Genomic DNA, 85,414 nt, shown 5'->3' with positions numbered 1-85,414 from the left:
CGACCTACTACCGATGAGGCACTCAGCCCAGCACGTCTTGATCGGCCGCGCACATCTGCCGCTGTTGGTGCGCAGCGGCCGGTCGCTGCTCGTTACGATCGGTGATCGACCCGGCGGCAGTGGTGGCTTCCTGAACTGCCGATGAGCGAGCACGTGACCTTGGCCGGGTTGGGATGCCTTGTTCGTTCGTCCATCGTGTGGGTGTCGCGCTGCGCTGGCAACGAGCCGGTCATGGACCAGATCGAACGTGCCTGGCCGCGGTGCCGGGCCGGAGGCGGCGCGCCGCTATGTCGGTGACGCGCTGGGGTTCGGGTAGACGTTGCCGGTCCGTTGCGCGTAGGCCTCGACGTCCCAGGAGGTGACGCCCGCCGACCGGTCGATGGCGAGACTGAAGGGTCCGGGGTCATAGGGGCCCGTGGCGGTGCCGGGCGGGAACGACGTCCGTCCAATGGCCCACTTGCCGATGCACTTGCCTTCGTGTGTCTGGACGAAGCCGGTTTTTCCGCTCACACGCATCGACATGGTGCCGTCGCCGGCGCATCGCGCCCGAAGGAAGAAGTACCACCCCAGGGGCCTCGGGAGCTCGGGCGGCGGAGTGACGGGGAACGTGCCTTCGATGTGTGCGGCGCCGTCCGTCGTCGAGCTCCAAGCGCCGACCAGCACGTCGTCGGAGCCGGGCGTGGCCTCAGTCAGTGGCACAGCCGGGCGCGCCGCGCCGGTGGTGCAGGCGGTCAGAGCGGCCACCACCACCGCTGCCGCGAGGAACTGTGCGACCACCCTGGATGTCATGACAGCAGGGTACGGCGCGCGGCACGTTCGCGTGGCTCTCCTCCGCGCCGGTACCGGCGAGCGGCCGGCGTGCACGGTGGTGAGCGCAGAGCGACCGCTGGCGCCGACAAGCGCACTTGATCACGCGTCCGGATCTGCCGCTGGTCTCGCGCGGCGCCAGCACCGTGGTCGTCACAGCGAGCGACGCGCCCCGGCGACGCCGACGCTTCCCTGTCTTGCCGATGTGCGTATGGCCCGCCCGCCTCTGGTTCACCGGTGCACCATGCCGGAGAATGTGTGAGTGCCGCACATCCTTGATGCGCCAGGTTCGCTGAGCGATCGAGCGCGGGCCTTCCTTGCCACACATGCGCGGACGGTCCCAGTTGATACCGGTCCGAGCGATGAGGACTGCCGGGCAGCAATGCTCGCAGCGCTCGGGCGAAGCGACGAAGTCGCGCTGGCCACCCTACGGCGGCTCCAACGCCGCTACTCCGGGCTCACCTACCGCAGCCCGTTTCGAGACGCCGAGATCGTCTTCGAGCCGGTGCTGGAGGTGGACCCCGACACGGCCGAGACTGCGTTTGAATACGCCATCATGGATCGGTCGCCGGACGGGTGCCGCAGCGGCTTCGTGCTTCCTGACCTGACGGTCTGGTTCCGTTTTTTTAACGTCGATGTGCAGACGTTCCCCTCGCTCGACCACTTCATTGAGTGTGACGCGCTGCTCCACGACCTCGGCCACCAGCGCCCAGCAGCCTTGGAAACCCCGCCGGATGCCAACGCATACCTGGAAGGTCTACGCGAACGTCACCCACAGCTGCGCCGAATGACGGCGCTGAGCGGGTTCTGCGTCGAATGGTGGGGCGACGACCACAGGCTCGTGTACTTCAACGGGCTGGATGCCCAACTGTGGGCAGGAAATGGCGACGGTTCGGTGCCGACCGTGGTAAGGACCTGGCTCATCGATGGTTCCACGTAGTGCCACCGCTGGCCCTGCAACCACGAACGACCCTGGCCCAAGTCTTACACGGGCATCCGCTTCTGCCGCTGGTCTCGCGCGGCGCCAACACGCCAACTATCGTGCCAACCGCGCCATCTATCGCGCTCAGTCACATCCGGTCCGGCCGGGGGTGTCAGGAGTCGGCGGGCCGGCGGTCGCGTCCACGGAGGTGGTGTACGACTCGCCCACTATGGGCGAGCTGCTGGTCACCAATTCGGCAGCCCACTCGACGATGCTTTGCAGCATCGCGTGTTGCTCGTCATCGGGCTGACAGCGTGGGTCGAGGTCGTAGCTGTCGCGGTTGTCGAATTGGCCGGTGTCGGGGTTGTACCAGCGGGCGGCCATGTTGACCTGGCCGGTGCCGGTGTCGGCGCTCGCGGTCTGGGACCGCGCGACGGCCACCAGCGCTGCCGTGCACAGCGTCACCGTGGGCGCGGCATCACGATCCCGCTGTCGCCGTCGAGCGTGCTGTGCGCCCGCATGGTCGGCGGCGCCGTCCGCGTCCTGCTGGGTGGATGAGTGAGCAACGCCGCATCCGTGTGTCGGAGACCTGATCTACGGAATCGACAACGCCGTGCATCATTCCAAGGACGACGCCAACCACGGACGGAAACCGCCATGACCCACACCCGCAAAGCCATCATCGCCGCCTTCGCGGCCCTGCTGCTCACGCCGGCCCTCAGCGCCTGCAACCTCGTCTCGGGCGGCACCTGCGACACGATCACCATGAGCATCGCCGGCAAACCAGGCGGGAAGAGCGGTGGCAGCAGCAAGAGCAAGTCGAAGAGCGGATCGAAGTCGAAAAGCGGACACGACTGCGACTGAGGGGAACATTGCGCCCCGAGCCTGCCGGGGTAGGTCCACACCGCCGGCCCGCCGGCTAGCTGTACTGACCACGAGCGTGGTTGTCACCGCCTCCGCCGGTAAACAGCCGGTCGCTGACCTTCGATGCAGAACGCCAGTCCTCACATCCGAGAAAGGGCCCCTGTCGCAGCCTCCGTGATGCCCGGAACCTGAGTGCCCCACGGCGGCTTCAAGCAGCCCGGGTACGGGCGAAGATCAGCCCATGTACGGCTCGATCCTCCTCGGTCCCGTGCACAACACGCCGAGGCTTGGTTCCGACCGAGTCACCGTTCCGGGACTGCCTTCATGCCGGTTGAGGTCGTACGCTGAGCTGGCTACGCTATCGGCATGTGCACACGCTTTCGGCGCGTGTGCCGAGCTTCTGTGTCGGGGTCCCCCTTCGACACGAACTATTTCCCAACGGCTCATGCCCGGTTGCAACTGGGCGTGGGCCGTTTGTGATTCCGGGTGGAAGGTCAACCTGAGCCCGAGTTCACGGCAAACCTCCAGCTTCTCTTCCGGGGTTGCCTGGCCGATTGCCTTCGTGAGATCGCCGAGGCTGTCCACCAACGCAGCGACCTGTTCGACGTTCATCTCGCGCCGCAGTGACGCTCGGCGCCACTCTCAGCCCCCCACCCGCGATCGGGTCTGCGAGCGTGTGTCTGGACAGGGAGGTGTGGTGAAGGCGCCGCGGCAGCGGGCAGTACTGGTGCTGCGGTACTTCGAGGACCTGACGGAGACCGCGACCGCCGACGCTATGCGCTGCTCGGTCTCGACCGTGAAGAGCCAGACCCGCGACGCTCTGGCCGCGCTGCGCGCCAAGGCGCCCGAGTTGGCCGACCTGACGGAGGTGATGTCATGACTATGCCGTTGCAGGGCACGTTGTGGTCGACCCCGTTGGCGAGCAGGAGTCGCGATGTCTCGATCGTTCCGGCAGCGGTTTCGAGCACGACCCGGCGCCGCATGACCGACACCGGGTTCAATGCCGGCCGTCCGGGTGCGGCGCCGGCACAAGTCCGTCGACGGTCATGCTGGCACCGCTGCGGCGAGCCGCGTCCACACGAACGTGGCCAGCGCGATGTCGAGTGCGCCGAGACCGAACGGGAAGGGCACCGCCGTCCTGGCCGGGTCGCGGGGGACGGCACCACGCATCAGCTGTCCGATCGTTGCCGTGATGAAGTCACCCTGGCGACGATGGATGTCACGGTCGGCGACCCGTCCGGTTGCCTGCCCGCGGGGACGGTGAAGCTGAAGATGACCGCCGATGGTGCCCGGATCCTATGGTACGGGCCCAGCAAGCAACCGGTGATGGAAGGCCCGGCGAGGCGGGCCGGAGACGGGTGATCCGGTTGCGGCCGGGGGGATCCCACACTCGGTATGGTTCCCCGCGCGGCCGCGACTGGGACGATCCGACGAGTGATGCATGCTCGCCGTCCAATGCTGTCCGCCCTGGTCGCCCTGAGCGTGGCCGTTCCTCTGGCCGCGGCGGCGCTCAGCCGTGCCACGGCAGCCGGCGCGAGCACATCGCTGCCGAGCGGCTTCAGCGAACAGGTCGTCTTCTCCGGGCTCGACCATCCGACGAAGCTCGTCTTCGCCCCGGACGGGCGGGTCTTCGTGGCCGAGAAGAAGGGCGTTGTCAAGGTTTTCGACAGCGTCTCCGACCCCAGCCCGGACGTCTTCGCGGACCTGTCGACCAACGTCTACAACTACGAGGATCTGGGCCTGCTCGGTCTCGCGGTGCCGCCGGACTTCCCGGCGAACCCGAACGTGTACGTGAGTTACTCGTACGACGCGCCGGTCGGCGGGGTCGCGCCGGTCTACAACGACCGCTGTCTGACGCCCAGCCAGGGATGCGTCGCCAGCGGGCGGGTGTCCCGGCTCAGCGGCGGCGTGGAGCACGTGCTGCTGAACGACTGGTGCGTGCAGTTCGAGTCGCACCACATGGGAGACGTCCAGATCGGGCCGGACGGCGCGCTCTACGTCACCGGCGGCGAAGGAGCGACCGCGTCGTACACCGACTGGGGACAGGCGGGCAGCCCCGTCAACCCGTGCGGCGACCCGCCCGGCGGCATCGGTGGCGCGATGAGCCCGCCGAGCGCGGAGGGCGGCGCCCTGCGCGCCCAGGACCTGCGCACGCCGAACGACCCGACCGGCCTCAGCGGCACCCTGATCCGGGTCGACCCGCTCACCGGTGCCGCGAGGCCCGGCAACCCGCTCTATTCGACGGGTTCCGACGCGAACGCGCGCCGCATCGTGGCGATGGGGCTGCGGAACCCGTTCCGCTGGACGTTCCGCCCAGGCACGACCGAGGCCTGGATCGCCGACAGCGGTTGGCGCAACTGGGAGGAGATCAACCGGCTGCCCAACCCGGTCGCGCCGGCACCGACCAACTTCGGTTGGCCGTGCTACGAGGGCAGCCGCCAGCAGCCCGGATTCAACAACGCCGACCTGAGCCTGTGCGAGAGCCTGTACAGCGCCGGCACCGCCACGCCCCCGCAGCTGGAGTACGCGCACACCGACAAGGTCGCCGGCAGCGCCGACCCGTGCCCGTCCGGCGGCTCCGCGCCGACGGGTCTGGCCTTCTACCCGGCGAGCGGCGGCAGCTTCCCCGCACAGTACGCGGGCGCCATGTTCTTCGCCGACTACGCCCGGCAATGCATCTACGCCAGCCTGCCTGGCGCCGGAATGGTGGCGTTCGCGCCCGGCGTCGCGACCCCGGTGGACCTCGCCGTCGGTCCCGGCGGCGACCTGTACTACGTCGACCTGCTCGGCGGCACCGTCCGCCGGATCCGGTACAGCAGCGGCAACCAGCCGCCGGTGGCCGCCGCCGCGGCGACCCCGGCCTCCGGTCCGCCGCCGCTGGCCGTCAGCTTCAGCGCGGCCGGCACGACAGACCCGGACGCGGGGGACATTCTCACCTACCAATGGGACTTCACCGGTGACGGCACCTTCGACGCGACCGGCGCGACGGCGAGCTACACCTACAGCGCGGCCGGCACGTACACCGCGCGGCTGCGGGTCACCGACGCGGGTGGGCTCTCAGACACCGCGACGGTCCAGGTCCGGGCCGGCACCACCGCGCCGACCCCGGTCATCGACACGCCCGTCGCCGGCACGCGGTGGGCCACCGGGCAGACCCTGACCTTCACCGGTCACGCCACCGATCCGCAGGACGGGAACCTGCCGGCGAGCAGCCTGCGCTGGGATCTGCTGCTGCAGCACTGCTCCGCCGCCGACAACTGCCACACGCACGCGCTGCAGAGCTGGGCTGGTGCGGCGTCGGGCTCGTTCATCGGCGCCGACCACGAATACCCGTCGTACCTGGAGCTCCGGCTCACCGCCACCGACAGCGGAGGCCTCAGCGGCGCCACCACGCTGCGCCTCGACCCGAAGACGGTGAACCTGGCGTTCGCCACGAATCCGTCGGGCCTCCAGCTCACCGTGGGCCCGTCGAGCGGCGCCACCCCGTTCACCCGCACGGTGATCCAGGGGTCGACGGTCACCATGTCCGCGCCGGCCACGCAATCGACGTACACGTTCGGCTCCTGGTCGCAGGGCGGGAACGCGACGCAGGTGATCACCGCGCCGGCGACGGCCACCACGTACACCGCGTCCTACACGACGACCACACCGACCACACCGACCGGCGGCTACACCGTCGCGACGCAGGCGCGCCCGTTCGTCAGCGCCGGCACGATCCTGCCGCTCACCGGCGACGACGTCGTGACCCGGATCGCGCTGCCGACGCCCGTGAAGCTGTACGGGCAGACGTACACCAGCGCATGGGTGGACACCAACGGCGTCGTCAGCTTCACCGACCCGGGCGGATCCAAGGCCGTCAACACCGCGCTGTCACAGGCGCCGATCGCCGCCGTGTATCCGTTCTGGGACGATCTGGTGGTCGACGCGCAGGCGTCGGTAAGGATGGCTGTGGTCGATGGCCGTGTCGTCATCGAGTGGCGCAACGTCCACATCTACGGCAACACGTCGGGGCGGCTCACGTTCGAGGTGGTCCTCTCCGGCGACGGCGGCGTGGTGACGAACTACGCCGAGCTCGACAACGACGCCGAGCGGGGTGCCGGCGCGACCGTCGGCATCGGGGGAATGCAACAGTCGTACACCGCGCCCGCGATGCGCTCGGGGCAGGCGGTCGTCTACACCCCGTCGTCGTCCTCACCGCCACCGCCACCGCCACCACCGGCTTCCGGTGGGTATGCGGTGTCGACGGTTGCCGCGCCCTTCGTCACCGCCGGCAATGTCGTGCCCCTTTCCGGTGACGACAACATCCAGCAGGTCACCCTGCCGGCGCCGGTGCAGCTGTACGGGCAGACGTACACCAGCGCGTGGATCGACACCAACGGCAAGCTCAGCTTCGTCAACCCGGGCACCGCGTACGTCGAGCACAGTGCGCTGCCGACAACCGCGCAGCCCAACGCCGCGGTGTACCCGTGCTGGCAGGACCTGGTGGTCGACGCGCAGGCGTCCGTGCGGATGGGCCAGGCCGCCGGCGGGGTGGTCGTCGAGTGGCGCAACGTTCGCATGTACGGCAACAACAGCCGGCGGTTGTCGTTCTCCGTGGTGTTCGCCTCCGACGGCCGGATCACGCTGCACTACGACTCGCTCGACAACGACGTCGAACGCGGTAGCAACGCCACGGTCGGCGTGGAGAACGCGTCCGGCACGGCGGCGACCCAGTTCTCGTACAACCAGCCGCGGCTCGCCACCGGCACGGCGTTCGTGTTCACCCCGACCAGCTCCGCGCCCAGCGGGTGACCATATCGCCGGGGAATTGCCCGGGTTGAGCGGCGTCACAGGGCGGCGAGGACGCGGATCCGGTCGGCGAGACCGGGCCGGCGGCTGTGCAGCCGCCGGCGGCCGGCCCGGCGGAACAGGTCAGAGCGTGATGACGGTCTTGCCGGAAAGCGTCCCGGCGTCGTTGCGGGCGTGAACCTCGGCAACGTCGTCGAGGGTGATGTGGTCGGCGATGTGGACGTGGAGCTTGCCGGCGTTCACGCGGTCGACGAGCGCGGTGAGCTGGTCGGCGTCGGGGCGGACGAACACGCTGATCGAACGCACGCCGCGCAGGTCGTCCTGCGGACCGGGTGTGGTTGTCGTGACCAGGGCGCCGCCGTCACGGACCAGGCCGGCCAGCACGGCCATGTCGGCCGGCGCGACCGGAGCGAAGTTCAGCACCGCGTCGAACTGGCTGGTGAGGCCGTCGGCGCCGCGGCCGGGCACCTGCGCGCCGTAGCCGCGGACCCGCTCGGCGTGGCGTTCACCGGCGGTGCCGACCACGGCGGCGCCAGCCTGGACGGCCAGCTGCACAGCGTAGCCGCCGACCGCGCCGCCCGCGCCGTGGATGAGGACCCGATGGCCGGGCTGCACGTCTGCGTGCTCGAACACCGCCTGCCAGGCGGTGAGTCCGGTCGCCGGCAGCGCTGCGGCGTCGGCGAGCGGGATCGTGGCCGGGGCTGCGGTCAGGGTTTCGGCCGGGGCGAGTACGTACTGCGCGGCGGCGCCGGCGGCGGTCATCGGCAGGAACCCGACGACCCGGTCACCGATCTCAAGGCCGCTGACGCCCCCGCCCACTGCCGTCACCGTGCCGGCGACGTCGATGCCCGGGGTGTGCGGCAGCGCCAGCGGGAAGACCTGCTGCAGGTGGCCGACGGCGACCTCAGCTACGTGCAGTTCCAGATCCTCGCCCGCCGGACCGACGCCCCCGACGGCAAGCTGCGCATGACCGACCTCGCCGACGGAGTCGTCTACAGCCGCAGCGGACTGACGTACCAGGCCGGACTGCTAGAGAAACGCGGCCTCATCACCCGCTCACCCGCCCCCGACGACGAGCGCAGCGTCATCGTGACCGTCACCGACGCCGGCCGCGCGCTCGTCGCGCACGTCCTGCCCGGCCACATCGACGCCGTCCGGCGACTGCTCTTCGACCCGCTCAAACAGCGCGACCTCACCACCCTCAGCGGCGTCCTCGGCCGCGTCCGCGACCACATGCGCGCCGCACCCCCACGCTCGGCCAAACCCCGTGCCGGCCGCAGCCGGACCGCCTGACCAAGAACTCCCAACAGCATGATGAAGCGGTGAGTCGTCGGTAGCAGATGATGGCGCAAGCCAGGCTCATGAACGCTTCATGCATGTCGTCACGGATCTCCCAGCGCACCCTGAGCCGCCGGAACCAGCGCAGCAGCGCGATGGCCTGTTCGACCACCCAACGATGCACGCCAAGGCCGGAGCCGTGCTCGACACCGCGGCGGGCATCGATCACCAGCTGGGCGGCTATGCGGCTGTCGTGACGGTCGCCGGCTCGTTGCTCCAGTCGATGGCGATCCCGTCAGGCCCTCGGTCGACGGTGATGGTGGCTCCGTCGAGGACGTCGCCGGTCAGCAGTGTGCGGGCAATGCGGGTTTCGATCTCGCGTTGCAGGAAGCGGCGCAGGGGGCGGGCGCCGAAGACCGGGTCGAACCCCGCTTCGGCGATGAAGCGCCGGGCTGCTTCGGTGACCTCGACAGTGATCCGCCGGTCGGCGAGGCGGGCGCGGAGGTCGTCGAGGAGCAGATCGACGATCCGCTCGATCTCCGGCAGGGTCAGCGGCTTGAACAGCACCGTCTCGTCGATGCGGTTGAGGAACTCCGGGCGGAAGTATTCGCGCAGCGCTGTCATGACCGCGGTGCGGGCCTGGTCGGTGAGGTGCCCGTCCGGGGTGACGCCCTGCAGGAGGTGCTGCGACCCGAGGTTGCTGGTCATGATGATGACCGTGTTGCGGAAGTCGACGGTGCGGCCCTGCGCGTCGGTGAGCCGTCCGTCGTCGAGCAACTGCAGCAGCGTGTTGAACACGTCGGGGTGGGCCTTCTCGATCTCGTCGAGCAGGACGACCGAGTAGGGCTTGCGGCGCACCGCCTCGGTCAGCTGGCCGCCCTCCTCGTAGCCGACGTAGCCGGGCGGCGCTCCGACGAGCCGGGAGACGGTGTGCCGTTCCTGGTATTCGCTCATGTCGAGGCGGACGAGGTTGTCCTCGGTGTCGAACAGTGCTGCGGCGAGGGTCTTGGCCAGTTCGGTCTTGCCGACGCCGGTGGGGCCGAGGAACAGGAACGAGCCGATCGGCCGGCGCGGGTCCTTGATGCCGGATCGGGCGCGGATGACGGCGTCGGCGACGAGTTGGACGGCCTCGTCCTGGCCGACGACCCGCTCGTGCAGGATGTCCTCCAGACGCAGCAGCTTGTCCCGTTCGCCCTCCAGCAGCCGGGTGACGGGGATGCCGGTCCAGCGGGCTACGATCCCGGCGATCTCGTCGGGTGTGACGACCTCGCGGAGCAGCCGGTGGCTGCCCTGTTTGGCGGTGAGCCGCTCCTCCTCGGCGCGCAGCCGGCGTTCCAGCTCCGGCAGCTTGCCAAGGCGCAGCTCCGCGGCGCGGTCCAGGTCGTAGCCGCGTTCGGCCGCCTCCGCTTCCCGCCGGAGCCGTTCGGTCTCCTCGCGCAGGCTCTGCACCTTACGGATCGCCTGGCGTTCGGCGTTCCACTGGGCGCGCATCGCGTCGACCTCGCCGCGCAGGTCAGTGATCTCCCGCCGGATCTGGTCGAGCCGGGCGGTGCTGGCCGGGTCGTCCTCCTTGGACAGCGCGGCCTCCTCCATTTCCAGCCGCAGCAGGCGCCGGGAGGCCTCGTCGAGTTCGGCCGGTTGCGAGTCGATCTCGGTGCGCAGCATCGCGCAGGCCTCGTCGACGAGGTCGATGGCCTTGTCCGGCAGGAACCGGTCGGCGATGTACCGGTGGGACAGCTGGACCGCTGCGATGAGGGCGCCGTCCTGGATGCGCACGCCGTGGAACACCTCGAGGCGTTCACGCAGCCCGCGCAGGATGGTGATCGCGTCGTCCGGGCTGGGTTCCTGTACCAGGATGGGCTGGACCCGGCGTTCGAACGCGGCGTCCTTCTCGATGTGCTTGCGGTATTCGTCGAGGGTGGTCGCCCCGATCATGCGCAGTTCGCCGCGGGCGAGCATCGGCTTGAGCATGTTGCCGGCGTCCATCGAACCCTCGGCGGCCCCGGCGCCCAGCACGGTGTGCAGCTCGTCGACGAACAGCAGGATCCGGCCCTGCGCGGCGGTCACCTCGGCGAGCACGGCCTTGAGCCGCTCCTCGAACTCGCCGCGGTACTTCGCCCCGGCCACCAGCGAGCCCATGTCCAGCGCGAAGACCGTCTTGTCGCGCAGCCCTTCCGGCACGTCGTTGTTGACGATCCGCTGGGCGAGGCCCTCGACGATCGCGGTCTTGCCGACGCCTGGGTCGCCGATGAGGACGGGGTTGTTCTTCGTCTTGCGCGACACGATCTGCACGACGCGGCGGATCTCCTCATCGCGGCCGATGACCGGGTCGAGCCGGCCGGCACGGGCGTCGGCGACGAGGTCCCGGCCGTACTTGGTGAGGGCCTCGTAGGCGGCCTCCGGGTTCGCGGAGGTGACCCGCTGCGCCCCGCGCAGCTCGGTGAGCTGGTTGAGCAGCCGCTCCCGGGTGACGCCGAGATCGTGCAGGGCCCGGCCGGCGCCGGTGGAGCTGCCCTCGTCGACGAGCGCCAGCAGCAGGTGCTCGACGGAGATGTACTCGTCCTTGAGCCGGCCGGCCTCGCGTTCGGCGGCGTCGAGGTCCGCGCCGAGCCGTCGGGTGACCGTCACCTGGCCGGGCTGCGCTCCGGGCCCGGTCACGCTCGGCCGGCGCCGAAGGTCGCGTTCGACGCGGTCGCGCAGCTGTTCGATGTCGACGCCCAGGCCGGTGAGCAGCCGCACCGTGACACCGTCGGGCTGGTCGAGCAGGCCGAGCAGCAGGTGCTCGCCGTCGACTTCGGTGTGGCCGTGCCGCATCGCTTTCGTCTGGGCGTCGTGCAGCGCCTGCTGGGACTTCTCGGTGAGTCGGTTCAGGTCCATGTCCGCCTCCTGAGTTGCGTCTCAAGTTCGTCGATGCGGGTGAGCAGGTCGAGCACGATGCCGACCGCCGCGTAGTTCAGTGGCAGTTCGGCGTGCAGCCGGCGGATCCGGGCGAGCCGGATGAGTTGCGTCTGGGCGAACCAGCGGTTGCCGTGTTCGTCGACGTGTGGTTCCAGCAGGCCGAGCGCGACCAGCCGGGTGATCAGGTCCGGGTGCAGGCCGGCGGCGGCGGCGAACGCGTCCGTGGACAGGTAGGGGCGGCGCATCAGGGCGTAGGTCATCGGTCACCTCGCGGGTTGTACGACGACACCGTCGCCAGTTCCTCGAACAGTCGCCGCTCGGCGTCGCTCAGCCGCGCCGGCACCATGACCCTGATCTCGGCGTAGAAGTCGCCGGGGGCGCCGCGCGGGTTCGGCAGCCCCTGGCCACGCAGCCGCAGCCGCCGCCCGGACGACGTGCCTGGCGGGACGGCGACCCGCACGGCGCCGCCGGGCGTCTCGACCGGCACCGTGGCGCCCAGGGCCGCCTCCCACGGCGCCACCGGGACTTCCACCGTGATGTCGCGACCGCTGAGCTTGTACCGGGGGTGCGGCGCGATGTGCACCACCAGGTACAGGTCGCCGGACGGGCCGCCGCGGGCACCGCCGGAGCCCTGCCCCGCGAGCCGGATCCGCTGCCCCTCGGTGACCCCGGCCGGGATGGTGACCTCGTACTCGCGGGTGCGGCCGCCGGCGCCGCCAGGCAGCGTGATCCGGCGCCGGCCGCCGTGGTAGGCGTCCTCGACACTGATGGTGATCTCGGCCTCGGTGTCGGCGCCGGGCACCGGCCCACGTCCGAAACGGTCGCCGCCACCGCTCGGTCGGCCGCCGAAGATGCTGCCGAGCAGGTCCTCGAGGTCGACCTCCTCGCCGACGTCGCCCCGACCGCCGAAGCCGGCGCCCTGACCGGGGTACCCGGCGCCGGCCGACGCACGCTGCCGTGCCCCGGCGCGCTGCTCGACGTCGTCGGGCACCTGCCGCCACTGGGCGCCGAACCGGTCGTACTTGCGGCGGCTCTTCGGATCCGAGAGCACGTCGTAGGCCTCGGTGACGTCTTTGAACCGGTCCTCGGCGCCAGGCTCCTTGTTGACGTCCGGATGGTTACGGCGGGCCAGCGTGCGGTACGCACGCTGGATCTCCTCCGCCGTCGCGGTCCGCGGGACGCCGAGAATTTCATAGAAGTCGCGCCGGTCAGCCACCATCGGAGCCCCGATCCGCGTCCGACCCACCTGAGCCGTCGTGGGCCCCGCCTCTGCCGGCGCGGGCGACGGCCACGACGGCCGGGCGTAGCAGGAGCGTTTCGCCGCCGTAGCCGGGGCGGATGACCCGCACGATCGTGCCGGCCGGTACGCCCGGCTCCTCGACCGCCTCGGCCGCCTCGTGCCGGGCCGGGTCGAACGGCTCACCGACCGCACCGACCGGGCCGAAGCCGAGCCGGGCCAGGATGTCCGCGGCCTGGTCCCTGACCTGCGCCACGCCCTGCACGATCGCCTCGGGGTCCGCGCCGGCGTGGCGCAGTGCGAGGTCGAGGTTGTCCAGCACCGGCAGCCACGCCGCGGCGACCCGCTGCCGCTCGGCGGTGACCCGCTCGGCGGCGGTGCGCTCGGCCCGCTTGCGGGCGTTGTCGGCGTCGGCGATCGCCCGCTGCGCCCGTTCCCGCACCTCGGCCACCGCCGGGTCCTCCGGCCGGGCCGCCCCCTCAGCGTCGGGGCGGGGCTGGTCATCGGCGGCGGGCCTGAACCCCTCGCCGGTCGGCTCGGCCATGGCTCACCCTCCGCTGAAGTCGGCGTCGATGACGTCATCGGCGGGCGCCGACCCGCCGGACCGCCCAGCGGCCCGCCCTGCTTCCTGGCCCGCGGTCTGTCCCCCACCGGCCTGTTGCTGCGCGGAGGACTGCAGCGCGAACAGGATCTGCCGCAGGTCGTTGGTCAGGTTCTGCACCTGATCCATCGGCGCCTGCCCCTCGACGGCCTGCCGGGCCTGCTGCACGAGCATGTCGGCCCGGGCCCGCTCATGTTCGGGGACCTGATCGCCCAGTTCGTCGAGGCGGCGCTGCACCTGGTGCGCGACGCTGTCGAGCTCGTTGCGGGCGTCGATCTCCTGACGCGCCTGCTGGTCCGCGGCGCGGTGCTGCTCGGCCTCGCGCACCATCCGCTCGACCTCGCCCTTGTCCAGGGTGCCGCTCTCGGTGACGGTGATCTTCTGCTCGGCGCCAGTGTCCTTGTCCTTCGCGGACACGTTGAGGATGCCGTTGGCGTCGATGTCGTAGGTGACCTCGATCTGTGGTTCGCCGCGCGGCGCGGGGCGGATGTTCTCCAGCCGCATCCGGCCGAGCACCCGGTTGTCCGCGGCGCGTTCCCGCTCGCCCTGCAGCACCACCACGTCGACGGCGGGCTGGTTGTCCTGCGCCGTGGAGAACGTCTCGGTGCGGCGGGTCGGGATGGTCGTGTTCCGCTCGATGACCTTCGTCATCAGCCCGCCGAGGGTCTCCACGCCCAGCGACAGCGGGGTGACGTCGAGCAGCACGACGTCGCGGACGTCGCCCTTGAGCACGCCGGCCTGGATGGCGGCGCCGAGGGCGACGACCTCGTCCGGGTTCACCGTCATGTTGGGGTCCTTGCCGCCGGTGAGCCGGCGGACCAGTGCCTGCACGGCCGGCATCCGGGTCGCGCCGCCGACGAGGATGACCTCGTCGAGGTCGTCGGCCTTGACGCCGGCGTCGCTCATCGCCTGGCGCACCGGGCCGTTGGTGCGCTCCAGCAGATCGTGGGTGAGCTCCTCGAATGTCGAGCGGGTGACCGTCGCCGTGAGGTGCTTCGGGCCGGACGCGTCGGCGGTGATGAACGGCAGGTTCACCTGGGCCTGCGTCACCGACGACAGCTCGATCTTCGCCCGCTCGGCGGCCTCGGTCAGCCGCTGCAATGCCTGCGGGTCCTGACGCAGGTCGATGCCCTGATCCTTGCGGAACCCGTCGGCGAGGTGGTCGACGAGGCGGTGGTCGAAGTTGTCGCCGCCCAGGTGCGTGTCGCCGGACGTGGCCCGGACCTCGACCACGCCGTCGCCGACGTCGAGGATGCTCACGTCGAACGTGCCGCCGCCGAGGTCGAACACGAGGACCGTCTCGTGGCCCTTCTTGTCCAGGCCGTACGCGAGGGCCGCCGCGGTCGGCTCGTTGATGATCCGCAGCACCTCGAGGCCGGCGATCCGGCCGGCGTCCTTGGTGGCCTGCCGCTGGGCGTCGTTGAAGTACGCCGGGACGGTGATGACGGCCTCGGTGACCTTCTCGCCGAGGTACTTCGCCGCATCGTCGGCGAGTTTGCGCAGGATCTGTGCGGAGACCTCCTCCGGCGAGACCTGCTTGCCTCGGATGTCGAACCGGACCGCCCCTTCGGGTCCGGGCACGACGTCGTACGTCACCGTCCTGGCCTCTTCGGTGATCTCGTCGAATTTCCGGCCGATGAACCGCTTCGCGGAGTACACGGTGCCCTTCGGGTTCAGCACCGACTGCCGTCTGGCGAGCTGACCGACGAGCCGCTCACCGGTGTCGGTGTAAGCGACGACCGACGGCGTGGTCCGGCTACCCTCCGCATTCGGCACCACCGTCGGCTGGCCGCCCTCGAACGCGGCGATCACCGAATTGGTCGTGCCGAGATCGATACCTACAGCTCTGGCCATGACCGGCTCCTTTCGGGATACGGCTGGTACGTCGCCGAAAGCCTGTCGTGCTCGCAGTCGGGCGACTTCCTCCGACGCAGATGACTGGTGCTCTGATCCATCCGCCGCACGAGTACGGCTCGCTGCGGCGGTCCGAGGTCGCCGGCGAGCGCCTCGGACCGCCGCAGCGAGCGTGAGCACCCCAGCTGCGTGACGTCGCGCCACGTCGGCCGGGGTGCCCTCGCGCCGTGCCTACACACCATTTCGATGCACGTCGGCGGTACGGTCCCGGTCAGCTCCGCTTACCTGACTTCTGCCCGCCTCGCTGCGGGTCGTCGGACTGCTGCGAGCCGGACTGCTGGGTGCCGGGCTGCGCCGCCTGCTGGCCAGCGGCCGACCGGCCCGCCTGCTGCTGGCCCGCCTGCTGCTGGCCCGCCTGCTGCTGGCCCTGCTGATCGCCCTGCGCCTGGATCTCGATCCGGCGCGGCTGCGCGTTCCTGGCCTTGGGGACCGTGACGGTGAGCACGCCGTTGCTGTAGGCGGCCTGCACCTGATCGCTGTCGATGTCGCTGGGCAGGTCGATCATGTACTCGAACTCGCCGGTCTGACGCCCCTGGCGGCGTACGACGCCACCGCGGCGGCGCTCCTCGAACGCGCCGGAGATCCGCAGCTCCTCGCCACGCATCTCGAGATTGACGTCCTCCGGGTTCACGTTGGGCAGGTCGACGTCCACGACATAGGCGTCCTCGGTCTCCTCGACGTCGACCGGCGGCGACCAGCCGGCCGATCCGCCGATCCCGGCTTCACCGCTGATGAGCGACTGGATGAGTTGACCGAACCTGCTGTTGAGCTCGTCCACCTCGCGGCGTGGGTCCCAGCGGTACGCCGGCGTGCCAGCCAGCAGCCCGCCGCGGCGCTGCCGGGACGAGAAGGGTGCGAGTGTCATCGTGATCGGTTTCCTTTCCGAGCGCGAATTCTGGCGTTGCCCCATTCGCGGCCTGGACCCAGGTGGATCCACTTCCCTGGCCCGGACGACTGCCGGTCGGTGCTTCGACGCACGTCGTCAGGCATCACCGACCTCGCCGAACTCGATGAGTCGCGGTCCGCATCGCGGGCCACGACCGCGGCCGCGGCGATCTACCTCACGGAGCGATGACGATGCGGTTCTCGACGGCGGTCACGCCTGGCGCCGACCAGGCGACCCGTTCGGCCTCCTCCCGCTCGGCCCACGAACGGACCTGACCGGTGAGCACGACCTTGTCGTTCTGCACGTCGACGTTCACGTGCTCGGCGTCGGTTTCGGCGCTGCGTACCAGCGCCTCCTCGATCCGCGCGCGCAGGTCTTTCGGCGACGGCTGGACCCGCGGACGCGGACGTACCGAGAGGAGATTGGTCACTCCGCGCACACCGGGCAGCTTGTCCACGGCGCGTTGCGCGGCCTTACGCTGATGCTCCCATTCGACCTCGCCGCGCAGCGTGACCCAGCCTTTGGATACCGTCACCTCAACGTGCTCGATCGGGATGAACGCGTCCCATTCCAAGGCGCGGACGGCTGACGCGGCGATCTCGGAGTCCGGCAGTTGCGCCGCGATCGGCAACCGGACCTCGATGTCGTTGGCGACCGCCTTCACCCCGCGGATCCGGTGCACCGCACGCTCGGCGGCCAGCCTCTTCGGGTAGCTGTCGACCCATCCGGCCAATGTCACCACGCCGTCGTGTACCCCGACCGCTATGGCGTTGGGCTGCAGGCTGGAATCCCACCGCAGTTCCTCGGTCACGTCCCGCTCGATGTCGGCGTCTGCGCGCGTGAAGGTTGCGGTACTCATGTCTGCTCCTTCCGTGCTGCTGCTCGGGTTCTGCTCCTTTTCTGCTCCTTCCGTCGGACCACGGTCAACGGTTCTTCGTCCTCACCGGCGCGGAACCACCCGATGGAAGTGATGTGGGCGGCAATCCCAACCTGCAACACGACAGCGGGAAGCGCGGGTGCCGACGACTACGTGAGGGTTGCCGCCGCGTCGCCGGCAGCGCGGCCGGTGCTTTGCAGGTGCTTCCACACCAGTTGCACTGCCGTGGCGCCTTCGCCGACGGCGGAGGTGACTCGCTTGATCGACCCGCTGCGCACGTCACCGGCGGCGAACACGCCGGGCAGGCTCGTCTGCAGCAGAGGCCGTCCCTGCGGACCCGGCGCGTCGCCGTCCGGGCCGGTGAGGATGAAGCCGTCCTCGTCGGTGGCGATCTGACCGGCCAGCCAATCGGTAGACGGCCGCGCGCCGATGAAAACGAACAGCGCACGGGCGGGAATCTCCTGGCGCTGCCCGGTGCGATCGTCCTGGACCACGAGCCGTTCGAGGGTGTCACCGCCCAGCAGCTCACGCACCTCGGTGCGCAGGTGCGTCTCGATGCCCGGTGTCGCCTCGATCCGATCAACCAGGTAGCGCGACATGGTCTCGCCGAGGTCCCTGCAGCGGGCCAGCAGGTGCACGACCCGCGTGTGCCTCGACAGGAACAGCGCCGCCTGGCCCGCCGAGTTCCCACCGCCCACGACCGCGACCGGGTCGTCGCGGCAGAACAAGGCCTCCGACAGGGTCGCCGCGTAGTACACGCTGCTCGCTTCGAACTCTTCGAACCGCGCAACGTCGAGCTTGCGGTACCGGGCACCGGTCGCGATCAGGACGGTCCGCGCCGTGACCTCACCGCCGTTGTCGAGCTCGATGACGTAGTTGCCTTCCCGTTCCTGCAGCCCGCACGCCCGAGCAGGCACACTGAACGTGGCTCCGAACTTCTTCGCCTGCACGACCGCCCGCTCGGCCAGTTCCCCGCCGGAGACCCCGGCAGGAAAGCCGGGATAGTTCTCGATCCGCGACGATCGGCCGGCCTGACCGCCGGTGGCGAACTCGTCGAGGGCGACCGTCACCAGACCCTCCGACGCGCCATAGACGGCGGCGGCGAGGCCTGCCGGGCCCGCCCCGACGACGGCGAGGTCGCACACCGTGACGCCAGGTCCGGGTGCGGGCAGGCCCACCACCTGCGCCAGCTCCGCGTTGCTCGGGTTCCGCAGCACCTGCCCGGACGAGCAGATCACCACCGGGGTCTGCTCCGGTCGCACGTGCAGCCCGCGCAGCAGCGTCTCGGCGTCCTGATCCCTCTCCAGGTCGACCCACTGGTAGGGGATGCGGTTGCGAGCGGCGAACTCGCGCAGCCGCCGGTTGTCGGGCGAGAAGCGGGATCCGATGATCCGCAGCCCGGCGCCGCGGCCGATGAGCAGGGACCGGCGGCTCAGGTACGCCTTCAGAATCAGGTCGCCCAGGGTGGAGTCCTGCGCGACAACGGCCTTGAGACGGTCGACCGGCACCCTGAGGACCTCGCCGGGCTCGCGCACCTGTGAGGTGCAGAAGGCCGCCTGGCCGGTGATCAGGCTCAGCTCCCCCAGAAACCGCTTGGGGCCGTGCACGCCGATGACCCGTTCGTCGCCGCCGAACCCGTCGATGTCGGCCACCTTGCCGGCGAGCACCACGAAGAAGTCGTAGTGCTCCTCGCCTTCCCGGATGAGTACCTCGCCAGTCTGCGTCTGGTGACGACGGCCCTCCGCGGACAGGGCCTCGATCTGGGCGTCATCCAGGCGCGGGTAACCGCCATCGCGGTCCGGAGTCTCGACCAGCGTGTTCACATCCACCACCCCATAGCAGGGACACGAGCTACCCGAAGCGTCGCCCGCAAACCCCTCGTCCCGCGTCAGAGGTCCGGGTGCATGATCACCTTGGTCCAGCCGCGCTCACGCATGTCGAAATGCTCGTAGCCCTCCGGGGCCCGGTGCAGCGGCAGCTCGTGCGACACGACGTACGACGGCCGCGCCTTGTCCTGCTCGATGAGGTTGAGCAGCGCCCTGTTGTACGCCTTGACGTTGCACTGCCCGGTGGCCATTGTCTGACCCTTGGTCCAGAACGTGCCGTAGTCGAAGGCGACCCTCCCCTCCTGGTACAGGTGATCTGGGCTGCCGGGGTCCTTGGGTGTGTAGACGCCGACGACGCCGATCGTGCCGGCGAACTTGACCGTCTGCACGAGGGCGTTCACCGTCATCTCCGGATGCTCCCGCCCGGACGGGTCGTGGGCCTGATAGCCGACGCACTCACAGCCGCGGTCAGCGCCGACGCCGTTCGTCTCCTCCATCACCCGGTCGGCCACGGACTCCTTGGAGGCGTCGATCGGGATCGCACCGATCTTCGCGGCGAGCTCCAGGCGGTCCTGATGATGATCGACCACCATGATCTTGGCGGCGTTCTTGATCGTCGCGGAGAGGGCGGCCATCTGGCCCACCGGGCCGGCGCCGTAGATCACCACCGAGTCGCCGGGCTGCACGCAGGCAAGCTGTGTCGCGTGCCAGCCGGTCGGGAAGATGTCGGCCAGCATCACGTAGTCGCGCTGCCGGTCCAGGTCGCGGGCGTTCTCCGGCAGCACGAGGCAGTTGAAGTCCGCGAAGGGAACCCGCAGCATCTCGGCCTGACCGCCGTTGTACGGGCCCATGCCGGCGAAGCCGTACGCAGCGCCGGCCATGTCCGGGTCCGGGTTCGCCCGCAGGCAGAACGCGGTGAGGCCGTGCTCGCAGTTCGCGCAGTGCCCGCAGGAGATGTTGAACGGCAGGCACACCATGTCACCGACGCGGACCTTGTCGACGCCCGCGCCCACCTCGACGACCTCGCCGAGGTTCTCGTGGCCGAGGATCCGACCGGTCTCCATGTCGGTGCGGCCCTCGAACATGTGCAGGTCCGAACCGCAGATGTTGGTGGTGGTGATCCGAACCAGCACATCCTGTGGGTGCTCGATGCGCGGGTCCGGCACGTCCTTGACCGCGACGCTGCGCGGTCCCTCATAAACGACAGCTTTCATGACCGCGCACTACCCACCTGGTGGACGCTGAACTGACCTGCCGGGCGAGGCGAAGGGTCAGGCGAACCGCGGGCGTTCGAGCGTCGATTCGATCTCCGACGCGCGTTCGGGCGGCTGGCGTAAGAGCTCCCCGACGCGGCGCACGAGCGCGCGGGCATTGTCCGCCTCACCGTCGGAGCCGCTGGGCACGGCAGAGCGTTGCAGGGCAGGCAGGCGAGCACACAGTTCCGCTCACGCTGCTGAAGTACGCACACACTCCAGCAGCGCGAGCATGGTGGCATCGACAGCTTCCGCCGCCGACCCCGTGCGGAGGCCTGCTTCGTTCGCAACGTCGTGAACGATCTCGGTACGCCGCATGGCCCCTCCTGCAGATGACGTTCCGATCATTCGGGTCAACTCCAGGCCTGCCCGGCAGCTGCCGACGCAAACGTGCCGACGCCACGGGCGATGCTCCCGCCGGTGGTCAAGGTAGCCGGTTGGTTCATCACCCTCAGAGCAGAAGGTTGAATGTCCGCAGTGCGCGTTCCCAGTGTGCGGTCCGCGGGTTCTTCAGTTCCGGGTCCATGATCTTGAACGTACGTGCGAGCGCGACGCTCAGGCCACCGACGATGTCCGGCAGCCTTCGCTCGGCGTCGTCGCCGAGTGCCAGGTCCAACGGCGGCCGGGCGGTGAGCGTGTCCAGGACGGGGCGCAGGTCAATCTCCTCGTTCAGCTTCCGGAACTCATGGATGCACTCCTGCAGGCCCTTCGTCACCGGTACGTCGTGAGCCGCGATGACGTCGCGACCGTTCGCCTTCGCCGTCGCCTGCGCGATCAGCAGCAGGTCATAAACCTTCTCATCGACGAAGTCTCCGTAGCGTTTGAGGTCGTTCTTGTCCACGTCCAGGCTCGCCGCCGCCCGGAAGAAGCGCTCAAACCGATCAATAGCCACCACCGGCATCCCGGTACCTCCTGTGCTGTCGAGTTGTCGGGTGCTACCCGCGATCTGGTCGCGCATGCCGGCACGTCAACGGCTGAGCGCGTCGTCGCCTGCCTCCAACAGCGCACGCGGGTGGTCGTACACGCGGACCGCACCCGCCTCCAGCAGCTGGTGCCGCTGGTCCGCTTCCTTCCGCCGGACGACCGGCGGGTCCGGGCTGCCGTGCTGGCCATCGCCGACGACCTCGCCGTCAACGACCTCGTGCTGCGGTACCGCACCGAGTCCACCGACGACGGCTTCACAGGCGAGGAGGGCACGTTCGCGGTGCGCTCGTTCTGGCTGGTATCGGCGTTGGTGGAGATCGGCGAGGCGGAATGCGGCCACGGCTGTGCTGCAAGTTGCTGTCCTTCGCCGGGCCGCTCGGACTATATGCCGAGCAGATCGAACCCGACAGCGGCCGACATCTCGGCACTTCCCGCGGACGGCACGGCCCGCTCAGCTCTGGCGCTCGTCGATGACCTCGTCCGGCTGGTAGAGGTACGCCGCCTCCCGGACCGACTCGTCGCTCTCCAGGCCGGCGCCGAGTGCACCGCCGATCGTGGCCACCGAGCACGCCAACCAGGCGATGGCCAGAAAATCACCGGTGCCGGCCGGACGGCCGAGCGCGTCGGTCAGGCCGGCCTCGGGCACCAGCAGCAGGACGCCGCAGAGCGCCAGTACGAACAGCGCCAGATACAGGGCGAGCACGCCGATCACCACCGTCAGCAGGGTGACCATGTTGAACAGGATCACCTGTTGCCCTGCGGGCGACCTGCGCGCCGCGCCCGGCGGTGCGCGTTCCCACAACGAGGCGCCCACGACGATGGTCACCACGACGGCGAGCACCGCACCGGCGCTGAGCAGGACCAGCCGCATCTGGCTGTATCCCACCGCGAGCCGCCAGATGTCGCTGGTGACCAGTGCGAAAACTTCGGCGGCGATGGCCGCGACGAGCGCCCTCGACAGCCCGATCGTCAGCCGCCACGGCCGGTTGGCGCGCAGCATGCCAAGCAACAGCCGCAGATTTCCGGTCACCACGCCGGCGACCAGGCCGATACCGCCGTGGTCGGCCCGTACCGGGCCACCGAACTGGCGGGCGATGTGCTCGTCGTCACCGGCGAGCAGTGCGGTCACGAGCCGGACGGTCGTCTCACGCGCGCGGCTGGCGACCGCGATCGGGCCGAGGGCCGGAACGGACAGTACCGCGACCGAATGGGTGGCGCTGGCATGCGCGACAACCGGCCGCCGGGACGTCTGCAACGGCAGGTCGGTCAAGCACACCGTGAGCTGCCAGCCCCCATGCAGCATGCGGCGGCGGGCGGCGTCGATCAGCTGTGTGAGGTCGGCCGGGCGGTCGACGAGCCGGTCGATGATGACGCGAACGGTCCACGCGACGCCCGGCGAGCTTCTGGCGAGCATGTCCGGCAGTTGGTCGACGACCTGGCCGGCCAGGTCCGCGGCCGGTCCGGGCGACGCGACCAGCCCGACGATCACCGCGGGCTGCCCGGCCTCGGGTCCGCTGATGTGTTCGCCGGCGGCGCCGGGGTGATCAGCGGACGCCCGCAAGGGTCGCCTCGGCCCATTGCCGCAACGCCGGCGCGGGCGCGGCGCCGGACTTGCGCGCAAGGACCTTCCCGTCGTGCATGACCAGCAGTGTCGGCACCGCCTTCACGTCGAAGCGGCGGGACAGCGTCGGAGCGGCGTCCACGTCGACCTTGACGAGCTTCACGGTGCCGGCGAGCTCCCGGGCGACCTGCTCCAGGGCGGGAGTGACCATGCGGCACGGCCCGCACCAGGTCGCCCACAGGTCGACGATCACAGGGAGCGCCGACTGCTCGGCCACCGCGGCGAACGTGGTGTCGGTCGCGTCGGCGATCCACGGCAGGGGCTGATGACAGTTGCCGCACCGCGGGACGCCTGGGGACGCGCCGGGGACGCGGTTCCTGCGCCCGCAGTGCGAGCAGACGACGACTGCACCGCTCATCCGCGGGGCCTACCCGCAGTCATGGCCGTCATGCACCGGCCCGGGTGCTCGTCACGAGACTCTCGGTGCGGTGACCGTGGGTCAGGGCACCTCAAGCGGAGCGGGCCGTCCGGCGGCGGGAACGCGCGGTCCAGGTCGGCGAAGTCCTCGGGCCCGGCGGGCAAACCCCCGGGCGGGTTCAGGCGGTGCTCGCAGGGTAGCAATCCTGGTCCTCCGACTCGTTGCGCGAGGGAGTACCCATGTCCACGTCCTCCGCTGTCCGACACAGCCCGATCGCCACCGTCAACCCCTACAACAACCAGCTCGTCCGTGAGTTCCCGCCGATGAGCCGGGAGGCCGTCGACGACGCGGCACAGCACGCGCACCACGCATTCCAGTCCTGGCGCCAGGTCGGCGTCGACGAACGGGCTGGCCTGCTCGGCCGGGCCGCACGACTACTCCGCGAACGCGGCGAGGAGCTGGCCCAGCTGGTGACGCTGGAAATGGGCAAGCTCATCGGGCACAGCCGCGCCGAGATGGACCTGTCCGCCAGAATCCTGCAGTACTGTGCCGACGAGGGGCCCGGGCTGCTCGCCAACGAGCCGTTGGAGCTCGACGGCGGGTCGGCCGCCGTCGTGAACGATCCCCTGGGCGTGATCGTGGGCGCCCAGCCGTGGAACTTCCCGGTGTACCAGGTGGTGCGGTTCGCCGGACCGAATCTGGTGCTGGGCAACACGATCCTGCTCAAGCACGCGAGCAACACCCCGCAGTCGGCGCTTGCCATGCAGCGGCTGTTCGCCGACGCGGGGATACCGCAGGGGGTGTACACCAACCTGCTGATCACCGGCTCCGAGGTCGATCGCGTCGTGGAACTCGACGTCGTGCGTGGCGCGTCGCTGACCGGCAGCGAGCACGGCGGCGCCAGCGTCGGGGCCGCCGCCGGGCGCAGCATGAAGAAGAGCGTCCTGGAACTGGGCGGCAGCGATCCGTTCGTGGTGCTCGACGCCGACCATCTCGAGCACACCGTCGATGCGGCCATGGCGGGGCGCCTGCACAACATGGGGCAGAGCTGCGTGAGCGCGAAACGGATGATCGTGATATCCGGCGCGTTCGACCGGTTCGTGACCGCGCTCGCCCAGCGTATGCGCGCGATGCAGCCCGGTGACCCCGCCGACGAGGCCACCACGCTGGCGCCGCTGTCCTCGGAGCGGGCCGCCGAGAAGTTGTCGGACCAGGTCCTCGATGCCCTCGACAAGGGTGCCATCGCGGTCGTCGGTGGCGGGCGGGTCGATCGCCCCGGCGCATTCATGCAACCCACAATCCTCGTCGGTGTCACCCCGGCGATGCGCGCCTTCCACGAGGAACTGTTCGGTCCGGTCGCCGTCGTGCATCAGGTGGACAGCGACGACGACGCGGTCGCGGTCGCCAACGACTCGCCCTACGGCCTCGGCGGGGCCGTGTTCGGCAGCGATCTGGCGCGGGCCCGGTCGGTCGCACGCCGGATCGACAGCGGGATGGTGTGGATCAACCACCCGACGTCGTCCGAGCCGCACCTGCCCTTCGGCGGCATCAAACTGTCCGGGTACGGACGGGAGCTGTCCTCCATCGGCTTCAAGGAGTTCGCCAACCGGAAGCTGGTCGTGACCATGCCCGCGGACACGCCCATCGCCGACGCGCTCGGCTGACGGGCGCTGCCCGGCGCTGCTCATCCTGCACCTGCTGGAATGTGTCCTCGTCAACAAGCGCCGTATGTGACGGTTCGTCCGAGCGGTTCCACGCCGCCGGATCATTCCAGCGACCGATGCTTGTATGCCCCAGTGCGACGTCGTCAACGTCGACCAGAATTTCGTCAGTGCGCCGCTTGTTCCAGATCTGATACCCACCATGTGTGCGAACCCTTCGCCTCGTGGCCGCGCGCTGGAATGACCGTGCTGGCAGCGGTACGCCGGGCGCCCATGCGACCAGCAATATTCCATCCGTCGGCGGCACAGTCCGCATCGCAGCAGGCCGACCAGCTGATATCTCCGGACACCGCCACACGCCGGGACAGGCAACGCAGTGATCTCCTGCGCCGCGATGAAGTCCGCCTCCGACACCAACGCCGCATGAGCCAACTGTTTGGACATCACCCACTCGCTCGTCTTGGCCCACCGCTGCGTCTTGAACGGTCCCGGCAGATGCGCCGGCGTGTGATGCGCGGGCTGCCGGTTCCAGACCTGCCGCCCGGTGTACTTCACGTTCGCCAGGATCGCCTGCACCGTCGTCAATGCCACCCATCCGCGGACCGGTGACGGTTCCGGCCCGGATCGGCCTGCGACGGGCACGGCACCCCGTCCGCGTTCAGCATCGCAGCGATCCGCGACACGCTGCTGCCTCGCAGCCGCTCGGCGAAGATCCGTCGCACTGTCGGCGCGGTGGCTGGATCGACGTCGTACCGCTGCAGACGCCGGCCCCACTTCGCATGCATCGGGTTCGGATGCGGGCCGGCGTCCACGAGCCGGACGGCCGCCGAGGAACCGGCCCTCGTCACGGATCTGCGCCCGCATCGCAGCCAGGGCACGCGAACGCGCCCGCAACACCTCCCGCTTCGACTGCGCCCCGAGCAGCATCAGCAATGCCCGAACTGTGGGTGGCGCGTTGCAGGCTTGAGTGCCTACACGGTTTTTCACCGGTCGTAGGGCGAAGGCCAGATGCCCTCGAGCTCCGTCCGATCCTCGGGGGTGAAGCCCTGGTTCCCTTGGGTTGCCGCCATTGCCGTGTCCCAAAGTCTGCGGCTATCGGAGCGCAGCGTGAGCAGTACTCCCACGGTCCGAACGTCCTCGAGTTCCGGGATCGCATCGAGGAGCTGCTGGTGCCGCAGGCTGATGAAGGTGGCGAAGTATGCGCGGTTCGCCTCGTCGTATCGTGTCGTGGCGGCGAAGATCAGATTCACTCGCCCGACACCGTTGATGTGTCTGAAGTGATCGGCATCCTGCGGCCCGCGTGGCGCCACTGCATTGATCATGGCCGCCGGCGGATCAGTGCTCCCTCGCCAGCCGCGCGACCCGGCACGTGCTAGGACGCCTCGAATCGTTCGTATTTGTCGTCTCTTGCGTGAATTCGTTGCCTGGGCATGGCAGGTTGTTGACAACAAGGTTTCCAGTCAAGCACCATGCTGAGAGCGCTCTCACGTCCGCCACGTGGGGGCTCGAACAGGCATTTCCGCCAATCGCTCCATCTCTGCCCCTGCTCGAGAAGGGCACAATCGCTGTGGAGATCCAACAAGAACGCACACCCCGCATGCCCCGTGGTCGCGCTACGGACCGAGCGCTGTCACGCAGCCTCCGGCGCCTCATGGTCCTCCTCACCGCAGCCGCCGCTGCACTCGTCGGCAGCGCGGTCGTCCAGCAGCAGCCCGCACACGCCGCGTGGAACCTCGTGTGGGCCGACGAGTTCAACGGGTCCGGCGCGCCCAGCAGCGCCAACTGGAACTACAACGTCGGCAACGGCCTCAACCCCGGCCTCAATGCTTTCGACGGCTGGGGCAACGGCGAGTGGGAGTGGTACCGCCCCGAGAACTGCACGCAGTCCGGCGGCAACCTCGTGATGCGCGCCAACTGGCTCACGACGCCCATCACGGTCAACGGCCGCAACTTCTACCAGACGTCGTGCCGCATGACGACGGACACGAAGAGGTCCTTCCAGTACGGCCGCATCGAGGCGCGCATGGCGCTCCCGACCGCCACCGGCTCGTGGCCGGCTTTCTGGATGCTCGGTGACTCGTGCGACGAGACGTCCACGAGCGCCTACAACCCGGCGCAGACCTACTACGACCGCCTGCCCACCAACTGGGCCAGTTGCGGCGAGGTCGACATCATGGAACACGCGAACGCGAACGCGACCGTGACGAACAACATCTTCTGGGATCTCCGGACCGGCGTGTTCCCGTGGACAGCGGGTCAGAACGCCAACTACGTCGCGAACCCCGCCGTCAACAACGCCGCGGCCTTCCACGTCTATGCGATCGAGTGGACGGCCGCGCAGATCCGCTGGTACATCGACGGTGTGCAAACGCACGTGATCGACACGACACCGGCGACCCTGGAGGAGTTCCGCAAGCCGTTCCACGTCATCTTCAACCTGGCGCTGGGCGGCACGTACCCCGGACAGAACCCCGTGCAGGGCCAGTTCCCGCTCACCGCATCGATCGACTACGTGCGCTACTACCAGGACGGGGGCACGACGCCGGGCGGACCCGCGACGCAGATCAACGGGCCGGGCGGCAAGTGCGTGGACGTGGCCGGAAACGACACGGGCGGCAATGGCGCGGCCGTGCAGCTGTGGACGTGCCAGGGGCCTTCTGTGTCGAAGGACCAGCAGTGGAGCTGGGACGGCCAGACCCTGCGGACGTTGGGCCGGTGCCTCGACGTCACCGGCGCGGGCACGGCCAACGGCACGAAGGTGCAGCTCTGGGACTGCAACGGCAGCGGCGCACAGGGCTGGGTCCAGGAAGGGAACCGGTTGCGCAACCCGAACTCCAACAGGTGCCTGGACTCCCCCTCAGGCTCGACAGCGGACGGCGCGCGACTGCAGATCTGGGACTGCAACGGATCGGGCGCACAGTACTTCGTGAAGGCCGCGTGACGGCCGGCCGAAGGGCACGCTGACAGTCAGGGCGCGGGAGCGGACAGGCTCCCGCGCCCTTTCCGCGCGTTCCGGGAGCGGCTCCTTTCAGGGGATCGAGACGGTGACGGCGGCGGGCTTCTCCTCCTGCACCACCAGCCGGATCAGCGGCAGCTGGTCGCGGGCGGCGGCGGGGACCCGCACGACGGCGTGGAACGGCCGGTCGGCGGGCTCCTCGACGGCGAAGCCGGCCACGCCGGTCACCGTCTCCAGCAGCGCGCACAGGCCACCCGCGGTGCCGCGGCCGCGGGCCAGCTCGCCGGCCCGGGCGATGAGGTCGCGCTGCCGGCCGGACGGCAGCGACCGTCCGATGTGGTCCATCGCGACGCACCGCAGCAGGAACGGCAGGAACGCCTCCGGGGTGCGGTACGCGGCGAAGAGGTCGTCCACGGCGGCGAGGCGCCGCTCGATGGGCGCGTGCATGCCCTCCATGACGTCCAGCAGCCCCGCGAGGACGCTGCCGGGCTGCGCGGCGGCCTGGTAGACCGCCGGCAGCAGCCGCTCAATGTCCTGCTGTCGCATCTGCGCGCACCACCTCGACGTCGTGCTCGCCGGAGCAGAGCAGCCAGGTCGGCGGGATCGTCACCGGCTCGCGGGTCTCCCGTTCGGCGGTGAACCGCCATGTCTTCGCGTCGTCGCTGCGGTGCACGCCGCGCGCCCCGCCGGCAAGGACGGTGCCGCCCGCGGTCCCGGCGGCCAGGCACACGACCGGTTCGAAGCGGGTCCGGTCCCGCATCGGCAGGCCACTGTTGACGTTGGCCGCCTCCCACTGCGGGCTCGCCGCGGCCGGGTCCAGCCGCAGCACCCCGGCGCCCTGCGTGGCGGCCAGCAGCGCGCCGCCGGCGAAGTCGAGGTCCCAGCAGGTGCCGCCGGTCCAGCCGGCGGCGAGCTGCTCCCAGCGCACGTCCGCCTCGAACGGCCGGGCCCGGTGGCAACCCTGGCCGGGCCGGTTCGGGTCGGTCTCGCCGGTGCCGATCCACAGCACCGTGTTCGGCCCGTCGTACTGGACCTCGATCGTGCGGGTGTCGACGCCGCGCAGCCCCACGTGCTTGAACGTGCCGGCCGTGCCGCCGTCGGTGGACAGGTACACGCCGTCCTTGGCCTGCGCGGCCAGGGCCACGCCGCGGCTGCCGCGGTCGGAGACGAACGAGCGGACGCCGTAGAAACCGCGGTCCGCGTCGCTCTTGTCCACGAGGACCTGCAGCGGCACCGCGCCGGGTTCGGCGGGCACCTCGAACAGGCCGGTGTCGGTGGCGCACAGCAGCGTCGCGACGCCGGCCCGGTCCACCCAGGCGATGTCGGCGATCGCCGGATCCAGCGCCGCGACCAGCGTCCAGGTCTCGCCGAGGTCGTGGGACACGTACAGGACCCCGGTGCCGTCGGCGGTGCGGGTGGCCGCGGCGACCAGGCCGGGGCGGGCGGTGATCCCCGGCCGGTCCGGTGCCGGCGCGGCGAGCACCCGGCGGACCTCCTCCTGCGGGAACCGCCCGGCCGGTTCCCAGCCGGCGCCGCTGTTGGTGGAGCGGAACACGACCTCGCCGCAGCCCGCGTACCAGGTGCCGGCCTGGAACCGGTCGGCGACCATCGAACGCACCGAGGTGCTCGGAGCCTCGTCGACCACGAACCGGACGTCCTCGACGTAGCGCACGCCGGGGTCCGCGCACTCCAGCATCCGGTAGACGTTGGAGACGCGCAGCGGTTCGCCGAACGACCAGCCGGTCGATGTCGCGGGCGTCGGCAAGGGGCTGATCGTCGCGTACAGCCGGTCGTTGATCCGCTGGCGGACCGCGTCGACGTCCTCGTGCTCGCCGATCACGACCCGGGCCCGGACCGAGACCGGCTTGTAGCGCGCCCACCCGGCCACGACCCTGGTCCCGATGGTCCGCCGGGTGTCGAGATCCTGCTGGGTGTGCAGTCGCACGTCCTCGCGCTGCGCCTGCTGCAGCTGCGCCGCCGGCAGCCGCCAGCCGGGTCGTGACTCGGCGCCGACGTGCGGCACGAGGCCGACCTCCACCTCGCCGGGCTGGGCAAAGGACCACGTGGTGCTGCGGGTGGACGCGGTCGCCCGGGACACCGCCGCCGACGCGGCCGTAGCGAGCAGCTCGAAGTCGCGGGCGGTCACGGCCCGGCGCAGCGCGAAGAACTCCTGCGGGCCGCGGGTCAGCGCGGCGTCGACGGGCTCCAGGTCGCGGCCGCCGGACGCGGGTTGCTCGTTGTCGACCCGGACCCCGGGCACCGGGTCGCGCAACACCGTCACGGTGTGCGCGGCGACGTTGCCGGCCGCGCCGCCGCCGACGCGGTACCACACCCGCACCTCCCGTCCCTCGGCCGGCACCGCGGCGACCGCCGTGCCGGCCGCGTCTGGAGCCGGCGCGAACGTGACCGTGCCGGTGCCGCGGTCCAGCTGGTAGACCCGCGCGTCGGGGCCGAGCCCGGCGAAACCGGCGACCGGCTGCCAGATGACGAACGAACGGCCGTCGTGCTCCCGGACCGAGACGCCGTCGGCGACCTCCCCGGCGAGGACCTGCACGCCGAGTGTCACGTCTGGTGCCACATCGAAGGGCTCGGTCGTCGTCGCGATCGGCGCCCGCGCGGTGCGCAGCACCTGCCCGGGCAGCCCGGTGCCGAGCCCGAGCAGTTCCGCGGCGACCGGCTCGCAGTGATGCGCCCGGACGGTGACCGAGGCCTGCCCGTCGCCGAGGACCACGGACTCCGTGGTCACAAACACCACCGGCTGCGGGTCGGCGCCCTGCGCGGTGGCTGCGGTGCCGGCCGGGATCGTGACGCGGCCCGGGTCGTCGCCGGTGCGGGTGAACGTCAGTTCCGTCCACGCCGCCGCGGGCGCGCGCCGGGTGACGCCGAGCAGGTTCAGGAACTCGAGGTAGGCCTTGTCCGGCACGCGGTTCGCGCGGTGCAGCAGGACCTCGGTGAGATGCGCGAACGCCTCGATGAGGGTGATGCCGGGGTCGTGCGCCGACAGGTCGGTCCACTCGGGGCAGGTGCGGGCGATGCGGTCGCGGGCCTCGCGGACGAGGTCGGCGAACGTGCGGTCGTCGAGGTTGGGGATCGGCAGGGTCATGACGGGCTCCTGTCGGCCGCGGGACCGAGGTCCAGCGGGATGTCGAGGACGGCGGTGGTGCTGGTGGCGCGGACCCGGTACCGCAGCTGGATGGTGAGCCGGGTCGCCACGTCCGGGTCGGCGGCGGCGTCCAGCGACACGATCTCCGCGCGCGGCTCCCACCGCTGGACCGCCTGCCGGACGTAGTGCACGGCCAGGCCGGCGGTGGTGTGGTTGTTCGGGGCGGACCGCAGCCGGTTGAGGTGGCAGCCGTACCGGGGGCGCATCAGCCGCTCGCCGGGCGTGGTGGCGAGCAGCAGCTGCAAGGCCTGCCGGACCGCCGCGTCACCGTCCACCGTGGACAGCGACCCGGCCGAGGTGAGCGCGGGGAAGAAGCGGATCGCGGTGCCGGGCGTCTGCACCGCGCCGGCGCGGGCGTGCTCCGGCTCGTCGACCCGCACCAGTTTCAGCCGCAGCCACGACCGGCCGGGCACGCCCGTCGGCCCGAAGGCGTCGAACCGCTCGGCGATCGCGGAAATGACCCCCGGCACGTTCCATGACCGGCCCCACACCAGGCGCACGAGCGGCGGACGGGCCGTGCCGTGCTCCTCCGCGGCGTTCTCCGCCAGGTTCCACAGTTTCGCCGTCAGGTGCCGCACGTCCTGCGGCGGCACGCGCGACCCAGCCAGCGCGACGTCGAACAGCAGGTCCAGCAGCAGCTCGGTGCGCCCCCCGCCGGTGAACCGCACCGCGTCGTCGCCGGTGTCGGAGGCCCTGATCCCGGCGAGTCGTTTGACGTCAAACGTCTCGGGGTTGAGCAGGCAGTCGATCCGCTCGCCGGTGGCGTCGACGATGAACGCTACGCGTTCCATGGCAGTCCTCGCTGTTCCTCATCGAGCCGGTGCATCTGGTTGTCGGCGTCCGGTCGGGACGTGACCCGCCACTGCACGGTGTCGTCGGGCAGGGTCGGCCAGCGGTCCGGTTCGACGGCCGGCTCCGGCGCTGCGCGTTTCACCACGGCAGGTGTACGACGCCCTCCGGGCCGGGCGCCCTCCTGCAGCGGCGCTTCCGTTGCGGGCCGGTGCGGTGCGGGCTCCCATGCGATGCGGGCGGCATCCGGCAGGTCCGGCCACCGCAGCCGCACCGGTGTGAGCCGGCGGATCGCGGAATCCGCGCTCAGCAGGTGTGGCGCGCCCTGCCGGACGAGCCGCAGCCAGTGCGCCGGCGCCCCCGGCACGACCCGTTCCCCGGCGCCGACGGCGTCACGCAGCCGCCGTGCTGCCACCGCCGGCCTCCCGCTGCAGGCCCTCGTGCGCGAGCACCAGGGTCTCAATGGCCACTTCGCGGCTCATGGCGTCCAGGGGCGCGCCGTACCACTCCTGCGGCCAGGCGTTGATCAGGTTCCAACGCAGGACCTCGGTGACCCCGGCGGCGTCGAGCATGACGATGGAGACGTTGCGGCGGCTGACGTTGCCGTCCACGGCGCTCATCAGCCAGTTCCACAGGTCCTGGGAGCTGGTCAGGCCGAAGCGCAGCGTCACCGGCGGATACGTGACCCGCCCGGGGAGGGCGTGCACGACGCTGCTGTTGCCGGCCTCCCGGTAGGAGATCCGCTCGACCTTGACACCGAGCCCGGCCACCTCGGTGAAGTGGCCCTCGGTCACGTTGCTGATGATGAGCTTGAAGTTGTACGCGCGGTACGGGTCGGCCACGGTGCCGGGCTGGACCGGCGGTGTGGGGGGCTTGGCGGATGCGGGCATCGAGGAACTCCCTTACTGCGCGGGTGGGCGCCGGTTGGTGTCCGGTGCAAGCAGGACAGCCGGCGGGCGCGACAAAATACCGGTAGGCGTGTCGCCTACCGGACATGAGGGAGAAAGCCAGGGCGCCCGCCGCGCACCTTGGACCTCATCGACATCGGGGCTGCCTCGGGCGAGGGAGCCGGTTCCTGGTTGTCCGGCAACGACCGTGGCCACACCCTCGAATTGCGCGGTGCCACAACGACGACAAGCCCAGGTTCCACATCACGCCGCCGACGCTGCCGGACTGCAGGGAACCGCCCACGCCGTGCATGTACCTGAGTGTCTGGATGGTTCGGAACCACGGCGCCGAACGGTGACGCGCGGGCCCGCCGGTTGCTCCGGCGGGCCCGCGCGCTCGGGGTGAGGAGGGTCAGATGCCGGTATAGTTGTTCGCGATCTCCCGGTCGTTGAGGATGCCCTGGTACGCGTGGACCTCGTCGATGGCCCCGCCGAAGAGCGAGGGGTTCGTGGCCGAGCGTGTGCCGATCATGAGGCTGAGCGACGGTGCGACGCCGGCCGAGCCGTGGCCGGTCGACGCCTGCCGCACGCCGTTGACGTAGAGCTGCACGTCGCCGGTCGCCGCGTTGAACACGCCCGCGAGGTGGACCCACTCCCCCGCCGTGGCCACGACGTCGGAGAGCGACTCGATGCTGATGTAGCCGCCGGAGCCGTCGGGCTTGCGCACGTTGAGGCTCCACTTGTGATCCGCGCCGCGGTTGTACAGGTGGACATTGTTCTGGCTGAGGACCTGCTGGTCGGTGCTCTTGATCGCGTCGAGCTTGACCCAGGCGGTGACCGTGACCGACTGGTCGGTGCGCAGGACCGGCCGCTCGACGTCGTCGGTGGTGGCCCAGGTGCCCTTGTCGTCGCGGGTGGAGACGTAGCCGGCGGTGCCGTCGAGCTGGACGCCGCCGTTGCCGTCGTGGGAGTCGTTCGTCAGCCACGCCGGCGTGGTCGCCGGGTCGCCGCTCCAGGACGGGTCGAGGGTCCAGTTCGGCGTGAGCGTCGCCTTGCGGCCGAACACCGAGCTGTCCGGGGTGTCGCCGCAGTAGCACTCCCCGTCGGGGAACTGCCACGAGCCGACCTCGAGGGGACGGGTCAGGCCGGTCTGTGCGGTGACACCGGTTGCCGGGTTGGCGTTGGCACCGGTGATGTCCTCGGCGACCAGCGCCCGGCTCCAGATCCGGGCGTCCGCGATCTGCCCGCTGAAGCGGCCCGCGTCGGTGCCGGTGGAGGAGCGGTAGCGGCCCAGGACGATGGGGCCGCTCCCACCCAGGGACGCGTCGTGCTGCAACACCCACCCGCTCGACGGGGTGCTGGTGTCGGCCAACGTGCCGTCCACCCAGGTGTTGATCTTGTTCTGTGCCTTGTCGTACGAGACGACCACCAGGGTCCATCGGCCCGGCGCCGCGGTGCCGTCAGCCGTCGACACGCTGGTGAGCGTCGGCGAGCTCGCGGCCGGGTCGGCGACGATGTCGAACTCCCACCGCAGTTTGACGCAGTCGAAGGTGAGCTTGAAGGCGCTGGCCTTCCCCGAGGGCCCGTCCATCGACATGACGCCGTACTCGATGCCGGACGCGCACAGTGACGGCGTCGCCCGGGACCACACCGCGATGCTGAACGAACCGGCGGTGCTCACCCCGGGCACCGACTGGCTGGCCTGGCCCGTGCCGTTGAACGTCGCCGCGTCGGCGCCGATGTACCGGGCGTCGGGCGTCCAGGTGACGCCGGAGGTGGTCAGGGACGATCCGGAGACACTGTCGGTGAAGCCGTGGTTGTCGATGCTGTCCAGGGGCCAGTGCGCCGCCGGCACCGACGGCGCGGCGACCAGGATGTTGTGGACGGTGGTCGGGCTGGACAGGCCGCCCGTGTCGACGCTGTACACGGTCAGCTTGTTGATGCCGTAGTGCGGCGGGGTCAGCATGATGGTCGCCGTGGCGGTGCCCGCCGTCACGGTCGCCGTGGCCGACGGCGCGTCCCAGCCGTAGACGTACTTGACGACGTCCAGCCCGGCGGGGCCCGCGGGTTCCTTGAACACGAAGCCGCCGCTGATGCCCGGCCCGCCCTTCGGCGTGCAGGCGCCGATGTTGCCCGGGTCGCAGGCGGTGTACACGGGCGACGATCCCGACGCCGTCGGCGTCACGACCGGCGCGGGCGGCGCGGTGGTGTTGACCCTGAACGTGCACCACGGCGACCACGGCGAGTAGTCGGTGCCGTCGTTGGTCCGCACCCGGAACTGGTACTGCTTGCCTTCGGCCGCGCTGCCGAGGTTGATCGGCAGCGCGGCGTTGTTGTTGGCCGGCTTGGTCGGGCCGAACGCGCTCATCACCGTGCCGGACGGCAGCTCCTGCCACTCGAAGGCGGAGGTCAGGGTGTCGGCGGTGTCGGCGTCGACGAGCTGAGCCTGCAGGGTGGGGGTGGTGGTGCCGATGACGCCGCCGCAGGCGACCTGACCCTGGTGCGGTGACAGGTTCGCCGGCGCACCGGGCACGGTGTTGTAGGTGACGCTCATGGTGGTGCGGTAGTCGACGTAGAACTTCTTCCACCGGTCGCCGGCGGACTCGTTGGCGCCGTTGCTGTCGCAGGCGCACAGCCCGACGGTGTAGGTGTCCCAGTTGCCGTTGGCGGCGATCTGGACGTCGTCGCGCATGGCGACGTTGCCGCCGAACGTCATGAGCATGTCCGGCTGGCCGGTGCCGCAGCCGCCGGCCTTGTTCGCGTGGCCCTGCGCCGAACCCAGATAGGTCGCGTTCGCGCCGAGAGGCCTGGTGCCCCAGTTCATCCGCCCGGCGTTGCCGACGGTGATGCCGGCGGTGCGGAACAGACTCGTCCAGGTGTCGGCGCACGAGAACGAATGCCAGAGCTCGATGGAGAACGACGCCGCGGTGACGTGCTTGCCCTTGTAGGTCTGGCCGCCGTACGTGGTCGGGAACTCGAAGAAGCCGCGGTACAGCTTGGCGTCACCGCCGAATTCCGGCGGGTTGTAGCCGACGCGGGCCTTGTCGTACGGGCCGTAGTCGGAGTCCTGGGACCGCGAGTACGCCCACCGCGTCTCCACCGGTCCGATCTGCGGGTCGATGAACAGCGGGTACACGGCGGTCGGGCTGCGCAGCAACGCCATGTCCGGGCGCAGCAGCATACTGCGGCCGTCAGCGGCGGCGGAGACCGCGATGGGCGCGGAGCGGGCCGTCACGCCGGGGCCGTGTTCGGTCGACACCAGCGCGGGCGCCGGTGCCTGCCGCAACGCCGACAGGGTCGCCGCGTCGACCTTGATCTCGCCGCCAGCGCCGGGGTTGACGGTGGAGTCCCACATGGACGCCTCGGACGCGACCGCGACCGTGCGACCCGTCGTGTCGCGGAACGCGACGCGACCGCCGGCTCCGGTGCGGGCGAGCGTGTCGCCGCCGAGGTCGTACCGGATGCCGGCCAGGTCCGGGTTCGCCGCCGCGGCAGCGGTCTTCACGACCAGGACGTGGGTGAACCCGGTCGCGGTGGCCGTGGCGCGCAGGTCGATGTCGGGCAGCACGTCGCGGTACACCGCGGAAGACCCGTCGATCACCGGCCTCGGCAGCGTCACCGGCAGCGCCAGGGACAGCGTCGCCCCGGCCGCGCGGTAGGTGACGAACGGACCCTTGCCGCCGGCGGAGAACACCACGTCCGCGACCGACGCGGCGGGCGCGAGCGAGCCATCGGTGCGGGCGCGGAGGCTGGTGTCGACCGGCGTCCACGTCTTGTCGGCGCGACGCACCCGGGCCGGGACCGCGCTGGATGTGAACGTCGTCGTCCCGTCCGGGTTCGCGAACACCTGCGTGTACTCACTGCGCCCCGCCGACACCTCCACCCGGCCGGCGCACGCCTTCGCCGCCGCACCGGCGGACCACTCATCCGGCCGCTCGGCGACGCACGGCACCGGGACCGGCGCCGCCGACGCCGGAGCAGCCGCCGCACCGCCCGCCACCAGCACGCCGGCGAACACCGTCAACGCGACGGAACTCTTCGTCCACGCGCTGCGCCCGGATCTGGACACGATCACGGTGAATCCCCGTTTCGCTCGTTTGCTCAGAATTGACGCCCGACCGTAAATTCCGCCGCTTTCCGTTCGCCCTCAATCGGCTATCAGGCCGAAAAGCGCCGGGAAGCTGCGTTTTCGGGCCGCCCCCGGCAATGCCGGAGCGACCCGAACCCATCGACTTCGAACGTCACTGCAGTGGGACGTCCGTTACGCCGCCCGGAAGGCACGCAAAGCACCTTCCGGGCGGTGCACAGCTACCCGAGCTGGTCGAGGACGCCGTTCGCGACGCTGTTCTGGTTGTAGTTAGTGGGCGCCTTGGTGTCCGGGAGGACGGAAGTCCGGTCGCCGACGAAGCGCACGTTCATCCGTATCGCCGTTCCGACCACGACAGGCTTGCCGTTCACCTTCTTGACGATGTTGACCTCCTGCCACTTCACCTCGACCTTCGGGACGACGTAGATCTGCTCGCCCACCTTGACGTCCATGTCGGCGCCGACCGACCACTCGTACGATTCCTGCTGGTTGTAGGTGTACGTGAAGGAAACGCTTCCTCCACCCAGCGTGCCGGCAAGCGAGACCTCGGTGGTCCCCGACATCTCCTTGCTCGCCGACTGCCCCTTCAACTCGCTGACCGTCACGGTGGTGTCCCGGTTGTAGCTCTTGGGCATCGTCAGCGCGATGTCCTCGAGGTACATGGGTGGCAGGACCTCCTCTTCGCCGGTGGGCACCTCTGTCCACCCCAGGGGCAGTTTGGACCGGTCGCACTTGGCTACGCCGCAGCCTCCGGCCACCGGGTTCATGGCCCCTGCGGCCTTCTTCGCCTGTTCGTACTTCCAGTTGCGGGCCAGGGCGCACTTCTTGTTGCAGGGCTTCTTGACGTCGTTGACGGTGTCCCAGAAATCGTTGCGAAGCTTCGCCTGGCCCTCCGCGGTTGCCTGTGCCCAGTTCGACATGCACGCGCCGGTGCACTCATTGTCCGGTCGCATGCCGCTGGGGTCGGACGAGCTCACCGGTGTGTTGTTTGCGTACCCGTAGCCGTTCATGCTCGCCGGATCCGACGGCACGAAGGCTGGGTCGACGGAGACAAACCGGCCGGCGGCCGCGTCGTACTCCCGGGCACCGATGTGGGTCAGACCGGTGGCGTCACGATCGCCGCCGATGAAACCCTTACCGTTCGGCCAGGCGGGCGACGCGCCGCGCAGCGCGCCGTAGGGGTTCTGTCGGCGGACGGTCACCGCCTGGGTGCCGGCGGTCACGGCAACGCTCTGCGTGTTCTGGTTGTCGCTGACCAACCACGTCACGGCGCCGCCGGTGGTGGTCGTGGCGACCGTCTGCCCACCCCAGTCGAAGTGGCGGCTCGCGGTCGCCGAACCGTTGGACTTGACCCGGCGGATCTCCATGTTGGAGAGGAACAGGGTCATGTTGGCCGGGTCCTCGGCGGCCAGCCTGATGCCGTTGGCGGCATAGGTGTAGGTGTTGAGGCCGGAGCTGCCGGTCACGGTCGCGAGACGACCCTCGGCGTCCCAGCTCAGCTCCTGACTGCTGGTGCCGGTCGGGCAGGAGTTGGCTCCGGTGCCGGCCGGGCGGCAGGTGGTGTTGCCGAGGTTGTCGTACTGGTAGTTGAGCGTGGTCGACCCGGTCGTGATCGAGCTGACCGTGTGCGGCTTGGCACTGCCCGCCGCCGGATAGTTGTAGTTGGTGGTCGTGTTCCCGGCCGCCGTGTGCGCGGTCTCGGTCTTGCGGCTGCCGGCAGCGTCGAACGTCCACGACTGCCAGTAGGGTTCCGGGCCGCCGAGCGCGGACGCGGACCGGGTTGCCGGGTCGCAGTCGCCGTTGGACGGGGTCCACGCCTCGCTCAGACGGGCCGCGTAGTCGTAGGCGAAGCACTGCTTGTCGGCGCCGGACGCCTTGCTGATGATGCCGCCGTCCTGGTCGTACGTGTAGTGCGTGTCGTCGACGGCCTGCGGCGCGAGCTGCCGGATGGTGACGGCGTCCTTGAGGTTGCGGGTGACGTCGTCGAAGGCGAACGAGCGTTGGAGGAAGTTGCCCGATGCCTGCTTGTACTCCACGAACGTCATCTCGCCGTACTCGGTGTAGTCGGTGTTGTTGACGTACGTGCCCTGGCCGTTGTTGGTCTGCAACTGCTCCGGCAGGCCTGTCGCGGCGTCGTAGGTGTACGTGATGGTCTCGGCGCTGAGACCGCCGCCCGGCGGGTAGGTGACGGTCGCGGGCGACCCGTCGACCCGGTAGGTACGGCTCACGGTGTACGTGGTGGCCGTCCCGCCCGCCAGCGACGCCGGGACGATGTAGTCCTCGCCGGTGGCCTGGTAGGTCGGCGTGTAGGAGCGGAACTTGACCTTGTACTCCTCGCCGCTGGGGAGCCAGCGGCTGGTGGAGGCGAGCTGGCCCTTGAACCCGACCGGGTCCCAGGCCCACGTGGCGAGCTTGTTCGCCGGCGCCACCGAGCCGTTGTACAGGCCGATCTTGCGGCCGAGCGTGTCGTACTCGTACACCGTGGTCACGTTGCGGTCGTCCTTGACCGTGGCGGCCTCGCCGTATGTGTTGTACGTGGTGAAGACGTCACCCTTGTCCGGGTCGTGGACCTTGGTCTGGTGCCCGAGCAGGTCGAACGTGTAGGTCCAGGCGTTGCCGGCGTTGTCAGTGACCGTGTCCTGGTTGCCCTTGCGGTCGAAGTGGTACTGGGTCAGGTCGTAGGTGCTGCGGGTGTTGGAGCCGACGGAGGCGGCGTCGTGGTACTGCCGCAGTTCCACCGTGCGGCCGTGGCCGTCGATCACGGTCATCGAGGCCCGCCCGGTCGGCTGGATGACGCTGACCCGGTCACCGCCGTAGATGTTCGTGGTGCGGTGCAGTTCCGAGCCGACGGACTTGGCCACCGTCGCGGTGACCCGGCCGGCCCGGTCGTAAAGACTGACCGTCTGCGTCTTCGGCTGCCAGTCAGCGATGGTGGACAGGGTCGTGCCGGGCTGCACGAGGTTGTCGTAGTGCTTGGACTCGCTCGCCACGCGGCCCTTGTCGTCGTACTTCGTCTCGGTGAACACGGTGCCGACGTTGCCGGTGGCCTGCGACTTCACCTGCGTCTGCCGGGACCGCAGCAGCCCGTCGTACAGCTGGTACGAGGTGGTGTACTGCGGGTTGGTGGCGGTTGCCGCGTTCAGCGTGGTGGTGGTGACCGCGTTGACGCCGCCGGAGTTGCGGATGGTGTAGTCGTAGGTGGTGCTCGGCGAGTTCGGGTAAGCGGACTTGAGCCGGTTGGGCGACCACACCTGCCGGGTCCGGCCCAGGGCGTCGAGGGTGCCCTCGGTGCGCTTGCCGTTCTGGTCCACGATCACGGTCTTGGTGCCCCAGGACGGCTCGACGGTCGTGGTGGTGGTGCCCAGCGCCGTCGTGGTCTCGACCTTGGTCACCGGCCCGCCGGTGCTGGGCGTGTAGACGGTCGTCTGGTGGTTGCCCCGGATGTCGGTGGCGTCCGTGGCGCGGCCGTAGACGTCGTACACCGAGGTCGAGGTCTGCTTCCAGACCGAGCCACCGGGCGAAACCCAGTCCATGGCGACCTCTGTGGCCGTGACCGCGCCCTTGGTCGGCATGGCACCGAAGGCAAGCCCGTCGAAGCTGGTCCGGCTGTCGGAGATGACGTCGTCTTTGCTGGTCGGGTTGGCCGAGCAGCGCAGTGCGTACGTCTCGACCCGGCCGACCGGGTTCAGCAGGTTGATGCCGGTGTTGCGGTTGTAGGTGGTGCGCGCGCACGACTCGTCGCCAGTGACCGCCACGTCGCCCTGGTCATCGACCTCGGTCTGCATGCCGTAGGAGTCGACGGACTCGTCGCTGCGAACGACCCGCCAGCCGCCCGCGGCCAGCTTCGTACCGGTCCAGGTCGTCTTGTTCGCCTGGTGCCGCGCGTAGACGACGGTCTGGCCCATGTTGCGGGTCGAGGTGGCCGCCGACTGCCACGGCTCGTTGACCGTCCGCGACAGCGGGGCCGTCTCGACGCCGTCGAACAGCATCGTCTGGCGTACCTGGCCCGAGTAGACGTCCTCGTCGTTGACCGCCGGCGCGTCGGCCGTGTCCGCGGTGTCGCCGTCACCGTTGCCGTCGACCGCCGCCAGGGTGACCGTGCGGGTGCTGCCGGAGCCGTTGAGGTCGCCGTGCATGCCGCGGAAGTACGTCGACTCGCTGAGGGTCTCCGAGCCGCTGCCCGGGTCGCCGACGCGCGTGTTGACCTGCGAGTAGCCGCGGAAGTCCGACCACGTGCGCAGGTTGTCCTTGGTGAGGCCGTCGTCGTCGGTGTGCCGCCACGCCGGGTCGCCGACGTACTCGTAGGAGGTCACGACGTCGGGGCTGTTGCCGGTCCGGTCGGCGGTGGTGACCCGGTCGGTCAGGTACTTGTGGAAGTACTCGGTCTTGATCGACTTGTTGGGCTGCTCCTCCAGGACCGGGTAGCAGCGCAGGTTGTTCGCCTGCGGCGAGGCGGGCATGCGGGTGCCGGGGATGCAGTCCGGCCCGGTGTAGCGAACGTCGACCTTTGCACCGGTGTCGGTCCAGATGGTCGAGATCCGCATCCAGTTCATCGGGAACTTGCCGTCGGTGACGGTGTCGACGCGGTTGGGCATCTGCACCCAGTCGAAGTTCGTCTCCGGCAGCGCGATCGCACCCCCGATGACTGCCGGCCCGGTCGCCTTGCCGGTGTGCACGATGGACTCGAGCCACAGCCCCGCGCGGGTGCCGTCGCCAGGGTCGGGGAAGTTGTGGGTCAGCGCCCACTGGTCGACGTCCTTGTAGCCCGTGCCGTTCCACACCTTCGTCGTCACCGAGGCCAGACGCTTGGTCGTCCAGAACGTCGGTGCGAGCTTGTCGGTGCAGGGCGACGCGGCGCAGCTCTGGTCCCACGGCGTGTCCGGCCAGTGCGCGGCGTCGTGGGTGGCGCAGGACGACAGGCACCGGTCCTGCGGGTCGAACACGACCCGCATCGGCGCGGCCGTCGAGGTGTTCGCGGTGTCGGTGCCGGAACGGTTGTCGGTGCCGTAGTCGATGTGGTCGAGGTAGCCGCCGCGCACGTAGGACTGGACGTCGGTGGCGCTGTTGTTGCGGCCGTAGAGGTTGGTCTCGGCGCCGTAGTACAGCGACATCGTGTTGCCGTGCAGGTCCACGACGTAGTCAAGGTTCCAGCGCCACGCCTGGTTGCAGAACGAGCCGGTGAACGTCGCGGCGTGGCACGGCTCGTTGGCGTTGTTGCCGGCCACCGGCGCCGTCCACGTCGAGCTGGTGGTCTTGTCCGCCGGCGCGGTGCCCGTGTACCCGGGCAGCCGGTTGCGACCGAAGAAGTACTGGGTGCCGTTGGCGGTGGTGACCTTCCAGTACTCGTTGTCGTTGTCGCCGTTGACCGTGTCCGTCCGCCGCTCGATGGTCGTGTTGTCGTCGTTCTTCAGCCGCCACACGCCCGTGGTGTCGTCCTTGACGAGCTCACCCGACGAGCTGTTGAGCGAGAGGGTGGCGTTGTCGGTGCCCCAGCACTGGTCGCCGGTGTCGCTCGTGTTGTTGGCGCCGTTGCCCTTGTCGTCCGAGCAGGACTTGTAGCGCCGCTCGATGTATCCGGGCCACCACTCGAAGCCCTCGCCCACCCACGACGGTTGGTTGTTCGTCGTCTCGCTGTGTCCGTCGACCGACGCCGACGAGTACGCCAGCGCCACAGCCGGCGACGGGCCGCCCAGCGACGGCGGCGTCGTCATCGGGTAGCTCCAGGTGAACGCGCCCGAGTTGCTGCCCGCCGTCCACGTCGAGGACGCCGACAGCGAGGTGGCCTTGAAGTCGCCCGCGCTGCCCGAGGAGCCGGCCGTCAGGGCCATCAGCGTGCTCGTGCCGCGGACCGTCACGTCGGCGGTGACCTGCTGCTGCGCCGGGTCGTTGCGCGAGGCGACCGGGACCGCGCGGCAGGCGGCCTCGCCCGGCGTGGTCAGCGCGCACGCCGGCAGCTCGACCAGGCGCAGGCGCGACGCCCAGTCGCCGCCGTACGCCTTGGCGAACCCGGCGTAGTCCACCGTGATCGCGGCCTCGCCGGCCGCCGACTCGCCGTCGGCCCGGACCACGTCGAAAACCACGCCGGCGCGCAGTCCCGAGGGGACCGCGGCGCGATCGTGCACGTTCACGCGCACCTTCGAGGCGCGTGCGGCCTTGCCACCGGCGGCCGCGCCCACCCACACCGGCAGCGAGCCGACGCGGGTCCGGGTGACCGTCTTCGACGTCTGCGCGTCGAGGCTCCGCACCGTCGGCACCGCGGCCTCGCCCGAGCCTGCGGGCCACGTCACCGGGGTTGCCTTCGGCGCACCGGCGCCCTGCGAGAGGTCATTGGGCCGGGTCTGCGGCACCACCGCCCGGCCGTGGATCGGCGTCACGTGCTGACCCGACAACGTCTCCGGCTTGGCCGGGGCCGCCGATGCGGCTCCCGCGACCTGTAGGCCGGCTATCACGAACAGGGTCGCGGTCAGGGCCATCGCCCTCACCCGACCACGCAGACCAGACATGTGCACTCCCCGTAAAAGGCGGTCATCAATGACCACATGTATCTGTCGCGTCCCACGGACATGCGATTCGTACGGGGTGACACGACGCCGTGAACCCCATCAATGAATCGACACGCCGCCAAACGGTAAGGCCGATTCAGCCGCGACGCAACAGCGTCGCGAAACTCCCCGCGCCCCGATTCGCCGGCATTTCTTTGTCACGAAACAAGCACTTTGAGCCGTGATAGCCGATGAGTAGTCAACGAAGAGGCCGCTGGCCTATAAGGCGCCGGCCGCGCTTCGGCCGCAATTGACCCGGAAGCTGCCGCGATACGCGCATATCCGCCGTCGTGCTTGGTGAATGGTCCAGGCATTGCCGCCCGACGATCATCTGCCCTACGCTCAGCGGCATTTGACTTCTGCGAACGGGGGTTCACCGTGGCCGCGTCCCTATTCGGGCGTAATGCCCGCGTGCACATAATTGTCGTATTGACGCTTCTGGCGAGCTTGCTGGTTGCGGCCGGTTCGCCGCCGGCCCCGGCGTCGGCGGCACCGCCATGCGTCACCGGGCAGCCCGACGAGCGGACCGCCGCGGCGGCGGCGAAGGCCTGCGGGGGCCGGGTGGAGGTGCTGGCCGGGCGCAGCGAGTACACGCAGGTCTTCGCCAACCCCGACGGCTCGTCCACGTTCACCTCGTCGGCGGTGCCGGCCCGGGTGCACCGCGCGGACGGGTCGTGGGCACCGGTCGACACCAGCCTGCGCGCCCGGGTGGACGGCTCGCTGGCGCCCCTCGCGGCGGTGGCCGACGTGGTGTTCTCGGCCGGCGGCAAGGGCCCGTTCGTCACCTATCGCGGAGGCGGTTCGGTGCTGCAGCTGTCGCTGCCGGTGGTGCTGCCGAAGCCGGTGATCGACGGGGCGTCGGCGGTCTACCGCAACGTGCTGCCCGACATCGACCTGCGCGCGACAGCCACGGCGACCGGGTTCACGCACGTGCTGGTGGTGAAGACCGCGGCGGCCGCGGCGAACCCGGCCCTCGCAACCATCCGGTACGACGTCGGCGGCGACACGGTGGCCCGGCCGGCCGCCGGCGGGCGGGTGGCGTTCCGGGACAAGGCGGGCCGGACGATCGCGGTCACGTCGGAGGCAACCATGTGGGACTCCACGGTGAACCCCGGCGCGGGCGGTGCGGCCCAGGCCAGCGCAGCGGAGCTCACGGCGCTGCGGCAGACGCCGACGGCCGAGCTGGTGTCGACGGCGCACGGCCCCGGCGTGACGGCCCGCACCGCGCCCATCGCGGTCTCGGCCGATGCGGACGGTCACGGCATGCTCCTGCGGCCCGACGCGGCCCTGCTGCGCAGCTCCACCGCCGCGTTCCCGCTGTTCATCGATCCGCAGATCGGGCCGACGGACACCAGGTGGGCGTACTCGCGGTCCCTCGACGCCGACTACGGCCCGAACGACAAGGCGCGGGTCGGCTACAACCCGCCGGCATACGGCGGTGACGGCAAGCTGTACCGCGGCTTCTTCGAGTTCCCCACCACCTACGGCGGCCAGACCTACAAGGGCAAGCACATCCTGGCGGCGTCGTTCTCCATCGAGCTCTACCACTCGTACTCGTGCGTCGACACGCCCACGAGCCTGTTCCGCTCCGGCGGCATCAGCGTCGGCAACGGCGGGCGGATGAACTGGGCAACGCGGCCACTCGGGTCCGGCGTGCCCTACCTCGGCACGGCGCAGGGCCACGCGAACAAGGCAGGCGGCTGCGGCACCGGCCAGCCGGACATGCTCATGACGTTCGGCGGCAACGTCGCCATGCGCGACGACGTGCAGGGCGCCGCCAACGGCAACTGGGACACGTACACGGTGGGACTGTGCGCCTGCGACAGCAACGGCGCCAACGAGTCCGCCGGCGACCGGTGGAAGAAGTTCTACGTCGACTACCGCACCACCATGAGCGTCACCTACAACACGGTGCCGGGCACGCCGGCGAACCTCTCACCGCACCAGGGCCAGGTCGCCTGCGGCGGTATCGTCGGCACCAACTCGCCGACCCTGCAGGCCCAGTACGTGGACGCGGACGGCGCCGACAACCTCATCTCGAACTTCCAATGGCAGCAGCTGCCGTCCGGCGCCGTGACGAGCGTGCCCGGCCCGACCAAACCGGCCAACAACAACGGCGCCGTGACGGTCGCCCTCGGCAGTGCCGCCGAAGGCAAGGAGTACCAGTTCCGGGTGCAGACCGCCGACGGCACCGACATATCACCCTGGTCGCCGTGGTGCACGTTCAAGGTCGACACGACGGCGCCGCCCGCTCCGGTGGTGACCCCGACGGCCTCGGGAACGGCACCCGTGTACGCCGGCTGCGATCCGGGCAACATCGGCGCCTGCACGCCGCGAGGGGGGCCGGGCGTTGCGGGCGGGTTCAAGTTCGGCGAGCCCGCGGGGCCCGCGGGGCAGGACGTCGTCAAGTACGTCTACGGCTGGGACGCACCGTCGACCAACGTGACCGTGACGGCGGGCGCCACCACGCCGACCATCATGCTGACCCCGCCGCACTACGGCATCAACAAGCTGACCGTCTACAGCGTCGACGGCACCGGGCGGTCCAGCCCGACCACCGTCTACAACATCCTGGTCGCCGCGCCGTCGCCGGCGGTGGCGCACTGGCCCCTGGACAGCATCAACGGCCACGGCTTCACCGACAGCGTCTCCGGATCGTCGCTGACCACGACCGGCGTGAACTGGACGCCCGACGCCCGGTACATCGGCGTGAACGCTGCGACGTTCACCGGTTCCACCAGTTCGGCTACCCAGCTGGTGCCCGCCTTGGACACCTCCGGGTCGTTCAGCATCGCTGTGTGGGTCCGGACGGCGCCGCCCTGGTGCACGACGAACAACTACAACATCATGTCGATGGACGAGAGCAACGTCGCCGCCGACAACCACGTCAGCGCGTTCTCGCTCAACTTCGACTGCCTGAACAAGCTGTATCGAATCCAGGTGGCCGACCAGAACCTGCCGGTGCCGGTGTACGCCGGCGTGCAAACGGCGAACAACACCGCCGTTCCGGGCCGATGGACGCTGCTGGTCGCCACCTACGACGACGCGCAGAACAAGATCAGCATGTGGATGGACGGCACGCTGGTCGGCACCACCAACCTGTGGTCATCGTGGGTGTCGGCGCACAATGCCGCCGGGCGCGCGACCGGCCCGGTTGTCCTGGGCCGCTGGCGCTGGGACGACCGGGACGGCGGCTACTTCCGTGGTGAGATCGCGGACGTCCGCGTCTGGAACCGGGCCTTGGTCACCGACGACATCATCGGCACGGACGCCAACCCGGCCGCCGGTGTCCCGGCCCAGCCCGGCCTCACCCGCCCCCTCGAAGTCGGCTCGTGGCAGTTCCCCGACGGCGAGTGCTACTGCGGCGACACCCCGGACGGCTCCGTGTTCGCCCGCAAGGCGACGCTCACCCCCAACTGGACCCTCGACCCGGCCTGGAGCGGTGACCCGCTGACGACGCCGGCGTGGCTCACCAACGACTCCCACGACGGCAATGGCGGCGTCCAGCTCGACGGCGTCTCCGGCTACGTCTCCACCCGGGACGACAAGGGCACATTGGCCACAGCCGACGACGTCGAGCGGCCCGTCCTTCGCACCGACCAGTCGATGACGTTCACCGCCTGGGCCAAGCTCGACACGATCACCAACATCGACCAGTTCGTGGTCAACCAGGGTCCGTTCCGCCTGTTCTTCCGCGGCTGGGACCACAGGTGGGGCGTCACAGTTCGCCAGCCCGACGGCTCCGGCGGGTACGTCAACATCGAGTCGAACGCCAACGTCGTCGCCACGACTGGGCAATGGGTACACCTCGCGGGCGTGTTCGACGCGGCGACGGGCGACGTGCAGCTCTATGTCAACGGCGTGCGGCAGAACTCGATTGGGCACGGCGCGATCGGCGAGGCGTCGGCGACCAGCCTCAGTATCGGCGGCCGGCCGAACTCGAGCCCCTTCCTCTTCGGTGGCGCCATCGACGACGTCCACGTGTATCAGGGCGTGCTCAGCAACCGGGAGATCGCGGCCAGCTACGCCGGCAACTGACCGTCCACGTCATCCAGCGCGGGCCCGCCACTACTGACGGCGGGCCCGCGCTGCGGCTCTCCGCGCTTCAGGCAGAAGCGTCGCTCGACGTTCTGCGCAGAGCTCGTAAACCTGAAATCTGGCGCATTCACATCGTTCGCTCTGTCACTTCATCAGGCAGCGAATCGACATCTGGGACGCCGAGTTCGGCGTAGATCGCCAGAGCTTGTTGCCGGTGCATCTGTGCGCCGGGATACCCCAGCGCACTCAGGCACCGACTGATTCCGCTGTGAGCGTGTGCCTTCGCCACGCGGTATTCAACGGTTGCCGTGATCTCAAGCGATTGACGGTAGTGGGCAAGCGAAACCTCGTAGTCATGGACGTCGCTGTGGATTGCGCCCAGAACGTTGTGTGTCTCGGCCAGATCCACCGGATCGGCGATGTCGTGGAGGATGGCGAGTGCCTCACGCGCGTGGTTCAGCGCCTCATAAGGCTGCCCGGATCTTCGAGTCGCCTCTGCGAGCCGGTGCAGATAATCAGCTTCAAAGCGCCGGTCCTCACCCTGTCGGGCAAGGTCTACGCTCTGGCGAAGCAGCCGGATCGCTCTGTCGTGCTCGCCCAGTCCGCTGTGGGCGGTGCCCCGTCGACTCAGAACAGCGCTGGCCTGCCGCAGGTTCGCGAATCCGTCGAGGGGGAGCGCCGCCCGATCCGCGGCGTCGATCGCCTCACGGTGGCGTCCCAGCCGACTCAGGGCATCCATGATCACCGTCAAGGCTGCTGCTTCACGCCACAGGTCGGCCTGGTCATGGTAAATCTCGAAACTGCGGGTGGCGTATGTGACGGCGTCGGCGAACGAGCCGATCAGGTAGCTCAGGTCAGCCTTGTGAATCAGTGATCGCGCGATGCCGTCGCGATCGCCCGAATGAGCGGCATTGGCTGTGCCTTGGTTGAGGAAGTCGAGTGCAAGCCGGTATTGGCCCAGCACCTTGTGCATCAAGGAGACGTCCAACAGGCAGGCGGACTTCACCACGGGCGGGGTCTCGGGCCCGCAAGCGGCCAGCGCAATCCTGAACACCTCGAGGCTCGCCGAGAGCTGACCGTTCTCATACAGGAGTGACCCCACATTGCGCGGGAGCTGCCAGCCGGCTTCGCCGGCCCGGTGCTGCGCCGCGAGCCGGGCGATGGCGAGAAGATTGGCATGTTCGGCGTTGACCCACGACCGAATTTCTGAAGTCTTCGTGAGTCGAGGGACGGCAGCCGGCCGATATCGAGGGCTTGCGCCGAGGCTGGGCCGCCCGGGTGCATCCAGTTCGGTGGCGATTTGAGTGACATGCAGGTAGTAGTCCAGCAGTCGGTCAAGTGCGGCCGATCGTTGCGATGCGGGCTCCTCAGCTTCGACGCTGGCCCGTGCGAAGTCGCGCACCAGGTCATGCAGACGGTACCGGCCAGGGAGGTGCGGTATCAGCAGATGCATGTCGCACAGGGCGTCGAGCAGGTTCTCGGCCTCGTCCACGGTCAGGCCGGCCAGCGCCGCCGCGGCGAAGACGTCGATGTCTGAGCCCGGGTGCACACCGAGCAAGCGGAACATGCGCTGCTCAGCATCGACAAGATGTTGATATGACAGGGAAAAGGCAGCGGTGACACCCCTGTCTTCCGACTGCAGCAACCTCGTCCTGCGATGGTCATCGGCAAGCCGCTCGACCAGATCAAACACTGTCCATTGTGGACGCGTGCGCAAGCGGGCTGCGGCAATGGATATCGCGAGTGGCAAATGGCCGCAAAGCTTGACCACTTCGATGACTGTGGTTGGTTCGGCCTCGCAGCGGTCCGGCCCGGCGACTGCCCGGAACAGGGCAACGGCATCGTCCGGGGGCAGCGTGTCCAGCGACAACACTTCCGCACTGTTCAGCCCGGTCAATCGGCGCCTGCTGGTAATCATGACGGCGCAGCTGGCTGAACCCGGCAACAGTGGCCTGACCTGGGCGGAATTCAACGCATTGTCGAGGACGAGCAGGATTCGCCTTCCGGCGAGCTCCCCCCGCCACACAGCGGCCCTCTCATCCAGGCTCTTCGGGATTCGAGCGTCGGGAACCCCGATGGCGCGCAGCAGCACATCCAGGGCCTCCTCAGCCGTCAACGGATCACGGCCGGCGGTGTGCCCATGCAGGTCTATGAACAGTTGGCCATCAGCGAAGCGCCCCGCGAACCGGTGTGCCGCGTGGACCGCTATGGTCGTCTTGCCGACCCCCGACATCCCGTCAATAGCCTGGATCACAGTCACGCCGCCACTGTCCGCAACGGACATCAGCCGGTCCAGTTCGGCGAGGCGGCCGGTAAAATGGCCGATGTCTCGGGGCAGGTAGTTGCGCTGGAGCGCCTCAGACCGGTGATTCAGCGCCGGATCAGCGGCGAGGATCCGCTGATACTGGCTTTGCAGCTCAGGACCTGGGTCCACGCCCAAGTCCTCCGCAATCGTGTGGCGAATCCGCTGGTAGCACACCAGCGACTCCGCGGCCCTCCCAGCGCGGTACAGCGCCAGCATCAGCAGGCCGGCCAGAGGCTCACACAACGGATATCGATCGAGTTCCGCGCTCAGCTCGTCGGCGACGACACCATGCGATCCCAGCTCCAGAGAGATCTCGGCCCAAGCGATGACTGCCGACAAGCGCCTTTCCTCGAGCTGTCCCGCGGCAGTCAATGCGGTCCTGCCCCCGACACCCGCGAGCGCGGGCCCGCGCCAGATCGCCAACCCTGCCCGCAATGTCTCGGCTGCGCGCATCAGATCGTGGCGGGCCCGGGCCGCATGCGCCTCGACCAGGCATCGGTCAAATCTCCCGGCGTCCACCTGCTCGACCGAGACCCGTAACACATACCCGGGGCCGACCGCCGCCAGCGCTGCGCCCACAGGTGTACGCCGCAACGCGGACACCGCATTTTGGACCTGCTTACGGGCTGTGACCGGAGGCTCACCATCCCACACGGCGTCCACGAGTTGACCCAACGTAACTACCCGGCCGGCGTTGAGCGCCAGAGTCGCAACGACACGCCGCTGCTTCGTCCCGCCAATCGTGACTTGACCGTCGCCATGCCGGACCTCGAGCGGCCCCAGGATTCCGAACTCCATGCCGCCTCCCACCCTCGTCAAGCTCCTGGCGAGTGTACGAGGAGCGGTCGGATCGCGAGGAGACCGATCGAGGACGAAACGATGACGGCACTGGTCACGATGGCACGTGCGAGCAAACTCCACGCCATACCCGGCATGGCTTTGCGACGCGCACCGAAGCCGCAGGAAACGGGGGCTCAGTTCGCCGGCGAGATCCGGCGAACTGGGCCAGGTTCTCGGGGCGCGAGGCAGGAAGCCATACGGAGCGAACTCGACGGGAATCGGGGTCGACGCTCCTGTCTCCCGATGGATGCCGGCGAGCGGCTGGACGGCTTGTCCAGCCGCGCCGCCGGTCTGCATGATGCGGTCAGGGGCGCTGTTGCGTCTGCTGATCGGCGGGCGCATTCGAGCGGGGCCCGGCTCGCCTGGCGGAAGAACCGGCGGGCTGCGGCGGCGTCGCGGTGGGCGGAGCGGCATGCAACAGAACCCGGCGGTCTCCTATCGCAAGGTTTGGGGCTCGCTGGTCGGCGCCGGGAGGGCGATCAGGGTGAACCGGCCGGCCAGGTCGGGCAGGATCGTTCGCAGCGCGGCGACCGTCTGCGGCCCCGCGCCGTCGTGCAGGAGCACGATCCCGCCGGGCTGAGTCTTCGTCAGCACGGTGTGGACGATCGACTGGACCCCCGGGCCGCTCCAGTCCCGCGGGTCGACGGTCCACGAGATCGACGTCATGCCCAGGCCGGCCGCGATGCTCACGATGTCGGGCGACCAGTTGCCGCCGGGGGCGCGGAAGTAGCCGATCACCGCGCCGGGTGCGACCGCCCGGATCGCGTCGTTGGTGCGTTGCATGTCGGATCTGATCTGATCGGGCGTACGGGTGCGCAGCCTCTCGTCGTGGCTCCACGAGTGGTTGCACAGGGTGTGCCCCTCGGCGACCATCCGCCGGACCATCTCGGCGCGCGCAGCGACCTGCCGGCCGACCATGCAGAAGGTGGCCTTGACGTGATGCTGGGCCAGCAGGTCCAGCACGGCGGGGGTGTCGTCCCACGGGCCGTCGTCGAAGGTCAGCGCGACCGCGTCCGACCCGGTCTTGCGCACCGTTCCAACCGGGCCGTCGCCGGTCGCGATGACCGGCGACGACGCGGACGGCGAGGCCATGGGGCTCGGCACGCTCGGTTGGACCGTCGGCTCCTGGTGCTCGGCGACCACCGGTGCCGCCGCGACCGGCGCGGCCGCAGGAGGCGCGGGCGGGCCACTGTTGCCGCGGCTGCCGCCGAGCGTCAGGGCCAGGATGGTCAACCCGAGTACGGCGATGCGGCGCAACGGCACGGAGGTACTCCAATTCGGTCCGGACCCGTCAGGGCTCGACAATGCTACGGAACAGACGGATACCGGAGCTCTTCGGTTGCCGAGGTTCCGGTCGGCGCGGCCGGAAACCTCGGCCGTCGTCACGCGCGGCCGAGGCCAGGAGGACCTCGGTGGTGACGCCGGCGCTTCCGCGCCCGCTACGGCGACGCCCGGCCGAGTGGCTCCGCCTCCACGACCCCGGCCCCGGCTGACGGCCGCGAAAGCCCTATCCGACGCCCGCGACGAGGGCGATCACGGCGAGGCCGAGCCCGCCTGCGGCGCCGACGATGCCGGCCGCGCGCTCGCGGACGGGTCGTGGATCAGCGCACGCATCATCGGGGTAGCCGCGCGTGGCGCTCCAGGAACGACTCGACGTCGTCCGGATCCTCCAGCGGCAACGGGTAGACGATCAGCCTGTCGACACCGAGGTCGGCGTAGCGGCGGGCGTCGTCGGCGGTCACCGGCGTCAGCGGCTGGAAATTGATCTCCAGCGGCCCGAGCCGGGCCGGGCGGTCGACCTCGCTGGCGGCCCTGGCCAACCCTGCCAGGTGACCGGCGAGGTCGTTGGGGGTGTCGCCGTTGCCCAACCAGGCATTGCCCCGGCTGACTGCCCGCCGGAACGCAGCCGGGCTGTGACCACCGACGACAATCTGCAGACCGATCGGTCGCGGATAGGCGTCGATCTGATCGAACGTCACATGCCGGCCGGCATAGGACGGCCGCGGCTGGGTCCACAACGCGTCCATCGCGTCGAGATACTCGTCAGTGCGGGAGCCTCGCTCGGACATCGGCACCCCCAACGCGGCCAGCTCGGGCTCGAGGTAACCCGCGCCGATGCCGAGCCGCAGCCGCCCACCGGAGAGCACGTCCAGGCTCGCGACCTGCTTGGCCAGGACGAGCGGGTTGCGCTGCGGCAGGATCACGATCCCGGTTCCCAGTTCCAGCACCGTGGTCACCGCCGCCACGTACGCCAGATGAATCAGCGGATCAAGGATGGGGTCGGTCGGTTCCATCGGCGCCAGCGGCACCCGAGGGCTGGGCAGCACAACGTGTTCACCGGCCCACCACGAGCGATACCCGAGATCCTCCGCCCGCCGTGCCAGCCGCACCGTTTCGGCCGGTCCGAGGGTCGCCTTGGCGTTCAGCCCTGCCACACCCAACTGCATGTGCCGTCACCTCCTACTGGAATCCGCAGACCTCATGCTCGGACAGCGCTGTCCGCCGGGTCCAAGACCTGTTCGTATAACCTTTGGCTATGGATGCGCACGTCCGGGATCTGCGGTACTTCGTCGCCGTCGCGGAGGAACTCAGCTTCACCAGGGCCGCCAGCGACCGGCTGTTCATCTCCCAACCAGCGTTGAGCAAGCAGATCCGCCAGCTGGAACGCTCCCTACGGACCACGCTCTTCGAGCGCCGCCACCGTTCGGTCACGCTGACAGCGGCGGGTGCGGCCCTGCTGCCGCGGGCCCGTCACATCCTCGAGCACTGGGACGACGCCCGTCGTGCGATCGCGGGCGCGCAGGACAGGATCCTGACTGTTGGCTTCCAGACCAGGATCAGCCGTGGCCTCATTCCCTCGGTCACCGCGGCGATGGAGCGGATGCTGCCTGGCTGGCAGCTACGGTTCCGCCAGATATCCTGGGCCGACCCCACCACCGGTCTCGGCGACGGCGAGGTCGACGTGGCCATCGCCTGGCTACCGGCCCCCGATGGCTATTCGACGAAGCTGATCCAGTCCGAGGACCGATGGGTGGCGTTGCCCGCCAACCACCGCCTGGCCGACCGCGAAAACGTGCCGTTCACCGATCTGGCAGGCGAGCCGTTCATCGCGCTCCCACCGACGGCCGGCGCCCTTCGCGACCACTGGCTGGCCACCGAGCAACGGGCGACCCCGGCCCGGGTGGTAGCGACCGCCGCGACCACCGACGAGTCGCTGGAAGCGGTCGCCTCAGGACTTGGCGTCGTGCTGCTGGCGGCCGGCAACGCCGCGATCTACCAGCGAGACGACATCGTCTGCCGCCCGGTCACCGGCCTGTCGGCCAGTCAGCTCGCCGTCGTCTGGCGGACCGGCGACGACCGTGAGGCGGTCCGCGTCTTCATCGACGCCAGTTGCCTGTGCAGCGCTGTCGCCAACGAGGTGGTGAAAGCGGTACCGATCCCGGCGGCGGATACGGCAACGGGCTAGCCGCACGCCTGCATCGCCCAGCGGCGAAGCCACCGACGAAGAGAACCGCACCGCCGGCGGTACGGTGATGTGCGGTGGGTTGCTCCTGCCGTCATGTCCGCCGACCGGAGCATCGGCCAGCGGGTGGCGCACGACAACGCAGGAGGTGGCGATGGGCGCCAGGTTCGCAGTCGAGTTGTTGCTGGTGCGACACTGTCCGAACGCTGACGCGGCCCGCCGTCTTCTCACCGAGAGCTTGGACGCCTTGGGGCTCGATGTGGCGGTGGTGGAGCGGGTCGGCGAATTTCCGTCGCCGACGATCGTGGTCGCGGGACGGGACGTAGTGACCGGCGACGTCCCAGCGTCGGGCGTCACAGCGTGCCGGTTGGATCTCCCGACCCGGTCCCAGATCGAGCTGGCCCTGCAGTCTGCGATGCAATCCGGAAACGTTGACACGGCAGCGCCGTCCTGCGGGGTGAACGCGCCGACCGGCACGCAGTAGATCGGTGTGCAACCGGTCGATCGGGGGCGATACGGTGCCGGCCATGATTGCTTCGGGGGAAGTCACCACGCCCGGCGGCGCCGCCTCGGACGCCCTGCGCGACGCCGCCCGCCTCGTGTCCGAGCACGGGCCGGCCGGCTGGCGCACGGCGACGCTGTCGGTCGATCTGGTCGCCCGCGGCCACGGCGGCGAGGGTGTGCGGTACTTCGCTGAGGACGGCACCGGCCTGTACAGCCCCGGGATGCGTCACGCGGCGATCGGCGCGCCGATGCTGGAGCTGTTCTCCCGGCTCGTCGAGGGCACCTCGTTCCGGCAGGTCGTGGTGCACCTGACGGTCGAGGCCGACGGCGAGTTCGACGCGGTGGCCCGGTTCGGGCTGCGCGAGTCGAGCGTCGGGCGCTCCTGGTCCGTGCAGTTGCGCGCCGGCCTGCCGCCGGAGACGCTCGACCCCGAGCCCGTCGTGCTGGATCCCACGTGCGCCGGCGATCCCGACCGGGCGGTCGCGCTGCTGCTGGAGCAGGCCAGCGGCGACCTTCCTCCGGGCGCGACCGAGGATGAGATCGCGGCCGCGGAGGCGAAGCTGGGCCACCGGCTGCCGCCGGACCTGCGGGCGTTGTTCGCGCTCGCCGACGGCGGCGGCACCTTCGACGGTTGGAACCGGTACCCGCTCGCCGAGGTCACCGGCATGTACGAGATCACCTCGACCCCGGCCGAAGGCACCTGGCCGGGCGGGTGGGACCGGGTCGTCCTCGACGCCGACCCGGCCGGCACGGTCCGCCGGGCCAGCGGCCACCCCGGCTGGATCCCGATCGCCGACGACGCCGGCGGCAACTTCCTCGCCGTCGACCTCGCCCCGGCCCGGCACGGCCGGCCGGGCCAGGTCATCAACGTCGGCGTCGACTGGAGCACCCGGCCCGGGTACGTCGCCGACTCGGTCACCGCACTGCTGGCCGGCCCGCCCCGCCGCGCCTACCCGCGGCCCGACCTGCGCCTGGAGCAGCGCGGCGGCGACATCGACCTCGACCCGCTGCGGCAACTGCCCGACGTGCAGGAACTGCGCCTGTACTACGGCACCGTGAACACCGCGGAGCTGACCGGGCTGCACCGGCTGCGGCTGCTGGCGATGACCGCCCCGGCGGACCTCACGCCGCTGGCGGCGCTGCCGTTGGAGCACCTCATGGTGAACGCGGCATCGGACCTGGCGCCGCTGGCCGGCCACCCGACGCTGCGATCACTGGCCCTGCTCGATGGCGCCACGCCGGGCGACCTGACCCCGCTGCGCACCGTCGCGCACCTGCACGGGCTGTCCCTCGCCCGTGCCGGCGTCGCCGACCTCGCCGTCCTGGCCGACCTGCCGGCCGTGCGGTACCTGGAGCTGACGTTCGAGCAGTGGCAGCAGCTGCGTCCGCTGCTGGACCGCCTCGACCTGCACGCGGCCACCCTCGCCGGCGACCCGACACCCCGGCAGGCCATCGCCTGGCGGGCCTTCTTCGACGCCGACCCGGCCGAGACCACCCGGCGCACCAGGTCTGCCCGCGGCCGCCTCTGACGCGGCGCCGGGCCACAGGTCACGGCACCGCCCGGTTCCTACAGGAGCCCGGCAGGCCGGCCGGACGGCACGGCGGCGCGGCAGCTGACCTCGGATCGGGCAATCCATGTGCCGCGCTGCCGGCCTGGCGCTGATCGGCGGTGCCGTGCCGCCAGGTGCGTCGCTGACCCGGCACACCCCGTCGCTGAGCGGCACGGGAGCGAAAACGGGACGACCGGGAAGCACCAGGCTTGTATGGTCGGGATCGCGACGACGTGGAGCTCGGCGGCAGAGCACCGGGCTGTAAACCCGGAGGGCGCGGGTGCAAGTCCCGCCGCGTCGGCCTCGACATGAAGCTCAATCAGCAGAGCACCGGGCTTGTTACCCGGAGGGTGCGGGTGCAACTCCCGCCATGTCGGCAGCGACGTGGAGCTCAGCCAGGAGAGCGCCGGCGCGGGTGCGAGGCCCGCCACGACGACAGCGTGTAGCTCAACGAGACAGAGCGCCGGGCTTGGACCCGGTGGGTGCGGGTGCGAGGCCCGCCACGCTGGCATGGCCACGAACACCGACCCCACCCCGGATCCGACCGGCGTCAACCTCGGCTACGCCGTGGACCAGCTGGCGCGGGCACTCGCCACCGCGGCGACGCACGAGGACGCTGACACGCGCCGCCGTGCCGACCGCCGCATGGAGCGGTGGGGCGCCGTGCTGCGCGGCGTCCTGGACGGGAAGCTGACGATCGGATCCCGCACACCGGTCAAGGACCTGCCGGCGTGGGTCACGCCGGATGTCGTCCGGGGTGGCTTCGCAACCGGGTCGGCGGCCGCCGGGGGCCCGTTGCTGCCGCACGAGCAGGCGCTCGCCACGAGGATGCGGGTTGCCGCCGACCGTGCGGAGTTGTTCCGCCACCACCTGAGCCCGCACGGCCTGAACGATCTGTGGGCGCTGCTGGATACCGGCGCGTACCGGGTGGACCTGCCGGAGGAGGCGGCCCTGCTCACCGTCGCGTGGCTGGTCCGGGCAGGTGACGGCGAGGCTGCGTCGGCCGTCGTGGAGGAGATCGCGCCGTTCGCCGGACGGCTGCGGTTCGCTCCGCAGCAGGTGGACTCCGCGCCGGCTGACCCGTCGATCATGTGGCGGAAGAGCGCGGGCGAGGTCCGGGAGGAGCTTGCCGCCCGCCGCCCCAACCCGCAGATCGAGGCGATGCGCGAGGCACTCACGGTCTGGAACCCGTTCGCCGACGAGCTGCTCACCCACTGGCTCGCCACCGTCGTCGACGGTCGGGTCGCCGAGCGGGTCGACGAGGCCTGGACGGCCCGTTCCCGCACGCTGCTGGCGCGCTACACCGCGCTCGCCGACCGGCACCAGCACTGCACGAAGCACCGCAACCGCAAGCAGAACCTCGCCATTCTGCGCACCGCCCTCGCCGAGCACCTCACCGGGCCCGGTCTCGCCCCGCGCACCCGGGGATTGCTGCAGCACGCGGTCGACAGCATGGTGCGCCGTCGTGGTGCGCCCGGCGCACCGGCGCACACCGTGCTGCGCGCCGGGCAGGCCACGATCGGCGCCCTGCCGACCCACCACGGGATCGCCCGGCTCGTCGTCGCGCGCCTGGCCGCCCTGCCGCAGCACATCGGGATCCGCGACGTCGACGCCGTCCTGCGGCCGGTCGAGGCCGGCGAGGCACCAGATGCGGCGATCCCGGTCGGGACAGCCGTCCCCGACGTGTTCGGCACCGCCGTGCTCCGCGCCACCGCCGGCACCGTCGAGGAACTCCTCAACGCCGGTGTCGTCCCGTCGGCCGAGGTCCTGGCCGCGCTCGTGCCGCAGCTGGCGGCGGCGAGCACCGCCGCCGCATACCGTGACCCGGCGCTGCAGCAGCTGATGACGGCGACCTACCGCGCCTTCCGCAACCGCAGGTCGCTGCTGCTGCTCAACCTCGAACACCAGGTGCGGCTGGAGGAACTGCCGTGGGTGCGGGCGGTGCAGGCCCACCGGCACGCCGACGCCGACACGCGTGGCGCCGCAGCCGGGGCCCTGCGCCGGCTCGGTGAGCTCACTCTGGACGCGTTTCCGGCGACCGCACTGCCGAACCCGCTGGTCCGTGAGCTCAGCGCGCTCGGGGCCGAGACCGGTCTGCGGCTGCCCTGGGTCGAGGAACTGGCAGCCGACATCTTCATGGGGACGTTCTCCGGCAAGTACCTCGCCGCCGCGCAGATCGCCGGTGGCCTGCTCGCCGGCAGCCTGTACGAGCGCTACTACGGGATCGACTACGCCGCCCTCATGGCTGTCGACGACGTCCGCACCGGAAGGTACAGCGCCCGGGCGTCGCCGACGTTCGACGCGCTGTGCGGGAAGCGGGCGCGGGCGGGCGGATCGACCGGTTCAGGCTCGGTCGCCGCCAACGGCACGGTGATCGAGCAGGCGCAGATCCTCACCACCCACAACCTCGCCACCCTCGTCGGGCCGGCCGGGGTCCGTCCGGCCGGCGACTGGGCGACGCTGGCGTGGCGGGCGTTCGTGAAGGCGAAGACCCTCGCGGCGCAGGTGCCGGCGAGCCCGCGTCCGCTGCCGGTCGTCAAGGACATCGCGTACGCCTGGCGCCACCTCGTGTTCTACCTGTCGATGCCCGGAGCCGATCCCGCCGAGTTCGTCCGGACGGTGCGCAGCGACGCCGACGGCCTGCCGTTCCATGTGCAGATGCGGCTCCGGCCCGCGATCGGCGGCCTCGAGCACATCGTGGCCGGCGGGACGTTCCCCCCTGACGGCACGGCCGATCCGGACCGCCGGCGGCTGCTCGGCTGGTCGACCGGCGGCCACTGGATGCTGCCGCCACGGTCCGCCTGACCGCGGGTACACCGGAATTTCGACGGGAGCCGGCGGGGGCGAACCGCCCCTGTGGTCAGTGCACGAACATGGGAGCGTCGGTGACTGGAGGGCGCCCGCCTGGCAGTGCGGCCGCCAGGAGCAGCGCGGCGGCCGCGGCGGCAACCGCGGCGATGGTGTAGGCGTCGGTGAAGCCGGTCGTGGAGAGCGCTGACGCCGGGTCCGATGTCAGGTCGGAGGCGGCGATCGAGGACGCGATCGCGACGCCGAGCGCGGCGCCGAGCTCGTGGCCGGTGTTCAGCACGCCGGACGCACTGCCCGCCTCGTGCCCTTCCACGCGGGTCATCACCGATGTGGACGCGGTGACGAAGCCGGCGCCGAGCCCAGCGGCGGCAAGGACGAATCCGGGCAGGACGGCGGTCACCGGGTCATCGTGGATCGACACCCCGGTCAGCAGGCCGAAGCCGGCCGACGCGACGGCGAAGGCGACGAACGCCACCGGGCGGGCACCGAAGCGGCGCAGGCCGTGCGCGGTCAGGTGGGCCGACACGACAGTGGCCACCGTGACCGGCAGGAAGAGCAGGCCTGTCCGCAGCGCGGAATAGCCGAACACGTGCTGGGCGACCATCGAGGTGAGGAAGAACCCGGCGATGAGCAGCCCTGACGCGACCAGCATGACGGCGTTGCCCGCGACGACCGGCCGGCGCCGTAGCAGCGTGGTGGGCAGCAACGGTGCACGGACCGACCGCTGGAGCCCGGTGGCTGCCGCGCCGGCCACCGCGGCACCGGCGATCGGCAGCCAGGTAGCGGTCGCAGTCCAGCCGGTGTTCCCGGCCTGGACCAGACCGTAGATGAGCAGACCCGCTGTGGCCGTCAGCAGCAGCGCTCCCGGGACGTCAACCCGGCCCGGGTAGCGCGGCGACCGCGGGACCACGACGGCGACCGCGACGGCGACCGCCGCACCGATCGGCACGTTGACGAAGAACACCCAGCTCCAGCCCGGGCCGGACACCAGCAGTCCGCCGATGAGGACGCCTGCGGCGGCTCCGGCTCCGCCGACGGCACCCCACACCGCGAGGGCCTTGTGCCGGCGGGGTCCGTGGAACATGGTGCTGACGATCGACAGCGCGGCCGGCGACAGCAGCGCCGCACCGATCCCCTGCGCCGCCCGTGCTCCGAGGATGATCCCCGTGTCGCCGGCGAGACCCGCCAGCAGCGACGCCGCCGTGAACACCGTCAAGCCGGCCAGGAAGACGCCTCGGCGCCCCAGAATGTCGGCGAGGCGGCCGCCGAGGATGAGCAGGCCACCGAAGCAGAGGGTGTACGCGGTCACGACCCAGGTGGCCGCCGTGCGGGTCAGGTCGAGGTCGTTCGACATCTGCGGCAACGCCACGTTCACCACCGTGACGTCGAGGATGACCATGAACTGCGCCAGGCACAGCAGCACCAGAACGGCCCAGCTGCTGCTGTGAACCGTGCCCCGCTGTTGAAGTTCCATGACTGCCTCTCGTAAGTCGTACACTGTTGTACGACTTACGGTAGTCCCCCCGATCGTTAAACTGAACACGTGTGTTCGACTTCTCATTGCTGACCGATCGCAGGCGGTCGTCGCGCCGGCTCGGCGGGCAACAGTGGGCACGGTCGGATGCGGCATGTCGGATGCGGCATGCTGGATGACAGCGATGACATGGAGGACTCGGGTGGCAGGGACGAAGGCTGCGGACGGCAAGGACCAGGCGGGCGGCTCGCGTGGGCGCCGGGCCGACGCGCAGCGAAATGTGAACGCCATCCTCGAGGCCACTCAGGAGCTCCTGTCCACGGACCCGACCGCGAGCATGCAGGAGGTGGCCCGCGCCGCCGGGGTCGGGCGGGTGACGCTGTACAGCCACTTCGGTTCCCGGACCGAGCTCCTGGACGCGGTCTTCACCCGGGTGATGGCCGAAGCCGATCGAGCCTTGGCCGATGTCGACCTCAGCGGTGACGAGCGGCAGGCGCTGGCCCGGCTTGTCAGGTCTTCATGGCGGCTTGTCCAACAGTCCCGGCTGCTCCTCTTCGCCGCGCAGCTGGAGCTGCCGCAGGGCCAGATCCGTGAACACCACGACGGGGCACTGGAGCGGGTCGAAAGCCTGATCAGGCGCGGCCGGCGCAACAGGACGTTCCGAACGGACCTGCCGGCGTCCTGGATGGTGACCGTCTTCTACAGCGTGATCCACGGGGCGGCCGACGAGATCAACGCCGGCCGGCTCACCGCCGAGCGGGCACCGAACATGATCACAGCAACCCTGCTGTCAGCATTTGCGCCAACCGTGCCCGCCACCTGACCGCCGAAAGTCCCAGGGGCGGCGCCGCCAACTGCCGTCAGACCCGCGCGTTGTGCATGAACCATATGGCGAACATTCATATAGCGCCCCATTCGTGACATCGGTGATGGTTGCACCGCCCATGGTGGACGGACAGCGGTCGCAGCTGACCGATCGACCGGTTGATCGTGATCCGGTGAGACCATTGCGCCGCGTGCGCCCGCAGCTAAGATGTGGTGAAACCTCGATGTCGCCGGTCAAATAGGAGTTGGAGGACTCGCTGTGGATGGGGCCGACGGCATTTTCTCGTCCATTCTTGGCCAGCTGGTCGCAGTGCTTGGCGCCCTTTCAGCCTTGATATTCTTTCTCCGCCGCATTTACGTCCAAGGCATGAAGTGGCCCGATACGCTGCTCCTGCTTTTCGCCATCGCAGCCACGGCGTTCCTGATCTTCCGCAGTGTTAGTGGATAAGAGGTGAAAATTGTCGGACGAGGACACGCTTCAGCGGCATTTGGCCTCCATTCGCCAGAGAATGACGTGGATCGAAGAGTTGGTCGAGGGCACGCGAGTCGATGTGCACGCTCTCGAAGCTGCCGTTGACGGCGCTGCCGACGCGACACCGCAGCAGGCGAATCAAGAGGTCCGGACGGAATCCAGGCCAAGTCTCATCGACCTGTCGACAGACACGGCGCAGATGCGCGAAGAACTCACGAGCATATCGGCGCGTGTCGACCAGCTCGCCGCGCGCAGCGCAAGTGTGAGTGAGATCGTCGACCAGCTGATCACAAAGGTCGGCAGTTCAGAGAAAAGCGTCAATGACGCAATGGCTCAGCTTACGCTCGAGGTGAAGTCACTGAGCAAGGCATCCGCGGAAGCGGTGGCACGCCTCGACAAGGTGCGTCATCGGCGGCTTGATCCCAGTGCGCGGGCAAGCCTTCTGGTCGGCTTCGGCGTAGCACTCCTGGCCGTGATCATCACGATCATCGTGTTTGCGCAGGTCCAGGCATGACCGACGCGAATTCGAGGGTCCTGCCTCAATCGCGAGGCTCGGGATTATGGCAACGCAACGTTGCTATCGGTCTGCTTCCCCCATGTGTGGTGCTCGCCACCATCGATGCCTGGTTTTCCATGCAGACCATGGTTGGCCTACTTGGACCTCGGGCGTTGGACCTGGTCGCCGGCGTGGTCCTGGCCCTCGTGCTGACGCTCGCCGCCGTGCTCGGGCAATTGGTTAAGGACGACTACCGCACTTGGAGCTTCCGCATAGTTTTGGGACTGCTTCTCCTCGTTGATTTCGCGACGAGTCTGGCCGGCGCCATTTGGTACGGTGCCATGCGTCAAGATTTTTCGAGTCCAATTGTTCTCAACGACCTGAGAGTCACCGAGGACACGCTGGTCTCAGCAGTCCTGTTCGGCACCTTCACGGTGCTGGTCACGTTGGGCGGGGTCCAGCTAGGGCGGTCGATCAACGTACTTCGCCCGCCGTTGGCGGCAGTCAGCGGCGACGCCCCGATGCCGCTGGACACCGATCAGTCACCTCCCGCAGCACCCGATGCTCCCGCTCCGCCGAGCACTGGCACAGGAGAAGGGTCGGCGCAGCCGGGGCCGCAGGCGGGCGGGCCGGGTGCAACGGAAACTTCGGGTCGGCAAGGCGACGGAGCGGAGAGTAGTGCCGAGGCTGTCACGATCGCTGAACTCCAGCGACAGCTCCTCAACACTGCAATGCAGATCGCCGAGTTGACCGCGTCTGTCCATGCCATGACAGCGGCGACGGTCGCAGCGGCGGACGCAACTCGCGGCGCACCGGCTGTGCTCACGCCGGCCCCGACAGCCGAGGAGCCGACCGTCGCCGAGGCCGGGCCGGTCGCTCCTGCCTCTGCCGCCGAGGAGCCGGAACCTGACCAGCACGAACCGGTTCATCCCGAGCCGGTCCATCCTGATGCGGGCCCCGACCGAAGCGAACCGGCTGTGCTCACGCCGGCCCCGACAGCCGAGGAGCCGACCGTCGCCGAGGCCGAGCCGGTCGCTCCTGCCTCTGCCGCCGAGGAGCCGGAACCTGACGACCAGCACGAACCGGTTCATCCCCAGCCAGGCCCCACCCGTGGCGCCGCACATCTGGCGAACGATGCTTGACTGCGACGAAGGTGCCGCCCGTTGGTGCTGCGCTCCCTGTCCAGGGCCACAATGACGCAGAGATGGTCGCGCCGACCGAGTCCGAGGCCATTCCGGAGTGGCCGGCTCGATCCGCCCAGCTGGGCATCCTGGACGCCGAACGCGACGCGATCCTGCGCGGCGGCGGCTCCGGACCCGCTTCGAAATACCTGAGGGCCGCGTCGCCGCTTCCGAGCCGGCATCGTGAACGAATCTCCGCACGGGAGGTGGCGGGTGGCCGGTCGGTGCAGTACTAGTCGGGGTGCTGCTCGGATGCCAGGTCGGCAACCTCGGCCGCGACTTCGGTCGCCTCCACTGTGCCGATGCGTTGGAAGATCGCCAGCGCGCCTCGCAAGTGGTGGAGCGCCTCGGTGCGGTCTCCGGCCGCGCGGGCACAACGGCCAAGACCGGCACGGGCGTGGGCCTCGTCCCATTCACTGTTGATCTGACACGCGAGTTGCAGAGCTTGCCGATGCCACTGCGGGGCCTCGACCAGGTCACCGCTTACCCGGCGCAGCGCGCCGATGTTGTTGAGGACGTCGACCTCACCTCTGGGGAAACCGAGGTCCTGATAGATGTCCAGGGCCTGCCGCAGATCGTGGGACGCCTTCGCGTAGTCCCCGGTCAGGCACCACAGCCTGCCCAGATTGTTCAGGGCGCCGGCCTGCCCGAGCCGGACGCCGAGGTCCTGGTAGATGTCCAGGGCCTGCCGCACGTCGTGGGACGCCTTCGCGTAGTCCCCGGTCAGGCACCACACTCTGCCCAGGTCGTTCAGGGCGCCGGCCTGCCCGAGCCGGTCGCCGAGGTCCAGATACACGTCGAGCGCCTGCTGCAGGTGTTGGACCGCCCCCGCATAGTCCCCGGTCAGGCAGCGCACCAGGCCGCCCAGAATGGCGAGGACATTGGCCTGCCCGAGGCGGTCGCCGAGGTCCTTGTAGATGTTCAGGGCTCGCTGCAGGTCGCGGGTCGCTCCCGGGTAGTCCGCTGTCAGACACCGCACATTGCCCAGATTGGTGAGGGCGTTGCCCTGCCCGAGCGGGTCACCGAGGTCCAGGTAGATGTCGAGCGCCTGCTGCAGGTATTGGACCGCCCCCGCGTAGTCACCGGTCTCATACCGCACACCGCCGAGACTGTTGAGGGCGTCAGCCTGACCGACCGGGGTGCCGAGGTCCTTGTAGATGTCCAGTGCCCGCTGAAGGTCCCGGGTCGCCCCGGCGGAGTCGCCGGTCATGTACCGCACTCTGCCCAGCGCGACGAGGGCGCCGCCCTGTCCGAGGCGGCCACCCAGATCCTCGTAGATGGCCAGGGCCTGCTCCAGGCTTTCGGTCGCCTCCCCGTAGCTGCCGGTCTCGTATCGCACTCCGCCCAGAACGATGAGGGCGTCGGCCTGCCCGAGCCGATGATCGAGCTCCTGGCAGATGTCCAGGGCCAGCTGCAGGTCCTGGGTCGCCGCCGCGTAGTCGTCGGTCAGATATCGCACCGTGCCCAGCTCTACAAGGGCTGCGGCCTGCCCGAGCCGGTCATCGAGCTCCTGGCAGATGTCCAGGGCCTGCTGCAGGTCCTGGGTCGCCGCCGGGTAGGCGCCGACCTGGCGGCGAGTCGTGCCCATCGCGACAAGGGCGGCGGCCTGCCCGACCCGGTCACCGAGGTCACCGTAGATGTCCAGGGCCTGCTGCAGGTCCTGAGTCGCCGCAGGCTTGTCGTCAGCGAGGCGTCGCGCTATGCCGAGGTCGAGAAGGGCTGCGGCCTGCCCGGGCTGGTCACCGAGGTCTTGGCAGATGTTCACGGCTTGGGTGTGCAGTTCGATGGCCTGGGCCCACGGTCCGTCCAACCGGAGCAGCGCGGCGAGGCCGGCGGTGAGGTCGATCAGCCGGTCGTGCTGATGATGGTCTCGCCGGACGTGGTGGATGCACGCAAGGAGGTTGGCGCGTTCGTCGCGCAGCCAGGCGGTGGCGGAGGTGTAGTCGGGAAGGTCCGGAGCGGGTGTGGACAGCGGCGTCGTTGAACTGCGTGCGTGCCAAAAGGTTCTGGACATGCGGCCCGCGGCTACCGCAGCGGTGTGCTGGTAGTAGTCCAGCAACTGCCCGACGGCATGTTCGTTCTGGTCGGCCGGCACTCTGGCCGCATGGGTGCGGGCGTACGCGGCGATCAGGTCATGCATCCGGTAGCGGTCGTATTCCACCTCGTCGAGCAGGTGCTCGCCGAAGAGTGTTTCAAGCTGGTCGCCGGCGTCCTCCAGGCGGAGGCCGGTCAGCGCCGCAGCCGCATGGAGATCGAACTCGCCGCCGGGGTGCAGGCTCAGGGTGCGGAAGAAGCGCTGCTGCTCGGCGGTCAGGTCCTGATACGACAGGTCGAACGCGGCGGCGATCGTCTCGTGTTCCACCCGGACTGTCAGGAGCTTCGCGGTGGTCCTGGAAATCAGGTCAGCCATGGACCACTGGTGGTGTTTGGCGAACAGCCGGGCGACGAGGCGGATCGCCAGCGGTAGGTGCCCGCAGAGGGCGACGATCTCGGCGACCTGGTCGGGATCGCTCGCGGCGCGCGGAGCCAGCAACACGAACATCTGCGCGGCCTCATCGGGGGGCAGCGCGTCCAGCGACATGTCGACGGCCGTGGTGGCCAGGTCTCCGAGGTGGCGCCGACTGGTGATCAGGACCAGGGAGTGGGAGGACCCGGGCAGCAAGGGGTTGACCTGAGCACTGCTGGCGGCGTTGTCCAGCACCAGAAGGGTGTGTTGGCCGGCCATGCGCTCGCGCCACAACGCCGCGCGCTGCTCCAGCCCGTCGGGCAACTGACGCGGGTCCACGCCGACGGTGCGCAGCAAGCCGGCCAGGGCGTCGGCGGGGTCGGCCGGGATCATGCCCGGGGTGTGGGCGTGCAGATCCACGAACAGCCGCTGCGGGAACTGGTCGGCAAGCAGATGCCACAGCCGGGTGGCCAGGGCGGTCTTACCCACCCCCGGCATGCCGTCGATGGCGTGGATGGCCACGACCTGCCCGGCCTGGGCAGCCCCGGTCACCCTGGCCGTCACGGCGAGGATCTCCTGGGCGCGGCCGGTGAACTCGGCAATGGGCGGAAGGACCGTGTGGACGGTGACCGGGCTGGGTGCGGTGCCGGTGATGTCGATCAGCGCGTTCGGGCTGGCGGACAGGCCCAGCAATTCGGCCAACTCCGGCCGGTCGACACCGGCGGCATCCAGGCATCGGTCGATACGGATCGCCGTCAGCCAGTTCGGACCCTCATGGCGGTGGTGTTCGGCGATCACCCCGACGATGCGGTCGGCGACCCACAGCGGTGCCCCTGACATGCCCTCCCACGGCGACCGAGCGGCCTCTGGGATGTCCCGCGGCGCGGACACCTCGACCTCCAGCCGGCCGGTGCGCCGGTTCGAGGCCACCGCGATTCGGCCGGTCGCGTGGTGCAGATCCCGCAACGCGAAAGGGCCGTCCTGGTCATGCACCTGCCGACGCAGCTTCCACCAGGGAAACCCCGCGGTGTGGGCGTCGACGAAGACGCCCACGTCGGCCAGTCGCACGTAGCCGGCCTGGAGCACGGGTTCGGCGTCCAGCGGGGTGATGCGCAGCACCGCCAGGTCGGTCGTGTTGTCGCACCATTCGGGCCTGCCGGTGACCGCCCACTCGGTCGGGCGCTGGGCGTCGAAGCGCACCGACACACTCTGCGCGCCGGCGATGACGTGGGCGGCGGTCAGCACCGTGGTGGTGGTGACCCGGTAGCCGGTGCCTCGTCGTCCCGGTCCGACCGGGTCGGTCACCATGATCTCGGCCAGTCGGCGCGGGTCGAATGCCACTAGTCTCACTCCGACTTCTTCGGGTGTCGGCCGATTCCACAGCATCGTTCACGAGTTGCAGTCTGTGCTCGTGGGGTCACACTAAATGGCTGGTCAATGTGCGGCCATCCACCGATGGGCCGGGTGCGGCGGTGCGCTCGGAGATCTCCAGCTCCCGGGCGACCTCTGCCGCTGTCACGTGCTCGCGCTGTTGCAGCAGCAGAAGGCCATCAGTCGGTCGGCTCGCACCCCGACAACATTTCCACAGGAAACCGGTCATGGGATGACCGGTTTCGGTCGGCAGGATGGCGGCATGACCACCGATTTTCCCGAACCGACCATGATCTCAGTCAACGGTGTGGAACTCGAAGTCTTCGAGGCCGGCAGACACAATGCGGGGCGACCCATTGTGCTGTGTCACGGCTGGCCGGAGCTTGCCTATTCCTGGCGTCATCAGGTGCCCGCCCTCGCCGCAGCGGGCTACCACGTCATCGTCCCGAACCAGCGGGGGTACGGCAACTCGTCCCGTCCGGCCGAGGTGACGGACTACGACATCGGGCACCTGTCGGGTGATCTCGTCGCACTGCTCGACCACTACGGATACGACGACGCCACCTTTGTCGGTCACGACTGGGGTGCCGCCGTCGTCTGGGGCCTGACCTTGTTGCATCCGAACCGGGTCAACGGGGTGATCAACCTGAGCCTGCCGTACCTCGAACGCGGAGACACACCCTGGATCGAGGTCATGGAAGCCGTGCTCGGCGGCGACTTCTACTTCGTCCACTTCAATCGGCAGCCGGGCGTCGCCGACGCCGTGTTCGAAGCCCATACGTTCCAATTCCTTCGCAACCTCTACCGGAAGAACGAGCCCTCCACGGAGCCTCAGCCGGGCATGTCGTTCATCAATCTCGCCAGAGCGGGGACCCCACTCGGTGATCCCTTGATGAGCGCCGACGAACTGGCCGTCTTCGTCGCCGCTTTCGAATCGTCTGGATTCACGGGCGGCATCAACTGGTACAGGAACCTCGACCACAACTGGCGCCTGCTGGCGGACGTGGACCCGATCATCCAGCAGCCCACACTCATGATCTACGGCGACCGTGATGCGGTCCAGCGGTCTGCAAGGTTGACCGAATTCGTGCCCAACGTGGAAGTGGTCAGCCTGGACAGCGGCCATTGGATCCAGCAGGAGAGGCCCGAAGAGACGAACCAGGCGATGCTGAAGTGGCTCGACCAGCGGGATGCCACCTGACCTTCAGGTCCTGACCGGGTCGCCGGTGCGGCGGCCGGTGCGGCGTGCAACCCTGTCGCGGTGTCAATTCGTCTGGCAGGTGTGCGATCTGCGATCTTCGGCCTGCCGGCCGCCGTGGTGGTGCTGCTGCTGGTCACGCTGACCGGCGACAGCATCACCGTGACACGGCCGGCGCAGCCGGCGCCGGCCGTGTCCGCCGTCCCGGTCGCCGCCGCGCCCCTGCCCAGCCCCACCACGTCGGCGTCCCCGTCGCCCAGCCCGACCTTCCATGACGGCGACGGGCGCTTCGGCGCCTTCATCACGACGGGGAGCCCGGCGGTCGCCCTGACCTTCGACGACGGGCCGGACCCGATCAACACCCCCAAGCTGCTGGCCATGCTGCGGGAGCGGCACATCCACGCCACGTTCTGCATGGTCGGGTTCCGGGTCCGCGACCGGCCCGACCTCGTCCGGGCCATCCACGCCGACGGGCACACCCTGTGCAACCACTCGTGGCAGCACCTGCTGAACCTCGCCCAGCGCGACGACGCCTACATCGACTGGGACCTCAGGCACACCAACGAGATGATCCGCGCGGCGGTCGGCACGGACGTGCCGGTCCGGTACTTCCGCGCGCCCGGCGGCAACTTCACGCCCGCCCTCGTGGCGAAGGCACGCTCGCTGGGCATGGACTCGATCTCCTGGGACGTGGACCCGCGCGACTGGGAGCACACCCACGACAGCGGCGCGTCGGCGCACATCTCCCGCGTGGTGAGCCACGTGAAAGGCCACACGCGCCCGGGCTCGATCGTGCTGTCCCACGACAACGGCCAGCCGAACACCATCACCGCCTACCAGTACCTGCTGCCCTGGCTCCAGGAACGCTTCACCCTGGCAGGACTGCCCGCCGCCGGGCTGTGACGTGCACCCGCCCCTCAGCCGTCCTGATCGGGCAGGTGCACGGCGACGAGCAGCAGCTGCCACAGGCGCGCCTGGAACCAGGGCGGGGGTGGCTGCTGGAAGTGCTGCCGCGCGCGCTTGACGCCCTCGCCGTGCCGGACCATGTCGCCGGCCGCGCGGCACAGGGTCTGGAAGCGCGAGCGGTCCATCTGCCGCTCGCCGTCCGCGAGCTCGGCCAGGCCGTCGCGCAGGTCGGGGCCGTCGTGGAAGAGCTCCTCGGTGTACCCGTCCCGCAGCCACCACCGCGCGACGGGCCGGCTCCGGTCGGGCTCCGCGCGCAGCACGTCGCAGGCCAGCGCCACCGCCGTGGCGCGCAGCAGCTCCGGGTCGCGGCACAGCGGCAGGTCGGCGGGGTGAACCTCGTCGATGCCGCCGCGCAGCAGCCCCTGCCCGGCCAGGTCGTCGGCGGTGGCCTCCAGGCGCGCGGCGTTCTTCTCCTCGGGCAGGACGTGCGGGGACAGCGGGCCGCCACGGCGGCGGACGTACGCCGGACGGGTCCTGCCGACTCCGGCGAAGGCGGGCAGGACCAGCCCGTGCCGGGCGCAGAACTGCACGATCTTGTCGTTGGTCGGGCGGGGCTCCCCGGGTGAGCGGGCGTGCTCGACCTGGATGCGCTGCCGCCCGAGCGCCTGGAGCAGCTCCGCGGCCAGGGCGCCGCCCGGGTGCTCGGTGGCGGGCCAGGCGGCCACCACGTACCGCAGCTCCTGCAGCTCGTCGTCCTGGTTGCGGCGGCGCAGGTGCTGGTGGTGCTGGCCGGCGTCGTAGCCGGCGAGGGGCGCGCCGCCGTCGAGGAGCTGCTGGGCGACGACACCGGCGCCGACGCCGAGTCGCTCCAGCATCTCGAAGACGGACATCGTGCGGAGCCGGTCGAACAGCGGCGCGGTCTGCCGCACCAGGGCCTCGACGACCTGCTGCGCCGGTGTCCCGCCGGACCCGGCCGGCGGGCCGTCGACGGTCAGCGCGACGGGGCTGCCCGGCACGGCTCGGAAGCGCAGCGTCGCGGCGGCTCCGGCCAGCCGGGCCGGCAGCTGGTCCTCGCCGGGCTCGCCGACGATCTCGTCGTACAGGCGCCGCTCCACCGCCGCGTCGGTGACCGACGGCACGATGCGGCGCAGCGGCAGCCGCTCGGCGCGCTCCCGCTCCTCGGCGATCTCCTGGCCGTCGGCGCGGATGTGGGCGGCGGCGTCCTCCAGGATCGTCTGCCAGTGCAGGGTCTCCTGCCGCACCGCCTCGACGATGGCCAGGAGCCGCTCGATGAGCCGGCCCGCCCACTTGTCGAGCTCCTCCTGCACCTCGGCGTGCAGCCAGCCCTGGATCGCGTCGAGGTACTGCTGCCGGTGATGGCGGCGGCGGAACGTGCGGTCCAGCTCGGTCCGGGCCGCCTCCATCGCCCCGAACATCGCGTCGACCGGCGGGCGCACGACGTCCCGGCCGAGACGCTGGCGGTAGCGCTCCAGGTGGATGGCGAGCGCGCGCATCGCCGCGAGCGCCGCGTCGGGACCGGATCCGGTGTCGGCCATGACGTGGGTCAGCAGGAGCTGCACTGCCTGGACCCAGCGCCGCTCGATGGCGGCGGCGGCCTCGGCCAGCGCGGCGTGGAACGTCGGCGCCGCCGGGTTGAACGTCGTGTAGCGGGGACCCCAGAACGCGACCAGGCGCGCCTCGATCGCGGCGGTCAGGTCGGCGCCGCGGCTGTTGTCGTTGTCCGCGAACTCCTCGATGAGCCGCGGCAGCGCCGGCGGCCGGGCGGACCCGTCGTTCTCCAGCCACGGCAGGTCGGGCACCAGCTCACGCTCGGTCTCGTCGATGCGCAGCAGCAGCGCGGGCGGCGTCACGCTCTGCCCGCCGAGGACCAGGATGCCGGCGCCGAAGCGGCGCACGAGGGAGGTGACCGCGGCCTCGTCGTAGCGGCGCTGCCGGTCCAGGAGCTGCCCGGCGGCGGTGAGGGCGAACTGCCGGACCAGCGGCTCCCAGGCCAGCTCGACGGTGAAGACGCCGAACGTGGAGTAGACGTCGTCGCGACCGGCGACGTGGCGCTGGACATCGGTCAGGTACGCGCTGAGGTCCCCCTCCGCCGCGGGCAGCACGTGGGTGTAGATGGCGTCGGCGATCGCGATCGGGCCCGCCGCCTCCTCCGCGGCCGAGCCCTTGCCCCGTGCGCCGAGGCGCGTCCCGTCGACGAGGTACACGTGCTGCGCGGGCGACCGGGTCAGCCGGTGCCGTTCGTGCCGGCGCCAGACGAAGTCCACCGGCCGCTCCGCCATGACGAGACGGTGCAGCTCCCGCAGCACCGCATAGCCGTTGGCGTCGGCCGCCGCCCGGCCCGGCTCGTCCAGGTGCTCCTGGAACGCGTCGGGCAGCACGCAGTACACCGACGTGTGGAAGGCGGCCGTGGCCTCGCGGCGCTGGCGCTCCTGCTGCAACCAGGCAAGCACGTCGATGAGCAGTCCGGCGCCGGTTCCACCGGCGATCGACGACACGACGTGCACGTTGAACGCCGCCCCGTCCGAGCCGACGGACAGCTCGTCGAACGCGGCCTGCAGCGGCCGGCTGAACGCCCGCGCCGACTGGAAGTCCGTGTACAGCGCGAGCCGCCCGAACGCCCGCACCTGCCTGGCGCCGGTGGTCATCAACGACATCGCGTCGTCGGAGCGCACCTGCTGCGCGTCGGACCGGCCGAACCACGATGCGATCGTCGGGTACATCTCGGCCGCCCCGGCCGGGTCGCTGCGCAGCTGGTCGATGACCGGCGCGAGCGGCGCCGACAGGAACAGGTCCTCGACGTCGGTCTCCAGCCGGGTCCGGCCGACCAGCGGCCGGTCCGTCCGGTCGACGTCGACGGTCCGCAGCAGCACCGGCCCGTCGAAGCGCTCCTGCTGCGGCGCGCCGGGCGTCGGCAGGTCCCGCCACCGCTGCTCGGTGAGCAGGCGCTGCTTGAGATGCGCGACCGCCCAGCTTCCGGTCCCGCCGAGGCCCACCACCAGTGTTGGTCGCATGCTTCGCAGCTCTCCCCAGTCGTTCGTGCGTCCCGGTCAGCGACCGGCCTGGTATGTGACGGTCGCGGGCCCGACCGTGCGTGTCTGGCTCAGCTGCAGCGTCCCGGTGCGGCCGCGGTACCGCACGCGGACCGCCGGCTCCGGACTGCGCCCGCCCACGGTGCGCTGCCGGTGCCCGGTGACCCACCCGCCCCGCAGCCTCTGCCGCCGGCCCTGCAGCCGGACGCGGAACGGCTCGGCGGTGGGGTCGTTGACGACGAGCTCCCCGGACATCCGGGGCCGCCGCAGCCACACCACCGCGAAGACACCAAACCCGAGCGCCGCCAGCGCGACCGGCGCACCGCCCACGAGCAGCAGCGGCACACCCGTCCCGGTGACGACGCCGATGCGGCCGGACGCACCGGTGAGCTCGAACGACGGCCGCAGCCCGAGGTCCCTCGTCATCGCCTGCGCCCAGGGCGACCCGACGGTCCCGGTGACGCGCACCGTCGCGCTCCGCCGCGGCGCGTCGCCGACGGTCGTGGTGCCGCCGTGCCCGGCGACGCGGAGCTCGACCATCCTGCGCTCTCCGGGGTCGAGCGTGACCGGCGCCGCGGCCGTGGTCGCGACCGGCAGCCCGCCGGCATCGAGATCGAGGCTCGAAACCGTGAGCGGGACGTACCGCGCCTTCGACGTGAGCGTGACCCGCACGGTGCCGCCGTCGCGTGGGAGCGTCCCCGGATCGGTGAGCGCCGCCTCGACGGCGGTGTCCTCGCCGCGCAGGTACTCGCGTGCCTTGTCGGCCCTGGCCCGCTCCCGCAGCCGGTCGAGGTTCTGCTGGAACTGCGCGGCGGGCTGATCCAGCTGCTCGACCACGGCCGGGTCGAACACCCGCAGGACCGCGTCCGCGTCGCGCGCGGTGGCCAGCGGGACCGGGTACACCCGCAGCGGCCGGCTCCCGGCGACCGTCGCGGCCTTCTGCCGCAACGCGTCCCAGGCGGCCTGCCCGCCGGCGCCGGCGAACCGTGAGCCCGTCGGCGGCTGCTCCTCGGCGTCTGTGAGCACCACGATCACGGCGGGCGAGGTGTCTGCCGGGTCGAGCCGGTCCAGCCCGTATCCGATCGCGCCGCCCAGGTCGGTGGGGCCCGTGACCGCCTGGGCGGCCATCTCGTCGACGGCCGCGCCGACCCCGCCGGTGACCGGTCCGTCCCAGAACGAGGTCACCGCGGCGTTGAACGAGGCCAGGTTGAGGCGGTCCTTCGGCCCCAGCGCCGTGACGAACGCCTTCGTCGAGGCCATGGCGCGGGCATACCGGTCGCCCTGCCGCATCGATCCCGAACGGTCGACGAGCACGACGTAGTGCATCGGAAGGTCGTCGATGTGCAGCGCCTGCAGGACGTCGGCGAGCGGGACCTGCTCCTGCGCCCGGGCGGGCGCGACGGGCCCGGCCAGCACCCCGGCGGTGGCGGCACTCAGGAGCATGACCAGCCGCCTCCGGAGCGGGCGCGCACTACTCATAGTAGAGCACCCTGCCTTTGCTCTGTTCGTCGTCGATGCGCAGGTAGAGCCGCAGGCACGCGGCGATCTCACCGTCCCGGCGCTCGGGGCCGGGCGGCGCGGTGGCGTCCTTGGCCGGGTCGCAGTGGCCGCGGAGGTACGCGTCCTCGTAGGCACCCGAGAGCAGGTCGATCTCCGCCGTGTGCCCGGCGCGCGTGGCAAGCTCGACATAGCGGTTCACCAGGCCGTAGCTCGACAGGCGCAGCATCCCCCACCAGCTGCTGTCCGCGCTGATCGGGGCGTGCACCAGCGACCGCAGTGCCTCGTCCAGCCGCACCGCGTTGCGCAGCCGATCGGTGGGGCTGACGGCCTTGGCCAGGTCACGGAACCGGTTGAACACGTAGGTCTGGTACTTCGAAGCCACGCCCCCGGACAGCAGGTTCTTGAACTTCCTGGTGATCTGGTCGGTGACGGCCTCCCGCAGGGTGGTGTCCAACCCCGCAAGATGGCTGACCTGAGCCACCAGCGCCGCGAACCCGTTGAGCAGTTGGGCCACCGCCGGATCGAACTCGAGCTCGAGCTCGCGCTGGAGCATCGGCGGCAGCACGTGTCCGGGGCTGGACAGGATGCCGGGCCGGCCCGGCGTGCCGGGCACGAGCAGCCTGCCCATCTCGCCCTCGATCGCCGGCAGCAGCACCGGCGGCTCGCCGCCGGAGGCGGGAGTGACCGCCGCCAGCTTCTTGGTCCAGCTGTCCCGCTGGACAGCCGGCAGCCGCAGCAGCGCGATGTGCACGTGGTGCAGCGCCTCGTGCTCGGTGTCCGGCACGGTCCATCCGTCCAGGAAGATGTGACCGATGTTCGACGCCAGCAGCTCGTCGATGGGCACCCGCCAGGCGGGGACCGGCGGGTCCTCGCGCACCGGCACGGCAGCCGTCACGGTCTCCGTGGGCTGCTCCCCGATCGCGTCACCGACGTCGCCGGCCGGGTCCCCCGGTGGGTCCTCGTCGTGGCACGGGCAGGCGCACACGTGCTTCTCGTAGAACTCGGTCCTGAACACCCGCAGGCGACGCCGCAGCTCCTTGATGTACCGCATCCGTGGGTCCTGTTCGTCGGGCACGACGCCTTCATCGGCGACGAAGGACAACATGATCTGCTGGTCGATGAACTGTTTGAAGGCGTCCCGCAGCCGCTCGTCGGCGAAGAGCACAGCCAGCGTCAGGTCGCCGGTGCCCATGGCGGCGAGCTCCGGATCCGGGCCGCTCATGTCAGTGCACCCCACAGAACGGGTCGTCGATGAACGCTTCCTCCGCGGTGCCGATGGTGAGCATCCGGCGCAGCACCAGCCCGGGGTCGCGCTGCACCACGGCCGGGTCGTCGTGCTCCTCCAGCGGCAACTGGCCGCGGTAGAAGCGCAGCCGGCCGGTGTCATCGAGCAGCGGCGTGAAGAGCGGCGCGGTCTCGTCGCCCTCGTCGACGTGGGCCGGCACCCGGACGGGCTGGGCCCCGGACGCCTCGATCTCGACCAGCCACCCGTCGGGGCCCGGCGCCCCGATCGGCGTGCCGGCGACGAGCACGGACGGCTGCCGGCCGGGAACCCGGTGGCGGAACCGCTGCGCGTCGGCGAGCACCGGCCGGCCGCCGACCCGGACGGCGGCGGCGAGCTGCACCGGATCCGGGTTCAGCGGGCCGGTGTCCAACGTGACGTCGGCGACCACGTCCTTGTCCACCACGCGGCACAGCGGCTCGTCGCCGTGCCACATCAGCAGCCACGCGTCCAGGTCCGGGTCGACCTCCACCATGGCGTTGACCGCGTCGAGCCACACCCGCTCCGACAGCTCCGGATCGTCCGGATGGTCCCGGTTGTAGCGGCTGAGCAGGTGGCCCACCCGCAGCGATCCCCAACGCTGATAGTCGCCGCCCTCGACGTTGCGGCGCAGGTTGAACGCCTGCTGCAGCGGGCCGACCCAGGCCCGCGCCCGCAGCGTCGTGGCGCCGCAGTCGATGAACCGGCTGCCGGCCTCCAGCAGCACCTCCGGCCGGTCGGCGTCGGTGAGCACGGCGAACGAGCAGGGCAGGCTGATGAAGAGGTTGTCGACCGTGACCTTGACGGCGGTCTCCCCCGTCGGCGGTGGCCGCCGGTCCCGGTCGCTGCGGCCCATCATCCGGCGGGACGCGGCCCAGGCGGCGCCGATCGACGTCGCCTGCTTCGGGTACCTGGACTCGACCAGCACCTCGTCGGTCTGCCAGCCCTGCTGGCCGTCGGCGATGGCGAGGTGGCCGAACTCCTTCTGCACCACCTCCCGGACGAGCGGCAGCTGGCTCGCCTTGCCGGTCAGGATGATGCGGTCGAGCCGCTCGGCCATGCCCTCCTTGTTGAGGATCCGCAGCCGGTTCATGGCCATGCTCCGGGCCAGTTGCGTGATCTCGAGCAGCATCGGCTCGACGATCGAGCGGAACGCCCGGGCGTGCAGCTCGATGCCGCGGATGCCGGTGCTCGGGACCGTCACGCCCTCGGCCAGGCTGAGCTCGACGACCCGCTGCACCTGGTCCCAGCGCAGGGCGACGGCGCCGTCCATGCCCTGGGCGCCGAGGGCCTTCTTCGCCTCCTCGGCGAGCTCCCACAGCAGCCAGAAGCAGTCCTGGCCGCGGGACTGCTCGCCGGCCCAACGGGTGTGCAGGATCCGGTCCACGGCGCGGCGCACCGTGGTGTCGGTCTCGGTCGTGGCGTTCAGCCCGGCGGTGTCCGCCGCGAGCTCCACGAGCATCTGCTCGACGAGGCTGCCGGGCACGTACGTGGTGCCGTCCGGGCCGCGGAAGTCGATCGGCAGCCGCTTGAGGGTGTGTGCCCGCCAGTCGGCCCAGTCCGGCGCGAACACCGTGTCGGCGGGCGCGCCGGGGTCCAGGATCCGGTCGGCGATCAGCGCCTTGAGCCAGTGGAAGACCTGCAACGTCAGGAAGTCGCCGCCGCGGCGGGCCTTGCCGCTGGAGCCGAGCACCCGGGGCAGGACCTGATACCGGCGGCCGCTGAACGGGTCGGCGAGCGACTCGACCGGCGAGCGGTCGCGCAGCTCGTACATCAGCAGCGCGATGTCGGTCGTCCCGCCGCCGATGTCGATGACGAGGACGTTCTCGTGCCATTGCCGGTCCCGGCCCGGGACCGGGCGCATGCGCGACCGCAGGGACTCCACGCCGATGGCGTAGTCGCCGCTGAGCTCCCGCATGAGGAAGAACAGCGACGCCGCGACGGCCTCGTCGTAGTGCAGGTCGACCACGCTGATGCCGAGCGTGCGCCGGCCGATCTCGCGCATGCGCTGGCGGACCGGCGGCGGCGACATCGTCGGATAGGTCAGCACGACCGCGTCGAGCGGCCGCCGGTCGAAGCGGGCGCCGTTCGCCTCGACGAAGGCCTCGGCCTTGTCGACGAGGAAACCGACGGCGGCGCCGAGCAGGTTGTCGGTGCCGGCCCGCCACTGCTCGTTCTGGTACTCGTCGGGCCGGGGGCGCATCAGGTGGTTCTTGAGGCTCTGCACGAACGGCGGCTCTTCGCCGTCCTCGCCGGGGGCGCCGACGGAGTACTCGCGCCCGAGGCGCACGCTGAGCGGGTCGAAGCCCACGATCTCCAGGCGGCTCGGGATCTCGGGCGACTGGTTGCTCAGCTTCACCGTGTGCAGGTCGTGCAGTTCGAGGGCGACCATGGTGAAGGCCGCGTCGTAGAGCTCGTGCAGCCGGGTGCCGAGCCAGTCGGCGGCCGGACCGTAGTTGCGCCGCCGCCGGTCCAGCTCCAGCAGGATGCGGTGGACGAGTGAGGCGTTGGTGTCGGACCCGGTGCGCAGCACCCGGATCAGTGCGTCCGGGGTGAGCTGACCGGTCTTCAGGACGGTCTCCGCCACCCGCAGCGCGTCCTGCACCCAGGGCGGCGCCGCCGCCTGGTCGGGGCCGCGCGGTGCGGTGCGGTCGGCGAGCAGGTCGGCCAGGCGCAGCCGCAGCACCTGCAGCTGCGACACGGGCACCGCCGCCGCGGCGCCGTGCGACGCGTCCCACAGGGTCACCGTCGAGCTGCTCGTGCCGAAGTCGATGGCGACCAGGCCGCTGCTGGGGTCGTCGGCGTCGCGCCGCGCGGGCACCGCGTCGCGCGGCCCAGGCCCGGCGGCGGGCGACGGCGTGTCGGGCTGCGTCATTCGTGCACCACACTCACTCTCGCGTCGGACAGGAGCTTCTCGATCGCGTCGGCGTGCTTGCGCGCCGGCCGGAGCCCGTACCCGGCCTCGAGGAAGTCCGCGACCTGCTCGTCGGGCAGCGCACCGCGCAGCTGCCGCAGCTCGTCGTCGATCGACTTGGCCCACTCCGTCAGCGCCGCGCGGAGCATCTCCACGCCGGCCCGCCCGAGCGCGTTGGTCAGCTCACGGCGGATCCGCATCACGGTGATCTGGTGCCGCTGCGCGGCGTCGCGCACCTGGTCGCTGCCCATGGGCAGGTCCGGGTGCCACGGCAGGGCGCGGTTCGCGGCCAGCGGGAACAGTTCGACGGCCTGCTCGGCGGCGGCCGGGCGGGCCGAGCGGTCCGTGCCCAGCTCGCCGATCCAGTCGAAGTGGCAGGCCCGTCGCACGGCCTGGACCTCGGCGGCCTGCCCCCGGTCGATCAGCGTCGTGCCGACGGTGTCGAGCTCGGCGTCCAGAACGGCGGCGACCGTGCGGATCCCGGCGTTGGCCCCGTCGACCCAGGCGGCCACGACCCGCTCGGCCAGCTGACCGACCCGCTCGCTCATGTCCGCCGTCGAGCGGTCGAACGGACCGGCGAAGTCGGCCGTGAGGTTCGGCAGCGGCGGGCCCGCCGGACGGTCCCGGGAGATCACCCCGGTGACCGGCTCGACGGCGTCGAACAGCTGGCGCCACTGCGGCCACTCCAGCACGATGCGGACGGCCTCCGCGTGGACCTCCGTGACGATCCGGACCTGTTCCCCGGTGGCCGTGTCGACCGTGCGGTCCAGGTCCGGCAGGAGGGTCAGGGAGCGGCGCAGCTCGTCGATGTGGGCGATCAGGTCCCGCAGCGCCTTGCTGATCGGCCCCTTCTGCCCGTCGGTGACGTCGTCGGGCTGCCGGTTCTCCTCGACGAGCTCCTGCAGCACCTCCTGCAGGGTGTCCACGTAGCGCCGGTACCGGTCGCGCTGGCCGGCACCGCGCTCGGCGGCGGCGAACACGTCGACCTCGCCGGCGATCGCGCGGCGCAGCGCCGGGAAGCCGCCCTGGTCGGCCAGGGCCGCGAGGGAGCGGCGGGCGAACGCGGTGCCCGCCGTCGGGGCCGGCTCGTCCGGGTTGCGTTGCTTGGGCAGCAGGTCTGCGGAGCCGCGGCGGGTGCTGACGACGAAGACGCGCTCGTCGGGCAGCCCGGACCCGGTGTGGCGGACGAGCTCGCGCAGGCGGTTCAGCTCGATCTCCCGTTCGGCCGGCCCGCCGGACGTGAACGCGGTGCTCGCGGCCACGTCGAAGACGGTCAGCGCCGGGCGCTGCCGCCGGCCCGGCGCGCGGGCGGCGTCCCACGACGCCGGCGGCGCCCCGTCGACGCCGTGCACGAGCAGGAACGCGTCGGTCTCGGCGTCGGCGGTCTCGACGAGCACCTTGCCGCGGGCGGTGTCGCCGCCGGAGTCGGTGAGGACGGTCAGGACGAGGCCCGGTCCGAGCGGAGTGTGCTCCCACGTCTCGATCTCGACGTCGAAGCGCGCCACGACGGGCAGCAGCACCGTGAGCGCGGGCACCGTGCGGGCGTCCGGCGCCGCCACCGGCATGACCGGGAACGGCCGTTTGGTGATGTCCGACATCTCGACGCCGCCGCCCATCGCCCGGAACATGTCCGCGACGGGGAAGACCAGGTCCGTCCGGCCGATGACGTACTGCCCGGCGTGCACGGCGAGGTGCAGGTCGTGCAGCTCCTGCAGCCGTTCGCGGACGGTGCGGTCGACGTGCCGCTCCCACAGCTGTGCCGCCCACTGCAGGTCGCCCTCCCGGGTCCGCTCCAGGCTCGGCTGGGCCTCGGGCGGTGGCGTGCCGGACGGGCCGGCGGCCGCCACGATGCGGCGGAGGATCGCAACCCGCAGCGGGCCGAGCTCGGACCCGCCTGCGAGGGTCGCGGTCACTCGGGTGGCGGCGGACCGCACGGAGGTCGCCGGGGCCGGCCCGGCCGGCCGGATCCGCACGTCCAGCCGGGCCGGCTGCCGTGGTGGGCTGGACGGCTGCAGCGCGTCGACGGCGGCGAGGGCCGCCGCGGTGACGGCCAGCACCTGCTGCCCGTCGCCGCCGAGGGCGAGCAGGCGCAGCGGCCGCGGCGACCGGGGCGCGGCGAGCGCGCTCTCCAGCCGGTGCCACTGCGCATCGGCGATGGCGAGCGCCTGACGCAGCTCCGTCGCCCGGGAGTGCAGCGCGTTGACGGCGTCGCCATACCGGTCCACGGAATGGACCGTCTGGTCGTGCTCAGGCAACGTCATGGGCCGGCGGCCTCCTGTGCGAATCGCGTCGGGCGCCCGGATCGCCGGGCGCGGTCACCACTGACGGACAGGAACTGTGCCGGGTGACCGCTCGCATACGGGCAGCAACAACTAAGCCCGGTTTCGGCATGAATTGGAAGCAACGAAAGCACGTTCTGTACACCCAGCCGAACAGGCCGTTATATCCATTTGGACGATTGAGGCTCAGCGGGGCACCCACGTACCTCTTAGAAAGCCGATGCCACTGTCGTGCAGAGGAGCGAACCCATTCCCACGCCCAAGGACGACGTCCCGGCGCATCCCGCGCGGCTCACGGCCGACGACGTCCAGATGGTCGCCGAGACGTGGGAGCGCGAGAGCACCGCGTCCCTCGAGACCACCATCGAATGGCTGACCAGGCGGCACATACGAGTCACCGGACTGCCGTCCGGCGCCACGCAGTCCCAGCAGATCCGCGCGGTTGTCGCGGCCTGCAACGACCCGGCCGGCTTCGGCACGCTGGCGGATCTCCGGAAGGCAATCGACCGGCTCGGTCTCACCGCCACCCGCGAGGCGCTGGAGGATCACCTGGCGGGTCGCCCGTACAGTCCGATCGCGCTCCTCGAAACGGTCGAGACCCATTTGCCGGCACTGCGGTTGCTCCTGCGCACGATCGCCCAGGCGAACGAGGGGGCCGTGCTGCTCAAACAGGTCAATCGCGTCTGGCCCCGCGACGGTGTCTATCTGCCCAGGGCCGTCCCGGGTCTCTGGATCGGTCTGGAATGGCTGGCGGCGCAGTATCCGGACCTCTTCGCGAAGGTGTTGTTCCTCCTGACGAAGGCAACGGGACTGCCGGGCAACGGCGAGCTGACGAAGCTGGCCACGGAGCATTTTCCGTGCGACAACCCGCCGCCGTCGCAATTGGACGCCGTTCGCACCCATCTGGTGGTCCGGATCTCCCGGGTGAACTCCGGACAACCCGAAACGAAGTACGACGTGCACATCCGGCTGATCGAGCAGCATTACGACCCCGACGCCGACCGGCGGCTGCTCGGCATGGTGACGACCGAAGGCCCCCGCACCACCGCCGCCACGACGCTGGAATCGACCACCACCAGCATGATCGACTCGGTGCGGAAGGCGCTCACGGCGGACCTGGCCTGGAACTCGAAGGACGTCAGCGGACGGCAGGTCGACTTTCTGCTCGACACGGACCTGCTGTCGCTGGGTGTGGACGAATGGAAGGTCAACCTCGGCCGGAAGACACCGAGGGCGATCGGCGTCGAGGCTCCCGTGGTGGTGCGTCCGCTGGAACGGCTGCGGGCGCCCGGCGGTCTGGACGTCGGCGCCTGGGCCCGGCGCAGCAGATGGATGACGGACAAGGGCGAGGCGCGCTGGGCGGTCGCGCCCGAGGTGCGGAGGGCGGCCGACGAGATCCCGTATGCGGGCGACCACACCGAGGTCAGCCGCGCCATCGAGGACATCGGGGACAACGTGGTGTGCCTGGGGCTGGACGCCGGCCAGGGAGGCGGCAACCACACCGCTGTGTTCCTGGACTGCGCGCTCGAGGAAGGGTTCCCGATCCTGGTGTGGTCCCGCGACGGGCAGCTCGCGCTGTTCCGCGAAATGGTGAAGCGCCCGCCCGATCCGAACGACTGGCGCTACCTGCCGACGCAGCTGTACAGGCTCCGGCGGTCCAGCCAGATCAAGATCAGCATGCTGTGGGACGACTGGGCGGAGAACTGGGAAGCGCTCCGTCCGGGTCGTTTCGGCACCCATTCGACCGAGGGCGTGACATGACCGACGACACCCGAACGGAACCCTGGTGGATCTTCCGGGGCGTGACCGGACAGTCCGTGGAGAAGATCCCGGATCCGCCGCCGTGGCGGGACTTCGCCGGCGAGGCGCCCGAGCCGATGCCGGCCGCCGAACCCGAGCCCGAGGACATCGCCAAGCGGCGCACCGGCGCGCATCACTGGTCCGGGGCATCCGGCTTCCGGCCCGACGACCTCGATCTCATCAACGCGGCGCTGTTGCTGCGCCGGCCGCTGCTGGTCAGCGGCCCCGCCGGCATCGGCAAGTCGACCCTGGCCTACTCGATCGCGGCCGAACTGAACCTCGGGCGCGTGCTCAACTGGACCATCACCAGCCGCTCGACACTGCAACAGGGGCTCTACCACTACGACGCGATCGGCCGGCTGCAGGAGGTGAACCTCGGCAAGGAGAGCAACGGCACCCCGGCCGACATCGGTCGCTACATCCGGCTCGGCCCGCTCGGCACCGCGCTGCTGCCCTGGGAGCAGCCCCGGGTCCTGCTCGTCGACGAGATCGACAAGTGCGACGTCGATCTGCCCAACGACCTGCTCAGCGCATTCGAGGACGGCGAGTACTACATTCCGGAACTGGCCCGGCTCGCCGCCGATCCGAGCGGGCCGGACCGGGCCACCAACAGCGTCATCAGCGTGCTGCCCATGCACGGCAACGAGCGGGTGGCGATCGAGAACGGCTACGTGCGCGCCCGCGCCTTTCCGTTCGTCGTCATGACCAGCAACGGCGAACGTGAATTCCCCATCCCGTTCCTGCGCCGGTGCATCCGCCTCGACCTGCAGCACGCCGACGAGGTGTGGGTGCGCCGCGTCGTCGCCCGCCAGCTCGGCTCCGAGATCGTCGGGGAGGGCAACGAGCTGATCCGGACCTTCCTCGCCAGGGTCCAGGAGGGCCAGCCGATCGCGGCAACGCAGCTGATGAACGCCCTGCAGCTGGTGCACTCGACCCGCGACAATCCGGGCAGTGTCGACGCCGTGGCCCAGAAGCTGATGAGCGCGCTCGACAAGCCGATGCAGCGGCCGTGAACGGCGGCGACCCGGAGGCGGACTCCTCGCCGACCGATCTGATCGACGCGATCTGGCTCGCCTCCACCCGGTACGCCCACCTGCCGGCATCGGCCGGGGACACCCCGGCCGGCGCGCAGACCCGGCCGGACCGGACGCCGGCCACCGGCCCGCCCGCCGGCGGGCCGGCGCTTGCCGCGCCCGCCCCCGGACCGCGGGTGCCGCCGGGCCGGCCGGCCCGGGACACGGCCGAGCCCCGGGTGTCGGCCGTCCCACCGGCGCCGGGCGCCGCGGGCCGGCACCGGGCATCGAACGCCACCGACGTACACGTGTACGCCCCGCACCCGGTGCCTCGGGGGGTGAAGGATCCGCACGCCGAGATCGAGCTGCCGCGCCCCCGGGCCCTGAAGGAGGCGTTCCGCATCGCCCGCGCCCTGCGGCCGCTGCGCGGGCTCGGCGGTCCCGACGCCGGAACGGTGCTGGACGAGGAGGCGACCGCCGCCAGCTCGGCCGAGGCGGGCATGGTCCTGCCGCAGTTCCGGCAGCAGGGCCGGCGCACCGCCCGGCTGACGATCCTCGTCTGCAACAGCCCGACGATGCGCTGGTGGAGCTCCGCGGTCGACGAGCTGATCGAGGCGCTGCCGCTGTCCGGCGCGTTCCGTTCGGTGCGGGTGTGGCGGCTCAGCGAGGACTCGCCGGTCCGGCTGCGCCCCTGGAACGGCGACCCGGCCCAGGACCGCGACCTCGCGACCCTCGTCGATCACACCGGGCGCCAGGTCACCCTGCTCGTCACCGACGGGCAGGGCCCGGCCGGGCGGGCCGCGGAGATCACCGAGATGCTCACCGGCCTCGCTGCGCTCGGCCCGACCGCCGTCCTGCAGGTGCTGCCGACCCACCTGTGGCACCAGACGTGGATGCGCCAGGCCTCGGCGAAGGTGTCGGTGGTCCGCGGGCTCGCGACCGTCGCTGCCGGGCCGGGCCGCCGCACGCCGGTCGTGCCGGTCCTGCGGCTGGAGCCCAGCTGGCTGGCCGCGTGGACGCGGCTCGTCGGCGGGACCGAGGCCCACAACGTGCCGCTGACCGTGCTCGGACCGCTGGATCACGGCAAACCGCACGACGGCGACGCCGGGCCGGACGAACCGGGCGGATGGGTTCACGACGTCGCCGACGCCGCCCAGCAGATCCAGCGGTTCCGGGCCGTTGCGTCGCTCACCGCATACCGGCTGGCCTGCCACCTCGCCGTCGCGCCGTTGACGGTGCCGGTGATGCAGCTGGTGCAGGCCCACGCCGTGCCGGACTCCGGGTTGGACCACCTGGCCGAGGTCGGTGTCTCCGGGCTGCTGGTGCGGCGGGACGAGCCGCGCGACGACGAGGACCCCGCCGGCGTCGTCTACGAGTACGCCAGGGGCGTGCAACGCGAGCTGCTCGGCAGCATGCCGCGCAGCCAGATCGACGCGGTGGTGCGGATCCTCGGCAGGCTGCCCCGCTCGGTGACCGACCCGCTCGGCGGCCGGCTGAACCTGCCCGCGATCGCCGACGAACTCGCGTCCGCCGACGGTGCGGCCGTCGACCCGCGCAGGCTGCCGTGGGCCAGGGTCGCCACGACCGTCCTGCGCGCGCTGGGCGGCTCGAACCGGGCGGTCGCCGAGCAGATCGAGCGGAACATCGCCGAGGCCGGTGGTCGCCGGCTGCCCGGGGCCGCCGGGACAGCCCGCACCGGCCGGGCGGATCTGCCGGCCCACGTCGGCGTCTTCCTGCGGGTCCTTCGGGCGGTCGCCGACCCGTGGTCGCAGCCGGGCGGCGCCGGCAGCCATGGACGGCTGCGCGGTCCGCTCGACGAGATCGCCCCGCTGGCGGCCTGGCTGGCCGCGCCCACGGTCGAGGACCGGCTGCGGGTGCTGGTCGGTCCGGCCGGCAGCGGCAAGTCGACAGTCGTCGCAGCGGCCCTGGCGGCGGTGCACCCCATGCTGCGCGACGAGCCGCTGCCCGGGCCGCTGCGCGCGCAACTGCCGGAGTGTGAGCCGGCACAGGCGCGGATCCTCGCGATCGACGCCGCCTTCCTGAGCTGCGACGAGGTGCGGGCCGCGCTGACCGGCCAGGCCGGCGCGGCCGGCGAGGAGCTGTCGGTGGTGCTCGACCGGTTCGGCTCCGCGTGCGCCGTCGTGCTCGACGGCGCCGCCCTCGCCGCCGATCCGCGCGGGCTGCTCGAGCTCGTCGTCGCGCCGATCCTGCGCGACATGGCCTGCCGGGTGCTGGTCGTCACGACGCCGACCGCCGCACTCGACGACTTCCTGGACGCGCTGCCGGAGGCGCGCGGGACCGTCCCGGTCCGGCTGCCCGCCGCCGACCGTGAGCTGCTGCGCGAGCGGCTGCTCGACGTCCTCGCGACGCATCCGGAGTTCGGCCGGGCCGGGCTGCAGGAGACCCGCCGGGCGCTGGCGGCGGCGGGCGCCGATCACCTCGGCGGGGTGACCGCGGCAACCGGTGTCGGCGGGCTGCTCGCGGCGGGCGTCGTCGCCGCGGACGCGGCGGCGCAGCACGGCACGGAGCCCGCGACCAGAGCCAGGGTCGAGCAGCTCGCCGCCGGGCATCTACCGTTGCT

The 85,414-nt window shown here is 70.6% G+C and carries 57 protein-coding genes, 3 tRNA genes and 3 pseudogenes (1 of these 63 running past the window's edge); 25 read left to right on the top strand and 38 right to left on the bottom strand.

Annotation, left to right across the window (positions count from 1 at the left end; translation table 11 throughout):
* Positions 1–285: 285 nt before the first annotated feature.
* Positions 286–777, bottom strand: a complete 492-nt coding sequence (locus ACFPIJ_RS62205) for a hypothetical protein (RefSeq protein WP_380128969.1) — start codon at positions 775–777, stop codon at positions 286–288.
* A gap of 292 nt (positions 778–1,069) precedes the next feature.
* Between ACFPIJ_RS62205 and ACFPIJ_RS62200 the strand changes: the two genes are divergently transcribed.
* A complete protein-coding gene (locus ACFPIJ_RS62200) occupies positions 1,070–1,747 on the top strand; it encodes a hypothetical protein (RefSeq protein WP_327002885.1) in 678 nt (225 codons plus the stop codon).
* 126 nt (positions 1,748–1,873) lie between these two features.
* Here ACFPIJ_RS62200 and ACFPIJ_RS62195 read toward each other — a convergent pair whose 3' ends face one another.
* Positions 1,874–2,170 carry a hypothetical protein gene (locus ACFPIJ_RS62195; RefSeq protein ID WP_380128968.1) on the bottom strand — a complete coding sequence of 99 codons (297 nt, stop codon included), beginning with the start codon at positions 2,168–2,170 and terminating at the stop codon, positions 1,874–1,876.
* Between the two features lie 216 nt (positions 2,171–2,386).
* On the opposite strand from ACFPIJ_RS62195, the gene ACFPIJ_RS62190 reads away from it, so the two are divergent.
* Positions 2,387–2,593, top strand: coding sequence for a hypothetical protein (locus tag ACFPIJ_RS62190; protein ID WP_380128966.1), 207 nt, complete (start codon positions 2,387–2,389; stop codon positions 2,591–2,593).
* Positions 2,594–3,299: 706 nt separating this feature from the next.
* Positions 3,300–3,473, top strand: a pseudogene (locus ACFPIJ_RS62185) (sigma factor-like helix-turn-helix DNA-binding protein); the annotation flags it as partial.
* A gap of 164 nt (positions 3,474–3,637) precedes the next feature.
* Here the strand turns inward: ACFPIJ_RS62185 and ACFPIJ_RS62180 are convergent.
* Positions 3,638–3,763 carry a hypothetical protein gene (locus ACFPIJ_RS62180; protein ID WP_380128964.1) on the bottom strand — a complete coding sequence of 42 codons (126 nt, stop codon included), beginning with the start codon at positions 3,761–3,763 and terminating at the stop codon, positions 3,638–3,640.
* Between the two features lie 285 nt (positions 3,764–4,048).
* On the opposite strand from ACFPIJ_RS62180, the gene ACFPIJ_RS62175 reads away from it, so the two are divergent.
* Positions 4,049–7,384, top strand: a complete 3,336-nt coding sequence (locus tag ACFPIJ_RS62175) for a PQQ-dependent sugar dehydrogenase (protein WP_380128963.1) — start codon at positions 4,049–4,051, stop codon at positions 7,382–7,384.
* Between the two features lie 120 nt (positions 7,385–7,504).
* Here the strand turns inward: ACFPIJ_RS62175 and ACFPIJ_RS62170 are convergent, their stop codons facing one another.
* Positions 7,505–8,299 (bottom strand): NADP-dependent oxidoreductase, encoded by a 795-nt coding sequence (locus ACFPIJ_RS62170; protein ID WP_380129003.1) that lies wholly within the window; start codon positions 8,297–8,299, stop codon positions 7,505–7,507.
* Between ACFPIJ_RS62170 and ACFPIJ_RS62165 the strand changes: the two genes are divergently transcribed.
* Positions 8,237–8,674, top strand: coding sequence for a MarR family winged helix-turn-helix transcriptional regulator (locus tag ACFPIJ_RS62165; protein WP_380128962.1), 438 nt, complete (start codon positions 8,237–8,239; stop codon positions 8,672–8,674). The two genes, ACFPIJ_RS62170 and ACFPIJ_RS62165, sit on opposite strands and share 63 nt — an antisense overlap.
* A gap of 31 nt (positions 8,675–8,705) precedes the next feature.
* Here ACFPIJ_RS62165 and ACFPIJ_RS62160 read toward each other — a convergent pair.
* From ACFPIJ_RS62160 to trxA, 14 genes and pseudogenes are all read right to left on the bottom strand, one after another.
* Positions 8,706–8,879, bottom strand: a pseudogene (locus ACFPIJ_RS62160) (transposase); the annotation flags it as partial.
* 20 nt (positions 8,880–8,899) lie between these two features.
* Positions 8,900–11,536, bottom strand: coding sequence for an ATP-dependent chaperone ClpB (gene clpB / locus ACFPIJ_RS62155; protein WP_380128961.1), 2,637 nt, complete (start codon positions 11,534–11,536; stop codon positions 8,900–8,902).
* The gene (locus ACFPIJ_RS62150; RefSeq protein ID WP_380128960.1) at positions 11,527–11,817 is read right to left on the bottom strand and encodes a chaperone modulator CbpM; all 291 of its coding nucleotides are present in this window, start codon (positions 11,815–11,817) and stop codon (positions 11,527–11,529) included. The genes clpB and ACFPIJ_RS62150 overlap by 10 nt, the downstream gene beginning before the upstream one ends.
* Positions 11,814–12,776, bottom strand: a complete 963-nt coding sequence (locus tag ACFPIJ_RS62145; protein ID WP_380128959.1) for a DnaJ C-terminal domain-containing protein — start codon at positions 12,774–12,776, stop codon at positions 11,814–11,816. The genes ACFPIJ_RS62150 and ACFPIJ_RS62145 overlap by 4 nt, the downstream gene beginning before the upstream one ends.
* Positions 12,766–13,338 (bottom strand): nucleotide exchange factor GrpE, encoded by a 573-nt coding sequence (locus ACFPIJ_RS62140; RefSeq protein ID WP_380128958.1) that lies wholly within the window; start codon positions 13,336–13,338, stop codon positions 12,766–12,768. The genes ACFPIJ_RS62145 and ACFPIJ_RS62140 overlap by 11 nt, the downstream gene beginning before the upstream one ends.
* 3 nt (positions 13,339–13,341) lie before the next feature.
* Positions 13,342–15,249, bottom strand: coding sequence for a molecular chaperone DnaK (gene dnaK, locus ACFPIJ_RS62135; RefSeq protein ID WP_380128957.1), 1,908 nt, complete (start codon positions 15,247–15,249; stop codon positions 13,342–13,344).
* 271 nt (positions 15,250–15,520) lie between these two features.
* On the bottom strand, positions 15,521–16,174 hold the full coding sequence (locus ACFPIJ_RS62130; protein WP_380128955.1) for an Hsp20/alpha crystallin family protein: 654 nt from the start codon (positions 16,172–16,174) through the stop codon (positions 15,521–15,523).
* Between the two features lie 196 nt (positions 16,175–16,370).
* Entirely contained in the window at positions 16,371–17,054 is a 684-nt protein-coding gene (locus ACFPIJ_RS62125; protein WP_380128954.1) for a BON domain-containing protein, read from the bottom strand.
* 167 nt (positions 17,055–17,221) lie between these two features.
* The gene (locus ACFPIJ_RS62120; RefSeq protein WP_380128953.1) at positions 17,222–18,895 is read right to left on the bottom strand and encodes an FAD-dependent oxidoreductase; all 1,674 of its coding nucleotides are present in this window, start codon (positions 18,893–18,895) and stop codon (positions 17,222–17,224) included.
* Between the two features lie 65 nt (positions 18,896–18,960).
* A complete protein-coding gene (locus tag ACFPIJ_RS62115) occupies positions 18,961–20,112 on the bottom strand; it encodes a glutathione-independent formaldehyde dehydrogenase (protein WP_380128952.1) in 1,152 nt (383 codons plus the stop codon).
* A gap of 490 nt (positions 20,113–20,602) precedes the next feature.
* Complete coding sequence (locus ACFPIJ_RS62110; protein WP_380128951.1) at positions 20,603–21,109, bottom strand: DUF1931 family protein; 507 nt, start codon at positions 21,107–21,109, stop codon at positions 20,603–20,605.
* Positions 21,110–21,118: 9 nt separating this feature from the next.
* Positions 21,119–21,415: a hypothetical protein gene (locus ACFPIJ_RS62105; RefSeq protein ID WP_380128950.1), complete on the bottom strand. Its 297-nt coding sequence runs from the start codon at positions 21,413–21,415 to the stop codon at positions 21,119–21,121.
* A 111-nt stretch (positions 21,416–21,526) separates the two neighbouring features.
* Positions 21,527–22,636 (bottom strand): hypothetical protein, encoded by a 1,110-nt coding sequence (locus ACFPIJ_RS62100; protein WP_380128949.1) that lies wholly within the window; start codon positions 22,634–22,636, stop codon positions 21,527–21,529.
* Positions 22,620–23,054, bottom strand: coding sequence for a thioredoxin (gene trxA / locus ACFPIJ_RS62095; protein WP_380128948.1), 435 nt, complete (start codon positions 23,052–23,054; stop codon positions 22,620–22,622). Before trxA ends, ACFPIJ_RS62100 begins: the two co-directional genes overlap by 17 nt.
* A gap of 239 nt (positions 23,055–23,293) precedes the next feature.
* Here trxA and ACFPIJ_RS62090 point away from each other — a divergent pair, with 239 nt between their 5' ends.
* Positions 23,294–24,718, top strand: coding sequence for an NAD-dependent succinate-semialdehyde dehydrogenase (locus ACFPIJ_RS62090; protein ID WP_380128947.1), 1,425 nt, complete (start codon positions 23,294–23,296; stop codon positions 24,716–24,718).
* A gap of 387 nt (positions 24,719–25,105) precedes the next feature.
* On the opposite strand, the pseudogene ACFPIJ_RS62085 reads toward ACFPIJ_RS62090, so the two are convergent.
* The 3 genes and pseudogenes from ACFPIJ_RS62085 to ACFPIJ_RS62075 all read right to left on the bottom strand — a co-directional run.
* Positions 25,106–25,291: pseudogene (locus tag ACFPIJ_RS62085) on the bottom strand (recombinase family protein); the annotation flags it as partial.
* 5 nt (positions 25,292–25,296) lie between these two features.
* A complete protein-coding gene (locus tag ACFPIJ_RS62080; RefSeq protein ID WP_380129002.1) occupies positions 25,297–25,500 on the bottom strand; it encodes a recombinase family protein in 204 nt (67 codons plus the stop codon).
* 198 nt (positions 25,501–25,698) lie between these two features.
* The gene (locus ACFPIJ_RS62075; RefSeq protein WP_380128946.1) at positions 25,699–26,037 is read right to left on the bottom strand and encodes a hypothetical protein; all 339 of its coding nucleotides are present in this window, start codon (positions 26,035–26,037) and stop codon (positions 25,699–25,701) included.
* Between the two features lie 329 nt (positions 26,038–26,366).
* Between ACFPIJ_RS62075 and ACFPIJ_RS62070 the strand changes: the two genes are divergently transcribed.
* Positions 26,367–27,656 (top strand): ricin-type beta-trefoil lectin domain protein, encoded by a 1,290-nt coding sequence (locus tag ACFPIJ_RS62070; RefSeq protein ID WP_380128945.1) that lies wholly within the window; start codon positions 26,367–26,369, stop codon positions 27,654–27,656.
* Between the two features lie 87 nt (positions 27,657–27,743).
* Here the strand turns inward: ACFPIJ_RS62070 and ACFPIJ_RS62065 are convergent, their stop codons facing one another.
* The 7 genes from ACFPIJ_RS62065 to ACFPIJ_RS62035 form a co-directional block, all read right to left on the bottom strand.
* On the bottom strand, positions 27,744–28,217 hold the full coding sequence (locus ACFPIJ_RS62065) for a phage tail protein (RefSeq protein WP_380128944.1): 474 nt from the start codon (positions 28,215–28,217) through the stop codon (positions 27,744–27,746).
* On the bottom strand, positions 28,198–30,774 hold the full coding sequence (locus tag ACFPIJ_RS62060; RefSeq protein WP_380128943.1) for a putative baseplate assembly protein: 2,577 nt from the start codon (positions 30,772–30,774) through the stop codon (positions 28,198–28,200). The genes ACFPIJ_RS62065 and ACFPIJ_RS62060 overlap by 20 nt, the downstream gene beginning before the upstream one ends.
* Positions 30,771–31,625, bottom strand: coding sequence for a GPW/gp25 family protein (locus ACFPIJ_RS62055; protein WP_380128942.1), 855 nt, complete (start codon positions 31,623–31,625; stop codon positions 30,771–30,773). The genes ACFPIJ_RS62060 and ACFPIJ_RS62055 overlap by 4 nt, the downstream gene beginning before the upstream one ends.
* The gene (locus ACFPIJ_RS62050; protein ID WP_380128941.1) at positions 31,613–32,038 is read right to left on the bottom strand and encodes a hypothetical protein; all 426 of its coding nucleotides are present in this window, start codon (positions 32,036–32,038) and stop codon (positions 31,613–31,615) included. The genes ACFPIJ_RS62055 and ACFPIJ_RS62050 overlap by 13 nt, the downstream gene beginning before the upstream one ends.
* Entirely contained in the window at positions 32,016–32,513 is a 498-nt protein-coding gene (locus ACFPIJ_RS62045) for a phage tail protein (protein WP_380128940.1), read from the bottom strand. The genes ACFPIJ_RS62050 and ACFPIJ_RS62045 overlap by 23 nt, the downstream gene beginning before the upstream one ends.
* A gap of 409 nt (positions 32,514–32,922) precedes the next feature.
* Entirely contained in the window at positions 32,923–36,585 is a 3,663-nt protein-coding gene (locus tag ACFPIJ_RS62040) for a LamG domain-containing protein (RefSeq protein ID WP_380128939.1), read from the bottom strand.
* Between the two features lie 233 nt (positions 36,586–36,818).
* Positions 36,819–43,070 (bottom strand): RHS repeat domain-containing protein, encoded by a 6,252-nt coding sequence (locus ACFPIJ_RS62035; protein ID WP_380128938.1) that lies wholly within the window; start codon positions 43,068–43,070, stop codon positions 36,819–36,821.
* Between the two features lie 498 nt (positions 43,071–43,568).
* Here ACFPIJ_RS62035 and ACFPIJ_RS62030 point away from each other — a divergent pair, with 498 nt between their 5' ends.
* The gene (locus ACFPIJ_RS62030) at positions 43,569–47,177 is read left to right on the top strand and encodes a LamG domain-containing protein (protein ID WP_380128937.1); all 3,609 of its coding nucleotides are present in this window, start codon (positions 43,569–43,571) and stop codon (positions 47,175–47,177) included.
* A gap of 127 nt (positions 47,178–47,304) precedes the next feature.
* Here the strand turns inward: ACFPIJ_RS62030 and ACFPIJ_RS62025 are convergent, their stop codons facing one another.
* The 3 genes from ACFPIJ_RS62025 to ACFPIJ_RS62015 all read right to left on the bottom strand — a co-directional run bounded on the left by ACFPIJ_RS62025 (position 47,305) and on the right by ACFPIJ_RS62015 (position 52,769).
* Complete coding sequence (locus ACFPIJ_RS62025) at positions 47,305–50,280, bottom strand: AfsR/SARP family transcriptional regulator (protein WP_380128936.1); 2,976 nt, start codon at positions 50,278–50,280, stop codon at positions 47,305–47,307.
* A gap of 477 nt (positions 50,281–50,757) precedes the next feature.
* The gene (locus tag ACFPIJ_RS62020; protein ID WP_380128935.1) at positions 50,758–51,585 is read right to left on the bottom strand and encodes a polysaccharide deacetylase family protein; all 828 of its coding nucleotides are present in this window, start codon (positions 51,583–51,585) and stop codon (positions 50,758–50,760) included.
* Between the two features lie 350 nt (positions 51,586–51,935).
* Positions 51,936–52,769 carry an LLM class F420-dependent oxidoreductase gene (locus tag ACFPIJ_RS62015; RefSeq protein WP_380128934.1) on the bottom strand — a complete coding sequence of 278 codons (834 nt, stop codon included), beginning with the start codon at positions 52,767–52,769 and terminating at the stop codon, positions 51,936–51,938.
* A gap of 89 nt (positions 52,770–52,858) precedes the next feature.
* Between ACFPIJ_RS62015 and ACFPIJ_RS62010 the strand changes: the two genes are divergently transcribed.
* From ACFPIJ_RS62010 to ACFPIJ_RS61980, 7 genes are all read left to right on the top strand, one after another.
* A complete protein-coding gene (locus tag ACFPIJ_RS62010) occupies positions 52,859–53,788 on the top strand; it encodes a LysR family transcriptional regulator (RefSeq protein WP_380128933.1) in 930 nt (309 codons plus the stop codon).
* Positions 53,789–53,939: 151 nt separating this feature from the next.
* On the top strand, positions 53,940–54,269 hold the full coding sequence (locus ACFPIJ_RS62005) for a thioredoxin domain-containing protein (RefSeq protein WP_380128931.1): 330 nt from the start codon (positions 53,940–53,942) through the stop codon (positions 54,267–54,269).
* A gap of 43 nt (positions 54,270–54,312) precedes the next feature.
* A complete protein-coding gene (locus ACFPIJ_RS62000) occupies positions 54,313–55,818 on the top strand; it encodes an SMI1/KNR4 family protein (RefSeq protein WP_380128930.1) in 1,506 nt (501 codons plus the stop codon).
* 250 nt (positions 55,819–56,068) lie between these two features.
* A tRNA-Tyr gene (locus tag ACFPIJ_RS61995) sits at positions 56,069–56,140 on the top strand.
* A 3-nt stretch (positions 56,141–56,143) separates the two neighbouring features.
* Positions 56,144–56,216, top strand: a tRNA-Thr gene (locus ACFPIJ_RS61990).
* A gap of 59 nt (positions 56,217–56,275) precedes the next feature.
* A tRNA-OTHER gene (locus ACFPIJ_RS61985) sits at positions 56,276–56,348 on the top strand.
* Between the two features lies 1 nt (position 56,349).
* Positions 56,350–58,644: a hypothetical protein gene (locus tag ACFPIJ_RS61980; RefSeq protein ID WP_380128929.1), complete on the top strand. Its 2,295-nt coding sequence runs from the start codon at positions 56,350–56,352 to the stop codon at positions 58,642–58,644.
* Positions 58,645–58,699: 55 nt separating this feature from the next.
* Here the strand turns inward: ACFPIJ_RS61980 and ACFPIJ_RS61975 are convergent, their stop codons facing one another.
* The gene (locus ACFPIJ_RS61975) at positions 58,700–60,121 is read right to left on the bottom strand and encodes an MFS transporter (RefSeq protein ID WP_380128928.1); all 1,422 of its coding nucleotides are present in this window, start codon (positions 60,119–60,121) and stop codon (positions 58,700–58,702) included.
* Positions 60,122–60,323: 202 nt separating this feature from the next.
* Here ACFPIJ_RS61975 and ACFPIJ_RS61970 point away from each other — a divergent pair, with 202 nt between their 5' ends.
* The 5 genes from ACFPIJ_RS61970 to ACFPIJ_RS61950 all read left to right on the top strand — a co-directional run bounded on the left by ACFPIJ_RS61970 (position 60,324) and on the right by ACFPIJ_RS61950 (position 63,331).
* Entirely contained in the window at positions 60,324–60,944 is a 621-nt protein-coding gene (locus ACFPIJ_RS61970) for a TetR/AcrR family transcriptional regulator (RefSeq protein WP_380128927.1), read from the top strand.
* Between the two features lie 261 nt (positions 60,945–61,205).
* Complete coding sequence (locus ACFPIJ_RS61965; protein ID WP_380128926.1) at positions 61,206–61,394, top strand: hypothetical protein; 189 nt, start codon at positions 61,206–61,208, stop codon at positions 61,392–61,394.
* Between the two features lie 10 nt (positions 61,395–61,404).
* Positions 61,405–61,932 carry a hypothetical protein gene (locus tag ACFPIJ_RS61960; protein WP_380128925.1) on the top strand — a complete coding sequence of 176 codons (528 nt, stop codon included), beginning with the start codon at positions 61,405–61,407 and terminating at the stop codon, positions 61,930–61,932.
* Positions 61,929–63,056 carry a hypothetical protein gene (locus tag ACFPIJ_RS61955; RefSeq protein WP_380128923.1) on the top strand — a complete coding sequence of 376 codons (1,128 nt, stop codon included), beginning with the start codon at positions 61,929–61,931 and terminating at the stop codon, positions 63,054–63,056. Before ACFPIJ_RS61960 ends, ACFPIJ_RS61955 begins: the two co-directional genes overlap by 4 nt.
* A 62-nt stretch (positions 63,057–63,118) precedes the next feature.
* On the top strand, positions 63,119–63,331 hold the full coding sequence (locus ACFPIJ_RS61950; RefSeq protein ID WP_380128922.1) for a hypothetical protein: 213 nt from the start codon (positions 63,119–63,121) through the stop codon (positions 63,329–63,331).
* Here ACFPIJ_RS61950 and ACFPIJ_RS61945 read toward each other — a convergent pair.
* Complete coding sequence (locus ACFPIJ_RS61945) at positions 63,328–66,891, bottom strand: tetratricopeptide repeat protein (protein WP_380128921.1); 3,564 nt, start codon at positions 66,889–66,891, stop codon at positions 63,328–63,330. The genes ACFPIJ_RS61950 and ACFPIJ_RS61945 overlap by 4 nt on opposite strands.
* 169 nt (positions 66,892–67,060) lie before the next feature.
* Between ACFPIJ_RS61945 and ACFPIJ_RS61940 the strand changes: the two genes are divergently transcribed.
* On the top strand, positions 67,061–68,113 hold the full coding sequence (locus ACFPIJ_RS61940) for an alpha/beta fold hydrolase (protein ID WP_380128920.1): 1,053 nt from the start codon (positions 67,061–67,063) through the stop codon (positions 68,111–68,113).
* 81 nt (positions 68,114–68,194) lie between these two features.
* Positions 68,195–69,013: a polysaccharide deacetylase family protein gene (locus tag ACFPIJ_RS61935; protein WP_380128919.1), complete on the top strand. Its 819-nt coding sequence runs from the start codon at positions 68,195–68,197 to the stop codon at positions 69,011–69,013.
* 14 nt (positions 69,014–69,027) lie between these two features.
* On the opposite strand, the gene ACFPIJ_RS61930 is transcribed toward ACFPIJ_RS61935, so the two are convergent.
* The 5 genes from ACFPIJ_RS61930 to ACFPIJ_RS61910 are packed head-to-tail and all read right to left on the bottom strand — an operon-like array spanning position 69,028 to position 80,002.
* Positions 69,028–72,048, bottom strand: coding sequence for a tubulin-like doman-containing protein (locus tag ACFPIJ_RS61930; protein WP_380128918.1), 3,021 nt, complete (start codon positions 72,046–72,048; stop codon positions 69,028–69,030).
* A 36-nt stretch (positions 72,049–72,084) separates the two neighbouring features.
* Positions 72,085–73,545: a vWA domain-containing protein gene (locus ACFPIJ_RS61925; RefSeq protein ID WP_380128917.1), complete on the bottom strand. Its 1,461-nt coding sequence runs from the start codon at positions 73,543–73,545 to the stop codon at positions 72,085–72,087.
* Positions 73,538–74,788, bottom strand: coding sequence for a hypothetical protein (locus tag ACFPIJ_RS61920; RefSeq protein WP_380128916.1), 1,251 nt, complete (start codon positions 74,786–74,788; stop codon positions 73,538–73,540). Before ACFPIJ_RS61920 ends, ACFPIJ_RS61925 begins: the two co-directional genes overlap by 8 nt.
* A 1-nt stretch (position 74,789) precedes the next feature.
* Entirely contained in the window at positions 74,790–77,702 is a 2,913-nt protein-coding gene (locus ACFPIJ_RS61915) for a hypothetical protein (protein WP_380128915.1), read from the bottom strand.
* Positions 77,699–80,002 carry a hypothetical protein gene (locus ACFPIJ_RS61910; RefSeq protein ID WP_380128914.1) on the bottom strand — a complete coding sequence of 768 codons (2,304 nt, stop codon included), beginning with the start codon at positions 80,000–80,002 and terminating at the stop codon, positions 77,699–77,701. Before ACFPIJ_RS61910 ends, ACFPIJ_RS61915 begins: the two co-directional genes overlap by 4 nt.
* A 249-nt stretch (positions 80,003–80,251) precedes the next feature.
* Between ACFPIJ_RS61910 and ACFPIJ_RS61905 the strand changes: the two genes are divergently transcribed.
* The 3 genes in view from ACFPIJ_RS61905 to ACFPIJ_RS61895 are tightly spaced (at most 41 nt apart) and all read left to right on the top strand, a layout consistent with a single transcriptional unit that may run on beyond the window.
* Positions 80,252–81,781, top strand: a complete 1,530-nt coding sequence (locus ACFPIJ_RS61905; protein WP_380128913.1) for a VMAP-C domain-containing protein — start codon at positions 80,252–80,254, stop codon at positions 81,779–81,781.
* 41 nt (positions 81,782–81,822) lie between these two features.
* Complete coding sequence (locus tag ACFPIJ_RS61900) at positions 81,823–82,833, top strand: AAA family ATPase (protein WP_380128912.1); 1,011 nt, start codon at positions 81,823–81,825, stop codon at positions 82,831–82,833.
* Positions 82,830–85,414 carry the 5' portion of an SAV_2336 N-terminal domain-related protein gene (locus ACFPIJ_RS61895; protein WP_380128911.1) on the top strand. It continues 2,449 nt past the right edge of the window, so the window shows 2,585 of its 5,034 coding nt (coding positions 1–2,585); it begins with the start codon at positions 82,830–82,832; its stop codon lies beyond the right edge, outside the window. The genes ACFPIJ_RS61900 and ACFPIJ_RS61895 overlap by 4 nt, the downstream gene beginning before the upstream one ends.

It is taken from the genome of Dactylosporangium cerinum (assembly GCF_042653625.1).
GTDB classification, from domain to species: Bacteria; Actinomycetota; Actinomycetes; order Mycobacteriales; family Micromonosporaceae; genus Dactylosporangium; species Dactylosporangium cerinum.
Note: the sequence above shows the minus strand (reverse complement) of the source record. Positions and strands in the feature narration are given on the sequence as shown.

Bases quoted from the DNA above. Each gene is read 5' to 3' on its own strand.
- ACFPIJ_RS62190 (WP_380128966.1), top strand. From the start codon at position 2,387: ATGACCCACACCCGCAAAGCCATCATCGCCGCCTTCGCGGCCCTGCTG.
- ACFPIJ_RS62180 (WP_380128964.1), bottom strand. From the start codon at position 3,763: ATGCGTGGTGCCGTCCCCCGCGACCCGGCCAGGACGGCGGTGCCCTTC.
- ACFPIJ_RS62175 (WP_380128963.1), top strand. From the start codon at position 4,049: ATGCTGTCCGCCCTGGTCGCCCTGAGCGTGGCCGTTCCTCTGGCCGCG.
- clpB (WP_380128961.1), bottom strand. From the start codon at position 11,536: ATGGACCTGAACCGACTCACCGAGAAGTCCCAGCAGGCGCTGCACGAC.
- ACFPIJ_RS62150 (WP_380128960.1), bottom strand. From the start codon at position 11,817: ATGACCTACGCCCTGATGCGCCGCCCCTACCTGTCCACGGACGCGTTC.
- ACFPIJ_RS62145 (WP_380128959.1), bottom strand. From the start codon at position 12,776: ATGGTGGCTGACCGGCGCGACTTCTATGAAATTCTCGGCGTCCCGCGG.
- ACFPIJ_RS62140 (WP_380128958.1), bottom strand. From the start codon at position 13,338: ATGGCCGAGCCGACCGGCGAGGGGTTCAGGCCCGCCGCCGATGACCAG.
- dnaK (WP_380128957.1), bottom strand. From the start codon at position 15,249: ATGGCCAGAGCTGTAGGTATCGATCTCGGCACGACCAATTCGGTGATC.
- ACFPIJ_RS62130 (WP_380128955.1), bottom strand. From the start codon at position 16,174: ATGACACTCGCACCCTTCTCGTCCCGGCAGCGCCGCGGCGGGCTGCTG.
- ACFPIJ_RS62125 (WP_380128954.1), bottom strand. From the start codon at position 17,054: ATGAGTACCGCAACCTTCACGCGCGCAGACGCCGACATCGAGCGGGAC.
- ACFPIJ_RS62115 (WP_380128952.1), bottom strand. From the start codon at position 20,112: ATGAAAGCTGTCGTTTATGAGGGACCGCGCAGCGTCGCGGTCAAGGAC.
- ACFPIJ_RS62110 (WP_380128951.1), bottom strand. From the start codon at position 21,109: ATGCGCGACCAGATCGCGGGTAGCACCCGACAACTCGACAGCACAGGA.
- trxA (WP_380128948.1), bottom strand. From the start codon at position 23,054: ATGAGCGGTGCAGTCGTCGTCTGCTCGCACTGCGGGCGCAGGAACCGC.
- ACFPIJ_RS62090 (WP_380128947.1), top strand. From the start codon at position 23,294: ATGTCCACGTCCTCCGCTGTCCGACACAGCCCGATCGCCACCGTCAAC.
- ACFPIJ_RS62080 (WP_380129002.1), bottom strand. From the start codon at position 25,500: ATGCATGCGAAGTGGGGCCGGCGTCTGCAGCGGTACGACGTCGATCCA.
- ACFPIJ_RS62075 (WP_380128946.1), bottom strand. From the start codon at position 26,037: ATGATCAATGCAGTGGCGCCACGCGGGCCGCAGGATGCCGATCACTTC.
- ACFPIJ_RS62070 (WP_380128945.1), top strand. From the start codon at position 26,367: ATGGTCCTCCTCACCGCAGCCGCCGCTGCACTCGTCGGCAGCGCGGTC.
- ACFPIJ_RS62065 (WP_380128944.1), bottom strand. From the start codon at position 28,217: ATGCGACAGCAGGACATTGAGCGGCTGCTGCCGGCGGTCTACCAGGCC.
- ACFPIJ_RS62060 (WP_380128943.1), bottom strand. From the start codon at position 30,774: ATGACCCTGCCGATCCCCAACCTCGACGACCGCACGTTCGCCGACCTC.
- ACFPIJ_RS62055 (WP_380128942.1), bottom strand. From the start codon at position 31,625: ATGGAACGCGTAGCGTTCATCGTCGACGCCACCGGCGAGCGGATCGAC.
- ACFPIJ_RS62045 (WP_380128940.1), bottom strand. From the start codon at position 32,513: ATGCCCGCATCCGCCAAGCCCCCCACACCGCCGGTCCAGCCCGGCACC.
- ACFPIJ_RS62035 (WP_380128938.1), bottom strand. From the start codon at position 43,070: ATGGCCCTGACCGCGACCCTGTTCGTGATAGCCGGCCTACAGGTCGCG.
- ACFPIJ_RS62025 (WP_380128936.1), bottom strand. From the start codon at position 50,280: ATGGAGTTCGGAATCCTGGGGCCGCTCGAGGTCCGGCATGGCGACGGT.
- ACFPIJ_RS62015 (WP_380128934.1), bottom strand. From the start codon at position 52,769: ATGCAGTTGGGTGTGGCAGGGCTGAACGCCAAGGCGACCCTCGGACCG.
- ACFPIJ_RS62010 (WP_380128933.1), top strand. From the start codon at position 52,859: ATGGATGCGCACGTCCGGGATCTGCGGTACTTCGTCGCCGTCGCGGAG.
- ACFPIJ_RS62005 (WP_380128931.1), top strand. From the start codon at position 53,940: ATGGGCGCCAGGTTCGCAGTCGAGTTGTTGCTGGTGCGACACTGTCCG.
- ACFPIJ_RS62000 (WP_380128930.1), top strand. From the start codon at position 54,313: ATGATTGCTTCGGGGGAAGTCACCACGCCCGGCGGCGCCGCCTCGGAC.
- ACFPIJ_RS61980 (WP_380128929.1), top strand. From the start codon at position 56,350: ATGGCCACGAACACCGACCCCACCCCGGATCCGACCGGCGTCAACCTC.
- ACFPIJ_RS61975 (WP_380128928.1), bottom strand. From the start codon at position 60,121: ATGGAACTTCAACAGCGGGGCACGGTTCACAGCAGCAGCTGGGCCGTT.
- ACFPIJ_RS61955 (WP_380128923.1), top strand. From the start codon at position 61,929: ATGACCGACGCGAATTCGAGGGTCCTGCCTCAATCGCGAGGCTCGGGA.
- ACFPIJ_RS61950 (WP_380128922.1), top strand. From the start codon at position 63,119: ATGGTCGCGCCGACCGAGTCCGAGGCCATTCCGGAGTGGCCGGCTCGA.
- ACFPIJ_RS61930 (WP_380128918.1), bottom strand. From the start codon at position 72,048: ATGCGACCAACACTGGTGGTGGGCCTCGGCGGGACCGGAAGCTGGGCG.
- ACFPIJ_RS61925 (WP_380128917.1), bottom strand. From the start codon at position 73,545: ATGAGTAGTGCGCGCCCGCTCCGGAGGCGGCTGGTCATGCTCCTGAGT.
- ACFPIJ_RS61920 (WP_380128916.1), bottom strand. From the start codon at position 74,788: ATGAGCGGCCCGGATCCGGAGCTCGCCGCCATGGGCACCGGCGACCTG.
- ACFPIJ_RS61915 (WP_380128915.1), bottom strand. From the start codon at position 77,702: ATGACGCAGCCCGACACGCCGTCGCCCGCCGCCGGGCCTGGGCCGCGC.
- ACFPIJ_RS61910 (WP_380128914.1), bottom strand. From the start codon at position 80,002: ATGACGTTGCCTGAGCACGACCAGACGGTCCATTCCGTGGACCGGTAT.